The 83,886-nt window shown below is 71.3% G+C and carries 76 protein-coding genes, 2 tRNA genes and 1 pseudogene (1 of these 79 cut by a window edge); 54 read left to right on the forward strand and 25 right to left on the reverse strand.

The genetic code is table 11. The annotated features are described in order from the left end of the window. The 4 genes from OG574_RS30210 to OG574_RS30225 all read left to right on the forward strand — a co-directional run. On the forward strand, positions 1–352 hold the 3' portion of the coding sequence (locus OG574_RS30210) for a hypothetical protein (protein ID WP_100594227.1). It extends 110 nt beyond the left edge of the window; only the last 352 of its 462 coding nucleotides appear in the window; its start codon lies off the left edge, out of view; it ends in the stop codon at positions 350–352. Between the two features lie 62 nt (positions 353–414). Then, positions 415–1,698, forward strand: coding sequence for a glutamate-5-semialdehyde dehydrogenase (locus tag OG574_RS30215; protein WP_100594228.1), 1,284 nt, complete (start codon positions 415–417; stop codon positions 1,696–1,698). A 78-nt stretch (positions 1,699–1,776) separates the two neighbouring features. Next, a complete protein-coding gene (locus OG574_RS30220) occupies positions 1,777–2,364 on the forward strand; it encodes an SCO2584 family spore wall biosynthesis protein (RefSeq protein ID WP_326775782.1) in 588 nt (195 codons plus the stop codon). A gap of 101 nt (positions 2,365–2,465) precedes the next feature. Then, complete coding sequence (locus tag OG574_RS30225; RefSeq protein WP_326775783.1) at positions 2,466–3,539, forward strand: SCO2583 family membrane protein; 1,074 nt, start codon at positions 2,466–2,468, stop codon at positions 3,537–3,539. A gap of 12 nt (positions 3,540–3,551) precedes the next feature. On the opposite strand, the gene OG574_RS30230 is transcribed toward OG574_RS30225, so the two are convergent. Next, positions 3,552–4,643 (reverse strand): M48 family metallopeptidase, encoded by a 1,092-nt coding sequence (locus OG574_RS30230; RefSeq protein WP_326775784.1) that lies wholly within the window; start codon positions 4,641–4,643, stop codon positions 3,552–3,554. 107 nt (positions 4,644–4,750) lie between these two features. Here OG574_RS30230 and OG574_RS30235 point away from each other — a divergent pair, with 107 nt between their 5' ends. From OG574_RS30235 to OG574_RS30280, 10 genes are all read left to right on the forward strand, one after another. Further along, a complete protein-coding gene (locus tag OG574_RS30235; RefSeq protein WP_199841791.1) occupies positions 4,751–4,915 on the forward strand; it encodes a hypothetical protein in 165 nt (54 codons plus the stop codon). A 153-nt stretch (positions 4,916–5,068) separates the two neighbouring features. Further along, positions 5,069–5,233: a hypothetical protein gene (locus OG574_RS30240; RefSeq protein ID WP_199841792.1), complete on the forward strand. Its 165-nt coding sequence runs from the start codon at positions 5,069–5,071 to the stop codon at positions 5,231–5,233. 47 nt (positions 5,234–5,280) lie between these two features. Continuing rightward, on the forward strand, positions 5,281–5,943 hold the full coding sequence (gene nadD, locus OG574_RS30245; RefSeq protein ID WP_100594232.1) for a nicotinate-nucleotide adenylyltransferase: 663 nt from the start codon (positions 5,281–5,283) through the stop codon (positions 5,941–5,943). Between the two features lie 16 nt (positions 5,944–5,959). Further along, complete coding sequence (locus tag OG574_RS30250; RefSeq protein ID WP_326775785.1) at positions 5,960–7,660, forward strand: LytR C-terminal domain-containing protein; 1,701 nt, start codon at positions 5,960–5,962, stop codon at positions 7,658–7,660. A 125-nt stretch (positions 7,661–7,785) separates the two neighbouring features. Beyond that, a complete protein-coding gene (rsfS, locus tag OG574_RS30255; RefSeq protein ID WP_100594234.1) occupies positions 7,786–8,244 on the forward strand; it encodes a ribosome silencing factor in 459 nt (152 codons plus the stop codon). Next, entirely contained in the window at positions 8,241–8,918 is a 678-nt protein-coding gene (locus tag OG574_RS30260) for a histidine phosphatase family protein (RefSeq protein ID WP_326775786.1), read from the forward strand. The genes rsfS and OG574_RS30260 overlap by 4 nt, the downstream gene beginning before the upstream one ends. A 97-nt stretch (positions 8,919–9,015) precedes the next feature. Next, positions 9,016–9,088: transfer RNA gene (locus tag OG574_RS30265), tRNA-Ala, on the forward strand. A 300-nt stretch (positions 9,089–9,388) separates the two neighbouring features. Beyond that, the gene (locus tag OG574_RS30270; protein ID WP_326775787.1) at positions 9,389–9,613 is read left to right on the forward strand and encodes a hypothetical protein; all 225 of its coding nucleotides are present in this window, start codon (positions 9,389–9,391) and stop codon (positions 9,611–9,613) included. Between the two features lie 3 nt (positions 9,614–9,616). Next, complete coding sequence (locus OG574_RS30275; RefSeq protein ID WP_016643127.1) at positions 9,617–9,850, forward strand: hypothetical protein; 234 nt, start codon at positions 9,617–9,619, stop codon at positions 9,848–9,850. Between the two features lie 135 nt (positions 9,851–9,985). Further along, a tRNA-Ala gene (locus OG574_RS30280) sits at positions 9,986–10,058 on the forward strand. A 68-nt stretch (positions 10,059–10,126) separates the two neighbouring features. On the opposite strand, the gene OG574_RS30285 is transcribed toward OG574_RS30280, so the two are convergent. Both OG574_RS30285 and OG574_RS30290 read right to left on the reverse strand, forming a co-directional pair. Continuing rightward, positions 10,127–11,716 (reverse strand): NADH-ubiquinone oxidoreductase-F iron-sulfur binding region domain-containing protein, encoded by a 1,590-nt coding sequence (locus OG574_RS30285; protein WP_100594236.1) that lies wholly within the window; start codon positions 11,714–11,716, stop codon positions 10,127–10,129. After that, positions 11,713–13,026 carry a ferric reductase-like transmembrane domain-containing protein gene (locus OG574_RS30290; RefSeq protein ID WP_326775788.1) on the reverse strand — a complete coding sequence of 438 codons (1,314 nt, stop codon included), beginning with the start codon at positions 13,024–13,026 and terminating at the stop codon, positions 11,713–11,715. Before OG574_RS30290 ends, OG574_RS30285 begins: the two co-directional genes overlap by 4 nt. A gap of 430 nt (positions 13,027–13,456) precedes the next feature. Between OG574_RS30290 and leuS the strand changes: the two genes are divergently transcribed. From leuS to OG574_RS30320, 6 genes are all read left to right on the forward strand, one after another. Continuing rightward, complete coding sequence (leuS, locus tag OG574_RS30295; RefSeq protein WP_326775789.1) at positions 13,457–16,351, forward strand: leucine--tRNA ligase; 2,895 nt, start codon at positions 13,457–13,459, stop codon at positions 16,349–16,351. A 137-nt stretch (positions 16,352–16,488) separates the two neighbouring features. Then, the gene (locus OG574_RS30300) at positions 16,489–17,235 is read left to right on the forward strand and encodes a hypothetical protein (RefSeq protein WP_326775790.1); all 747 of its coding nucleotides are present in this window, start codon (positions 16,489–16,491) and stop codon (positions 17,233–17,235) included. Between the two features lie 63 nt (positions 17,236–17,298). Then, the gene (locus OG574_RS30305) at positions 17,299–18,144 is read left to right on the forward strand and encodes a DegV family protein (protein WP_326775791.1); all 846 of its coding nucleotides are present in this window, start codon (positions 17,299–17,301) and stop codon (positions 18,142–18,144) included. Positions 18,145–18,661: 517 nt separating this feature from the next. Then, entirely contained in the window at positions 18,662–19,513 is an 852-nt protein-coding gene (locus OG574_RS30310) for a ComEA family DNA-binding protein (protein ID WP_326775792.1), read from the forward strand. Further along, the gene (locus OG574_RS30315) at positions 19,510–22,164 is read left to right on the forward strand and encodes a ComEC/Rec2 family competence protein (RefSeq protein ID WP_326775793.1); all 2,655 of its coding nucleotides are present in this window, start codon (positions 19,510–19,512) and stop codon (positions 22,162–22,164) included. Before OG574_RS30310 ends, OG574_RS30315 begins: the two co-directional genes overlap by 4 nt. 221 nt (positions 22,165–22,385) lie before the next feature. Further along, positions 22,386–23,267 (forward strand): YceI family protein, encoded by an 882-nt coding sequence (locus tag OG574_RS30320; protein WP_326778676.1) that lies wholly within the window; start codon positions 22,386–22,388, stop codon positions 23,265–23,267. Positions 23,268–23,379: 112 nt separating this feature from the next. Here the strand turns inward: OG574_RS30320 and OG574_RS30325 are convergent, their stop codons facing one another. Continuing rightward, entirely contained in the window at positions 23,380–23,625 is a 246-nt protein-coding gene (locus OG574_RS30325; RefSeq protein WP_326775794.1) for a hypothetical protein, read from the reverse strand. Positions 23,626–23,682: 57 nt separating this feature from the next. Between OG574_RS30325 and holA the strand changes: the two genes are divergently transcribed. After that, complete coding sequence (gene holA, locus OG574_RS30330) at positions 23,683–24,669, forward strand: DNA polymerase III subunit delta (protein ID WP_116513029.1); 987 nt, start codon at positions 23,683–23,685, stop codon at positions 24,667–24,669. Positions 24,670–25,100: 431 nt separating this feature from the next. On the opposite strand, the gene rpsT is transcribed toward holA, so the two are convergent. Further along, complete coding sequence (gene rpsT, locus OG574_RS30335) at positions 25,101–25,367, reverse strand: 30S ribosomal protein S20 (protein ID WP_100594244.1); 267 nt, start codon at positions 25,365–25,367, stop codon at positions 25,101–25,103. Positions 25,368–25,587: 220 nt separating this feature from the next. Between rpsT and lepA the strand changes: the two genes are divergently transcribed. Both lepA and OG574_RS30345 read left to right on the forward strand, forming a co-directional pair. Next, positions 25,588–27,447, forward strand: coding sequence for a translation elongation factor 4 (gene lepA, locus OG574_RS30340; protein ID WP_326775795.1), 1,860 nt, complete (start codon positions 25,588–25,590; stop codon positions 27,445–27,447). 261 nt (positions 27,448–27,708) lie between these two features. Next, entirely contained in the window at positions 27,709–29,598 is a 1,890-nt protein-coding gene (locus OG574_RS30345; protein ID WP_326775796.1) for an AMP-dependent synthetase/ligase, read from the forward strand. 259 nt (positions 29,599–29,857) lie between these two features. On the opposite strand, the gene OG574_RS30350 is transcribed toward OG574_RS30345, so the two are convergent. Beyond that, positions 29,858–30,238, reverse strand: coding sequence for a hypothetical protein (locus tag OG574_RS30350; RefSeq protein ID WP_326775797.1), 381 nt, complete (start codon positions 30,236–30,238; stop codon positions 29,858–29,860). 102 nt (positions 30,239–30,340) lie between these two features. Here OG574_RS30350 and OG574_RS30355 point away from each other — a divergent pair, with 102 nt between their 5' ends. Then, positions 30,341–32,293 carry an ATP-binding SpoIIE family protein phosphatase gene (locus OG574_RS30355; protein ID WP_326775798.1) on the forward strand — a complete coding sequence of 651 codons (1,953 nt, stop codon included), beginning with the start codon at positions 30,341–30,343 and terminating at the stop codon, positions 32,291–32,293. A 54-nt stretch (positions 32,294–32,347) separates the two neighbouring features. After that, positions 32,348–33,580, forward strand: coding sequence for a radical SAM family heme chaperone HemW (hemW, locus tag OG574_RS30360; protein ID WP_326775799.1), 1,233 nt, complete (start codon positions 32,348–32,350; stop codon positions 33,578–33,580). A 99-nt stretch (positions 33,581–33,679) separates the two neighbouring features. Here the strand turns inward: hemW and OG574_RS30365 are convergent, their stop codons facing one another. Then, positions 33,680–34,507 carry a DUF3097 domain-containing protein gene (locus OG574_RS30365; protein WP_326775800.1) on the reverse strand — a complete coding sequence of 276 codons (828 nt, stop codon included), beginning with the start codon at positions 34,505–34,507 and terminating at the stop codon, positions 33,680–33,682. Between the two features lie 34 nt (positions 34,508–34,541). Next, a complete protein-coding gene (locus OG574_RS30370; RefSeq protein ID WP_326775801.1) occupies positions 34,542–35,273 on the reverse strand; it encodes an MBL fold metallo-hydrolase in 732 nt (243 codons plus the stop codon). 121 nt (positions 35,274–35,394) lie between these two features. Here OG574_RS30370 and hrcA point away from each other — a divergent pair, with 121 nt between their 5' ends. From hrcA to OG574_RS30415, 9 genes are all read left to right on the forward strand, one after another. After that, positions 35,395–36,411, forward strand: a complete 1,017-nt coding sequence (gene hrcA / locus OG574_RS30375; RefSeq protein ID WP_100594252.1) for a heat-inducible transcriptional repressor HrcA — start codon at positions 35,395–35,397, stop codon at positions 36,409–36,411. Further along, positions 36,412–37,548 (forward strand): molecular chaperone DnaJ, encoded by a 1,137-nt coding sequence (dnaJ, locus tag OG574_RS30380; protein ID WP_100594253.1) that lies wholly within the window; start codon positions 36,412–36,414, stop codon positions 37,546–37,548. Between the two features lie 112 nt (positions 37,549–37,660). Next, positions 37,661–38,734 (forward strand): nitronate monooxygenase, encoded by a 1,074-nt coding sequence (locus OG574_RS30385; RefSeq protein ID WP_326775802.1) that lies wholly within the window; start codon positions 37,661–37,663, stop codon positions 38,732–38,734. Beyond that, positions 38,731–39,474 (forward strand): 16S rRNA (uracil(1498)-N(3))-methyltransferase, encoded by a 744-nt coding sequence (locus tag OG574_RS30390; protein ID WP_326775803.1) that lies wholly within the window; start codon positions 38,731–38,733, stop codon positions 39,472–39,474. Before OG574_RS30385 ends, OG574_RS30390 begins: the two co-directional genes overlap by 4 nt. A 20-nt stretch (positions 39,475–39,494) precedes the next feature. After that, positions 39,495–39,887 carry a VOC family protein gene (locus OG574_RS30395; protein ID WP_326775804.1) on the forward strand — a complete coding sequence of 131 codons (393 nt, stop codon included), beginning with the start codon at positions 39,495–39,497 and terminating at the stop codon, positions 39,885–39,887. A 91-nt stretch (positions 39,888–39,978) separates the two neighbouring features. After that, positions 39,979–43,227: a S41 family peptidase gene (locus OG574_RS30400; RefSeq protein WP_326775805.1), complete on the forward strand. Its 3,249-nt coding sequence runs from the start codon at positions 39,979–39,981 to the stop codon at positions 43,225–43,227. Between the two features lie 88 nt (positions 43,228–43,315). Next, entirely contained in the window at positions 43,316–43,669 is a 354-nt protein-coding gene (locus OG574_RS30405) for a histidine triad nucleotide-binding protein (protein ID WP_100594337.1), read from the forward strand. Positions 43,670–43,689: 20 nt separating this feature from the next. Further along, a complete protein-coding gene (locus OG574_RS30410; RefSeq protein ID WP_326775806.1) occupies positions 43,690–44,598 on the forward strand; it encodes a ribonuclease Z in 909 nt (302 codons plus the stop codon). 21 nt (positions 44,599–44,619) lie between these two features. Further along, positions 44,620–45,624, forward strand: a complete 1,005-nt coding sequence (locus OG574_RS30415) for an adenosine deaminase (protein ID WP_100594258.1) — start codon at positions 44,620–44,622, stop codon at positions 45,622–45,624. Here OG574_RS30415 and OG574_RS30420 read toward each other — a convergent pair. Further along, a complete protein-coding gene (locus tag OG574_RS30420; RefSeq protein WP_326775807.1) occupies positions 45,585–46,961 on the reverse strand; it encodes an MFS transporter in 1,377 nt (458 codons plus the stop codon). The genes OG574_RS30415 and OG574_RS30420 overlap by 40 nt on opposite strands. Before the next feature lie 350 nt (positions 46,962–47,311). Here OG574_RS30420 and OG574_RS30425 point away from each other — a divergent pair, with 350 nt between their 5' ends. The 7 genes and pseudogenes from OG574_RS30425 (at position 47,312) to OG574_RS30455 (ending at position 52,967) form a co-directional block, all read left to right on the forward strand. After that, positions 47,312–48,403, forward strand: coding sequence for a carbohydrate kinase family protein (locus tag OG574_RS30425; RefSeq protein WP_326775808.1), 1,092 nt, complete (start codon positions 47,312–47,314; stop codon positions 48,401–48,403). Between the two features lie 132 nt (positions 48,404–48,535). Continuing rightward, positions 48,536–49,573, forward strand: coding sequence for a PhoH family protein (locus tag OG574_RS30430; protein WP_100594261.1), 1,038 nt, complete (start codon positions 48,536–48,538; stop codon positions 49,571–49,573). A 10-nt stretch (positions 49,574–49,583) separates the two neighbouring features. Continuing rightward, entirely contained in the window at positions 49,584–50,081 is a 498-nt protein-coding gene (ybeY, locus tag OG574_RS30435; RefSeq protein ID WP_100594262.1) for an rRNA maturation RNase YbeY, read from the forward strand. Continuing rightward, a complete protein-coding gene (locus tag OG574_RS30440; RefSeq protein WP_100594263.1) occupies positions 50,078–51,361 on the forward strand; it encodes a hemolysin family protein in 1,284 nt (427 codons plus the stop codon). The genes ybeY and OG574_RS30440 overlap by 4 nt, the downstream gene beginning before the upstream one ends. Before the next feature lie 4 nt (positions 51,362–51,365). Then, positions 51,366–51,719, forward strand: a complete 354-nt coding sequence (locus OG574_RS30445) for an MmcQ/YjbR family DNA-binding protein (RefSeq protein ID WP_326775809.1) — start codon at positions 51,366–51,368, stop codon at positions 51,717–51,719. 43 nt (positions 51,720–51,762) lie between these two features. Then, positions 51,763–52,585, forward strand: a pseudogene (locus tag OG574_RS30450) (helix-turn-helix transcriptional regulator). A gap of 28 nt (positions 52,586–52,613) precedes the next feature. Further along, positions 52,614–52,967 (forward strand): cytidine deaminase, encoded by a 354-nt coding sequence (locus OG574_RS30455; RefSeq protein WP_326775810.1) that lies wholly within the window; start codon positions 52,614–52,616, stop codon positions 52,965–52,967. A 58-nt stretch (positions 52,968–53,025) separates the two neighbouring features. Here the strand turns inward: OG574_RS30455 and OG574_RS30460 are convergent, their stop codons facing one another. Next, a complete protein-coding gene (locus OG574_RS30460; protein WP_100594266.1) occupies positions 53,026–53,364 on the reverse strand; it encodes a P-II family nitrogen regulator in 339 nt (112 codons plus the stop codon). Beyond that, positions 53,361–54,683, reverse strand: a complete 1,323-nt coding sequence (locus OG574_RS30465; RefSeq protein WP_326775811.1) for an ammonium transporter — start codon at positions 54,681–54,683, stop codon at positions 53,361–53,363. Before OG574_RS30465 ends, OG574_RS30460 begins: the two co-directional genes overlap by 4 nt. Before the next feature lie 166 nt (positions 54,684–54,849). On the opposite strand from OG574_RS30465, the gene era reads away from it, so the two are divergent. Then, on the forward strand, positions 54,850–55,812 hold the full coding sequence (gene era / locus OG574_RS30470; RefSeq protein WP_199841793.1) for a GTPase Era: 963 nt from the start codon (positions 54,850–54,852) through the stop codon (positions 55,810–55,812). Between the two features lie 101 nt (positions 55,813–55,913). Here the strand turns inward: era and OG574_RS30475 are convergent, their stop codons facing one another. Then, on the reverse strand, positions 55,914–56,747 hold the full coding sequence (locus OG574_RS30475) for a helix-turn-helix transcriptional regulator (RefSeq protein ID WP_326775812.1): 834 nt from the start codon (positions 56,745–56,747) through the stop codon (positions 55,914–55,916). A 128-nt stretch (positions 56,748–56,875) separates the two neighbouring features. Here OG574_RS30475 and OG574_RS30480 point away from each other — a divergent pair, with 128 nt between their 5' ends. Further along, positions 56,876–57,730 (forward strand): NAD-dependent epimerase/dehydratase family protein, encoded by an 855-nt coding sequence (locus OG574_RS30480; RefSeq protein WP_326778677.1) that lies wholly within the window; start codon positions 56,876–56,878, stop codon positions 57,728–57,730. Between the two features lie 23 nt (positions 57,731–57,753). On the opposite strand, the gene OG574_RS30485 is transcribed toward OG574_RS30480, so the two are convergent. The 4 genes from OG574_RS30485 to OG574_RS30500 form a co-directional block, all read right to left on the reverse strand. Next, the gene (locus tag OG574_RS30485; protein ID WP_326775813.1) at positions 57,754–59,001 is read right to left on the reverse strand and encodes an MFS transporter; all 1,248 of its coding nucleotides are present in this window, start codon (positions 58,999–59,001) and stop codon (positions 57,754–57,756) included. Then, the gene (locus OG574_RS30490) at positions 58,998–60,338 is read right to left on the reverse strand and encodes a GH1 family beta-glucosidase (protein ID WP_326775814.1); all 1,341 of its coding nucleotides are present in this window, start codon (positions 60,336–60,338) and stop codon (positions 58,998–59,000) included. Before OG574_RS30490 ends, OG574_RS30485 begins: the two co-directional genes overlap by 4 nt. Before the next feature lie 65 nt (positions 60,339–60,403). Beyond that, on the reverse strand, positions 60,404–60,670 hold the full coding sequence (locus OG574_RS30495; RefSeq protein WP_100594272.1) for a protealysin inhibitor emfourin: 267 nt from the start codon (positions 60,668–60,670) through the stop codon (positions 60,404–60,406). Positions 60,671–60,741: 71 nt separating this feature from the next. After that, positions 60,742–61,815: a M4 family metallopeptidase gene (locus OG574_RS30500; RefSeq protein WP_326775815.1), complete on the reverse strand. Its 1,074-nt coding sequence runs from the start codon at positions 61,813–61,815 to the stop codon at positions 60,742–60,744. A 292-nt stretch (positions 61,816–62,107) separates the two neighbouring features. Between OG574_RS30500 and leuA the strand changes: the two genes are divergently transcribed. From leuA to OG574_RS30525, 5 genes are all read left to right on the forward strand, one after another. Next, the gene (gene leuA, locus OG574_RS30505) at positions 62,108–63,826 is read left to right on the forward strand and encodes a 2-isopropylmalate synthase (RefSeq protein ID WP_326775816.1); all 1,719 of its coding nucleotides are present in this window, start codon (positions 62,108–62,110) and stop codon (positions 63,824–63,826) included. A gap of 214 nt (positions 63,827–64,040) precedes the next feature. Beyond that, complete coding sequence (locus tag OG574_RS30510; protein WP_100594275.1) at positions 64,041–64,724, forward strand: TerB family tellurite resistance protein; 684 nt, start codon at positions 64,041–64,043, stop codon at positions 64,722–64,724. Positions 64,725–64,901: 177 nt separating this feature from the next. Then, positions 64,902–66,992 carry an MMPL family transporter gene (locus tag OG574_RS30515; RefSeq protein WP_326775817.1) on the forward strand — a complete coding sequence of 697 codons (2,091 nt, stop codon included), beginning with the start codon at positions 64,902–64,904 and terminating at the stop codon, positions 66,990–66,992. Between the two features lie 76 nt (positions 66,993–67,068). Then, complete coding sequence (locus OG574_RS30520) at positions 67,069–68,271, forward strand: sensor histidine kinase (protein ID WP_398376463.1); 1,203 nt, start codon at positions 67,069–67,071, stop codon at positions 68,269–68,271. A 65-nt stretch (positions 68,272–68,336) separates the two neighbouring features. Further along, positions 68,337–68,948, forward strand: a complete 612-nt coding sequence (locus OG574_RS30525) for a response regulator (RefSeq protein WP_398376483.1) — start codon at positions 68,337–68,339, stop codon at positions 68,946–68,948. Positions 68,949–68,956: 8 nt separating this feature from the next. Here OG574_RS30525 and OG574_RS30530 read toward each other — a convergent pair whose 3' ends face one another. The 5 genes from OG574_RS30530 to OG574_RS30550 are packed head-to-tail and all read right to left on the reverse strand — an operon-like array spanning position 68,957 to position 75,545. After that, positions 68,957–69,943 carry a dihydrodipicolinate synthase family protein gene (locus tag OG574_RS30530; RefSeq protein ID WP_326775819.1) on the reverse strand — a complete coding sequence of 329 codons (987 nt, stop codon included), beginning with the start codon at positions 69,941–69,943 and terminating at the stop codon, positions 68,957–68,959. Further along, positions 69,940–70,944 carry an ABC transporter ATP-binding protein gene (locus OG574_RS30535; protein WP_326775820.1) on the reverse strand — a complete coding sequence of 335 codons (1,005 nt, stop codon included), beginning with the start codon at positions 70,942–70,944 and terminating at the stop codon, positions 69,940–69,942. Before OG574_RS30535 ends, OG574_RS30530 begins: the two co-directional genes overlap by 4 nt. Continuing rightward, on the reverse strand, positions 70,941–72,929 hold the full coding sequence (locus OG574_RS30540) for a dipeptide/oligopeptide/nickel ABC transporter permease/ATP-binding protein (RefSeq protein WP_326775821.1): 1,989 nt from the start codon (positions 72,927–72,929) through the stop codon (positions 70,941–70,943). Before OG574_RS30540 ends, OG574_RS30535 begins: the two co-directional genes overlap by 4 nt. Beyond that, positions 72,930–73,892 carry an ABC transporter permease gene (locus tag OG574_RS30545; protein ID WP_326778679.1) on the reverse strand — a complete coding sequence of 321 codons (963 nt, stop codon included), beginning with the start codon at positions 73,890–73,892 and terminating at the stop codon, positions 72,930–72,932. A gap of 30 nt (positions 73,893–73,922) precedes the next feature. Beyond that, entirely contained in the window at positions 73,923–75,545 is a 1,623-nt protein-coding gene (locus OG574_RS30550; protein WP_326775822.1) for an ABC transporter substrate-binding protein, read from the reverse strand. 194 nt (positions 75,546–75,739) lie between these two features. On the opposite strand from OG574_RS30550, the gene OG574_RS30555 reads away from it, so the two are divergent. The 5 genes from OG574_RS30555 (at position 75,740) to OG574_RS30575 (ending at position 78,907) form a co-directional block, all read left to right on the forward strand. Next, a complete protein-coding gene (locus OG574_RS30555) occupies positions 75,740–76,483 on the forward strand; it encodes a FadR/GntR family transcriptional regulator (protein ID WP_326775823.1) in 744 nt (247 codons plus the stop codon). 404 nt (positions 76,484–76,887) lie between these two features. After that, on the forward strand, positions 76,888–77,103 hold the full coding sequence (locus tag OG574_RS30560) for a hypothetical protein (protein WP_326775824.1): 216 nt from the start codon (positions 76,888–76,890) through the stop codon (positions 77,101–77,103). Positions 77,104–77,184: 81 nt separating this feature from the next. Beyond that, positions 77,185–77,316 carry a recombination protein O N-terminal domain-containing protein gene (locus OG574_RS30565; RefSeq protein WP_234374349.1) on the forward strand — a complete coding sequence of 44 codons (132 nt, stop codon included), beginning with the start codon at positions 77,185–77,187 and terminating at the stop codon, positions 77,314–77,316. Beyond that, a complete protein-coding gene (gene recO, locus OG574_RS30570; RefSeq protein ID WP_100594283.1) occupies positions 77,313–78,062 on the forward strand; it encodes a DNA repair protein RecO in 750 nt (249 codons plus the stop codon). The genes OG574_RS30565 and recO overlap by 4 nt, the downstream gene beginning before the upstream one ends. Positions 78,063–78,085: 23 nt before the next feature. After that, positions 78,086–78,907 (forward strand): isoprenyl transferase, encoded by an 822-nt coding sequence (locus OG574_RS30575; protein ID WP_100594284.1) that lies wholly within the window; start codon positions 78,086–78,088, stop codon positions 78,905–78,907. Positions 78,908–78,968: 61 nt separating this feature from the next. Here the strand turns inward: OG574_RS30575 and OG574_RS30580 are convergent, their stop codons facing one another. From OG574_RS30580 to OG574_RS30595, 4 genes are read right to left on the reverse strand one after another with little or no spacing between them, the layout of a single operon-like run. Next, positions 78,969–79,382, reverse strand: a complete 414-nt coding sequence (locus OG574_RS30580) for a Fur family transcriptional regulator (protein ID WP_326775825.1) — start codon at positions 79,380–79,382, stop codon at positions 78,969–78,971. 59 nt (positions 79,383–79,441) lie between these two features. Then, positions 79,442–80,338: a metal ABC transporter permease gene (locus OG574_RS30585; RefSeq protein ID WP_100594286.1), complete on the reverse strand. Its 897-nt coding sequence runs from the start codon at positions 80,336–80,338 to the stop codon at positions 79,442–79,444. 1 nt (position 80,339) lies between these two features. Continuing rightward, complete coding sequence (locus tag OG574_RS30590; protein ID WP_326775826.1) at positions 80,340–81,122, reverse strand: metal ABC transporter ATP-binding protein; 783 nt, start codon at positions 81,120–81,122, stop codon at positions 80,340–80,342. A gap of 17 nt (positions 81,123–81,139) precedes the next feature. Continuing rightward, complete coding sequence (locus OG574_RS30595; RefSeq protein ID WP_326775827.1) at positions 81,140–82,096, reverse strand: metal ABC transporter substrate-binding protein; 957 nt, start codon at positions 82,094–82,096, stop codon at positions 81,140–81,142. A 197-nt stretch (positions 82,097–82,293) separates the two neighbouring features. Between OG574_RS30595 and OG574_RS30600 the strand changes: the two genes are divergently transcribed. Then, the gene (locus OG574_RS30600) at positions 82,294–83,676 is read left to right on the forward strand and encodes a glycine--tRNA ligase (RefSeq protein ID WP_100594288.1); all 1,383 of its coding nucleotides are present in this window, start codon (positions 82,294–82,296) and stop codon (positions 83,674–83,676) included. Positions 83,677–83,886: the final 210 nt, after the last annotated feature.

Here is an 83,886-nt window from a genome sequence, read left to right on the forward strand (position 1 = left end):
GACGGAGGAAGGCCCCCGCCTCTGGCATGTCACTCTCAGCGTCTCCGGCGCCGACGCGCCCCTCGCCGAGGTTCGGCGGGGACTCGAACAGCTGGCGCACGACCATCCCTTTCTGCTGACGAGCCGGTACGCCGTCGACCACGCCGAGATCCGCTACTGGGAAGAGGCCCGCGACCTGCACGACGCGGCCGCCGTGGCGCTGCGCCTGTGGGGCGAGCACCGCCAGAGTTCCCAGCTCCCGCCGTGGGAGATCGTCGGCCTCGAGGTCATCGACCGCGACACGTACCACCAGCGCATAGCCGAGGGCTACGGGCCTCTGCCGGCCACCCCGGTCGGCGTACACCCGTTTTAGGTCACATCTCAGGGTTCGGAACAGCCGCCGGACAGCCCTCGCGCGCGCATTACCCTGCCGATATGACCTCGCTCTCGCCGTACGACTCGATGACCCCCGTCACCCAGGCCGCCTACCGCGCCCGGTCCGCGGCCGGCGTGATCGCCCCGCTGCCGCGGGCCGCGAAGGACGACGCTCTCGCCGCGATCGCCGACGCCCTCGAAGTGCGCACGGCCGAGATCGTCGAGGCGAACGCCAAGGACATCGCCCGCGCCCGCGAGGCCGGCACCAGCGAGTCGGTCATCGACCGCCTCACGCTCACGCCCGAGCGGGTCCGCGCCATCGCCGCCGACGTGCGCGACGTCGTCGCCCTGCCCGACCCGGTCGGCACGGTCGTCCGCGGCAACACCCTCCCGAACGGCATCGACCTGCGCCAGGTCCGCGTCCCGCTCGGCGTCGTCGGCATCATCTACGAGGCCCGCCCGAACGTGACCGTGGACGCCGCCGCCCTCTGCCTCAAGTCGGGCAACGCCGTTCTCCTGCGCGGAAGTTCGTCCGCGTACGAGTCCAACACCGCCCTCGTGCGGGTGCTGCGCGACGCGGTCGGCGGCTCCGGGCTGCCCGCCGACGCCATCCAGCTCGTGCCCGGGGAGAGCCGCGACTCCGTCAACGAGCTGATGCGGGCGCGCGGCCTGGTCGACGTCCTCATCCCGCGCGGCGGCGCCTCCCTCATCAAGAACGTCGTCGAGAACTCGATCGTCCCCGTCATCGAGACCGGCACCGGCAACTGCCACGTCTACGTCGACGCCCACGCGGACCTCGACATGGCCGTCGACATCCTGATCAACTCCAAGGCGCAGCGCCCCAGCGTCTGCAACGCCGCCGAGACCCTCCTCGTCCACCAGGACATCGCCGACGCCTTCGTGCCCCGCGCCCTTGCGGCCCTCGCCGAGGCCGGCGTCACCGTGCACGCCGACGAGCGCGTTCTCGCGTACGCCGAGGGCTCCAAGGCCACCGTCGTCGAGGCGACCCCCGAGGACTGGGAGACCGAATACCTCTCGTACGACATCGCGGCCGCCGTCGTGCACTCCCTGGACGCTGCCGTGGAGCACATCCGCCTCTGGTCCTCCGGCCACACCGAGGCCATCGTCACCACCTCGCAGCAGGCGGCCCGCCGCTTCACCCAACTGGTCGACTCCACCACGGTCGCCGTGAACGCCTCGACGCGCTTCACCGACGGCGGCCAGTTCGGCTTCGGCGCCGAGATCGGCATCTCCACCCAGAAGCTCCACGCCCGGGGCCCCATGGGCCTTCCGGAGCTCACGAGCACCAAGTACATCGTCACCGGCGACGGCCACACCCGGTAGTCGCGGGCATGCGGACGGGAACAAAGGGAATTCCCGCACCGACTGCCCAAAACGACCCCCCAGGTCTACTCTGGACGCGTGCCGGAGGACGTGGGGGGCACGCCGTTCCCTGACGGCTGGGAGCCCGACGACGACCGCGACCGCGGGGGTGCGGACGAAGAGTTCGCCTCCGTGGTCTTCGACGAGGCCTTCGTGAAAGCCGCCGAGGTCCATGAACCCACCGCGGTCGAGCGGCTGCTCGCCGCGGCGCAGGCGCGCGCCGAGGCCCAGGAAGCCGAGGCACGAAGGGCCCGCACGCGTGGCTCCGCGGTCGACGACGACCTCTACGACGACGGGTACGGCCCCGACCCGCGAGGCGGCTACGCCCACGGCCCGGAGGTGGACGACCTCTACGACCCCGATGTCGACGAGGACGGCTACCCGCGCCCCGGCGCCGCGAAGGTGCGCTGGCGCCGCCCCGTCGCCTGGCTGCTCGCCCTCGTCATGGGCATCGGCATGGTCGCGCTCGCCTTCACCGCCGTCTACCGCGGCGCCTCGTCGGGCGGCCGCCAGGACCGGGTCCCGCCGCCCGCGACGACCGAGCTGGAGAAGGGCTTCCCGACCGCCCCCAGCGCCTCGGCCGAATACTTCCAGCCACCGGTCCCCGCGACCCCGCGGACCCCCTGACCACGGACGGGTACACCCCGTGAGCACAGGGTTGAGAACCTGTCGGAAGTTGTCGTGTACCAGGGCGTTTACCGGACCCCCGACAGACCTACCCTGAAGGTATGGGCGAGCCAGGAGACCCACCGGAGGGGACCCCCGAGAGCGCTCCCGGCGGTGGTGGCGAGGACGAGTACCGATCCGTCGTCTTCGACGAGTCGTTCATCCGTGCTGCCCGGCTCCAGGAGTTCTCCGCGCAGGAGCGCATCACCGACCACGCGCCCGCCGTACGCCGGCGCCCCGGACTGCGCCGCGGCTTCACCCGGCAGGCCGTCATCCTCGTCATCCTGATCGTTGTCGCGTTCGGCACCGCGATCTACATGGGCGTGCGCAACCCGTACCAGAGCCCCGCCACCGCCCGCCGGCCCGAACCGCTGCGCATGACCGTCATCCCGCTCTCGCCGCAGGGCAAGGTGCCCGGCGCCGCCTCGGTGTCCCAGCTCTACAAGCACAGCCCCGCCGCCGAGTTCAGGACGGCCGCCGAAGGCATCAACCTGCCCCCGGAGCAGCGCACTTCGCACTTCTCCGAGAGTCAGGTCTACGCCGCCCTGACCACCGTCAAGGACTATCTCGTCGAGTCCTCGCTCGACCCCGACGTGCTCACCGGGAAGGCCGTGCGGCCCGTGCGGATCCTGCTCGACCCGCAGCAGCTCGACCAGTTCGACCGGAGCTTCGACCGGCCCGCCGCCGACGGACGGCACGAGGCCACCGGCTGGCTCGTCCGCTTCGACCCGAAGCAGGCCGAGCTCGCCGACACCGGGATCCGCGTCCAGGGCACCCTGCGCGCCACGGAGTCCGACGCGAACACCCTCGAGGTCGTCTCCGACCACACCTTCGTCTATGCGCTGCGCCCGGCCGGCGCCGGTTCCGACGCGAAGGCGTCCCTGTTCACCGTCCGCCGCGAGCTGCACTTCCGCTTCGACCGTGACGACCTGCGCATGCACCAGGCCGAGGTGCTCGTCAGCTATACGCAGGCCGGGCCGCTGTCCTGCTCCGTCGACTCGGCCGCCCATCTGCACCCGCTGCTCGCGGGGCAGGCACCGAAGGAGGGCGGCCCGGCCGGCACCGACCCGTACGCCACGGGCGGCACCGCCTCGCTGTGCGGTGCTCTCGCGCCGGGCGCCCAGCCTTCGCTCTGAGCCCCGCGGGACCTACTCGCCGTCCTCCGGCGTCCCGTGGTTGCCCGTGTGCGCGCCGCCGTTTCCGCCGCCGCCGAACTTCCCGCGCAGCTTGCCGCCCAGGTCGCCCGCGCCGCCCGCGATGTCCGAGACCAGCTTCATCAGCGGGTCCTTGGAGTTGCGCATGTTGTCCGCGTAGTGCGAGGCCGACTGGCGGAACGAGTCGGTGACCGAGGTGTCCTTGTCCTCGGTGCGGCGCGGGTAGTGGCCGTCCATGATCCGCTGGTAGTCGCGGGTCGCGGCCCACTTCTTCAGCTCGGCCGCGCGGACCGTGGTGAAGGGGTGCGTACGCGGCAGCACATTGAGGATCTTCAGCACGGAGTCGCGCAGGTCGCCCCCGGCCTCATACTCCTCGGCCTGCTTGAGGAACGCGTCCACGTTCATCTCGTGCAGATGGTTGCCGCCCGCGATCTTCATCAGGCCGCGCATCGACGCATTGAGGTCCTGGCCGACCAGCAGGCCGGCGCGGTCCGCCGACAGCTCCGACTTGCGGAACCACTCGCGCAGCGCGGTGACGATCGTCATGATCGCGAGGTTGCCGAGCGGGATCCACGCGACGCGGAGCGCCAGGCTGGTCAGGAACAGCAGTATCGTCCGGTAGACCGAGTGGCCGGACAGCGCGTGGCCCACCTCGTGGCCGACGACCGCCCGCATCTCCTCCTCGTCGAGCAACTCCACCAGGCCGGTCGTGACGACGATGATCGGCTCGTCCAGGCCGATGCACATCGCGTTCGGCTGGGGGTCCTGGTTGACGTACATCGGCGGGACCTTCTCCAGGTCCAGGATGTAACAGGCGTCCCGCAGCATGTCGTTGAGGTGCGCGAACTGGTCGTCGGAGACCCGGACCGAGTCCGACAGGAACAGCAGGCGCAGACTGCGCTCGGGCAGCAGCCCGCTGAGCGCCTTGAACACCGTGTCGAAACCGGTGAGCTTGCGCAGCGCCACCAGGGCCGAACGGTCCGCCGGGTGCTCGTACGCCCGCGAGGAGATCCCCTCGAAGCGCCGCCGCTGCCTGCTCGGTACGTGCTCGCGCTGGCCGTCGTTGCCGTCGTTGACGTCGGGCATGCGTCCCCCATGTTCGTGTGCCGTCGTGTTCGGTTGTGCCCCCGAGGAGGTCTCCACAGTAGGCGGAGATACCGTGGCGGGGCAGCACACTGAAGGAGCGAAACGCCATGGAGCACACACCCGACGCAGCCTGGCTCACCCAGGCGGTCAGCGCCGCAGCCTCCGACCAGCAGGGCGCGGGCAATCTGCTGCGCATCGTCATCGTCGTGGGCTTCCTCGGCAGCGTGTTCCTGGGCTGGTTCCTGCTGCGCGGCTACAAGCGCGACGACTGACACGGCTGCGGGACGGACGCGCATACGGCAGAGTCGGCGTGATCGCCGAGGACACCCCCGCATACGATGAGCGGGAAGTCTTTATCCAGACTTCATGTCACCACCCAGATCCTGAGTCCCCATCCCGTCTCACCCGGATAGGTCCTGCTGACGATGAGCCTCCACAGCACCGCTGCCCAGCTGGCCACCCTCGCCGCCGAGGGCGGCGAGCACGGCGGCAACCACCCGAGCCTCAGCCCCTACCTCACCGGCGGCGGCGCCCTGTTCCTGCTGCTGCTGATGCTGTGGATCGTCACCCGCTTCAACCGGGACCGCTAGGCCCTGACGGCGAAGGCACTCCGACCGGGCCAGTAGGCTCTGCACGCATGGGAGAGCAGGACATGCCTACCGGCCCGGTGAACGGCCCGGCCGGCGGCCCGGACCGGGCCCGGATCAGCACCGCCAAGCGGCGTCTCGGCGTCATGGGCGGAACGTTTGACCCGATCCACCACGGACACCTGGTGGCGGCCAGCGAGGTCGCCGCGCAGTTCCACCTCGACGAGGTCGTGTTCGTACCCACCGGGCAGCCGTGGCAGAAGGCGGACCGCACTGTCACTCCGGCCGAGGACCGCTATCTGATGACGGTCATCGCGACCGCCGAGAACCCGCAGTTCTCGGTGAGCCGTATCGACATCGACCGCGGCGGGCCGACGTACACCACGGACACACTGCGCGATCTGCGCGCGCTCAATCCGGACTCGGACCTCTTCTTCATCACCGGCGCCGACGCCCTGGGCCAGATCCTCACCTGGCGGTACACGGAAGAACTGTTCTCCCTGGCGCACTTCATCGGGGTCACCCGGCCGGGCCACCCGCTGACCGACCCCGGTCTGCCGGAAGGCGGTGTCTCGCTCGTCGAGGTGCCGGCCCTCGCCATCTCGTCCACGGACTGCCGTGCGAGGGTCGCCAAGGGTGCCCCCGTCTGGTACATGGTCCCGGACGGTGTGGTGCGCTACATCGACAAGCGCGAGCTGTACCGCGGCGAGTGAGCCGAGAGGGGCACCGGTGAACGACCGATACGACGGTTACTCGGGCAGTTACTCGGGGGACGCGTCCAACACGTCCGACCAGTACGAGCTCGTCGGCTACGACGAGTACGGGCAGCCCGTGTACCGGCAGGTGCCCCAGCAGCCTGCGCAGTACGAGTATCCGCAGCAGTCCCAGGACCAGGGCTACGGCTACGACCCGTACGCCACCGGCCAGCAGCCGCCGGTGCCCTCGTACGACACGTACGACCCCTACGGGGCGGGCACGCCCGCGCAGCAGGGACCGCCCCCTTCCTACGACCCCTACGGGAGTGCCGCGGGAACGGGGCAGCAGCAGCGGGTCGAGGAGCAGACCGCGACCGCCCACATCCCGGTGCAGGCCGCTCCCCGGACCGAGCCCGCCGCGCGCGATCGACGTGACGGGGCGCCCGAGTACCGGACCGAGCAGTTCTCCTTCGTCGAGGAGCCGGACGAGAACTCCGAAGACGTCATCGACTGGCTGAAGTTCACCGAGTCGCGCACCGAGCGCCGCGAGGAGGCCCGCCGCCGCGGCCGCAGCCGGATCGTCGCCCTCGTCGTCGTCCTCGTGCTCTGTGTGACCGGCGGCGTCGGCTACCTCTGGTACGCGGGCAAGCTGCCCGGCCTCGGCTCCAAGGACTCCGGCAAGGGCGCCGCCGACACCGCGGGCCCGCAGAACCGCGACGTGATCGTCGTCCACATGCACAACACCAAGGGCGGCGGCACCTCCACCGCGCTGCTCGTCAACAACACCACCACCAAGCAGGGCACCACCGTCCTGCTCCCCAACTCCCTTGCCCTGACGGACGACGAGGGCAGCGCGACGACGCTCGGCAAGTCCGTCGACGGCGACGGGTCCTCCGGCACGCGCGACGCCATCGACACGGTCCTCGGCACGGACGTCGAGGGCACGTGGCGGCTCGACACCCCGTACCTCAACAACCTCGTCGAACTCGTCGGCAACATCGATATCGACACCAACGCCGACGTCCCCGACCCGGCCGCCAAGTCCGGGAAGGGCGGGAAGAAGGCGACGTCCCCGCTGGTCAAGAAGGGGAAGCAGCAGACGCTGAGCGGCCCCATGGCCGTCGCGTACGCCACCTACCGCGCGCCCGGCGAGTCCGACACCGCGCAGCTCATGCGGTTCGGCCAGGTCATGCAGGGCGTGCTGCGCAAGCTGTCGTCCGACCCGCACGCCGCCACCGTCACCGTCCAGTCCCTCGCCCAGATCCTCGACCCCTCGCTGGGCGAGAAGGACCTCGGCGCGTTCCTCGCCAAGCTCGCCGACCGGGCCAAGGGCGGCGACTACAAGACCGCGCTCCTGCCCGTGCAGCAGGACGGCACCCTCTCCGAGCAGGCCACCGGCAGCGTCGTCAAGGACGTCCTCGGCGGCACGGTGAAGAACCCCGGCAAGGACGCCTCCGTACGCGTCGGCATCAAGAACGCCACGGGCGTGAAGACCCGCACGGAGAAGGCCAGGGTCACGCTGGTCAACGGCGGCTACACCTTCGTCGACGCCGGGACGGGCACCCCCGCCCAGGCCGCGTCGCAGGTCACGTATCAGGACGACGACCGCAAGCAGGACGCCGTCGAGGTAGCCAAGACCCTGGGACTGCCGACGAGCGCGGTGCGCAAGGGGAAGACCGTGGCGAACGCGGACGTGTCCGTGGTCCTCGGGCAGAACTACACGGGCGGACAGTAGGCGCGCGCCCGGCCGCGGGGGGCGCGTCTCCCCGGCCGGGCAATCCAGTAAGGGCCGTCGGCGGTCCGTGAGACCCTTGGGGTATCCCTTCAAGGGAATACTGCCCGCCGACGGAAAGCCTTGTAGTGACCGCCACTGACCGCTCCATCGAGCTCATCACCGCCGCCGCACAGGCGGCTGCCGACAAGCTCGCGCACGACATCATCGCGTACGACGTCAGCGATGTGCTGTCGATCACCGACGCCTTCCTGCTGGCCTCCGCGCCCAACGACCGCCAGGTCAAGTCGATCGTCGACGAGATCGAGGAGCGCCTGAACAAGGAGCTCGGCGCCAAGCCGGTCCGCCGCGAGGGCGACCGCGACGCCCGCTGGATCCTCCTCGACTACGTCGACATCGTCGTCCACGTCCAGCACAGCGAGGAGCGCGTCTTCTACGCCCTCGAGCGCCTGTGGAAGGACTGCCCCGAGCTGGAGCTTCCCGCGGACGCCAAGGCCACCCGCGGCAAGGCGGCGGAGCACGCCCAGGCGACGCAGGCCGCGGAGGAGGCCGAGGAGCTTCGCGAGCTGGGCGGAGAGCTGCGTTGACCGCCGCGGGGGCCGGCACCGGACCGGCCGGGGGACCGGCCCGCGGACGGCGCGTCATTCTGTGGCGCCACGGCCAGACCGCCTGGAACCTGGAGCGCCGCTTCCAGGGCTCCACGGACATCGGCCTGACCGAGACCGGCGTCGCCCAGGCCCGCCGGGCCGCCCGGCTGCTCGCCTCGCTGAAGCCGGACGCCATCGTCGCGTCCGACCTCAGCAGGGCCTCCGCCACGGCCGCCGAGCTGGCCGCGCTCACGGGCCTCGACGTCACGCACGACGAGGGCCTGCGCGAGACCTACGCCGGTGAGTGGCAGGGCCTCACGCACGACGAGATCATCGCCCGTTACGGCGACCAGTACGCCGCGTGGAAGCGCGGCGAGCCGGTGCGCCGCGGCGGCGGCGAGCTCGAGACGGAGGTCGCCGACCGGGCCGCTCCCGTCGTGCTCGGTCACGCGGAGAAGCTGCCGCAGGACGGCACACTCGTCGTGGTCAGCCACGGCGGCACGATCCGCACCACCATCGGGCGCCTCCTCGGTCTCGAGTCCCACCACTGGGAAGGCCTCGGCGGCCTCTCCAACTGCTGCTGGTCCGTCCTCGGCCGGGGCGCACGCGGCTGGCGGCTGCTCGAGCACAACGCGGGCACGCTCCCGGAGCCGGTGCTCGGCGACGACGACTGAGCCCCCGACGGGGGCCGGACGGCCGGATTTCACTTTCCGGCAGGTCGCAGGCTAAAGTTCTTCTTGTTCGCAGCCGCGCAGAGCGGGGAGAACGCAAGGGGCTATAGCTCAGTTGGTAGAGCGCCTGCATGGCATGCAGGAGGTCAGGAGTTCAATTCTCCTTAGCTCCACAGTCGAAGCGTCCGCTTCACAGAGATCCCGTCCGGGTAAGGGCGGGATTTTTTGTTACCCGGCACACTCTTTTCAACTGCCTTGAGGCGCTTGGTGTCCCGGGGGCGTATAGGTCTGCGGATGTGGTCCTCGTGTGTCGGTGTGTGCGTAAGTGCTGGCCGGAGCGGGCGAACTCGGCGCCGTGTCCGGACCGGTACCCATGCGTCGCTGACCGTGACGCTCCGGCCGTGGCAGAATCGGACGGCCGGTAGAGGGCCGCGTCCGATCGACGAAGACGGCCCGACGGGAGGGAGAACGCGATGCCCGCGCGCATCACCGAGGCGGCCGACCGCCCCCTCGGCGTGACAGTGAGACCGGCCGAAGCAGCCCATTCCGGGCAGCACGTTCCTTCCCCCTCCTCCTCTCCGTCTTCTTTCTCTTTCCTCGACTGTCCGTCCTGCGGTTCCTTCCACGTCGCGCAGATGCTCGGCGACAACGGCGGGATCTCGTACGTGTGCACGGCCTGCGGCCACAGCTGGAGCTGATCGATGGGTGCACACAGGAGGAAGTGCGACTGGTGCGGCAGCGGCACGCCCATCGTCAGGGACATGGAGCCGGTCAACCCCGACTACCAGTACTGGTGCGAGGAGTGCGCGCGGGCGCTGATCATAAAAGGCGATCCGATCGAGACGTATCGGGAACTGGAGGGCGAGCCGATCTACGGCCGGCTGCTCGACGAGCACTGCACGCTCAAGCGGTTCTATTCGTTCGCCACGGCCTGAGGGTGCCGTAAATTCGGGCAAATCGGACCAGGGTGGAAACGATTTGGTGATGCACCGGGTGCCCGGTAATGTTGGCGTCGCCGCCGGGGAAACCGGGCGACACGGTGAACATGCGGCTCCGCCGCATGAACGCTAGGGGCTATAGCTCAGTTGGTAGAGCGCCTGCATGGCATGCAGGAGGTCAGGAGTTCAATTCTCCTTAGCTCCACAGTAGATGGACATGAAGACGGGCCACCCGAACAGGGTGGCCCGCTTTCGTATGCCGTCCCGCGGGCGTCAGCCGCGCCCGCTGCCCAGGGCCCTGCGCCCGCGGCCAGGCGGGAGCGCGGGCGGCAGGGCCGGGCGGGCCGGAGCCGCCGCCGGGTCCTCCTCGATGCGCAGCGCCAGCGCGGGGCACCGGCGCACGGCCCGTACGGCGCGCGCCTCCGAATAGCGCGCCACCGGGGCCTCCGCCACCGAGGGATAGCCGTCCGGGCCCAGCTGGATCAGCTCCGGGATGATGTCCGCGCACAGGCCGTGGCCCTCGCACAGCGTCCAGTCCACCGCGAGCCGCCGGCCGCTGGGGGACTCGCCCTGCGGTGCCTCCGTGTGCAGCGGCAGCACGCCCTGCACCGGGCGCCCGCAGCCGCCGCCCAGGACGTGCGCGGCGAGATCGTCCGTGAACGCCGAGATCGTCGACTCCAGGAACGCCGCCGAACCGTCCGGGTGCTTGCACGCGCCGCGCCGCTTCACCGCCCTGGTGACCTGCTGGAGGGCTTCGAGGGCGGTGGGGCCGCCGCCGTTCAGTACGTCCTCCAGGCCGCGCGCCGCCGCCGGCAGACCCAGATAGCAGGGACCGCACTGGCCCGCGCTCTCCGAGGCCAGCCACTGCGCCACCCGGAGCGCCTCGCCGAGCGGGCAGGTGTCCGGGCCGATCGGCAGGATCGCGCCCGCGCCGAGCGCGCCCCCGGCGGCCTCCAGGGAGGCGCGGGAGACCACCGCCTCCTGGGCCGTGAAGGCGTCGAGCCACTTGCCGTGGTAACCGCCCGTGAGCACGCCCTGGGGCATCGGCGGGGCGCCCGCGAGCTGGAGTACGTACCGCAGGGGAACCCCCGCGGGGACTTCGAGGACCATCGGGCGGGCGACGGCTCCGGAGAGGGTCAGCAGGATCGTGCCGGGCTCGTCGCGCAGGCCCGTGCGGCAGTAGCGCTCGGGTCCGGTGCGGGCCGCCACGGCGAGCTGGGCGAACGTCTCGGCGTTCGACAGCAGCGTGGGCGCGCCGCCCACCCCGGAGTCGGAGGCGCGCACCTTGCGGCCCGGAGGCACCGGGGGCCCGCCGTCCGCCGAGCGGATCAGCGCGGAGGACTCCCCGGTGACCATGCGTACGGGGTTGCGCTGCACACGCGCGCGTAGCGGGGCGCCACGGCGGTTGGACAGGCCCCTTTCGAGGAGCGCGGCCTGCATGGACGCCTCGGTGGAGTCGCGGGTCACGCCCACCACGAGGGTGCGGGCGCCGAGCGCCTCGGCGACCAGGAGCGCGCCGTCGAGGATGAGGTGCGGGGCGCGGTTGATCAGGACCGTGTCCTTGCGGCAGGCGGGTTCGTCCTCGCTGCCGTTGACCACGACGACGGGGCGCACCCCTCGGCGTATCGCGGACTGGGCGACGGCGCGCAGCTTCTTGGCGAAGGGGAAGCCGGCGCCGCCGCGGCCGCGCAGGGATATCTGCCCGGCCAGCGCGGCGAGTTGCTCGCCGCCCATCGGTTCGAGCGGGCCGTGCACTTTCAGATGCATGTCGAGGTCGAGTCGCTCGACCAGGTCGAAGCCCGAGGTGAGCTGGGGGAGACCGACGACGCGGACTTCGGGGACGTCGGGCAGCGCGGTGTTCACTGAATGCCTCCGGGCGGCGTGTTCCAGGGCTCACCCGCGGCGGGGGCCTGGAACGGGCCGGGCAGCGTTTCGGTGGCGGACTCTTCCTCGAAGCTCGGGATGCCGCCGTACGGGGTGTCGAGAGTGGGGTCGTACGCCGAGGGGGGTGCCGGGGCGGGGGGCGGCGGGGACGGGGCCGGCCAGCGCTCGGGGGGCTCGGGGTCGACGAACGGGAGGGACTCGGTGGGCTGGAGGTCCAGGAGGGTCAGCGGCTCCCCGGGGGGCGGGTCGCCGAAGAGCGGGTCCACCGGGGTCGAGACCGCGCGGTAGGCGGCCGAGAAGCCGACGCCCGCGGTGGCGGGGCGCGGCTCGAACGCGGGGCGCGCCGGAGCCTCGTAGAGCGGTGGAATGTCGGCGGACGGCATGGGGAGCGGATTTTCGCGCGGCCGCGGCGGGGGCTCGCGGTTCACGTCGAAGCGGGCTTCGGACGGTGCGGGGCGGCCGGCGCCGCCGGGCAGCGGGGACCGGGTGACGTCCCTGCGGCGGGTGCCCTGCGTTCTGCCGTCGCCGTCGAGGAGCGCGAGGACGCGGGCGGCGACCTTGCGCTTGACCGGTCCCGGCGCCGCGCGCAGGGCGACCGCACCGCCCACCGCGACCAGGCACAAGCAGTACAGGACGACTACGTAGGTCTTCGGCTGCCTGCCCGCGTACAGACCGTGGATCAGCGCGGAGCACCAGGCGGGGTAGGCCAGCATGTGCAGGGCGCGCCAGCGGGAGGCGATCTGGGCGGGGGACGCGAAGGCCTTGCGCAGGGCGCCGGTGACGCCGGTGGTGACCATCAGGAGCCCGGCGAGCGAGCCGAGGCCGATCAGGCCCGCGCTGCCGGTCACGCCGAGTCCGAAGGGGATCAGCGCGCCGACCACGGACACATGGTCGAGGGCCAGCTTGACGGTGACGTGCAGAAGCAGGAAGCCGATCGAGGCGACCGCTGTGGCCCGGTGCACGCCCTGGGAGAGCAGGCGCTGGCGCGAGGTCAGGAACAGCCGGTCGGAGGCGACCAGGCCCCAGACGACGGACGCCGTCAGGGAGACCAGGGACAGCACCCCGGTGGTGAAGTCGAGCGCGGCGCGGAAGGCGTCGCTCCCGACGAGGACCACGAGGGGTATCAGCAGCAGTGCCGCCGCGCACAGGGCCCCTCGGGTCGCCCGGCTGGGCGCGGGGGACGGGCGGATCCTGCGCCGGGGGCGCTGGGTGTTTCCAAGCTGGGGGAACGGATTCAGCGGCTGCCCGTTCGTCGGGGAGTTCAACGGGGAGTTCAGTGGAGGGTTCATGGGGGCGACTCCGAATGGTTCGGCAAAGTGGTCCCGCTGCCGCACTCTAGGTCGACCCATACCAGCCAGTACGAGGTTTGAGTTATCTCGTTGTTATCTATCGGAGGTGTGGACTTTGTGTTGCCCCGATAGGGGTCGGTACGCGGAGTAACCCTTGGCCCATGCACCTTCCGAAGGCCTCCTTCGGCCCTTGCGCAGCCGTCCCTCGGCCGTCCCCGGTAAGCCCGTCGCGGCCCCTGTGGGCCCTGCGGTACCCTGACGCCATGCGTGCCGTACGCCTTCTGCTTAGCGAGCCGCGCTGATCAGTCCCGACCGCTGACGAATCGCGGATCGGAATCGGCGCGGCGCCCCCTCCTGTGCGAGGGGCATTTTTGTTTGGCCAGCGCGGTCAGTTCCGTAAGCAGAGACGATCGATGGAGCTTTGAGGATCATGAGCGAGACGAATTCCGCTGCCGCTTCCGAGGTGGCCGCGCCGCACCGCTACACGGCGGCGATGGCCGCCGACATCGAGGCACGCTGGCAGGACTTCTGGGACGCCGACGGCACGTACGAGGCGCCCAACCCGAGCGGTGACCTGGCGGGGGACACCGAGGCGGACCGGGCGATGGCCGCCCGGCCCAAGAAGTTCGTCATGGACATGTTCCCGTACCCCTCGGGCGCGGGCCTGCACGTCGGCCACCCGCTGGGCTACATCGCCACGGACGTCTTCGCGCGCTTCCAGCGCATGAACGGGCACAACGTCCTGCACACCCTGGGCTTCGACGCCTTCGGCCTGCCCGCCGAGCAGTACGCCGTGCAGACGGGCACCCACCCGCGCACGTCCACCGAAGCCAACATGGTCAACATGAAGTCCCAGCTGCGCCGGCTGGGCCTGGGCCACGACAAGCGCCGGTCGTTCGCCACGATCGACCCCGAGTACTACAAGTGGACCCAGTGGATCTTCGTCCAGATCTTCAACTCCTGGTACGACGACGAGGCGAAGAAGGCCCGTCCGATCGACCAGCTGATCGCGCAGTTCGAGAGCGGTGAGCGCGCCGTACCGGACTCCACGCGCGCGTGGCACGAGCTGAACGCGGCCGAGCGGGCCGACGTGCTGAGTGAGTACCGGCTGGCGTACGCCTCCGAGGCGCCCGTCAACTGGTGCCCCGGCCTGGGCACCGTCCTGGCCAACGAGGAAGTCACCGCCGACGGTCGCTCCGAGCGCGGCAACTACCCTGTCTTCAAGGCCAAGCTGCGCCAGTGGAACATGCGCATCACCGCCTACGCGGACCGCCTGCTGGACGACCTGGACGCCCTGGACTGGCCCGAGGCGATCAAGCTGCAGCAGCGGAACTGGATCGGCCGCTCCGAGGGCGCCCGCGTCGACTTCCCCGTCGGCGACGAGGCCATCACCGTCTTCACCACCCGTCAGGACACCCTGTTCGGCGCCACGTACATGGTCCTGGCGCCCGAGCACGACCTGGTGGACCGGATCGTCCCCGCCGCGTGGCCCGAGGGCACGCACGACGTCTGGACGGGCGGCCACGCGACCCCCGCCGAGGCCGTCGCCGCCTACCGCAAGCAGGCCGCCTCGAAGTCCGACGTCGAGCGCCAGGCCGAGGCCAAGGACAAGACCGGCGTCTTCACCGGCGCGTACGCGGCCAACCCGGTCAGCGGCGAGCAGGTCCCCGTCTTCATCGCCGACTACGTCCTGATGGGCTACGGCACCGGCGCGATCATGGCCGTCCCCGCGCACGACACCCGCGACTTCGCGTTCGCGCGCGCCTTCGAGCTGCCGATGCGCTGCGTCGTGGAGCCCTCGGACGACCGCGGCACCGACACCTCCACGTGGGACGACGCGTTCGCCTCCTACGACGCGCGGCTGGTCAACTCCGCGAGCGACCAGATCTCCGTCGACGGCATGGGCGTCACCGACGCCAAGGCGCGCATGACGGAGTGGCTGGAGCGCACCGGCATCGGCCGCGGCACCGTCAACTTCCGCCTGCGAGACTGGCTGTTCAGCCGCCAGCGCTACTGGGGCGAGCCCTTCCCGATCGTCTACGACGAGGACGGCGTCGCCCACTCGCTGCCCGAGTCGATGCTGCCGCTGGAGCTGCCGGAGGTCGACGACTACAGCCCCCGCACGTTCGACGCGGACGACGCCGACACCCAGCCCGAGACCCCGCTGTCCCGCAACGACGACTGGGTCCACGTCACGCTGGACCTGGGCGACGGACCCAAGAAGTACCGCCGCGAGACCAACACCATGCCCAACTGGGCGGGTTCGTGCTGGTACGAGCTGCGCTACCTGGACCCGCACAACAGCGACAAGCTGGTCGACCCGGCCATCGAGCAGTACTGGATGGGCCCCCGTGAGGGCCAGCCGACCGGTGGCGTCGACCTGTACGTGGGCGGCGCCGAACACGCCGTGCTGCACCTGCTGTACGCCCGCTTCTGGTCGAAGATGCTGTTCGACCTGGGCCACATCTCGTCGGCCGAGCCGTTCCACAAGCTGTACAACCAGGGCATGATCCAGGCCTACGTGTACCGCGACAGCCGCGGCATCGCGGTGCCCGCCGCCGAGGTCGAGGAGCGCGACGGCGCGTACTACTTCGAGGGCGAGAAGGTCTCCCGCCTGCTGGGCAAGATGGGCAAGTCCCTGAAGAACGCCGTCACGCCGGACGAGATCTGCGCCGAGTACGGCGCGGACACCCTGCGCCTGTACGAGATGGCGATGGGCCCCCTGGACGTCTCGCGGCCGTGGGACACGCGCGCGGTGGTGGGCCAGTTCCGTCTGCTGCAGCGCCTGTGGCGCAACGTCGTCGACGAGGCGAGCGGCGAGGTCACCGTCGTCGACACCGAGGACTCCGCCATCGACGGAATCACGCTGCGCGCCCTGCACAAGGCGATCGACGGCGTCCGCCAGGACCTGGAGGGCATGCGGTTCAACACCGCCATCGCCAAGGTCACCGAGCTGAACAACCACCTGACCAAGGTGGGCGGCCCGCTGTCGCGCAGCGTGGCCGAGCGCCTGGTGCTGCTGGTCGCGCCGCTGGCCCCGCACATTGCCGAGGAGCTGTGGCGCAAGCTGGGCCACACCGACTCCGTCGTCCACCAGGACTTCCCCGTCGCCGACCCCGCGTACGTCGTGGACGAGTCCGTGACCTGCGTCGTGCAGATCAAGGGCAAGGTCAAGGCGCGCCTGGAGGTGTCCCCGTCGATCTCCGACGAGGAGCTGGAGAAGGTGGCCCTGGCCGACGAGCGGGTCGTCGCCGCGCTGGACGGCGCCGGCATCCGCAAGGTCGTCGTGCGGGCGCCGAAGCTGGTGAACATCGTTCCTGCGTGAGCGACGACCACTCCGTTTAGCCGGATCAGGGTTGTTCCCTACGGGCAGGTTGGGGGTTCCGCTGGAACCTCCGGCCTGCCTTTTCCGTTTACCGTGGAAGAGGCGGACGGACCGCCGACCTTGTCGGGAGGAGCGTCATGGGAGAGGCCGTGATCGCGATCGTGGCACTCATGTTCGTCCTGTTCCTGGCCCTGGGCGCGTACGTGACGGTGAAGGTCGTCGGCGCCGCCAAGCGGGGAGTGGACCGCACGGTCGCGCAGGCCCGCCGGTCCGTCGAGGACACGACGCTCAAGGCGCGGACCTTCGTGCAGCCGGGCGCGGCCGGCGAGCTCGCGCAACTGCGGCTCAAGCTGCGTACGTCGATGAGGTCCACTCAGGACGCGCTCCACGCGCGCGTGGCCGAGGACGCCTCGCTCAAGGAGTCGCTGGACCTCTTCGGCCGGCTCAGCGTGCACGCGCACGAGCTGGACGACGACCTCAAGCGTCTTGAGACCGAGCCGGACAAGGCGCATCTCGCCGAGCTCCTGCCCGATCTGCGCAAGCGGACGGAGCAGATCACCGCGTCGGCCGACTCCCTGCGCCGGGCGGCCAGGGACCGCGCCCACCGGATCGCCGACGACGACCTGGATTCCCTGAGTGCCCAGATCGACATCGAGGCGGGAGCGCTGCGGCACTGGACGACGGAACCGTCGCCCGAGCCCGCGCAGACGCCGCCCCCGTGGCCCGAGGCACCGGCCCCTGAGCGCCCTGCCGCGCATCAGACCTGGCCAGGGACTCCGCAGGGCGGGCAGGCCGAAGCGCCCGACCGGCCCGCGCTCTCGCCCACCGACCCGCGCCCCGCCTATCCTTGGCAGAAGAAAGCCCGCCCGGAGAGCACGACTTGACGCGTGCCCGGGCCACCGGGGCCGGGCTGCCGTCCACCGGCCCGGGCAGGTAATCTCCAGCTCATGTCCCGCCATGTCGCGATCGTCACGGATTCAACGGCCTACCTGCCGCAGCGGACGATGGAGCGCCACGGCATCATCGCGGTCCCCCTGACCGTGGTCCTTGGCGACCGGGCCCTCGAAGAGGGCGCCGAGATCTCCACCCGCTCACTCGCCGAAGCCCTGCAGAAGCGTCGGCCGGTGACCACGTCCCGGCCGAGCCCCGAGATCTTCGCCGCCACTTATCGCAAGCTGGCCGAAGAGGGCGCGACCAGCGTCGTCTCGCTCCATCTGTCGTCCGAACTCTCCGGCACCTACGACGCCGCGGTACTCGCCGCGCGCGAGGCGCCGGTGCCGGTCAGAGTCGTGGACACCGGCATGGTCGCGATGGCCCTCGGTTTCTGCGCGCTCACCGCCGCCGAGGTGGCCGACGGCGGCGGCACGGTCGACGAGGCCGTGACCGCGGCGGAGAAGCGGGCCGCCGCCACGTCCGCGTACTTCTACGTCGACACCCTGGACTACCTCCGCCGCGGTGGCCGTATCGGCGCCGCCCAGGCCCTCCTCGGCTCGGCGCTCGCCGTAAAACCGCTGTTGCAGCTCGAAGGCGGCCGTATCGAGCTGCTCGAGAAGGTGCGTACCTCGTCGAAGGCGATCGCCCGTCTCCAGGAGATCGTCGCCGAGCGCGCGGGCACGAGCGAGGTCGACATCGCGGTGCACCATCTCGCCGCGCCGGACAGGGCGGCGACGTTCGCGGACAAGCTGCGGGAGCGGGTGCCGGGGCTCTTGGACCTGCATGTCAGCGAGGTCGGCGCGGTAATCGGGGCGCACACGGGGCCGGGGTTGCTGGGGGCGGTTGTTTCGCCTCGATGAGGTGCCTTGTGGTGCGGTGCCCTGAGCCTGGAGGTTCTTGTGGGTGACGGAGTTATCCACAACTGGTGGGTTGTCCCCGGGAATTGAGCAAGATCACCGCGGATTCGGCGGAGTGCCTAGCGTTCGTGGCATGGCATTTGGATCAGCACTTTCAGAGACAGCAGTACGTTCGGAGACGCTCGAGGCGGCTGCCGGAAATGTGGCGCCGGGGGGAGCGTCAGGGACGTGGCAGCGGCGTAGGCGTGTGCGGCGGCGCTATCGGCAGGCGTCGGCCGAGGCGTTGAGACTGCGGGCGGAGGCGTTGTTCGCGCAGGGCCGGGGTGGGCCGCCGGGTTGGTCTGGCGCGCCGAGTCTTTCGCCCGGTCCACCGGGTGTGCCGAGCTCGCCGGATCCGTCTGAGTGGGTGCGGCCGCCTCTTCCACGGTGGGCCGGGACGGTGTCTTCACGTCCTCCTCGGTGGGCTCGGGCGGATGTCGACGCTGATGCCGATTCTGATTGCGACGACGGCGGGGTCCGGGTGGCGGGTGTGGTGCCGGGGGAGTTCACGGAGGAGCGGGACGAACCGGCGGGCGAGGCCGAGAGGGATACGCCCTCGTGGCGGGAACGGGCTGGGCTCGCCGTGCGGGAGCGGCTGCCGCTGTGGATGCAGACGCGGTGCGGGCTCGAAACGCGGAGCGTGATCGCTCTGGTCGTGGTCCTGGTCGCGGCGGCGGGCTTCGCCGTGCACCACTTCTGGACCGGACGGGCTCAGCCGGTGAGCGCGCCCGAGGTGGTGCGATCGGCGGCGCCCGAGGGGGCGGCGGGTCAGCTCGACGCCGGTCAGGAGCCCGGCGCCGGGCCGTCGGCACCCGCCCCGGCCGGGGCGTCGGCTGCGGGCGGGACGGATGGGCCGGCCGGGGCGGCTGCGGCGGGGATCGTCGTGGACGTCAGCGGGAAGGTGCGGAGTCCCGGGATCCATCGGCTGCCGGCCGGATCCAGGGTCGCCGACGCGTTGCGCGCCGCCGGAGGGATCCGTCCCGGGGTGGACCCCACGGGAATCAACCGGGCGCGACTGCTGGCGGACGGCGAGCAGGTGGTCGTGGGCGCACCGGCGGCACCCGGAGGGACCGGCTCGGGCGGTTCTGCGGGTTCGGCGAGTTCTGCCGGGACGGGCGCCGGAACCGGGGCTGCGGCGGCGGGGCCGATCGGCCTCAACACCGCGACCGCAGAGCAGCTCGACACGCTGCCGGGTGTCGGACCCGTGCTGGCCCAGCACATCATCGACTACCGCACGGAGCACGGGGGTTTCCGTTCCGTCGATGAACTGCGCGAGGTCAACGGCATCGGCGACCGTCGCTTCTCCGACCTTCAGAACCTCGTACGGCCATGAGCAGCGCGGGAGTTGCACCGCACTCGGACCTTACTTCGGGTGACGCCAACCCCCGGCAGGAGGGCCCGGCGGATCTCCGTCTCGTCCCTCCGGCGCTCGCGGCATGGGCCACGGCAGCGGTGACGCTGGACGCTCCGGCGGCGTGGGTGACGGCCCTGGCGCTGACCTGCGCGGCGGTGGCGGGAGTGATGCTACTGGGAGGGGCGACACGGGGGCGGCAGGGGAGGGCGGAGCCACCGTCCCAGCCGCGATCCCCAGCGCCACTACCGCCCGCGCCCCCGTCCCCGGAGTTACGGCCCCCGCCACCCCGCCCTCCCCGCAGAGGGTTCTCGCTCCGGCCTCGTATGTCCGTGGCCGCCGTGCTGCTCTGCGTCGCCGCGTCCGGGGCCTCGGCCGCGCTGCACGGTGCGGATCTGACGCGCGGTCCCGTTCCCGGGCTCGCCCGGCAATTCGCTCGGGTGACGGTCGAGTTGGAAGTGACGGCCGACCCGCGGCTGACGCGCCCCCGCGTGAAGGGGGACCGCGCGGCTCCCTCGTCCGTCGTCATCGCCGCCGATGTGCTGAGAGTCGGCGACGCGGGGCGGGGCGGGCCCTCGGGCGTCGGGACGCGGGTGCGGACGCCGGTTCTGGTCCTCGTCGACGTGGACCGCGCCGCCCCGGGGAGGACGCCGTGGCTGTCGCTCCTGCCCAGCACGCGGCTGGTCGTGCACGGAGGGCTGGCGCCCGCGTCGGCCGGCGGCGGCCGGGTCGCGGCCCTGCTCCGCGTCGGACGCGACGAGAGCCCTCGGATCGTCGGCGCACCCTCCGCGGCTCAGCGCTTCGCGGGGAAGCTGAGGGGCGGGCTGCGGGAAGCGACCGAGGGGCTGCCGGCGGATGCCCGCGCGTTGCTTCCCGGGCTCGTGGTCGGGGACACGTCTCGTGTCCCGCCCGAGCTGCACGAGGCATTCGAGGCCACTGACCTCTTGCACCTGACGGCGGTCAGCGGGGCGAACTTCACGATCCTGCTCGCTCTGCTGATCGGTCCGCCCGGCACCGCGCACCGGGCGGAGCGCCGTGGCCTCGCCCCGAGGCTCGGGATCCCGTTGCGGGCGACCGCTCTGCTCGGCGGCGCGCTCACGCTCGGCTTCGTGATCGTGTGCAGGCCGGAGCCGAGCGTGCTCAGGGCGGCGGCCTGCGGGCTCGTCGCACTGCTCGCCATCGGCACCGGGCGACGCAGGTCCCTGATCCCGGCACTGGCCACGGTCGTACTGCTGCTGGTGCTGTACGACCCCTGGCTGGCCCGGAGTTACGGGTTCCTGCTGTCCGTCCTGGCCACCGGCGCGCTGCTGACCCTCGCCCCGCGCTGGAGTGCGGCACTGCGGCGGCGGAGATGTCCGCCGCGCCTGGCGGAGGCGCTCGCGGCGGCCGGGGCGGCGCAGGCCGTGTGTGCGCCGGTGGTCGTGGTCATCGCGTCCCGGGTGAGCCTGGTGGCGGTGCCGTGCAATCTGCTCGCGGAGTTCGCGGTCGCGCCGGCGACGGTGCTGGGGTTCGCCGCCCTGGCCGCCGCGCCGCTGGCGATGCCGGTCGCGAAAGTCTTCGCCTGGTGCGCGAGCTGGCCCGCCGGATGGATCGCGGACATCGCACGCGCGGGGGCCGCACTGCCCGGCGGAGGCGTGGACTGGCCCGGGGGCCCGAGCGGCGGGCTGCTGCTCGCGGTGGTCACCCTGGGCGTGGTCCTCGTGGGCCGCCGGGTGCTCAAGTCCCCGTGGGCCATGGGGATATGTGTGCTGCTCCTGATCCTCGTGGTCATGCAGCCGAGGCCCCTGACCCGGGTGATCACGGGGTGGCCCCCGCCGGGGTGGCGGATGGTGATGTGCGATGTGGGGCAGGGGGACGCGCTGGTGCTCGCGGCGGGCGCGGGGGCCGGGGTGGTCGTCGACGCGGGGCCGGATCCGGTGCTGGTCGACCGTTGTCTGCGCTCGCTCGGGATCACCCGGGTCCCGCTCGTCCTGCTGACCCACTTTCACGCGGACCATGTCACGGGTCTGCCCGGGGTGCTGCGAGGGCGCGAGGTGGGGGCGATCGAGACGACAGGGTTCGACGAGCCGCCGGAACAGGCGCGTTTCGTCCGGGGGTTGGCGCACGCTCGGCACATCACGATGACCCGGGCCGTCGCGGGGGAGCAGCGGCGGACGGGCCGGCTCGCATGGCAGGTTCTGTGGCCGCCGCCGCGACCCGCTCCCGACCCGGACGGCCCGAACGACGCGAGCGTCACCCTGCTGGTCCGCACTGCGGGCCTCACCCTGCTGCTCCTGGGTGACCTCGAACCGCCGGCGCAGCGCGCCCTGTTGAGATCCCCCGTGGCGGCGGCCCTGCCACCCGTTGACGTTCTCAAGGTCGCCCACCACGGCTCGGCCTACCAGGATCCGGTACTCCTGCGGCGGGTCGCGCCCCGTCTTGCCCTGATTTCGTGCGGCGAGGGCAACCCGTACGGGCATCCGTCGGCGCGCACGGTCGCGGAGTTGCGGGCCGGTGGAGCGGCGGTCCTCCGGACGGACCGGGACGGGGCGTTGGCGGTCACCGGGTCGGGGCAGGACAGATCAGGTTCGGTCCGTTCCGGGGAGGCGTCGGGGGAGGGGGCGGGGCTCGGTGTGGTGACGGGTGGGTCATGACAGGTGCCGCGCCCCCTGCGGCTCCCGTGGCGTTACCCGCTGGTAGAAATGCCACCGAGCTGGCGAAATGGTAAGCGGAATGACTAATTCAGGCATCTCCGTACGGGCGGTAGCAGTCTCTGGCATTCCCGGGATGTGGGCCCGTGTTGCCCCGAATGCCGCAACGATGGTCGAATGCATCTTCGTTGATGGTGTTCAAGCTTCACTGGGGTGTCTCGCACATGGTCGGCCGCTGGCTGGGAAACCGTACGAACCGGGCTCAACGAACAAGTCCCCTCGCGGGGATGAGCGTGCCGCCCGGTGCGGGATTCGTCAGCTGCCGCGTACTCGACCCCGTCAACGAGCCGGTGCGCGGCGCCGAGTTCGCGGTGAGCGACGCCATGGGGCGCACGGTCGTGAGTGGCGGGGCCGACCCGTTCGGCTCGTTCGTCGCAGCCGTGCCCGCCGGTGACTACCGGCTCGCGGTCACGGCGGAGGGCTACACGCCGTACCGGGGAAACGCTTCGGTCGGCGAGAGCGCGCACTCCTCGCTCGGCGACGTCATGCTCCAGGTCGCCCAGCCGCCTGCCCTGCCCGACGCCGGGGACTGGGAGATCGAGGCGATGCACTCGTCGGTCGGGTTCACGGCGCGGCACATCGGACTGGCGCGGATCCACGGCCGGTTCAACACGTTCGCGGGCGCGCTGCGCATCGCCGAGCGGGTCGAGCGGTCCGCGATGCATGTGGTCATCGACGCGTCGTCCATCGACACGAACGTGAAGATGCGCGACGACCATCTCAGGTCGGCCGACTTTCTCGACGTGGACCAGTTCCCGACGCTCGAGTTCTACAGCGAACGGTTCGTGCACAAGGGCGGCAGCCGCTGGGCGATCACCGGCGCGCTCTCGCTGCACGGGGTGACCCGCACGGTCACGCTCGACGCGGAGTATCTGGGCCTGGGCAACGGCATGGAGGGGGAGACCCGGGCCGCCTGCCGGGCCACCACGGAGCTGCACCGCGACGACTTCACGGTCAACTGGCAGACGATGCTGGCCCGGGGGATCGCGGCGGTCGGCTCCAGCGTGAAGATCGAGCTCGACATCCAGATCGTCCCGAAGGGCTGACGCCCCCGCAGCATCCTCGAAGGTCAGCCCTCGAAGGTCAGCCCTCAACCGCCGTCCCGATGACGCCGACCCGAGCCACTGCCCCGATGCCGCTGCCCTGATGACGCCGCGGCTAAGGCGCCTCGAGCCAGCCCTCGTGCTCCGCGGCGAATTCGTCGAGTGAGGCGGGGTCGAGGCGGCCGGTGGGGTCCTCGATCACCACGAGCCACTGGGCGTCCTCGGCGTCGTCCTCACCGGCCAGCGCGTCGCGTACGAGCTGGGGCTCCTCGGCGACGCCGAACCGGTCGGGAAGCTCCTCGGCCACCTCCTCCGCGGCGTCGCGGTCGGGGAGCACCAGTACATGTCGAGCGTCGGTCACCTGGCCATTCTCCGGCACGGCGGGCGTTGTCAGTGCCGCGTGGGATGCTTGACCGCGATGGCCAGGAAGACTGCAACAGACGATGTGCTCGCCCCTGTCACCCTCGCCGTGGGGCAGGAGGACCTGCTGCTCGACCGCGCCGTGCAGCAGGTGGTGGCTGCCGCTCGCGCCGCCGACGCGGACACGGATGTGCGTGACCTCACGTCCGACCAGCTTCAGCCCGGCACGCTCGCCGAGCTGACCAGCCCGTCGCTCTTCGCCGAGCGCAAGGTCGTGGTCGTACGCAATGCGCAGGACCTCTCGGCCGACACGATCAAGGACGTGAAGGGCTACTTCGCGGCGCCCGCCGAGGAGATCACGCTGGTGCTGCTGCACGCCGGCGGCGCCAAGGGCAAGGGGCTGCTCGACGCGGCCCGCAAGGCGGGGGCCCGCGAGGTCGCCTGCCCCAAGATGACCAAGCCCGCGGACCGGTTGGCGTTCGTGCGCAGCGAGTTCCGGGCGATCGGCCGTTCTGCGACGCCTGAGGCGTGCCAGGCCCTGGTCGACTCGATCGGCAGTGATCTGCGGGAGCTGGCGTCCGCCGTCACGCAGCTCGGCGCGGACGTCGAGGGCACCATCGACGAGGCGGTCGTCGCGCGGTACTACACGGGCCGGGCGGAGGCCTCCAGCTTCACCGTCGCCGACCGGGCCGTCGAGGGCCGTGCCGCGGAGGCGCTGGAGGCGCTGCGGTGGTCGTTGTCGACCGGGGTGGCGCCCGTGCTGATCACCAGCGCGCTCGCGCAGGGGGTCCGCGCCATCGGCAAGCTCTCGTCGGCACGCGGCGGCCGGCCCGCTGATCTCGCCCGTGAGCTGGGGATGCCGCCGTGGAAGATCGACCGGGTGCGCCAGCAGATGCGCGGCTGGACGCCGGACGGTGTGGCCGTCGCGCTGCGGGCCGTCGCCGAGGCCGACGCGGGCGTCAAGGGCGGTGGGGACGATCCCGAGTACGCCCTCGAGAAGGCCGTGGTCACCATCGCAAGGGCCGCCCGCTCCCGCCGCGGCTGAGCCACACAGCCCGACGGCCACCTCACACCCGCAAGCCCCCGGTTCACGCAAGCCCCCGGTTCACGCGGGCCCCGGCCCCCGCGAGCTCCGGCCCGCGCAAGCTCCGGCCCACGCGGGGCCCTCGCCGCCATGCGCAGCCCCGCCTCCTGCCACGCGCAGCCTGCCACGCGCAGCCCCCCGCCTCCTGCCACGCGCAGCCCCCCGCTTCCTGCCAAGCGCAGCCCCTCACACACGCCAAAACCCCGCCCAGCTGTCCTGGGGAAGGACAGCCGTGCGGGGTCTCAGGTTCAAGCTCGATGGATCCGCACCCGCGTGGCGAACGCAGTCGCGTGCAGATCCGGGGTGCCGGCCGGGAGCGGAGAGAGAGGGCCCGCTCGGGTCCGTCCGGCGATCACATCAAAGGAGTGCCCGTCCCGTGAGGGAGTGGGTACTCAGCCCTTGAGGGAAGAAGCCTTGGAAGCAAGCGCCGACTTCTTGTTGGCGGCCTGGTTCTTGTGGATGACGCCCTTGGAGACGGCCTTGTCGAGCTTGCGCGAAGCCTCGCGCGTCAGCTCCTCGGCCTTCTGGGTGTCACCCGCGGCAACGGCCTCGCGGGCCTTGCGGATCGCGGTCTTGAGGGAGGACTTGACAGCCTTGTTGCGCTGCCGAGCCTTCTCGTTGGTCTTGATCCGCTTGATCTGGGACTTGATGTTCGCCACGAAATGAGCCTTTTCAGGTTCAGGCACGCGAGCTCACGCCCACGTGCCGGTGATTTCTCTTGAGGTGTCTCGTGCTGAGAGGGCATGAGACACAGCTGTCAACGTTACCAGCCGTGCTCCGAGCGGCCCAAACCGGGCGCAGCCCCGCGTCCGTGGGACCATGGAACCTACGTATAGATCCGACCCGAGGCGACAGGCGCCTCAAGAGACAGGACCCTGCGTGCCCGCGACCCCTAACAATGTGCCCGCGCCGAGCCGTACTGCCCCGGCTCTGATCCGCAATTTCTGCATCATCGCGCACATCGACCACGGCAAGTCCACGCTCGCCGACCGGATGCTCCAGCTGACCGGTGTGGTCGAGCAGCGGCAGATGCGTGCTCAGTACCTCGACCGGATGGACATCGAGCGCGAGCGCGGCATCACGATCAAGTCCCAGGCGGTGCGTCTGCCCTGGGCCCCGAGCGAGGACCCGGGCAAAACCCACATCCTCAACATGATCGACACCCCGGGGCACGTGGACTTCACGTACGAGGTCTCGCGGTCCCTCGCGGCCTGTGAGGGCACGGTCCTGCTCGTCGACGCGGCCCAGGGCATCGAGGCGCAGACTCTCGCCAACCTCTATCTGGCGATGGAGAACGACCTCAAGATCATCCCGGTTCTCAACAAGATCGACCTGCCGGCCGCCCAGCCCGAGAAGTTCTCCGAGGAGCTCGCGAACCTCATCGGCTGCGAGCCGGAGGACGTGCTGAAGGTCTCCGCGAAGACCGGCATGGGCGTCGAGGCGCTGCTCGACAAGGTCGTCGCCGAGATCCCGGCCCCGGTCGGCGTCGCCGACGCGCCCGCCCGAGCGATGATCTTCGACTCCGTGTACGACTCCTACCGCGGCGTCGTGACGTACGTACGAGTCGTCGACGGCCAGCTCAACAAGCGTGAGCGGATCCGGATGATGTCCACCGGCGCCACCCACGAGCTGCTCGAGATCGGTGTCTCCTCTCCGGAGATGACCCCGGCCGACGGCATCGGCGTCGGTGAGGTGGGCTACATCATCACCGGCGTGAAGGACGTCCGTCAGTCCAAGGTCGGTGACACGATCACCTCCCTGCACAACGGCGCCACCGTGGCGCTCGGCGGCTACAAGGACCCGAAGCCGATGGTCTTCTCGGGCCTCTATCCGCTGGACGGCTCGGAGTACCCGGACCTGCGCGAGGCCCTCGACAAGCTGCAGCTCAACGATGCCGCGCTCGTCTACGAGCCGGAGACCTCGGCCGCCCTCGGCTTCGGCTTCCGCGTCGGCTTCCTCGGCCTGCTCCACCTCGACGTGATCCGTGAGCGCCTGGAGCGCGAGTTCGGGCTCGACCTCATCGCCACCGCGCCCAACGTGGTTTACCGCGTGGCCATGGAGGACGGCAGCGAGCACACGGTCACCAACCCGAGCGAGTTCCCCGAAGGCAAGATCGACAAGGTCTTCGAGCCGGTCGTGCGCGCCACGATCCTCGCCCCCAGCGAGTTCATCGGCTCGATCATGGAGCTCTGCCAGACCCGTCGCGGAACGCTGCTCGGCATGGACTACCTCTCCGAGGACCGCGTCGAGATCCGCTACACGCTGCCGCTCGCGGAGATCGTCTTCGACTTCTTCGACCAGCTGAAGTCCAAGACGCGCGGCTACGCGTCCCTGGACTACGAGCCCACCGGCGAGCAGGACTCCAGCCTGGTCAAGGTCGACATCCTGCTGCACGGCGACAAGGTCGACGCCTTCTCCGCGGTCACGCACAAGGACGCGGCGTACGCGTACGGCGTGCGGCTGGTCGCCAAGCTGCGCGAGCTCATCCCGCGGCAGGCCTTCGAGGTGCCGATCCAGGCCGCCATCGGCTCCCGGGTCATCGCCCGAGAGACGATCCGCGCCATCCGCAAGGACGTCCTCGCCAAGTGCTACGGCGGTGACATCTCCCGTAAGCGCAAGCTGCTCGAGAAGCAGAAGGAGGGCAAGAAGCGCATGAAGATGGTCGGCTCCGTCGAGGTGCCGCAGGAAGCCTTCATCGCCGTGCTCTCCAGCGACGACAGCGGCTCGAAGAAGAAGTAGGCCGCGTCACAGCGGTCCGGGGCCCGTCGCGCGTCAGTGCGGCGGGCCTCTTGATTTCCCGGCATTGTTGTGCGGGTCTTTTGTGGGGGCCGTGTGTACAGCGGCTGTCGACAAGAAGTGACAGGCTGCGGCCCCTTACGCACCGGGCGACTGCGCTCTACTCTGATCACTGCTCGGTAGTTACTCGCCAGTTAAACAACAGCCGCCAACAGCCAGCCGCGCCCAGTCTCGCCGCGCTGCCGCGGGCCCCCGGAGGACGTCGTGAGCGACACACAGACCCTGATCGAGAACCGTCCGCCGTCCGTGGCGGCCCTCTTCCTGGAGCGCGTGGCGGCCACGCCGGATACCGAGGCCTACCGCTACCCGGTGCCATCGGCCTCCGGTGAGGGCCCCGAGGAGTGGAAGTCGCTGAGCTGGGCGCAGGCCTCGGCGCGGGTCTACGCCATCGCGGCCGGCCTCATCGAGCTCGGCGTCCGGCCGGAGGAGCGGGTCGCGCTCGCCTCCTCCACGCGGGTCGAGTGGATCCTGGCCGACCTCGGCATCCTGTGCGCGGGCGCCGCCACGACCACCGTCTACCCGCAGACCAACGCCGAGGAGTCGGGGTTCATCCTCGCGGACTCGGACAGCAAGGTCCTGATCGCCGAGGACGCGGCGCAGCTGGCCAAGGCCCGCGAGCGCCGGGCCGACCTGCCCGACCTCGCCCATGTCGTCGTCATCGACGAGGCCGGGGTCGAGCCGGACGCCGCGGACCCCGAAGGCTGGGTGCTCACGCTCGCCGACCTGGAGAAGCGCGGCGCCGCCCACCTGGAGAAGAACCCGGACCTGATCAAGGAGAAGGTCGGCGCGATCACCGCGGACCAGCTTGCGACCCTGATCTACACCTCCGGCACCACCGGCCGGCCCAAGGGCGTGCGCCTCCCGCAGGACAACTGGTCGTACATGGCGAAGGCCATCGCCTCGACCGGCCTGGTGGGCCCGGACGACGTGCAGTACCTGTGGCTGCCCCTCGCGCACGTCTTCGGCAAGGTCCTCACCTCCGGGCAGATCGAGGTCGGGCACGTCACCGCCGTCGACGGCCGCGTGGACAAGATCATCGCGAACCTGCCCGTCGTGCAGCCGACGTACATGGCCGCGGTGCCGCGCATCTTCGAGAAGGTCTACAACGGGGTCGCGGCCAAGGCGCGGGCCGGCGGCGGCGCCAAGTACAAGATCTTCCAGTGGGCCGCCGAGGTCGCGCGCGAGTACGCGAAGGCAAGCCAGGACAACTTCCGCAGGACCGGTTCGGCCTCGGTGCCGTTCGCGCTCGGCGCCAAGCACAAGGTCGCCGACGCGCTCGTCTACTCGAAGCTGCGTGAGGCGTTCGGCGGCCGGCTGCGCGCCTGCGTCTCCGGCTCCGCCGCGCTCGCCCCCGAGATCGGCTACTTCTTCGCCGGCGCGGGCGTGCACATCCTGGAGGGCTACGGCCTCACGGAGACCTCCGCCGCGTCCTTCGTCAACCCCGGTGAGGCGTACCGCACCGGCACGGTCGGCAAGCCGCTGCCCGGCACGGAGGTGCGGATCGCGGACGACGGCGAGATCCTGCTGCGTGGCCCCGGCGTCATGCAGGGCTACCACGGGCTGCCCGAGAAGACGACCGAGGTCCTGGAGTCCGACGGCTGGTTCCACACCGGCGACATCGGTGAGCTGTCGCCCGACGGCTACCTCAAGATCACCGACCGCAAGAAGGACTTGATCAAGACGTCGGGCGGCAAGTACATCGCGCCCGCCGAGGTCGAGGGCCAGTTCAAGGCCGTCTGCCCGTACGTCTCGAACATCCTGGTGCACGGCGCCGACCGGAACTTCTGCACGGCGCTCATCGCTCTCGACGAGCCGTCCATCCTGGAGTGGGCCAAGGACAACGGCCTGGAGGGCAAGTCGTACGCCGATGTGGTCGCGGCCCCCGCCACGGTCGAACTGGTCGAGGGCTACGTCAAGGAGCTCAACCTGGGCCTCCAGAAGTGGCAGACCATCAAGAAGTTCAAGCTCCTGCCGCGCGACCTCGACATCGAGCACGGCGAGCTGACCCCGAGCCTGAAGCTGAAGCGGCCGGTCGTCGAGCGCGAGTACGGGCACCTGATCGACGAGATGTACGCGGGTTCACGCGAGAAGTAGGCCGGGTTCACGCGAGAAGTGGGCCGGGTTTGTGTGGGGGTCGGTGGCCGGTTGCGTGCCTGCGTCGCCGGCTCCGGCGCGCTCGTCCCCGCGGTTGGGGGCGCCGACGGTGCGGCGGTCTGGGGCGGGCTCGGCTGGGGGTGCGGGGGTCGTCCCCCCGGGAGCTTGCAGCCGGGCACCTGATCGACGAGATGTACGCGGGTTCACGCGAGAAGTGACGTCCCGCGTCACCGCTTGAGGGATGCGTCGCGGCCTGCCACTACGGTGTGCGGCCGCGGCGCATCTCGCTTAACAGCTCCTCCATCTGTGTCACCTGACGGCGCAGTTCGGCGCCGTCCGTCCGGGTGCCGGCCGTCAGTTCGCGTTCGACGGCGGACAGGCGGGCCGTCAGCTCGGCGAACCCCCTCGTGCCGCGCGATCTCCCGCCGCACACACGCGTCAGTTCGGCGTTGCAGTGCCGACTGCGGTCCATGATCTGGTTGAACATCGCGCCGAGTTCGGCCGCCAGGCCCTCCCCGGTCTCCGGGGCCTGGGTGAAGTCGCCGTCCCGCGCCGACGTCATCGCGGCGAGAAGCGCACGCAGTTCGGTGGCCTCGATCCGGCCCGGATCCTGAACACGCGTAGCACTGTTCGCGCTCATGGTGGCCCACTTCGATAACTCGGTGCTTATGGACGGGGCCGGTCTGTCACTCTGTCCGTGTCGCCTGAGGCGTCTTTGCCCGAACTGCTCAGGAGCCGCACCGTGGGGTCCATTCCGCTGCAACGGGAGACCACGTACGCCACCGACGAGCCCTCCCGTCCCCCGGGAGCACCGGCCGTCGTGCGGACCTCGCTGCCCGGAAACCCGCTGGCCCCGGCTGCGGCGCGCCGCTTCGTACGGGGTGCTCTCGCCGACTGGGCCGAGCTCGGCCTGACCACCACGTCCGGCGGCGGCGACCGGCTCACCGACGACGCCGTGGTCGTACTCAGCGAACTCGTCACGAACGCTGTGGTCCACGCAGGCACCAATGTCGAGCTGCTGTGCCGCCTCGAAACCGGGCACCCCGACGACCCGGAAGGCGCCTGCGCGCCCGCCGCCCTCGTCATCGAGGTCTCCGACCATCACCCCGCCCGCGCCGTCCGCAGCGACCGCATCGACATGGGCCCCGACACCCCCGAGTGCGGGCGCGGGCTGCGCCTCGTGGCCTCTCTCTCCGACGCCTGGGGCATCACGTACCAGCCCGGCACCAAGACCGTCTGGGCCCGCCTCCCCGTCGACGAAGCCGGCCGGGGCGGCGACGCCCCGGAGGCGCACCCCGGCGCAAGAACCTTTCAGCGCGGGCTGCGCTCCGCGGAAATACTGGCTCCCACGCCGCGCCGCTTCCCCCATGACCAGGACTGGGTCAACCGCGGTGCGCTCTCCTTCCTCGCCGAGGCCTCCGACCTGCTCGCCGGACAGCTCGACGAGGACCAGGTCGCCTCGCTCGCCGGACAGATGCTGGTGCCGCGCATGGCCGACTGGTGCGCCGTCTGGCTCGACGACGAGGACGGCAGGCCCGACCGGGGCACCGCCGACCGCGTGGGCCGCGGCACCGGCGCCCTCGCCACGCCCCGCCTCGCCCGCGTCTGGCACACCAGTGAGAACCGCATGGAGGAGCTCCGCAAGATCTTGGAGAAGGACCCGCCGCAGCCCACCGACGCGGCGCGGAGCGCGGCCGTCCCCGTGCCGTGGCCCTTCGAGAGCCGCGGCGGCGACCCGGCGGGCGCCGCGCTCGCCTACCGCCTCAGCGCGGGTGGTCGCGCGGTGGGCACCCTTCTCATCGGACGGGCCGGCCTGACGCGCTTCCCCGACGAGGTCACCGGCCTCGTCGAGGACTTCGCCCGCCGCGTCGCCCTCGCCGTCAGCGCGGCCCGCCGCTACACCCGGCAGGCCACCATCAGCCGCATCCTCCAGCGCGGACTGCTGCCCTCCGCCGTCGCGCAGATCCCCGGCATCGAGTCCGCGCTCGTGTACGAGCCGCGCGACGCGGGCGGCCCCGGCGGCGACTTCTACGACGTGTTCCCCGCCGGCGACGGCCGCTGGTGCTTCGCGCTCGGCGACGTCCAGGGAAAGGGCCCCGAGGCAGCCGTCGTCATCGGCCTCGCCCGGCCCTGGCTGCGGCTGCTCGCCCGCGAGGGGTACCAGGTCGCCGAGGTCCTCGACCGGCTCAACCGGCTCCTCCTCGACGACGCCACGGAGGCGGCCGACGCGGCTGCCCGCGCGCTCGCCGCCGCCGGCGGCGAGGGCCTCACACCCGAGGGCGCGCCCCGCTTCCTCTCCTTGCTCTACGGGGAGCTGGTGCCCATCGGGGACGGGATGCGCTGCACCCTGGCCTCCGCCGGACACCCGCTGCCGCTCCTGCTGCGGCCCGACGGCCTGGTCGAGTGCGCCGCCGAGCCCCAGGTGCTCCTCGGCGTCGTCGACGATCCCGGCTATACCAGCGAGAGCCTCGTCCTCCACGACGGCGACACCCTCCTGTGCGTCACGGACGGGGTGACGGAGCGCCGGGACGGGCACCGGCAGTTCGACGACGGCGACGGCCTCTCCCACGCCCTCGCCGGCTGCACGGGCCTCACCGCACCTCTGCTCGCCGAACGGATCAGACGCCTGGTCCACGAATTCTCCGAAAGCCCACCGGACGACGACCTGGCCCTGCTGGTACTGCAGGCCCGGTAAGTCCTCACGGCCGCGACCGGCGGGACTACCTCGCGGCTGCGGGACAATAGGTCCATGCCTTCCGCACTTCCCGACGGTGAGCCCGTCCCCGATGACGGCGCGTTGCCCGCCTCCGCCCTGGCCGGGGCGGCGGAGCGGCCCCTCGGGTTCTATCTGCATGTCCCGTACTGCGCCACGCGCTGCGGCTACTGCGACTTCAACACGTACACCGCGACCGAGCTGCGCGGCTCCGGCGGTGTGCTCGCCTCGCGTGACAACTACGCGGACACCCTCGTCGACGAGGTCCGTCTCGCCCGCAAGGTTCTCGGCGACGACCCGCGCCAGGTGCGGACCGTGTTCGTCGGCGGCGGGACCCCGACGCTCCTCGCGGCCGACGACCTCGTGCGCATGCTCGGGGCGATCCGTGACGAGTTCGGGCTCGCGCCCGACGCCGAGGTGACGACGGAGGCCAACCCCGAGTCCGTCGGCCCCGCCTACCTGGAGACCCTCCGCGAGGGCGGCTTCAACCGGATCTCCTTCGGCATGCAGAGCGCCAAGCAGCACGTCCTGAAGATCCTCGACCGCACCCACACCCCCGGCCGCCCCGAGGCCTGCGTCGCCGAGGCGCGCGCCGCGGGCTTCGACCACGTCAACCTCGACCTGATCTACGGCACCCCCGGCGAGAGCGACGACGACTGGCGGGCCTCGCTGGAGGCGGCCATCGGCGCCGGGCCCGACCATGTGTCGGCGTACGCGCTGATCGTCGAGGAGGGCACCCAGCTCGCCCGGCGCATCCGCCGTGGCGAGGTCCCGATGACGGACGACGACGTCCACGCGGACCGCTACCTGATCGCGGACGAGGTCCTCGGCGGGGCGGGCTTCGACTGGTACGAAGTGTCGAACTGGGCCACCACCGACGCCGGGCGCTGCCTGCACAACGAGCTGTACTGGCGCGGCGCCGACTGGTGGGGCGCGGGCCCCGGCGCGCACAGCCACGTCGGCGGGGTGCGCTGGTGGAACGTGAAGCACCCGGGCGCCTACGCCGGACGCCTCGCGGAGGGTCGTTCGCCCGGCGCCGGTCGCGAGCTCCTCTCGGACGAGGACCGGCGCGTCGAGCGCATCCTGCTGGAGCTGCGCCTCCTGGAGGGCTGCCCGCTGTCGCTCCTGAAGCCCGCGGGCCGCGCCGCCGCCGGCCGGGCCCTGTCCGACGGCCTGCTCGAAGCGGCGCCGTACGAGTCCGGGCGCGCTGTCCTCACCCTGCGCGGCCGCCTCCTCGCCGACGCGGTCGTGCGCGACCTGGTCGACTGAGGCGGGCCCCGAGCGCCCCTCGGGCCTCTCGTTTGGATCATGCCGGGCTCGCGGGGCCTGGTGCCGCATCCTGATCGGGCCTGATCCGAACGAAAGGCCCTAGCTCAGGTCCGCGGGCAGCGTCACGAAGTCGATCAACTCCTCGACCCTGCCCAGGAGTTCGGGCTCCAGGTCGCGGTAGCTGTGCACCCGCGACAGGATGTGCTGCCAGGCCGCGCCGGTGTTCTCGGGCCAGCCGAGCGCCCGGCACACGCCCGTCTTCCAGTCCTGGCCGCGCGGCACCCGGGGCCACGCCCGGATGCCCACGGCCGACGGCTTCACGGCCTCCCACACGTCGATGTAGGGGTGGCCGACGACCAGCGCGTGCTCGCCGGTGACCTGCGCCGCGATCCGTGACTCCTTCGAGCCGGGCACCAGATGGTCGACGAGGACGCCGAGCCGCGCGTCCGGCCCCGGAGCGAATTCGGCGACGATCGCGGGCAGGTCGTCGACGCCCTCCAGGTACTCCACGACCACGCCCTCGATGCGCAGGTCGTCGCCCCAGACCCGCTCCACCAGCTCCGCGTCGTGCCGGCCCTCCACATAGATGCGTCCGGCCCGCGCGACCCGCGCCCGCGCCCCGGGGACCGCGACCGACCCGGAGGCCGTGCGCGTGGGACGTACGGGCGCTGCGGCCACGGGACGTACGAGGGTGACGACCCGGCCTTCGAGCAGGAAGCCGCGCGGGTCCATGGGGAACACCCGATGCTTGCCGAAGCGGTCCTCCAGGGTCACCGTCGGGCCCTGGGCCGTCTTCTCGCAGCGGACGACCGCCCCGCAGAACCCGGTCGTGACCTCCTCGACCACGAGATCCACGTCCGCCGCCACCTCGGGCGCGGCCTGCTGCTTCTTCCACGGCGGGGTGAAGTCGGGGGAGTACTGGCGCATGGTGCAGACGATAGGAGTACGAACTGCCGTGCGGTTACGACACGCCGAAACGCGCCGCCAGCGCGGCACGCTGCGCACGGACAAACTCCGCATTCACCGCGGCTCCGTGCCCGGGGACGTACACGGCGTCTTCACCGCCCAGTTCCAGCAGCCGGTCGAGAGCGGCCGGCCAACGGGACGGCACCGCATCAGGGCCCGCCTGCGGCTGGCCCGACTCCTCGACCAGGTCGCCGCAGAAGACGACCTCGGGCGTGCCCGGCACCAGGACCGCCAGGTCGTGCCCGCTGTGCGCCGGGCCCACGTTCGCGAGCAGCACCTGGAGCCCGCCGCCCAGATCGAGCGTCCACTCCCCGCACACCCGGTGGTGCGGCACGACGAGCACGTCCACCGCATCGGCCGCCTCCTCGTGCGGCACGCCGTGCGCGACCGCGGACGCCCGCAGTTCGTCGCGGCCCCGCGTGAACACGGTGTCGATGCCCGCGGCGCCGTACACCTCGACACCGGCGAACGCCGCCGTGCCCAGAACATGGTCGAAATGGGGGTGCGTCAGCGCGATATGCGTCACGCGCGCGTGCGGGCCGATGAGGCGCCGGGTGTCCGCCCGCAGCGCCGCGCCCTCGCGAAGTGAGGAACCCGTGTCGATCAGCAACGCCGCCCCGTCGCCCACCACAAGGCCCGTCGTGCAGTCCCAGCCCGGCAGCCGGATCCGCCCCGCCCGAGCGGACAGCTCCTCCCAGCCCACCTCATTCCAGTCCAGGTCGTCCATGGGTCCGACGCTAGCGCCCTTGCCGGGCCCGTACCCACCGGCCGTACACTGACCCGGAGACCATTGGCACTCGGCCGCACCGAGTGCCAGCCGCGGACGACACAGCTGGAGGTGCGCGCGAATGCTCAGTGAACGCAGGCTCGAAGTGCTGCGCGCCATCGTCCAGGACTACGTGGGGACCGAGGAGCCGGTCGGCTCCAAGGCGCTCACCGAGCGGCACAGCCTCGGCGTCTCACCGGCGACGGTGCGCAACGACATGGCGGCGCTCGAGGAGGAGGGCTTCATCGCCCAGCCCCACACGAGCGCCGGGCGGATCCCCACCGACAAGGGGTACCGCCTGTTCGTGGACAAGCTGACGGCGGTCAAGCCGATGACGGGGCCCGAGCGCCGCGCCATCCAGAACTTCCTCGACGGCGCCGTCGACCTCGACGACGTCGTCGGCCGGACCGTGCGGCTGCTCGCGCAGCTGACGCGGCAGGTCGCCGTGGTGCAGTACCCGTCCCTGACGCGGTCCACCGTGCGCCACGTGGAACTGCTCTCGCTCGCCGCCGCCCGTCTGATGCTCGTACTGATCACGGACACGGGGCGCGTCGAGCAGCGGATGATCGACTGCCCGGCGCCGTTCGGCGAGACCTCTCTCGCCGATCTGCGGGCCCGGCTCAACAGCCGGGTCGCGGGACGCCGCTTCGCGGACGTCCCGCAGCTGGTGCAGGACCTGCCGGAGTCCTTCGACGCGGAGGACCGCGGCACGGTCTCGACGGTGCTCTCCACTCTCCTGGAGACGCTCGTCGAGGAGACCGAGGAGCGGCTGATGATCGGCGGCACCGCCAATCTCACCCGCTTCGGACATGACTTTCCCCTCACCATCCGGCCCGTCCTCGAGGCCCTCGAGGAGCAGGTCGTGCTCCTCAAGCTCCTTGGTGAGGTAAACGATTCGGGCATGGCCGTACGGATCGGTCACGAGAACGCCCATGAGGGACTCAGCTCCACCTCCGTGGTCTCGGTCGGCTACGGTTCGGGCAGCGAGGCAGTCGCCAAACTCGGCGTGGTCGGACCGACCCGCATGGATTACCCGGGAACGATGGGAGCAGTACGCGCAGTGGCACGTTACGTCGGACAGATCCTGGCGGAGTCGTAAGTGGCCACGGACTACTACGCCGTACTCGGCGTGCGCCGCGACGCCTCCCAGGACGAGATCAAGAAGGCCTTCCGCAGGCTGGCCCGTGAGCTTCACCCGGATGTGAATCCGGACCCGAAGACACAGGAGCGGTTCAAGGAGATCAACGCCGCCTACGAGGTGTTGTCGGACCCGCAGAAGAAGCAGGTCTACGACCTCGGCGGCGACCCCCTCTCGCAGGCGGGCGGAGGCGGGGCCGGCGGCTTCGGCGCCGGTGGCTTCGGGAACTTCTCCGACATCATGGACGCGTTCTTCGGAACGGCGTCCCAGCGTGGTCCCCGGTCGCGCACGCGCCGCGGCCAGGACGCCATGATCCGGCTCGAGATCGAGCTGGACGAGGCCGCCTTCGGGACCACCAAGGACATTCAGGTCGACACGGCCATCGTCTGTACGACCTGCAGCGGCGAGGGTGCCGCGCCGGGTACGTCCGCGCAGACCTGTGACATGTGCCGCGGTCGCGGCGAGGTGTCCCAGGTCACGCGGTCCTTCCTCGGCCAGGTCATGACGTCGCGGCCGTGCCCGCAGTGCCAGGGCTTCGGCACCGTGGTGCCGACGCCGTGCCCGGAGTGCGCCGGTGACGGACGCATCCGCTCGCGGCGCACGCTCACGGTGAAGATCCCGGCCGGCGTCGACAACGGCACGCGGATCCAGCTCGCGGGCGAGGGCGAGGTCGGCCCCGGCGGTGGCCCTGCCGGTGACCTGTACGTCGAGATCCACGAGCTGGCGCACCCCGTCTTCCAGCGGCGCGGCGACGATCTGCACTGCACCGTCACCATCCCGATGACGGCCGCGGCGCTCGGCACCAAGGTGCCGCTGGAGACGCTCGACGGCCTGGAGGAGATCGACATCCGGCCGGGCACGCAGTCCGGCCAGTCGGTCCCGCTGCACGGGCGCGGCATCACGCACCTGCGCGGCGGCGGCCGCGGTGACCTCATCGTGCACGTCGAGGTCCTGACGCCGACCAAGCTGGACCCGGAGCAGGAGCGGGTACTGCGTGAGCTGTCGAAGCTGCGCGGCGAGGAGCGGCCCACGGGGCAGTTCCAGCCGGGGCAGCAGGGGCTGTTCTCGCGGTTGAAGGACGCGTTCAACGGGCGCTGACCGAGCCCGGCGCAGGCAAGAAGCAGGGACCACGTCCCCCGCATCACGCGTGGCACATGCCACGCGGAAGGGCCGATTCGGTCCGATGCGGGGGACGTGGCACGATGCGGTCATGTCCCCCACGCTGACCGGTCTCTGTCACTATCCGATCGTGCAGGCACCCATGGCGGGCGGTGCCTCCTGTCCGCAGCTCGCCGCCGCCGTGTCGGAGGCCGGCGGGCTCGGATTCCTCGCCGCCGGGTACAAGACCGCCGACGGGATGTACCAGGAGATCAAGCAGGTACGGGGGCTGACCAACCAGCCGTTCGGCGTCAATCTCTTCATGCCGCAGTCCGAGTACGCGGACCCCGCGGCCGTCGCCGTCTACGCCAGCCAGCTCGCCGGTGAGGCCGCCTGGTACGACACGCAGCTCGGGGACCCGGACTGCGGCCTCGACGACGGCTTCGACGCGAAGCTCGCCATCCTCCTCGACGACCCGGTACCGGTCGTCACCTTCACCTTCGGCTGCCCGAGCCGTGACGTCCTCGACTCCCTCGCCCGCGTCGGCACCCTCACCGCCGTCACCGTGACCACCGCGGACGAGGCGCAGGCCGCCCAGCGGGCCGGCGCCGACGCGGTGTGCGTCCAGGGCATCGAGGCGGGCGGCCACCAGGGCACCCACCGGGACAACCCGGAGGCCGACGGATCCGGCATCGGACTCATCGCGCTGATCGCCCAGGTCCGCGAGGCCGTACAGATCCCGATCATCGCCACCGGCGGACTCATGCGCGGCGGACAGCTCGCCGCCGTGCTCGCCGCGGGCGCCGACGCCGGGCAGTTCGGCACGGCCTTCCTGGTCTGCCCCGAGTCCGGCGCCAACGTCCTGCACAAGCAGGCCATGACGAACCCGCTGTTCGTGCGGACCGAGCTGACCCGGGCCTTCTCGGGCCGCCCCGCGCGCGGCCTCGTGAACCGGTTCATGCGCGAGCACGGCCCGTACGCACCCGCCGCCTACCCCCAGATCCACCACATGACGTCGACGCTGCGCAAGGCCGCCGCCAAGGCGGGGGACCCGCAGGGGATGGCGCTGTGGGCCGGGCAGGGCCACCGGCTCGCCCGCGAGCTGCCCGCCGGCCGGCTCGTCGAGGTGCTCGCGGCGGAACTCGCGGAGGCGAAGGACGCGTTGGGCGCGCAGGGTGCCGCATGACGGCGCCGGTGTTCGTCGTCGACGAGGTGCCGTCCGCCACAACGTTCGTGCTCGACGGGGCCGAGGGACGGCACGCGGTGTCCGTGAAGCGGCTGCGCGCCGGTGAGGACGTCGTCCTGACCGACGGTCGCGGGCGCTGGACCGAGGCGGTCGTGGCGGCCGCCGAGGGCAAGGACCGGCTCGTCGTCACGGCGGGCCCCGCCCAGGAGGAGCCCGCGCAGGCACCCAGGATCACCGTCGTCCAGGCCCTGCCCAAGGGCGACCGGGGCGAGCTCGCCGTCGAGACCATGACGGAGACCGGCGTCGACGCGATCGTGCCGTGGCAGGCCGCCCGCTGCATCACGCAGTGGAAGGGCGACCGCGGCGCCAAGGCGCTCGGCAAGTGGCGGGCCACCGCGCGCGAGGCGGGCAAGCAGTCCCGCCGGGTGCGCTTCCCGGACGTCGCGGACGCCGCGTCGACCAAGCAGGTCGCGGCACTGCTCGCCGGGGCGGACTTCGCGGCCGTACTGCACGAGGACCGCGACTGCGACAGCGGCGCCCTCGCCACGGTGGAGCTGCCCACGGCCGGGGACATCGTCCTCGTGGTCGGCCCGGAGGGCGGTGTCTCGCCCGACGAGCTCGCCGCGTTCGCCGAGGCGGGCGCGCGCCCGTACCGGCTCGGGCGTAGCGTTCTGCGTACGTCGACCGCGGGGACCGCCGCGACGGCGCTGCTTCTCGGCCGCACCGGCCGCTGGTCCTGATCAACCCCTGAGGGGAACGCGTGGAACTCGCCCAGGTCAGACTCCTCGTCTCCGACTTCCGTGCCTGTTACCACTTCTACGCGGACGTGCTCGGCCTCAAGCCGCAGTCGGGCGCGGAGGACGGGCCGTACGAGAAGTTCAGCCCCACGGCGGGCTCCGCGGGCATCGGGCTCGAGGACCGGGCGCTGATGGCGCAGGTCATCGGCGATCTGAGTGACGCCCCGGACGGGCACCGGTCCCTCGTCGTGCTGCGGGTCGACGACCTGGACGAGTACTGCGAGCAGATCGTCGCGCGCGGCGCCGAGATCCTGCACGGGCCCGCGCCGATGACCGACCGGATGCGGGTCGCCCACCTCAAGGACCCCGAGGACAACATCGTGGAGCTCCAGGAGTGGCTGCTGATGCGGGGTTGACCCCCCTCGCCGGCGGTGGCGTCGCGCAGCGGTCCGGGGCAAGTGACCAAACCCCCTGACCTGGCCGTGCGCGCGTGCCTAGGGTGATCGGGTGACACGGACAGCGCACTCTGGATATCTCCGGTTCCCGCATCTGCACGGCGAGTTGGCCGCCTTCACCGCCGAGGACGACGTCTGGGTCGCTCCTCTCGACGGTGGGCGCGCCTGGCGCGTCAGCGCCGACAACGTCCCCGTCAGCCATCCCCGGATCTCGCCCGACGGCACCACCGTCGCCTGGACGTCCACCCGCGACGGCGCCCCCGAGGTGCACATCGCCCCGGTCGACGGCGGACCCTCGAAACGCCTTACGTACTGGGGCAGTTCGAGGACGACGGTGCGCGGCTGGACCCCCGACGGGCGGGTCCTCGCGCTCAGCACCCAGGGCCAGGCGTCCCTGCGCCGCAGCTGGGCGAGGGCCGTACCTCTCGACGGCGGACCCGCCACCACACTGCCGTACGGGCCCGTGGGCGACGTCGTGACCGGGCCCGGCGGGCAGGTCGTCCTGCTGTCCGCGCCGATGGGCCGCGAGGCCGCCTGGTGGAAGCGCTACCGGGGCGGCACCGCAGGGAAGCTGTGGATCGACCGGGCGGGCGACGGCGAGTTCGTCCGCCTCCACGAGGAGCTCGACGGGAACATCGAGTACCCGATGTGGGTCGGCGACCGGGTGGCTTTCCTGTCCGACCACGAAGGTGTCGGCGCCCTGTACTCGTCCCTCGCCGACGGCAGTTCACTGCGCCGGCACACGCCGGTCGACGGCTTCTACGCCCGGCACGCGGCGAGTGACGGCACGCGTGTCGTGTACTCCTCGGCCGGTGAGCTGTGGTTCGTGGATGCCCTCGACAGCGCGGCCGGCGCGGATGGCGCCGTGCCGCGCCGCCTCGACATCCGTCTCGGCGGGCAGCGCGTCGACCTCCAGCCCCACCCCGTCAGCGCCGCCCGCTGGTTCGGCGCGGCGGCGCCAGACCACACCGCGCGCGGCAGCGCCGTCTCGGTGCGCGGCGCGGTCCACTGGGTCACCCACCGTTCCGGGCCCGCCCGCACGCTGGCCGCCCGGCCCGGCGTACGGGCCCGCCTCCCGCGCACCTTCCGCGTCGAGGGCGAGGAACACGTGGTGTGGGTGACGGACGCCGAGGGCGACGACGCCCTGGAGTTCGCGCCCGCCACCGGCATCGCGCCCGGCGCCACCCCGCGCAGGCTCGCCGCCGGGCAGCTCGGCCGCGTACTGAACCTCGCGATGGCGCCCGACGGCAGCCGGGCCGCCGTCGCCTCGCACGACGGGCGTGTGCTGCTCGTCGAGCGCGAGAGCGGTGAGGTCAGGGAGGTCGACCGCAGCGAGGACGGCCACGTGAGCGGCCTCGTCTTCTCTCCGGACTCGGCGTGGCTCGCCTGGTCGCACCCCGGCCCCTCGCCCCTGCGCCAGCTCAAGCTCGCCAACACCGCCGACCTGTCGGTGACGGAGGCGACGCCGCTGCGGTTCCGGGACTACGCCCCCGCGTTCACCCTCGACGGCAAACACCTCGCGTTCCTCTCCGCGCGCTCCTTCGACCCGGTCTACGACGAGCACGTCTTCGACCTCGCGTTCGTCGGGGGCTCGCGGCCGCACCTGATCACGCTCGCCGCGGCCACGCCGTCCCCGTTCGGCCCCCAGCGCCACGGCCGTCCTTTCGACACCCCGGACAGCCCCGCCGCCGAGACCCCCGACAGCGAGGGCACCCCCACCACCCGTATCGACCTCGAAGGGCTCGCCGACCGCATCGTCGCGTTCCCCGTGGAGGCCGCCCGCTACACCACCCTGCGGGCCGCCAAGGACGGCGTCCTGTGGCTGCGGCACCCGGTCCAGGGCGTGCTCGGTGCGTCCCGGGCCACCCCCGACGACCCCGACCCCAAGAGCGAGCTCGAACGCTACGACCTCGCCCAGCAGCGCATCGAGCACCTCGCCTCGGACGCCGACCACCTGGCCGTCAGCGGCGACGGCAAGCGCGTCCTGCTGTGGACCGACGGCAAGCTCAAGGTCGTACCGAGCGACCGGCGCGCCTCCTCCGACGACGACAGCGACACCAACATCACGGTCGACCTGAGCCGGGTCCGCCAGGACGTCGACCCCGTCGCCGAGTGGCGGCAGATGTACGACGAGGCGGGCCGCCTCATGCGGGACAACTTCTGGCGCGCGGACATGGACGGCGTCGACTGGGACGGCGTCCTGGAGCGCTACCGGCCCGTCCTCGACCGCGTCGCCACCCACGACGACCTCGTCGACCTCCTGTGGGAGGTCCAGGGCGAACTCGGCACCTCCCACGCCTACGTCACACCGAGCGGCGGCTGGAGCGGCGGCGACAGGCGGCAGGGCCTCCTCGGCGCGGACATCTCCCGCCACGAGGACGGCAGTTGGCGCGTCGACCGCGTCCTGCCCACCGAGACGTCCGACCCACGCGCCCACGCACCGCTCGCCGCGCCCGGGGTGGCCGTGCGCGCGGGTGACGCGATCATCGCGGTGGCCGGACGCCCCGTCGACCCCGTCACCGGTCCGGGACCGCTCCTCGTCGGGACGGCGGGCAAGCCCGTCGAGCTGACCGTCTCCCCGGCCGGCGGCGGCGACCCGCGCCACGCGGTCGTCGTCCCCGTCGCCGACGAAGAGCCGCTGCGCTACCACGCCTGGGTCGTCGACCGCCGCGCCCACGTCCACGAGCAGTCGGGCGGCCGACTCGGCTATCTCCACGTGCCCGACATGCAGGCCCCCGGCTGGGCCCAGATCCACCGCGACCTGCGGGTCGAGGTGGCGCGCGAGGGGCTCATCGTCGACGTGCGCGAGAACCGCGGCGGACACACCTCGCAGCTCGTCGTCGAGAAGCTGGCCCGCCGGATCGTCGGCTGGGACCTGCCGCGCGGCTCCCGCCCCTTCAGCTACCCGATGGACGCGCCCCGCGGCCCCGTGGTGGCCGTCGCCAACGAGTTCTCCGGCTCCGACGGCGACATCGTCAACGCGGCGATCAAGGCGCTCGGGATCGGCCCCGTGGTCGGTGTACGCACCTGGGGCGGCGTCATCGGCATCGACAGCCGCTACCGGCTCGTCGACGGCACGCTGGTGACCCAGCCCAAGTATGCGACCTGGCTGGACGGCTACGAGTGGGGGGTGGAGAACCACGGCGTCGACCCCGACGTCGAAGTGGTCGCCGCCCCGCAGGACCACGCGGCCGGGCGCGACCCGCAGCTCGACGAGGCCGTGCGCATCGCGCTGGCGGCGCTCGCCGAGAACCCGGCGCGCACGGCACCCGAACTCCCGGAACCGCGCGTACGGGAGTGAGGCCTGTCGTGGAGGCAGGCGCCGCGGGTGGCGGCGGGCCGGATAGCATTCCCGGCGTAGTGACCGGACGGTGTGAGGAGACGTGATCGTGGCCGGAGAGCCGCAGGCCGACTGCCTGTTCTGCAAGATCGTCGCGGGGGAGGTCCCGGCCACGCTGGTACGCGAGACCGAGACCACCGTCGCCTTCCGGGACATCAACCCGCAGGCGCCGACCCATGTCCTCGTCATCCCGCGGGTCCACCACCGCGACGCCGCGGCCCTCGCCGCCGCCGAGCCGCAGATCGCCGCCGACGTGCTGCGGGAGACGGCCGAGGTCGCCGCCGAGGAGAAGCTCGACAGCTACCGCGTCGTGTTCAACACCGGCAGCGGCGCCGGCCAGACCGTCTTCCACGCCCACGCCCATGTCCTCGGGGGCCGCGGCCTCCAGTGGCCCCCCGGCTAGCGGGCGCCGGGCAACGCGCCGTGTCCGTACGGGAATTGGTGGTGCTCGGCACCGCGAGCCAGGTGCCGACGAGGCACCGCAACCACAACGGCTACCTGCTGCGCTGGGACGGGGAGGGCATCCTCTTCGATCCCGGCGAGGGCACGCAGCGCCAGATGCTGCGGGCCGGCGTCGCCGCGCACGACCTCAACCGGCTGTGTGTCACCCACTTCCACGGCGACCACTCCCTCGGCCTCGCCGGGGTCATCCAGCGCATCAACCTGGACCGGGTGCCGCACCCCGTCACGGCGCACTACCCGCGCTCCGGTCAGCGGTTCTTCGACCGGCTGCGGTACGCCACCGCGTACCGCGAGAGCGTCGCGCTAGCCGAGGAGCCGGTGTCCGGCGAGGGCGGCGTGCTCGCCGAGACGCCGTCGTACACGCTGGACGCGCGCCGTCTCTCCCACCCCGTCGAGTCCTACGGCTACCGCCTCGTGGAGCCCGACGGGCGCCGCATGCTGCCCGACCTGCTTGCCGAACACGGCATCTCCGGGCCCGACGTGGGGCTCCTCCAGCGGGACGGGTCCCTGCGCGGCGTCACCCTCGACGACGTGAGCGAGGTGCGGCGCGGGCAGCGGTTCGCGTTCGTCATGGACACCCGGCTCTGCGACGGGGTGAACGAGCTCGCCGAGGGGTGCGACATGCTCGTCATCGAGTCGACATTCCTCGACGGGGACCACCGACTGGCCTCCGAACACGGCCACTTGACCGCCGGGCAGGCCGCGCGCGTCGCGGCCGAGGGCGGGGTGCGGCATCTCGTGCTCACCCACTTCAGCCAGCGCTACTCCGACCCCGAGGAGTTCGAGCGCCAGGCCCGCGCCGCCGGCTTCACCGGAGAGCTCACCGTGGCGCGGGACCTCGACCGCGTACAGGTGCCCAAACGCGTCTAATCCCGGGCGTACCATGCTCTGATGTCCCTCGCTTCGCTCCCCAAAGCCGAACTCCACCTGCACATCGAAGGCACCCTCGAACCCGAGCTCGCCTTCGAACTCGCGGCCCGCAACGGCGTCGACCTGCCGTTCGCCGACACCGAGGCCCTCCGCAAGGCCTACCTCTTCGAAGACCTGCAGTCCTTCCTCGACCTGTACTACGGCCTGATGGCCGTCCTGCGCACCGAGGAGGACTTCGAGCAGCTCGCCGACGCCTACCTCGCGCGCGCCGCCGCGCAGGGCGTGCGGCACGCCGAGATCTTCTTCGACCCGCAGGCCCACACCGCCCGCGGCGTGCCGATCGGGACCGTCGTCGAGGGCCTGAGCGCCGCCCTGTCGAAGAGCGTGGAGCGCCACGGCGTCTCCACCCGTCTCATCATGTGCTTCCTGCGCGACCAGTCCGCCGAGTCGGCGATGCAGACCCTGGAGTCCGCGAAGCCCTACCTCGACCGGATCGTCGGCGTCGGCCTCGACTCCGCCGAGGTCGGCAACCCCGCCTCCAAGTTCCGCGAGGTGTACGAGGCCGCGGGCGCGCTCGGGCTGCGCAAGGTCGCCCACGCGGGCGAGGAGGGCGACCCCTCGTACGTATGGGAGGCGCTCGACGTGCTCGGCGTCGAGCGCATCGACCACGGGCTCCGCTGCGTCGAGGACCCGGCGCTCGTCGAACGGCTCGTGCGGGACCGGGTGCCGCTGACGCTGTGTCCGCTGTCGAACGTGCGGCTGCGCGCCATCGACGTACTCGAAGACCACCCGCTGCCGCGGATGATGGACGCCGGTCTGCTCTGCACGGTGAACTCCGACGACCCGTCCTACTTCGGCGGATACGTCGGAGACACCTTCCACGCGGTCCACGAGGCGCTCGCGCTCGACCACGAGCGGCTGCGCGAGCTCGCCCGCAACTCGTTCGTCGCGTCGTTCCTCGACGACGACGAGGAGCTGCGCTCGCGCTACCTCGCCGAGGTCGACGCGTTCGCGTTCGACGACTGACCGAGTGCCGCCGAGCCGCCCCGCGGTCCCGCCGTGGAGAACTCCTCCTGCGTCGGGGCCGGTTGGGGCGTGCTCACCGTGATCTCCACGACCGGCTGCTCGGCCGCGCCCATCTGCGGGACCGCGCCCGCCGGGGCGCCCGTCACGCCGGCCACCAGAGCGGCGGGGGCGCCGCCCCTCCTGCGGACCGTGCCGGGCCGCAGCAGCGGGCTGCCGCCCGTGTGCAGCGCCACCGCGGTGAGCGGCAGTGCCAGGACGAGCAGCGCCACGGCGAGCGTCGTGCCCATCGCCGGATAGCCCGCCGTCTGCGACAGGACGCTGCCGGTGAGCGGGCCGCAGGCCGTGCCGAGCGACGCCGCCGAGCCGACGAGGACCGCCCAGCGGCCGCGCGGGTCCAGGGACGCGGCCAGGCCGATCAGATACGACAGGACCACCGGGTACAGCGTGTTCCACGCGATCTCACCGGTCGCGAACGACGCGAGGTCGTCCGCGCGGGCGCTCACCACGATGCAGCATGCGATCAGTGCCGTGCCCGCGCCGATCGGGGCGGCGCGGCCGAGCCGGGACCCGAGCGCGCCCGCGCCGAGCACGCCCACGAGCGCCGTGCCGAGCGCCACCGCGAAGACCGCGCCGACGGTGATCTCCGTCAGGCCCGCCTGGTCCGTGCCGATGCGGCTGCTGACGCCCCACAGGGAGTTCTGCGCCATCGACCAGCAGAGCATCGCGGCGGCCAGGACCAGGCCCGAACGGCGGAAGGGGAGAGGGCTTGCGGGCCTGTGCTGCCCGGCGGGGGTGGGGAGCCCGGCGGTGCCGCTCTCCAGTCCGGAGGTCGCAGGCCACGTCGCCAGTGCCGTCAGTGCGATCGCCGCGAACGGGAGCGCATGGCCCGTACCCAGATGCGGCATCGTCAGATACAGCGCACCGGCCAGCGCCGAGACGCTGAGCAGGCCCAGCGTCGAGGCCCGGTGCGGGTCGCGCTGCCCGGCGATTCCCGTCGCGGCGACCGTCGTCGCCGTGCCCGACCCGAAGCCGCCGGCCATCGCGCCGAGTACCACCAGCGGTACGAAGGACGTCGCCGCGGCCGCGCCGTATCCGAGCGCCGCGAGCAGCAGACCCGCTCTGGCGAGGGTGCGGGGGCCGGTGCGGTCCACACGGCCGGCGAAGGTGAAGCCCGCCGCGGCCGAACTCATCAGCAGCGCACTGCCGATGAGGCCCGCCTGCGCCGGGGGGAGATGGAGGCTGTCACCGAGGCGGCCCACGACGGTGGGCAGCAGATACGGGGCCAGATAACCGGCCGTGAAGAGGGCGACAAGGGGCCGGGGAGTGCGGCGGGACACGGGCGTTCCAAAGCGTGGCGGTGTACGGGGATCAGAGCATGCGGAACTGCGGGAATGCCTGAACAGGCAAGGGGAATGGGGGGTGCGCCGGGGCTCGCGATACGAGGGGGCCGCGGCCAATTTGTATCAAGCGCGGGGAGGGTGAAAACAGCTGGGCCGGTGTGATCTGGACCACGTTCTGTTTGGAGGGTAGGAGTGGGGGTAGGCGAGGTCGTTTTTTCGAGGAAACAGGCAGCGACAGCGACCCCGGTCCGGGGGCGCCGACTCCCGTTCCGCACGCCGTGCTACGCGCGTTGCCCGTGGGGTATCAGGCACACTGTGCGGACCCTCACGACTCTGGGGAGCCCACCTTGAACTCCAACGACCCGGCACATGTGGATCCGCTCGCCCGGCTGCGCACCCCCGACGATCCGCCCTGCGACGTCTATCTGACGGGGACCGTCTTCCTCGACATCATCTTCACGGGCCTGGACAGCGCCCCCGTGCGGGGGACCGAGTCCTGGGCGCGCGGCATGGGGTCCAGTCCCGGCGGAGTCGCCAACATGGCCACCGCCCTGGCCCGGCTCGGGCTGCGGACGTCGCTGGCCGCCGCCTTCGGGGACGACCACTACGGCGAGTACTGCTGGGACAGCCTGGAGCAGGGCGAGGGCATCGACCTGACGTCGTCGCGGACCGTCGCCGGCTGGCACTCGCCCGTCACCGTCTCCATGGCCTACGAGGGCGAGCGGACCATGGTCAGCCACGGTCACGAGCCGCCGCCCGGGGAGCCCGCCCCCGAGTGCCCTCCGCGGGCACGCGCCGCTGTCGCCTCGCTGGCCCCCGGGCTGAGCGAGCCCTGGATCGCCACGGCCGCGGGCCGCGGGACGCAGATCTTCGGTGACGTGGGCTGGGACGACACGGGCCGCTGGGACCTGAGCTCCCTCGACGACCTGTCGCGCTGCGAGGCCTTCCTGCCGAACGCCGAGGAGGCGATGCGCTACACCCGTACGTCCTGCCCCCGGGCCGCCGCGCACGCCCTGGCCGAATACGTGCCGCTCGCCGTGGTCACCCTGGGTGCCGAGGGCGCCTACGCGGTGGACGCCCGCAGCGGGGAGACCGCCTCCGTGCCCGCCATCGAAGTCGCCGCCCTCGACCCCACCGGCGCCGGGGACGTCTTCGTCGCAGGGTTCGTGACCGGGACGCTCGCGGGCTGGCCGCTGGCCGACCGGCTCGCCTTCGCCGGACTGACCGCCGCTCTGTCCGTGCAGGAGTTCGGCGGCTCGCTGTCCGCGCCCGGCTGGTCGGAAATAGCGGCCTGGTGGCGGCATGTGCAGGCCTACGACGACCAGGAGCCCGCGGCGCTGCGCCGGTACGCCTTCCTGGAGGCGCTGCTGCCCGAGGTGAGCCGGCCGTGGCCCCTGCGGCGGGCGGTGCCGACGATCGGCTTCGGGCGGGGCGTCTAGCGAGAGGCCCCTGGCCCGCGGAAAAGGCCTACGGCGTTGTCGGTGCACCGTCGTACCCTGGGCAGTGCAAGGCTGTCGACGCGGGCGCGAGCCCCCGCACGAGGAGGATGAGCAGGCCTTCAGTGCCGGCCCATGACTCAGACACCCACCGCTCAGGCGCGAGCGCATTTCACGGTCCCGGCGAACCACCCCATGGTGACTGTCCTCGGATCCGGCGACGCGCTCCTTCGCGTGATCGAGAAGGCCTTCCCGGCGGCCGACATTCATGTCCGGGGCAATGAGATCAGCGCTGTGGGCGACGCGACGGAAGTCGCCCTCATCCAGCGCGTGTTCGACGAGATGATGCTGGTGCTCCGCACCGGACAGCCGATGACGGAGGACGCAGTGGAACGCTCGATCGCCATGCTCAAGGCGAGCGAGAACGGGGAGGGTGACGGCCAGGAGACCCCGGCCGAGGTTCTCACTCAGAACATTCTCTCGTCGCGGGGCCGGACCATCCGTCCGAAGACCCTCAACCAGAAGCGCTACGTCGACGCCATCGACAAGCACACCATCGTCTTCGGCATCGGTCCCGCCGGTACGGGCAAGACCTATCTCGCGATGGCCAAGGCCGTACAGGCCCTGCAGTCCAAGCAGGTCAACCGCATCATCCTGACGCGGCCGGCCGTGGAGGCGGGCGAGCGGCTCGGATTCCTGCCGGGCACGCTGTACGAGAAGATCGACCCGTATCTGCGCCCCCTGTACGACGCGCTGCACGACATGCTCGACCCCGACTCCATCCCCCGCCTGATGGCGGCGGGCACGATCGAGGTGGCGCCGCTGGCGTACATGCGAGGCCGCACGCTGAACGACGCCTTCATCATCCTGGACGAGGCACAGAACACGAGCGCCGAGCAGATGAAGATGTTCCTCACCCGGCTCGGCTTCGACTCGAAGATCGTCGTCACCGGTGACGTGACGCAGGTCGACCTGCCGAGCGGCACGAAGAGTGGTCTGCGGCAGGTCCAGGACATCCTGGAGGGCCTCGACGACGTCCACTTCTCGCGGCTCACCTCCCAGGATGTCGTCCGGCACAAGCTCGTCGGCCGTATCGTCGACGCGTACGAGAAGTACGACAGCCAGCACGGCACCGAGAACGGCTCGCACCAGGGCCGCGGCAGAGGGAAGTAGCAAGCACCGCATGTCGATCGACGTCAACAACGAGTCCGGAACCGAGGTCGACGAGCAGGCGATCCTCGACATCGCCCGCTACGCGCTCGCGCGGATGCGCATCCACCCGCTCTCCGAGCTCTCGGTGATCGTCGTGGACGCCGACGCCATGGAGCAGTTGCACGTGCAGTGGATGGACCTGCCGGGGCCCACGGATGTCATGTCGTTCCCGATGGACGAGCTGCGGCCGCCGTCGAAGGACGACGAGGAGCCCCCGCAGGGTCTGCTCGGCGACATCGTGCTGTGCCCAGAGGTGGCGAAGAAGCAGGGCGAGGACGCCGACACGCAGCACTCCATGGACGAGGAGCTCCAGCTGCTCACCGTGCACGGGGTGCTGCACCTGCTCGGTTACGACCACGAGGAGCCCGACGAGAAGGCCGAGATGTTCGGGCTTCAGGCGGCCATCGTGGACGGGTGGCGGGGTGACAAGGGCCTGACCGGTCCGTCCCCCGCGCCCACCGTGTCATGAGTCTTTCGCTCGTCGCGGGCGCCGTCGCCCTCGTCGTGGTCGCCTGGCTGGCGGCCTGCGCCGAGGCCGGCATCGCCCGCACCTCCAGCTTCCGCGCCGAGGAGGCCGTCCGGTCCGGGCGGCGCGGCAGCGACCGGCTCGCCCAGGTGGCCGCCGACCCGACCCGCTATCTGAACGTGGCGCTGCTGGTCAGGGTCGCCTGCGAGATGGCCGCCGCGTCCCTGGTCACGTACGCCTGCCTCCAGGAGTTCGACGCGACCTGGGAGGCGCTGGCCGTCGCCATCGGCGTGATGGTCCTCGTCTCGTACGTGGCGGTGGGCGTCTCGCCCCGCACCATCGGACGGCAGCACCCGCTGAACACGGCCACGGCCGCCGCGTACGTGCTGCTGCCGCTGGCCCGGATCATGGGGCCCATTCCGCCGCTGCTCATCCTCATCGGCAACGCCCTGACCCCCGGCAAGGGGTTCCGGCGCGGGCCCTTCGCCTCCGAGGCCGAGCTGCGCGCCATGGTCGACCTCGCCGAGAAGGAGTCCCTCATCGAGGACGAGGAGCGCCGCATGGTGCACTCCGTCTTCGAGCTGGGCGACACCCTTGTCCGCGAAGTCATGGTCCCCCGCACCGACTTGGTCGCCATCGAGCGGTACAAGACGATCCGGCAGGCGCTCACGCTGGCCCTGCGGTCCGGGTTCTCCCGCATCCCGGTCACCGGCGAGAGCGAGGACGACGTCGTCGGCATCGTGTATCTCAAGGACCTCGCCCGCAAGACGCACATCAGCCGGGACGCCGAGAGCGAGCTCGTCTCGACCGCGATGCGGCCCGCCACGTTCGTGCCCGACACGAAGAACGCGGGCGACCTGCTCCGCGAGATGCAGCAGCTGCGCAACCACGTGGCCGTCGTGATCGACGAGTACGGCGGCACCGCGGGCATCGTCACCATCGAGGACATCCTCGAGGAGATCGTCGGCGAGATCACCGACGAGTACGACCGTGAACTCCCGCCCGTGCAGGACCTCGGCGACGAACGCTTCCGGGTGACCGCCCGCCTCGACATCGGCGACCTCGGCGAGCTGTACGGCATCGAGGAGTACGACGACGAGGACGTGGAGACCGTCGGCGGGCTCCTCGCCAAGGCGCTCGGCCGGGTGCCGATCGCGGAGGCCTCGTCCGTCGTCGAACTGCCCGACGGGCGCAAGCTGCGGCTCACCGCGGAGTCCGCCGCGGGCCGGCGCAACAAGATCGTGACAGTGCTCGTGGAGCCGGTGGGCGAAGAGGGGAAGTGACGTCGTGACGCCGCAGGAGCTGCGCGCCTTGTGTCTGTCGTTCAACGCGGCCGTCGAGGAGTTCCCGTTCAACCCCGACACGTCCGTCTTCAAGGTCCTGGGCAAGCTCTTCGCCCTGACGAACCTGGACGCGCGGCCCCTCACCGTCAACCTCAAGTGCGACCCCGAGGACGCGGTGCGCCTGCGCGGCGACCACGAGGCGATCGTGCCCGGCTGGCACATGAACAAGCGGCACTGGAACACCGTGACCGTCGCCGGACTCCCGGACAGGATGGTCAGGGAGCTCGTGGAGGACTCGTACGACCTCGTGGTCGCCGGCCTGCCGAGGGCCGAGCGCCTCAAACTCGACCGTGGCTGACGACGCCGACGCGTACCGCCGGCGGGAGCTGCGCGAGTTCCTGATGAACCGCCGCGCCCGGGTCACCCCCGCGCAGGCCGGCCTCCCCGACGGCGGGGGCCCGGCGCCGCACACCGGGGCTGCGCCGCGAGGAGGTCGCCGTCCTTGCCGGGGTCGGCGCCTCCTGGTACCAGTGGCTGGAGCAGGGCCGCGACATCTCCGTGTCCCCGCAGGTCCTCGACGCGGTCGCCCGCGTCCTGCGCCTGTCCGGCGCCGAGCGGCGCCATCTGTACGTCCTCGCCGGCCTCAACCCGCCGCCCGCGTCCGCGGACCCGGCCGCCGTGGGCCGCGACGACGGCCTGCGCCGCATCATCGACACCTGGATGCCGTACCCGGCGCACATCGTCGACCCGTACTACAACTGCGTGATGTACAACGACGCGGCCGCGACGGTCCTCAACATGCGGCCCGGCAACACGCAGAACTGCGTCCTGGACTTCTTCACCGACCCCGTCTACCGCTCCCGGAGCGTCAGTTGGGAGCGGAACGCGGCGACGGTCGTGGCCCAGTTCCGGGCGGCCTGCTCCGAGTACCCGGGCGACGAGGGCTTCCAGGAGGTCGTCGCCGCGACGAAGGCGGCGAGCGCCGAGTTCGCCGAGCTGTGGGAGCGGCGCGACATCGAGGCGGCCGGACAGATCCGCAAGGAGCTCACGCACCCCGTGGCGGGCGTCCTGCACGTCGAGTCGACGGCCCTGAAGGTGCCGGCCAGGCCCGACCTCACGATCATCCTGCACACGCCGCTGCCGGAGGCGGACACGGCCGCGAAGCTGGAGTGGCTGGCGACGCCCGAGGGGCGGCGTGGGGCCATGTACCCCGTTGCCGGGTGAGCGTGACGGCGTTCCCTATGCTCACCCCATGACTGAGAGCAACGACCTCACCGCCGAGGACCGCAAGATCGTCACGCTGGCCCGCAGCGCCCGGGCCCGCAACGGGGTGCCCGAGGGGGCCGCCGTGCGGGACGAGACGGGGCGTACGTACGTGGCGGGGACCGTCTCGCTGGACTCCCTGAAGCTTTCCGCCTTGCGTACCGCTGTCGCGATGGCCGTGGCGTCGGGGGCGCAGTCGCTGGAGGCCGCCGCCGTTGTCTCCGACGGCTCGGAGGTCGTCGGGGAGGATCTGGCGGCGGTGCGGGATCTGGGGGGCGCGGGTACGCCGGTGTTCCTCGCGGGGACCGACGGCGTGGTGCGTGGGGCCGTGGCCGCCGGCTGAGACATTCAGCCCGTCCGGCGTTTGAGGACCGGGGTCCGGGGCGGAGCCGCGGAGTTGCCTACAGCGCGTCCGGCCCGCGCTCGCCCGTCCGTACACGCACGACCGTCTCCACCGGGACCGCCCACACCTTGCCGTCGCCGATCTTCCCGGTCTGGGCCGCGCGCACGATCGCGTCGATGACCGGGTCGAGGTCCGCGTCCTCGACGACGACCTCGATCCGGACCTTGGGGACGAGGTCGATCCGGTACTCGGCCCCGCGGTAGACCTCGGTGTGGCCGCGCTGGCGCCCGTAACCGCTGGCCTCCGTGACGGTCAGGCCCTGCACGCCGAGCTCCTGGAGCGCGGTCTTCACCTCGTCCAGGCGGAACGGCTTGACGATCGCGGTCACGAGCTTCATGCGGAGGGCTCCTTCGGCGGGGCGGAGTGGGCGGTGTGCTGGGCGGTGTGTCCGGCGTGGACGCCGTGATCGTAGGCGGTCTCCGCGTGCACCGTCTGGTCGAGGCCCGTCAGCTCGTCGTCGGCGGAGGCCCGGAAGCCCATCACCCGGTCGATCGCCTTGCCGATCCCGTACGTCACCAGGAACGTGTACGCCGCGACGGTGAGCACGGCGACCGCCTGCCTGCCGAGCTGCCCGAACCCGCCCCCGTACAACAGGCCCTCCTTGCCGCCGGTCATCGTGGCCGTCGCGAACAGGCCGATCAGCAGGGTGCCGACGACACCGCCGACGAAGTGCACACCGACGACGTCCAGCGAGTCGTCGTAGTCGAAGCGGAACTTCCACGCGACGGCGCACGAGCAGACGACGCCCGCCACCAGACCCACCACGCAGGCCCCCAGCACGCCGACCACGCCGCACGCCGGGGTGATCGCGACCAGGCCGGCGACCGCGCCGGACGCCGCGCCGAACGTCGTGGGGTGACCGTCGCGCTTGTGCTCCACGAAGAGCCAGCCGAGCAGGCCGGTGCAGCCCGCGATCAGCGTGTTGAGGACGGACGCGGCCGCCAGGCCGTTCGCGGCGAGCGCCGAGCCGCCGTTGAAGCCGAGCCAGCCGAACCAGAGCAGACCCGCGCCCGTCATCACCATCGGCAGGTTGTGCGGGCGCATCGATTCCTTCTTGAAGCCGAGACGCGGGCCCAGGATCAGGCACAGGGCCAGACCGGACGCGCCCGAGGCGATCTCCACGACGAGGCCGCCCGCGAAGTCGAGCCCGCCGAGGGACTGCGAGATCCAGCCGCCGGGACCCCACACCCAGTGCGCCACGGGAACGTATACGAGCAGCGTCCACACCGGTACGAACACCAGCCAGGCCGCGAACTTCGTGCGGTCCGCGACCGCGCCGCTGATCAGCGCGGCCGTCAGGAACGCGAAGGTGAGCTGGAAGGTGGAGAACAGGAACGTGGGGACCGTGCCGGTCATGCTGCGGGGGCTGATGCCCGCCATGCCCGCGTGCTGCAGACCGCCGATGAGGCCCGCGAACGCGTCGTCGCCGAACGCGAGCGAGTAGCCGGCGACCAGCCAGACGACGGTGACCAGCGCGATCGACACGAACGACATCAGCAGCATGTTCAGGACGCTCTTCGTGCGGACCATGCCGCCGTAGAAGAGGGCCAGGCCCGGCGTCATCAGCAGGACGAGCGCGGTCGCGGCCAGCAGCCACGCGGTGTCGCCGGTGTCGAGGCCGGTGGCGGCGGCCAGCGGCGCGTTCTCGGTCTGCACGGGGGTCTCCTCGGGCGTGGGGGTGGACGACGAGCCTCACCGTCGCGCGTTTCCGTTCGCTGACCCGCGCGTTTCCGCGGTGTTTCGTGTTGCGCGGGGGTTTCCGGAGCCTCACGACGGACCGGCTTGCCCCGCAGGTGCGGCAGGGCGCGGTGGATCAGGGACAATGGGCGCCATGAGCGTTCGTACCCAGTCATCCGAGCCGTCCGGGGAAGCGTCCCACCGGGCCGGCTTCGCCTGCTTCGTCGGCCGCCCCAACGCGGGCAAGTCCACCCTCACGAATGCTCTGGTCGGCAAGAAGGTCGCGATCACCGCGGACCAGCCGCAGACCACGCGGCACACGGTGCGCGGCATCGTGCACCGGCCCGACGCCCAGCTGATCCTGGTGGACACCCCGGGCCTGCACAAGCCGCGCACGCTGCTGGGCCAGCGGCTCAACGACGTCGTGCGCACGACGTGGGCCGAGGTCGACGTCATCGGCTTCTGCCTGCCCGCGAACGAGAAGCTCGGCCCCGGCGACCGCTTCATCGCCAAGGAGCTCGCCTCCATCAAGAAGACGCCGAAGGTCGCGATCGTCACCAAGACCGACCTGGTCGACAGCAAGCAGCTCGCCGAGCAGCTCATCGCCATCGACCAGCTCGGCAAGGAGCTCGGCTTCGAGTGGGCGGAGATCGTGCCCGTCTCGGCCGTCGGCGACAAGCAGGTCGGCCTGCTCGCCGACCTGCTCGTCCCGCTGCTGCCCGAGGGCCCCGCGCTCTACCCGGAGGGCGACCTCACGGACGAGCCCGAGCAGGTCATGGTGGCGGAGCTGATCCGCGAGGCCGCGCTCGAGGGCGTGCGTGACGAGCTGCCGCACTCCATCGCCGTCGTCGTCGAGGAGATGCTGCCGCGCGAGGACCGCCCGGCGGACCGGCCGCTCCTCGACATCCACGCCTTCGTCTACATCGAGCGCCCCAGCCAGAAGGGCATCATCATCGGCCCGAAGGGCAAGCGCCTCAAGGACGTCGGCATCAAGTCCCGCAAGCAGATCGAAGCGCTCCTCGGTACCCCCGTCTTCTTGGACCTGCACGTGAAGGTCGCGAAGGACTGGCAGCGCGACCCGAGGCAGCTGCGCAAGCTGGGCTTCTAGGCGGCGTATCGGGTGCGGGCCCGTGCGGCTCGTGCCTCGGGGCTCCGCTCCTCAAACGCCGGAGGGGCTGAACGTGCGGGACCCGCGCAAGCTCCGTGCCCTCACGGCCTGCTCGGGGTCAGGTCCTGGAGGCCCACGACCCGCAGCAGTTCCAGGCGTTCGTACGTCTCCGTGCCCGGCTGGGCCGAGTGCACGACGAGTTGCTGGTCGTGGCCGTCGCTGAGCAGTACCTCGCAGTCGAGGTCGAGGGCGCCGACCACGGGGTGCAGGAAGCGTTTCGGTGACGGGCGGCGTACGACGACGTCGTGCGACTGCCACAGCTCCTCGAACTCCCGCGATCCGGCGCGCAGTTCGGCCACGAGCGCGGCCGGGCCCGGATCGTCGGGGCGGGCCGCGGCGACCGCCCGCAGGCTCGCCACGTGGGCGCGGGCGTGCGTCTCGTGGTTCTCGGGCGGGAACATGGGCCGCGTCGCCGGGTTCGTGAACCAGTCGCGGATCACGTTCCTGCCGGTGTGGTCGCCCGTCAGGGCCACCGACATCGTGTTCTGGGCGAGCATCTCGCCCCAGTCGCTGATCACCGACGCCGGCAGATCGTGCAGCCGGTCCAGGATCAGCAGCAGCCCCGGCCGCACATGCCCCGAGGAACGGCCGGGACGGGGCGGCTCCTCGCCCGCCAGATGGAACAGATGGTCCCGCTCGGCGTCGTTGAGCCGCAGCGCGCGGGCCAGCGCGGTCAGCATCTGCCGCGACGGATGGGAGCCGCGGCGCTGTTCCAGGCGCGTGTAGTAGTCCGTGGACATCCCGGTGAGCTGCGCCACCTCCTCGCGGCGCAGCCCCGGCGTGCGGCGCCGCGGGCCCGCGGTCAGGCCCACGTCGGAGGGCGCCAGGCGGGCGCGGGAGCGGCGCAGGAAGTCGGCGAGTTCGGCTCGGTTCACCCCTTCAGGATCGCTCGGAACCGCCCTCGTAACCAGGGAGCGCCAGTCCCCGGATAACCGCGTCTCTCCCGCCGTGCCCGCCACTCGCGCAGGCTTCAGGCATGGCTACGAAACACGAGGAGGCGGCCATGCTGACACTGGTGACAGGTGCGACGGGCAAGGTCGGACAGCGGTTCGTGCCGCGACTGCTGCAGAGCTCGGCGCCGGGCGACCAGGTGCGGGTGCTCGTACGGGACGCGGCACGCGGTGAGCGGTTCGCCGCGCTGGGCGCGGACGTCGTGGTCGGCGACCTGCGGGACGCCGATGTGCTGGGCAAGGCGACGGCCGGGGCGGACGCCGTGGTGAACGTCGCCGCTGCCTTCCGCGGAGTGCCCGACGAGGAGGCGCGGGCGGTCAACAGGGACGCCGCCATCGAGCTGGCCCGGGCCTCCGTGGCCTCGGGCGTGCGGCGGTTCGTGCAGGTCAGCACGGGTCTGGTGTACGGCTCCGGGCGCGGCAGGCCGCTGGTCGAGGACGACGAGACGGTGCCGGGCGGCCATCTGTGGGGCACCTACCCCGAGTCGAAGTGGGAGGCGGAGCGCGCGCTGCGGGCGATGGACGGCCTCGACGACCTGCGCATCGCCCGGCTGCCCTTCGTGTACGGCGACGGGGACTCGCACCTGGCCGACGTGACGCAGTACGCGCAGAACTGGCCGGCCATGCAGCGCCTGCACATGGGCCACCACGCGGATGTCGCCCAGGGTCTGCAACGCCTCCTGTACGCGCCGGGAGCGCACGGCGTCTACAACATCGCCGACGACGCCCCGGTCACGATGGTCGACGTGTACCAGGTCAACGGCGTGCCGGTGCCGCCGGAGGCGTACGCCAAGGTGGACCCGGACCCCTGGGCCGGCGTCATGTCGACGGCCCGCGTCCGCCGCGAACTGGGCTTCCGCCCGTTCTTCCCGTCCGTCTGGACGGCCCTGGATGCCGGCGCGCTGTAGAGCCCAGGGGGAGAGCCCACCGGTCAGGCCACCGACCGGATCCGCCGCACCAGGAGCGCCCCCACGAGCCCGATCACCGCCGCCACCAGGTACAGGACGCGGTAGCCGCCGAGATACGTCACGATCGGCGCGGCGAGAGCGGGCGCGGCGACCTGGGGCAGTGAGTTGGCGACGTTGATGACGCCCAGGTCCTTGCCCCGGTCCATGGCCTTGGGCAGGACATCCGTCATCAGCGCGAAGTCGACCGAGGTGAAGACGCCGAAGCCGATGCCGAGGACCGCCGCCGCGACGATCGCGCCCGGCCAGGTCTGCCAGCCGGCCAGCGCGGCCGTCGCCACCGCCATCAGGACGCCCGACCAGATCACGAAGGGCTTCCGGCGCCCCAGCCGGTCGGAGGCGACCCCGGCCACGACGACGGTGCACAGCAGGGTCACGCCGTTGACGGCGGTGAGGATCAGCACGCCCTGGTCGGGATCGCCGTAGTGCAGGCGGTCGCGCAGGTAGTAGAGGAGGTACAGGAGGACCAGCGCGTTGCTGAGGTTGATCAGGAAGCGGGTCAGCCAGGCCCAGCCGAGGTCGGGGTGGCGGCGGGGGCTCAGCCAGAACCCGGCCAGGAAGGTCCGCCAGGCCCACGGCGGCCGGTCCGCCGGGGCGAGCCGCAGGTCCGGATGGCGCAGCACGTACGGCAGGACGCCCACCAGGGCGAACACCGCGCACGCCGTGTACCCGGCGCCCACCCCGCCCACGACGGTCGCGAGCCCGGTGCCGACGACCACGCCCAGGATCTGCGCGGCCCCCAGCCAGCCGCCCACCGCGCCCCGCTGGAGCCGCGGCACCCGGTCGGGCACGGCCGCCGTCACCGCCGCGAACGCCGCGTTCAGCGTCAGCTGCACCAGGCACCAGCCGGCCGCCATCGTCCACACGGACCCGGCGCCCGCCAGCAGGAGCAGCGCGCACGCGCCGCCGCCCGCGCCCGCCACGATCCACGGCGTGCGCCGCCCGAACCGCGACACCGTACGGTCCGAGAGCGCGCCGAAGAACGGGTTCGCGGCGAGCGACACGACGGCGCCCACCCCGGTCACCCACGCGAGCAGCGCCTCCTTCGACATGCCGGTGCCGGGCGCGAAGTCCTCGGCCTGGAGGGCGAGCAGGATCTGCAGGGGCCCGTACCAGCCGACCCAGATCGCCCCGTTGGCCAGCGACAGCGCGGCCGTCCAGCCGCGCCCGACCCGCTCGACGGGTTCGTCGAGCGCCGCGGCGGGAGCCGTCATGCGCGCTGCGCCCGCAGTACGTCCCGCAGCCAGTGGTACGACGCCTTCGGCGTGCGCTCCAGGGTCGCGTAGTCGACGTGGACGAGGCCGAAGCGGCGCGCGTAGCCCTCCGCCCACTCGAAGTTGTCCATCAGCGACCACACGAAATAGCCGCGCACGTCGACACCGGCCTCAAGGGCCCGGTGCAGGGCCCGCAGATGCCCGTCCAGGTACGCGATCCGCTCCTGGTCGTCGACTCCCTCGTAGCTGCAGCCGTTCTCGGTGATGACGAGGGGCGGGAGCCGGTCGCCGTAGCGGTCGCGGAAGGCGAGGAGGAGCTCGGTGAGCGCTTCGGGGACCACCGGCCAGCCGAAGTCCGTGACGGGATATCCCTCGATCTCCCTTGGGGAGAAGGGGAGTTCGGGCGGCAGGGTGAGGCCGGAGAACTCCGTCGCGTCGCCGGAGGTGAGCGGCGCGCCCACCTTGGTCGGCTGGTAGAAGTTGATCCCGTACCAGTCGACGGGTTCCGCGATCACCTTCAGATCGGCGTCCACATCGCCCGGCATCAGGTCTCCGATGCCCTCCGGGTAGGCGCCGAGCAGCAGCGGATCGGCGAAGAGCCGGTTGAGGAGCACGTCGTAGAAGTCCGCGGCCTCGCGGTCGGCCGGGTCGTCGGAGGCGGGCCAGGTCGGGCCGTGCGAGTTCGCGATCCCGATGTCCGTGGCGCCGGCCGCGCGCAGCGCCCGTACGGCGAGGCCGTGGGCGAGGAGCTGGTGGTGGGCCGCGGGCAGCGCGTCGAACAGGAGTTGCCTGCCGGGCGCGTGCTGGCCGAGCGCGTGGCCGAGCAGGGTGTGCTCGGCGGGCTCGTTGAGGGTGATCCACTTCTGTACGCGGTCGCCGATCCGGTCCGCGACCCGGACCGCGTGGTCCGCGAAGAGCGACGCCGTGTCCCGCTTCAGCCAGCCGCCCGCCTCCTCCACGGACAGCGGGGTGTCCCAGTGGAAGAGCGTCGGCACGGGCTGTACGCCCGCCGCGCACAGCGCGTCGACGAGCCGGTCGTAGAAGTCGAGGCCGCCCGGCGACAGGACCCGCGGCCAGGAGACGGAGAAGCGGTACGCCCCCGCCCCGAGCCCCGCGATCAGCGCCACGTCCTCGCCGTAGCGGTGATAGTGGTCGCAGGCGACGGCGGCCGTCGAGCCGTCCTTCACCCGCCCCGGCTCTGCCGTGAACGCGTCCCACACCGAGGGCAGGCGCGCGTCGACGGCGCCCTCGATCTGATGGGCCGAGGTGGACACGCCCCACAGGAAGTCGTGCGGGAACTGAGGTATCGGTTCGCTCGCTGCCATGCGCGCGATCATCCGTACCGGCGGTAACGGAAGTCAACGCCCGTGCGGCAAAAGGTCGTTGCGCCCCCGAAGCGCCGCTACGCCCCTTCCTTCAGCACCCGCGAGATCAGCCCCCGCTGCTCGTCCGTGAGCCGCGGATCCGCGCAGTACACGGTCTTCCCGTCCACCGTGATCGTGTAGCTGAACCCGTCCGGCACCCCCACCGGCGGCGTGCCCCGGCCCCCGGCCAGCGCCTGCTCGGCCAGGGCATGCCACTCGTGGGCGTCGGCGCGGCCCGAGGTGTCGACCTCGGCCCGCCGCTCGATCCCGGCGAATCCTCCGGTACGGATGACCTGAATACGCATGGGACCTGTCTACTCCAGCGGCCGCCCGCTGCCCAGCCGGGCGGCCGCCGAGCCCTGTGCCTGAGCCGGCCCTACTCCGTGGGTACGCCCACCTGCGACCAGGCCTTCTGGACGGACTCCAGCTCCTCGCCGTCCTTGTAGCGGGTGCGCGCCGCCTTCACCGTCAGCTTCGCGAAGTCCGCGAAGGACGCGTCCTGCGCCAGCTCCCCGCCGGTCAGGACGTCGTACCAGATCTGCCCGGCCCGCTCCCACGCGTTGCCGCCGAGCGCCACGGCCAGCAGATAGAAGGCGTGGTTCGGGATGCCGGAGTTGATGTGCACACCGCCGTTGTCGCTGCTCGTCTGCACGAAGTGGTCCATGTCGGCGGGCTGCGGGTCCTTGCCGAGCACGTCGTCGTCGTACGCCGTGCCGGGCGCCTTCATGGAGCGCAGCGCCTTGCCGGTGACGCGCGGCGCGAGCAGGCCCGCGCCGATCAGCCAGTCGGCGTCGGCGGCGCCCTGGCCGAGCGAGTACTGCTTGATCAGGGAGCCGAAGACGTCCGAGACCGACTCGTTCAGGGCGCCCGGCTGCCCGAAGTACGTGAGGTTCGCCGTGTACTGGGTGACACCGTGCGTCAGCTCGTGGCCGATCACGTCGACCGGGATGGTGAAGTCGAGGAAGATCTCCCCGTCCCCGTCGCCGAACACCATCTGCTCGCCGTTCCAGAACGCGTTGTTGTAGTCGTTGTCGAAGTGCACGGACGCCTTCAGCGGCAGACCGCTGCCGTCGATGGAGTCACGGGCGTACTTCTCCAGGTACAGCTCGAAGGTGGCGCCGAGGCCCGCGTACGCGCGGTTGACGGTCGCGTCCTGGCCGGGCTCGTCCCCCTCACCGCGGACCTTCGTGCCCGGCAGCTCGGTGCGGTGGCCCGCGTCGTAGAGCGTGCGGTGCGGCTTGTGCTCGACGGCGTCCATGGGCGCGGCCACCGAGGGGGCGCCGATCACGGTGGTCAGGCGGCGGCGTGTGCGCTCAAGGGCGTCGCGTTCCAGGGTGCGGCGGGCCAGGGCGGAGAGGGCGGGGTCGCCGGAGCGTGCAGCCTTGTCGAGGATGTGGGGCGGCACGATGGTGCAGAAGACGGGCTCGAAGCCCGAGCGGTTCGCGGTCATTGCGGCAATGTGGCACTGCGTGACCTCACTGTCACTACCTGCAGCCAGGATTAATGAAATAGAGGTATTGATCACCTCTTGCCCGTTACCTGACGGCGATCCCGCATACTGATACAGACCCGCGTCCCTCGCACGGCTGGGCTAGGCTGCGACGCATCATGCGTTACGGGCTGCTTCTCCTTAGCTGCCGCGGCGAGGGCCTGTAGTCGAGGCCGACCCCCTCCCCGCGGAGTTCGGTGTTGCGCTCAGACCGTCGGCCGTCCTTCCGGACACACCCGAGGAGCCCCCGCACATGTCGAATTTCCAGCGCCCCACTTCCATGCCGGTCCACAAGTACGGACAGTACGAGCAGGTCGACATCCCCGACCGCACGTGGCCCGGCAAGCGCGTCACCGTCGCCCCCCGCTGGCTCTCCACCGACCTGCGCGACGGCAACCAGGCGCTGATCGACCCGATGTCCCCGGCTCGCAAGCGCGAGATGTTCGACCTCCTGGTCCGCATGGGCTACAAGGAGATCGAGGTCGGCTTCCCCGCCTCCGGCGAGACCGACTTCGCGTTCGTACGGTCGATCATCGAAGAGGGCGCGATCCCGGACGACGTGACGATCTCCGTGCTGACGCAGGCGCGCGAGGAGCTCATCGAGCGCACGGTCGAGTCCCTGAAGGGCGCCAAGCGCGCCACGGTGCACCTGTACAACGCGACCGCGCCGACCTTCCGCGAGATCGTCTTCCGCGGGACCAAGGAACAGATCAAGCAGATCGCCATCGACGGCACGCAGCACGTCATGGACTACGCGGAGAAGATCCTCGGCCCGGAGACGACCTTCGGATACCAGTACAGCCCGGAGATCTTCACCGACACCGAGCTGGACTTCGCCCTGGAGGTCTGCGAGGCGGTCATGGAGGTCTACAAGCCGGGCCCCGGCCGCGAGATCATCCTCAACCTGCCCGCCACGGTGGAGCGTTCGACCCCCTCCACGCACGCGGACCGCTTCGAGTGGATGCACCGCAACCTGTCGAACCGTGAGTACGTCTGCCTGTCCGTGCACCCGCACAACGACCGCGGCACGGCCGTCGCCGCCGCCGAGCTGGCCCTGATGGCCGGCGCCGACCGCATCGAGGGCTGCCTGTTCGGCCAGGGCGAGCGCACCGGCAACGTCGACCTGGTCACGCTGGGCATGAACCTGTTCTCGCAGGGTGTCGACCCGCAGATCGACTTCTCCGACATCGACGAGATCCGCCGCACCGCCGAGTACTGCAACCAGATGGAGGTCCACCCGCGCCATCCCTACGCGGGCGACCTGGTCTACACGTCCTTCTCCGGCTCCCACCAGGACGCCATCAAGAAGGGCTTCGAGGCGATGGACGCGCGGGCCGCGGCCGCGGGCAAGTCCGTCGACGACATCGAGTGGGCGGTCCCGTACCTGCCCATCGACCCGAAGGACGTCGGCCGCTCCTACGAGGCCGTCATCCGCGTCAACTCGCAGTCCGGCAAGGGCGGTATCGCGTACGTCCTGAAGAACGACCACAAGCTGGACCTGCCGCGCCGCATGCAGATCGAGTTCTCGAAGATCATCCAGGCGAAGACGGACGCCGAGGGCGGCGAGGTCACGCCGAAGGAGATCTGGTCGGTCTTCCAGGACGAGTACCTGCCCCACGCCGAGAACCCCTGGGGCCGCATCCAGGTCAAGGCCGGGCAGAGCACGACCGACACGGACGGCGTCGACACGCTGACCGTCTCGGCCGACGTCGACGGTGAGGCCACCGTCCTGACCGGTACGGGCAACGGCCCGATCTCCGCGTTCTTCGACGCCCTGCAGGCCGTCGGCATCGACGCCCGCCTGCTGGACTACCAGGAGCACACGATGAGCGAGGGCGCCTCCGCGCAGGCCGCCTCGTACATCGAGTGCGCGATCGGCGACAAGGTCCTGTGGGGCATCGGCATCGACGCGAATACGACACGCGCGTCCCTGAAGGCCGTGGTCTCCGCGGTCAACCGCTCCGCACGCTGACCCAGGTCACCGGCACGTTCCCCGGCCCCGTCCGCCCTCGTGGCGGGCGGGGCCGCGTCGTATACCGGCCACGGTCCCGTACAAGGTGATGACGCCGTATCAACAATGTGGCTAACATCACGCCCAACCAGGCGATGGGGCCTGGGGGTCGACGGAGGTGCGCGACGTGCTGCTGAATTGGGGACGAACCAGTCGTAACGGTCCCGGCGTTCCAGTGGCACGTGCCGGGGCCCGCCCCCTGTCGGGCCTCATCGGCGTCCGCACCGCGTGGACCACCGTCGGCGACGGCGAGTTCTTCTGTCCCGGCTGCGGCGGCGACCGCAACTACCGCCGCCGCACGGGCCGTCGCCGCTTCGTGCTCCTCGGCATCCCGCTCGTCCCGCGCGGCGCCACCGGCCCCGTCGTCGAATGCGCCGCCTGCGAGGACCGGTTCGCCGCCGACGTCCTCGACCACCCCACCACGCACCGCTTTTCCGCGATGCTCCGCGACGCCGTCCACACCGTCGTCCTCGCGGTCCTCTCCGCGGGCGGAGTCTCCTCCCGTACGGCCCTCGAGACCGCTGTCGCGACGCTGCGCGGCGCCGGGTTCGACGACTGCACGGACGTCCAGCTCGCCGCGCTCGTCGAGGCGTTGCTCACCGACGCGGGCCGCGTCCCCGAACACTGCGGGCCCGGCGCCGGACTCGCCATCGAACTCCACGAGGCCCTCGACCCGCTCGCCCCGCACCTCGCCCCCGCCGGACGCGAGTCGATCCTCCTCCAGGGCGCCAGAATCGCGCTCGCCGACGGGCCCTACACGCCCGCCGAACGCGACGTACTCAGCACCGCGGGCGCCGCGCTCACCATGTGCACCGACGAGGTGTCGCAGCTCCTGGAAGCCGCCCGCACCCCGTCGTGACGGAGTACGGCGCTCCCGTACTCCCCGGGGAGTAACGAGCCGCCGCACGCACCCCCGGCAGTACCCCGCACCTCGCCCTCACGCCCGACGAACCGAGGCCTCCCCGACGGGAGTCTGGAGACGTCCTGTCCGACCGGACGGCGACACCGGACACCGTGACATGAGGGAGGCCCGCCGATGGGGGGCGTACCGACAAAGAGGCGCCGGGCAGCCGTGCCCTGGACGCTGCTCGGCCTGTGGATCGTCGTGCTCGCGATCGCCGGGCCCTTCGCCGGCAAGCTGAGCGACGTCCAGCACGACCGGGCCGTCGACTATCTGCCGGCGAGCGCCGACTCCACGCAGGTGGCGAAGATCCAGGACGAGCTGCCGGGCGGCGAGAGCACCGAACTCGTCCTCGTCTACCACCGCGACGGCGGGCTCACCGCGGCCGACCGCACCACGGCCGCCGCCCAAGTCGCCCGCATCGAACGGGGCTTCGACCTCACCGCCGTCCCGAAGGGCGTACCGTCCCGCGACGGCGCCACCCTCATGTACCCGGTCGCCAGCACCACACCGGGACACGACGAGAAGGCCCGCGACGCCTTCGTCAACGATGTGCGCGACATCGCCCACGACACCGGCGGCCTGAGCGTCGACACCGGCGGAGCAGGAGCGCTCGCCACCGACGCGAGCGAGGTCTACGGCTCGCTCGACGGCCCCCTGCTCTACACGACCGTCGCCGTCGTCGCGATCCTGCTCGTCCTCATCTACCGCAGCCCCTTCCTGTGGCTCGTGCCACTCGTCGTCGCCGGCGTCGCCGACTTCCTGTCGATGGGCGTCGCCTACGGACTCCACCAGGCGTTCGGCACCACCGTCAGCGGCCAGAGCTCCGGCGTGATGACGATCCTCGTCTTCGGCGCGGGCACCGACTACGCGCTGCTCCTCGTCTCCCGCTACAGGGAGGAACTGCGCCGCATCGAGCGGCCCCACGACGCGATGCGCGCCGCACTGCGCGGCTGCGGCCCCGCCGTCCTCGCCTCGTCGGGGACCGTCGCCGTCGGCCTGTTCTGTCTGCTCGCCGCCGACCTCAACAGCAGCCGCGGCATGGGACCGCTCGGCGCCGTGGGCGTCCTGTGCGCGCTCGTCGCCATGCTGACGCTGCTGCCCGCCGTCCTCGTCCTGCTCGGAAGGCGCGTGTTCTGGCCGCTCGTCCCGGCGTACGGCTCCACGCCCAAGGCCCGCAGGTCCCTGTTCGCGGCGATGGGCAGTTCGGCCGGGCGCAGGCCGCTGACCGTCCTCGCCTCCGGCGCCCTGCTCCTCGGGGCGCTCGCGCTCGGCGTGTTCAGCCTGCCCGGCAGCCTCAAACAGGAGGACACCTTCACCGACAAGCCGGACTCCGTCGTCGCGATGCAGACCCTGGCCGCCGCGTACCCCGAGCGCGGCACCCAGCCCATCAGCGTGATCACCCCGACGGGCCGCGCCGGCGAGACGCTCGCCACCGCGCGCGACGTGCCCGGGGTCGCCGCCGCCGAGCAGGTGCGCAGCGGACACGGCTGGACGGAGATCTCCGTCACCGCCTCCTCCCCGCCCCAGTCCACGGGCGAGACGACCACCATCGAGACCCTGCGCGACCGGCTCGACGGCAAGGGCTCGTACGTCGGCGGACAGAGCGCCCAGCAGCTCGACCTGAGGGACACCAACTCCCGTGACCGCACGGTCGTCGTGCCGATCGTCCTGGCCGCCGTCCTGCTGATCCTCGTCGTGCTGCTGCGCAGCCTCGTCGCGCCGCTGATCCTGCTCGCCGCGGTCGTCGCCGTGTGGGGTGCCTCGCTCGGCATCGCCGGACTCGTCTTCGGGCCGCTGTTCGGCTTCCAGGGCACCGACCCCGGACTCGGCCTGCTGACCTTCGTGTTCCTCGTCGCCCTCGGCGTCGACTACGGAATCTTCCTGATGCACCGCATGCGCGAGGAGTCCCTCGCGGGCGCCGAACCGGGAGCCGCCGCGCTGACCGCGCTGCGCACCACGGGAGGGGTGATCGCGTCGGCCGGACTCGTCCTCGCCGCGACGTTCTCGGTCCTCACCAACATGCCGCTGGTGTCGCTCGTCGAGATGGGCTTCGTCATCGCGGTCGGCGTGCTCCTGGACACGTTCCTCGTCCGTACGTACCTGGTGACGTCGGCGAGCATGGCACTCGGCCGTGCGGTGTGGTGGCCCGGGCCGCTGTCCAGGAAGCCGCAGCCCCTGCCACCGGCCCAGGAACCGGAGCGCACCCTGGCGCCCACACCCTGACCGCCCCGCGGACCGTACGGCGCCCCTCTCTCCCCGGAGGGGCGTCCTCCGCGCCCTCCTGACGGAAGATGAACCGGTGGACGTCAAACACATCCTGGTCCCGGGCCTCGGCCGGCGCGACGTCAGCGCCGCCCGGACCCTGCGCGAGGACACGCTCCTGGCCGCCGCCGCGGCGGTCGCCGCCGTCGTGATCGCCCTGACGACGAGCGGCAACGGCCGTCACCCCGACGCGCTCGGCTGGGCCCTGCTCCTGGCCGCGCACATCCCGTCGGCGTTCCGGCGGCGGGCGCCGCTGCGGGCGTTCCTCGGCCTCGTCGTCTGCGTCGCCCCGTACCACGCGCTCGACTACAACCACACCGCGCCGATGATCGTCTCCATGACCGCCCTCTACACGATCGCCGCTACAGGCCGCACTCTGCGCACCCTGTTCCTCGGCGCCGGCGTCCTCGGCATCATGCTCGGCGTCAAGTTCGCGGAGGGCATGACCGAGGGCAAGGAGGCGCTGCGGATCTCCGGCTGGATCGTCGCGTTCCTCCTGGTCGGCGTCATCGTCCGCGTCCACCGCCAGTACGTCGCCTCGGTCGTGGAGCGCGCCGAGCGGGCCGAACGGACCCGTGAGGAGGAGGCGCGGCGCCGGGTCGCGGAGGAGCGGCTGCGCGTCGCCCGCGACCTGCACGACCTGCTCGCCCACAGCATCACCCTCGTCGGCGTTCAGACGTCGGTGGCCGCCCACGTCCTGCAGGCCGACCCGGACCGCCTGGACCGCGCCGCCGTGGCCAGGGCGCTCGACGACATCGCCGAGACCTGCCGCACCGCACGCGGCGAACTGCGCGCCACCCTCGAAGTGCTGCGCGCCGGCTCCGACGACAGCCGCGGCCCGCTCCCCGGGCTCGACGGGCTGCCCGACCTTGCCGAGGCCGCCCGCACCGCCGGAGCCACCGTCGACCTGTCCGTCGAGAACATGGAGGCACCGCCCGCCGTGGGCGCCGCGGCCTACCGCATCGTCCAGGAGGCCCTCACGAACGCCGTCCGGCACGGCGGCCCAGGACTCACCGTCCGCGTCGGCATCCGCAGCCGGGGCGACGCCCTCCATCTGCGCGTCGCGGACGACGGCGCACCCCCGCACCCGCCCGGCCCCGAACCCGACCGGCCCCCGGGCTTCGGCCTGCTCGGCATGCGCGAGCGGGCCCGCAGCGTCGGCGGCACCCTCGACGCCGGGCCGCGCGCCCAGGGCGGATTCGAAGTCGCGGCGGTCCTGCCGACCGGGGGACACCCGTGACCGAGCCCCAGCCCGTGCGCGTACTCCTCGCCGACGACCAGACCCTCGTACGGGCCGCGTTCGCGATGCTCGTCGAGTCCGCGCCCGACATGGAGGTCGTCGGCCAGGCCGGCACCGGCCGCGAGGCCGTGGAACAGGCCCGCACACGCCGCGCCGACCTGATCGTCATGGACATCCGCATGCCCGACCTCGACGGCATCGAGGCGACCCGCCTCCTCGCCGCCGACGAGGACCTCGCGGGCGTCAAGGTCCTGATGCTGACGACGTACGACACCGACGAACACGTCGTCGAGGCGCTGCGGGCGGGCGCGTCCGGATTCCTCGTCAAGGACACCAAGCCCGCCGAACTCCTCGACGCCATCCGCACCGTCGCCGCCGGCGAGTCCCTGCTCTCGCCCGGCCCCACGGCCCGCCTGATCGCCCGCGTCCTGCGCGCCCCGGCCGAGCCCGGCCCCGTCCCGCCCGGCCTCGCCGCGCTCACCGGCCGCGAGCGCCAGGTCCTGACCCTCGTGGCGCGCGGCCTCACCAACACGGAGGCCGCCGACGTCCTCGGCCTCAGCCCTCTCACGGTGAAGACGCACGTGAGCCGCATCATGGGCAAGCTGGGCGCGCGCGACAGGGCCCAACTCGTCATCGTGGCCTACGAGTCGGGCCTGGTCGAGCCGGGCGGCGCCTGAACGCGCGGCTACAGCAACCCGGCCCCGGCCAGAAACTTCCCGACCCGCTCGACCTCGCCCGCGGACAACGGAATCTGCGGAGCAGCCGTCACCGGGCAGTCGATCACGCCCCGCAGATACAAGGCCGCCTTGAACGCCCCGAGGGCGGACGAACTCCCGCCCATCCGCGCCGGATCCCCCACCCGCACCATCTGGAACAGCGCACACAGCCGCTCCTGCTCGATCCGCGCCCGCTCCCGGTCACCGGCCCGGCAGTACGCGTACAGCCGCGCGTATCCGGCCGGGTCGACGTTCCCGAGACCGGGCACCACCCCGTCCGCGCCCATCGCGAGCGCCGAGTCCACGGTCAGCTCCGACCCGGTCAGGACGCTGAACCCCGTGACGTCGGCGCGGGAGCGCGCCCCGATGAGGACCTCGCGGAACGCGCCCTCGTCACCGCTGGAGTCCTTCAGGCCGGCGAGCGTCCCGTCGGCGGCCAGGTCGAGCACGAGGTCCGCGCCCAGCTTGGAGTGCACCGACGCCGGGAGGTCGTAGGCGAAGACCGGCCGGCCGCAGCGCTGGGCCAGGAGCCGGAAGTGGCGGGCGATCTCTGCCGGGTGGGTGCGCGTGTAGAACGGCGCCGTCGCGACGATCCCGTCCGCGCCGGCCTCCGCCGCCGTACGGGCGTGGTCGAGGACGCGCAGCGTCGCCATGTCGATCGCCCCGGCCAGGACGGGCAGCTGGCCGGCGACATGACCGACGACGGTGTCGATGACCACTTTGCGGTGCCGGTCGGGCAGAAAGGCCGCCTCGCTCGTCGAGCCGAGCACGAAGAGCCCGTCGACACCACCCGCGACGAGGTGGTCGACCAGGCGTACGAGGGAAGCGACGTCCACCTCGTTGTCCGGGGTCAGGGGCGTGCAGACGGGCGGGACGACTCCGGTCAGCAGAGGGAAAGGCGCGTAGCGCGGCCTTGAAAGGGCGGTGGTGGGAGGCGGGTGGGCGGGTGGTGTCATGAGACCTCCTGGACGAGTTCGTGCGTGGACTGGCCCTCGCGCACGGGATGGTGGCAGCGGAACCGGTGCCCGTCACCGCCTGCCTCGAACTCCGGCATCGCCTCCGCGCACACCGCGTCGGCCTTCCAGCACCGCGTACGGAACGGGCAGCCGCTCGGCGGATGCGTCGCCGACGGTACGGGGCCGACCAGCGGAATCGGGTCGATCGGGTCGAGCAGCCCGGGTGTCGCCGAGAACAGCGCACGGGTGTACGGGTGCCTGGCCCGGTCGAGCACGTCCGCGGACGGAGACTCCTCCACGATCCGGCCCAGATACATCGTGATCACACGGTCGCTCATGCGCCGTACGGTCTGGATGTCGTGCGAGACGAACACGAGGGCGAGACCGAGGCGTTCCTTCAGGTCGAGCAGCAGATTCAGGATCTGCGCCCGCACCGACACGTCGAGCGCGCTCGTCGGCTCGTCCGCCACGACCAGGGCGGGTTCGAGGGCGAGGGCACGGGCGATCGCCACGCGCTGGCGCTGCCCGCCCGACAACTGCCCGGGCAGCGCCCCGGCGAGCGCGCTCGGCAGTCCGACCAGGGACATCAGCTCCCGTACGCGCTCCTCGCGCGTGGCGGGCGTGCCACGGTGGTGGACGTCGAGGGGGTCGCGCAGGATCTGGCGGACGGTCAGGCGCCGGTTCAGGGCGGTCGACGGGTCCTGGAAGATCATGCCGACACCTTCGCCGACGGTGGCGCGCCGCTCGCCCGGCTTCATGGTCCACAGGTCGCGGCCGTCCACGACGACCGTGCCGGACGTCGGGCGCTGCACCCCCACGAGGACCTTGGCGAGCGTCGACTTGCCGCAGCCGGACTCGCCGACCACACCGACCGTCTCGCCGGGCGCCACGGACAGGTCGGCGCCGGTGAGGGCGTACACCCGGTCTCGGGCGAACAGGCCGCCGGAGCGGGCCCGGTGCACCACGTGGGCATCCCTCAACTCGACCGCGGGATCCGTCACTTGACAACCTCGCTTCCCCGGGGAGCCGGAACCGTGGGCGGCGGGACCACCGCCGGATGGTGACAGGCCGACGCATGCCGCCGGCCGCCGAGCAGATCGGGCGCCGTCGTCCGGCACACCTCGCTCGCCATCGGGCACCGGTCGGCGAACCGGCAGCCCGCCGGGAAGGCGGCCGGCGACGGCACGACACCCCGGATCTGCGTCAGGCGGTCCGCCGCCGTCTCGAGCGACAGGACCGAGCCGAGCAGCCCGCGCGTGTAGTGGTGGGTGGGCGCCTCGACGAGGTCCGCCGTCACGCCCGTCTCCACGATCTGCCCGCCGTACATCACGACCACCCGGTCCGTGACGTCGGCGACGAGTGCCAGGTCGTGCGAGACGAGGATCAGCGCGAAGCCCAGCTCCTCGCGCAGCCGCAGCAGCAGGTCGATGACCTGCGCCTGCACGGTGACGTCGAGCGCGGTCGTCGGCTCGTCGGCGACGATCAGCTTCGGGCTGCGCGACAGGGCCATCGCGATGAGGACGCGCTGGCGCTGGCCGCCCGACAGCTCGTGCGGGTAGCTGCGCAGGGTCCGCTCGGGGTCGAGGCCGACGAGGGAGAGCAGCTCGGCCGGGGTGCGCCGGCCACCGCGGCGTACGACCTGCTTGAGCTGGGAGCGTACGGTCATCGCCGGGTTCAGCGAGGACAGGGCATCCTGGTAGATCATCGCCATGTCGTGGCCGAGGAGGCGGCGCCTGGCCCCCATCGAGCGGCCGATCAGTTCCTGGCCGTCGAAGGTGACCCGGCCGCGGATCCGCGCGCCCTTGGGTTCGAGCCCCATCACGGTCAGCGCGGTCAGCGACTTGCCGCACCCCGACTCGCCGACCAGGCCGAGCACTTCACCCGGGCGTACGTCGAAGGTGATGCCGTCGACGATGTCCACGCCGCCGTGCCGCGCGTCGAAGCCGATGGCGAGATCGGTGACCTGGAGGACGGGGTCGCCCTCGGGCAGGGGCCGGGCGCGGGACCTCAGCCGGGCGGCGGCCTCGGTGAGTCCGGGCAGTTCGAGGACGGTGCCGCTGCCGGGCTTCGGCGCTTCGAGGCGGTCCGCCTCCGCGCCGGACACGTCACGCGCGGCGGGCGCGGCCCACGCGTCGGACACGCCCTCGGACAGGATGTTGAGCGCCAGCACGGTGAGCAGCATCAGCAGACCGGGGAAGACGGTCGCCCACCAGCCCCCGATCAGGACCATGTTCTTGCCGTCCGCGATGACACTGCCCCACGACGGGTCGGGCGGCCGGACCCCAGCCCCGATGAACGACAGCGACGCCTCGAAGACGATGGCCTCCGCGACCTGCACCGTGCAGAACACCAGCACAGGCGCGGCGCAGTTGACCGCGACGTGCCGCAGCACGATGTGCGGCGTCCGCGCCCCGATCACCCGCTCCGCCGTCACATAGTCCTCGCCGTACTGGTCGAGCACGTTGGCCCGTACGACCCGGGCGACCGGCGGAGTGAACAGGAACGCGATCGCGCAGATCAGTACGGGGATGCCGCCGCCGAACACGGCGACGAGGACCGCCGCCAGAGCGATCCCGGGGAACGCCATCACGACATCGAGGCAGCGCATCAGCGTCTCGTCGACCGCCTTGCGCGACGTCGCCGCGATCGCGCCGAGGACCGCGCCCACCACGAGCGCGAGCAGCGTCGCGCCGAGCCCGATGGCGAGCGACCAGCGTGCCCCGTACATCAGCCGGCTGAGGATGTCGCGGCCCAGGCTGTCCTGGCCCATCCAGTGGCTGCCCGACGGATGTCCGGTGCCGTCGGTCTGCGACTGCTGGTCGAGCGGGTCGTGCGGTGCGAGCAGTGGCGCGAACAGCGCCACGAGGACGACGACGGCGACGACGGCGACCGCGATCCGGGACAGGACGGGCAGCCGGCGCAGGGACCGCAGCCGGATGCCCGGCCGGGACAGCGCCTCGGCGAGCGCTTTACGGGAGGTGACCATCTAGCTCTGCGCCCCCCTGAGCCGCGGGTTGACCATCAGATACAGGATGTCGATGGCGAGGTTCACGACGACGAACCCCACGGCCGTCGTCAGGACGACGCCCTGGACGACCGCCGGGTCACCGTTCTTCACCGCGTCGATCATCAGCTTCCCCATCCCCGGCAGGGAGAAGATCGTCTCCGTGACGACCGCCCCGCCCAGCAGATAGCCGACCCGCAGTCCGAGCACGGTCAGCGGATTGATCAGGGCGTTGCGCAGCACGTTGCGCCCCACCACGACGACCGGCGGAAGACCGCTGCCGATCGCCGTACGGACGTAGTCCTTGTCCAGCTCCTCGACCACCGCCGTACGCACGATGCGCGTCAGCTGCGCCGCGACCGGCAAGGACAGCGACAGCGCCGGGAGTGTCATGCACTTGAGCCAGCCGGTGAAGGAGTCCGCCGGGTTGATGTAGCCGCCGGTCGGGAACCAGCCCTGCCCGACCGCCAGATACTGGATCATCAGCAGCGCCAGCCAGAACCCGGGCGCCGCAACCCCCGTCAGCGACACGACCCGGATGACCTGGTCGAGGAGCCGGTCGCGGTGGATGGCCGCCGTGACACCGAGCACCAGGGACACGACGACCGCGACCGCGAGGCCGAGGAACGTCAGTTGGAGGGTCAGCGGCAGCGCGGTGGTCACCTGGTCGACCACCGGCTGCCGGGTCAGGGCGCTGACGCCCATGTCGCCCCGGACGAGATCACCCACGAAGTGGAAGTAGCGCACGGGCAGCGGATCGAGCAGCCCGTTGCGCTCCCGGAAGTCGTGCAGCTGCTGAGGCGTCGGATTGGCCCCCTGGAAGAACGCCGACGCCGGATCGCTGTCCGAGAACCGCATCACGAGAAACACGAACAGGACGATGCCGAGCAGCAGCGGCACGAGCAGGACCAGGCGTCGGGCCAGAATTCTGGCGATCACGACCACGGGCACGAACTCCCTTGCGAGACAGCCGCGTTACGCGGGCTTGGCCTTGAGCACGTTGATCCCGGGATAGGGCTGCGCCTGCACGCCGGTGATCTTCTTCGGGTCCCAGGCCGTCATCAGCTCGTTGTGCACGACCGGGTAGAGCACGGCCTGCTCGGCGACGATGTCGATGTACTCCTGGATCATCGTCTTCTTCTTCGCCGGGTCCGGCTCGCGCGTGGCCTGGTCCATCAGCTTGAAGAGGTTCTTGGCGTCGGAGCTGCCCGCCCAGCGCGCGTAGCCCATCCACAGGTTCGAGGGGCCGTAGTTGTAATGCATGATCAGGTCCGCGTCCACCCCGAACTGGTTGGGGTTCGAGGCGGCCGCCACGATCTGGTAGTCCTTCTTCTGGTCCATCTTCGTGAAGACGGCCGTGGTCTCCTGCGGGTCGAGCGTCGTCTTCACGCCGATCGCGTCCCACGACGCCTTGATCGTCGGCAGACAGTCCATGATCCACGACACGTTGACGGACATCAGGGAGACCGAGAGCCCGCTCACCCCGGCGTCCTTGAGGAGCTTCTTCGCCTTCTCGGGGTCGTAGTCGTACACCGTCTTCGCCGGCCGGTGGTCGGGGTTGCCCTCGTTCAGGAACGAACTCGCGCCCTTCCCGTGCCCCTTGAGCGCCACCTCGATCATCTTCTGCCTGTCGATGGCGTAGTGCAGCGCCTGGCGCACCCGCACGTCGTCGAACGGCTTGTGCGCGGTGTTGAACATCAGGAAGAGGTTGTTCATCCCGGCCCCGCCCTCGACGGTGAGGCCGCCCTTCTTCAGCTGGGCGATGTTGGCGTACGGGATGTTGTCCGCGATCTGCGCGTCCGCGCTGCCACCGGAGATCTTCGCGACGCGGGGCGCGGCGTCCACGATGGTCAGCCAGTTCATCTTCTTGAACGACGCCTTGAGCGGCCCGTTGTAGTCCGGATACGCCTCGAAGGTGGTGTTCGTCTTCGGCTGGTGCGAGGACTGCCGGTACGGGCCCGAGCCCACCGCCTTGCCCTTGGTCGCGTCGTCCCACGCGCCCGGCTTCGAGAACACGTGCTTCGGCATGATCTTGGCGAGGGTCAGCCGCGCGGCCCCGTCGGGGAACGGGAACTTGAGGACGAGCTCGACGGAGTCGTCGCCCGTCTTCCTGACCTCCTTGAGCCAGCTCTCGAAGAACCCCTTGGCCAGCGACTGCGTGCCCGGGTCGAGGATCCGGTCGAAGACGAACACGACGTCGTCCGCCGTGACGGGCTTGCCGTCGTGCCACTTGGCGCCCGCGCGCAGGGTGAACTTCCAGGAGGTGGTGGCCAGTTCGGCGTCCGTCGGCACCTTCGTGGCGAGCGCCGCGTACGGCTCGCGCGTGATCGGGTCGGTGTCGAGGAGTCCCTCGTAGATGTGCTGGTTGCCGGCCATGGCGAAGGCCGACGCGGTCTGCGTCGGATCCCAGCTTCCGTCGTTGCCGTACCCGATGACCGCGGTCAGCGAGGATCCGCCGCCCTTGCCGCCGCCCGTGTCGTTGGTGGACTTCGGCCCGGACGAACAGGCCGACAGGGAGGTGGAGATGGCAGCGGCCGCGCCGAGGGCGCCGGTGTACTTGAGGAAGGATCGGCGGCCGGTCGGCTCGTGGTCGCTCATGGTGCCTCCAGAGAGGGAGATGCGCGGGAGATCCAACGTCCTACGTCTTGGTAGCGACGTGACCATAAGAGCGCCGGGAGGGCCGGTCAAGAGATCGCGCAGAGAAGCCCGGAGGGAAGGCCGGAGAGCTCCGGGCGCCGGGCGGGAAGAAGTTTGGTCCCGACATGGGACGTGGGACGTCTGCTGCGCCTACGATGCGGCGCATGTCTGAGGAGCCCAGGAACCCGGCGATCCGGCACCGCCGCGTCAGCCAGCAGGTCCAGCGCGCGGTCACACAGCTCATCCTGGACAGAGGGCTGCGGCCCGGCGAACTGCTGCCCACCGAGGCCGAGTTGATGGAATCGCTCGGCGTCAGCAGAAACTCCGTACGCGAGTCCCTCAAGGCACTCCAGGCACTCGACATCGTCGAGATCAGACACGGCTACGGCACCTACGTCGGCCAGGCCTCCCTCACCCCGCTCGCCGACGGCCTCACCTTCCGCACCCTGCTGCGCCCCGCCGCCGACGCGCACGCCCTCGCCGAGATCCTCCAGGTCCGCGAGATCCTCGAGGAAGGCCTGATCCGCAGGGTCGCCGCGGCCCCGCTCCCACCGGAGATCCTCGACCGGCTCGACGACATCGTCCGGAAAATGGCCGCCGCGGGCCGGGTCGACGAGCCCTTCGCCGACCTCGACAGGGACTTCCACGAGACCCTCTACGGCTCGCTGGGCAACGAGCTGATCCCGCAGCTCCTCGGCGCGTTCTGGAACGTCTTCGACCGCGTCGCCGGCGCGCGCTCCTGGTCCAGCGACCCCGACCCCGACGTCACCGTCAGCCGCCACCGCGACATCGTCACCGCCCTGCGCGCCCAGGACGCCGTCGGCGCGCAGCGGGCCATGGCCCATCACTTCCGGGGCATCGAGGCACGCGCGGAACAGGAGACGAGAGGCGTCGAGTGAGCGCGCTGGATATCTGTGGAGTTACGCGCGCACATTCCCCCGGCTTCAAACAGCATCGAGCATCCCCGTTCCGAATAGGGTGTTCGAATTCGCTCTCGCTACATAGAGCTCAGAGGTCGTTCCCACTCTAATTGGCGCGCGTACCCGCCGGGGCGGGAAGCGTGAAATCCGACGGCGGCGGGGAGCCACCTGACGTGGGCGGAACGGCGGCCCGGGCATGCGATCTAAGGTGCGGGAAGGGCTGAGCGAATACCCGCGCCCGAGGTCGGGAATTGCCTCTCGCGTCACCCCGCTGACGATTCAGCGCCACGTCCCGTGTCTGCTCGTGGAATGGGGCCGTTGTTTCGGTTGACGCCGCCGCCCGCCGGGAAACGCACGGAACGTATGGACAGGAGCCAACGCCGATGAAGCCGCCAATCGGTTCTTACGCCGTCGACATCAGCACCGGTCAGGTGGGCCGGGTCATGGGGCACGAGGGTCCGTACGTACAGCTCCGGCCCTTCGGCGGCGGCCGCGAATGGGACTGTGCCCCGGACACGGTGCGAGCGGCGACGACTTCCGAGCGGCTGCGGGCGGCAACGGCCTATGCGAACGCGAGGAGCCGCGGCGAGGTCCCCTGACTCCACCTTGGGAGGTCCCGTGACCGCACCCCTTCGTAGGTCCCCGGCCCCCACCCCTTCGGCGTAGGCGAGAATAGGCGCATGAGCCTGTTCCGCGACGACGGCATCGTGCTGCGCACCCAGAAGCTGGGTGAAGCGGACCGCATCATGCTGTTTTCTCCCGGGGGGCGACCCCCGTACCCCCAGCCGGACACCCGTGGCGGCGTGCGATGAGCCTGTTCCGTGACGACGGCATCGTGCTGCGCACCCAGAAGCTGGGCGAAGCGGACCGCATCATCACGTTGCTCACTCGCAATCACGGGCGCGTGCGCGCCGTGGCGCGTGGTGTGCGGCGGACCAAGTCCAAGTTCGGGGCGCGGCTCGAGCCCTTCTCGCACGTCGACGTGCAGTTCTTCGCCCGGGGCAGCGAGCTGATCGGGCGCGGGCTGCCCCTGTGCACCCAGAGCGAGACCATCGCCCCCTACGGCGGCGGCATCGTCAGCGACTACGCCCGCTACACCGCCGGCACCGCCATGCTGGAGACCGCGGAACGCTTCACCGACCACGAGGGCGAGCCGGCCGTCCAGCAGTACCTCCTCCTGGTCGGCGGACTGCGGACCCTCTCCAGGGGCGAGCACGAACCCCACCTCGTCCTCGACGCCTTCCTGCTGCGCTCCCTCGCCGTGAACGGGTATGCCCCGAGTTTCGGCGACTGCGCGAAGTGCGGCCTCCCGGGCCCCAACCGGTTCTTCTCCGTCGGCGCGGGCGGCTCGGTTTGCGTCGACTGCCGGGTACCGGGCAGCGTCGTACCCTCACCGCAGGCACTCATCCTCCTCGGCGCGCTCCTGACCGGCGACTGGGAGACGGCGGACGCGTGCGAGGCACGCTTCGTCAGAGAGGGCAGCGGACTGGTGTCGGCGTATCTGCACTGGCACCTGGAGCGCGGACTGCGCTCCCTGCGTTACGTAGAGAAAAGCTAGAACTGAGCTAGGGGAGAGCCCACATGGCACGTCGCGGAATCCTCGGACGGTCCCGCCGTGAGTACAAGACGCCCGAACCGCACCCGACGGGCGCGCGGCCGCCGAAGATCCCCGGCGAGCTGGTACCGGAGCACGTCGCCATCGTCATGGACGGCAACGGCCGGTGGGCGAAGGAGCGCGGACTGCCGCGCACCGAGGGCCACAAGGTCGGCGCCGAGCGCGTCATGGACGTCCTCCAGGGCGCGATCGAGATGGGCGTCGGCGCGATCTCGCTCTACGCCTTCTCCACGGAGAACTGGAAGCGCTCACCCGACGAGGTCCGCTTCCTCATGAACTTCAACCGCGACTTCATCCGCAAGACCCGCGACCAGCTCGACGAGCTGGGCGTACGGGTGCGCTGGGTGGGCCGCATGCCCAAACTGTGGAAGTCGGTCGCCCAGGAGCTGGAGATCTCCCAGGAGCAGACCAAGGGCAACGACAAGCTGACCCTGTACTTCTGCATGAACTACGGCGGCCGCGCCGAGATCGCCGACGCCGCGCAGGCCATCGCCGAGGACGTGAAGGCGGGCCGCCTCGACCCGTCGAAGGTGAGCGAGAAGACCTTCGCGAAGTACCTCTACTACCCGGACATGCCGGACGTCGACCTGTTCCTGCGCCCCAGCGGCGAGCAGCGCACCTCCAACTACCTTCTGTGGCAGAGCGCTTACGCCGAAATGGTCTTCCAGGACGTCCTGTGGCCCGACTTCGACCGCCGCGACCTGTGGCGCGCCTGTCTCGAGTACGCCTCCAGGGACCGCCGCTTCGGCGGCGCCATCCCGAACGAGGAACAGATCGCCAACAGCTGATCAAACGGCTGTGGGGGGTACTCGGAAGTACCCCCCACAGCACGCGAAAGAAAAACGGCGCTCAGCTCTCCGCGGCGGCGCGCGCGCACTCAGCGCACGTACCGAAGATCTCCACCGTGTGCGCCACGTTCACATACCCGTGCTCCGCGGCGATCGCCTCGGCCCACTTCTCCACGGCCGGCCCCTCGACCTCGACCGCCTTGCCGCACACCCGGCACACCAGGTGATGGTGGTGCTCGCCGCTGGAGCAGCGCCGGTAGACGGCCTCGCCGTCCGACGTGCGCAGGACGTCGACCTCGCCCGCGTCGGCGAGGGACTGCAGGGTGCGGTAGACGGTCGTCAGACCCACCGAGTCACCCTTGTGCTTGAGGACGTCGTGGAGCTCCTGGGCACTGCGGAACTCGTCCACCTCGTCGAGCGCCGCCGCCACGGCCGCACGCTGGCGGGTCGACCTGCCTCGAACCGGGGCTCCCACTGTTGCCTCCTCGGATTTACTGCCGGCGGCCCATTGTGCCAGGCCGCGCGGGGCCCGGGTCAGACCTCGGCCCCGGCCTGACCGGGGATCCGGCCCGGAATAGCACACTCCGCCGGGTCACCGGCCGCGCTCGCCGCCGCCCGCGCCCTGCGCCTGGCCAGCGGCGTGGCGATCAGGCTGAAGACGATGAACGCCGCGATGGTCAGCAGCACGATCGTCGCGCCGGGCGGGATCTCGACGTAGTAGTTGGTGATGGTGCCGCCCAGCGTAGTGGTGACGCCGATGGCGACGGCGATCGCGAACGTCGCCGCGAAACTCCGCGTCAGCTGCTGCGCCGCCGCCACCGGGACCACCATCAGCGCCGACACCAGGAGCAGGCCCACGACGCGCATCGCGACGGTGACGGTCGCCGCCGCGGTCACCGCGACGAGCAGGTTCAGGACGCGCACCGGCAGGCCGGTGACCCGGGCGAACTCCTCGTCCTGGCTGACCGCGAACAGCTGCCGGCGCAGACCGATCGTGACCAGGGCGACGAACCCGGCGAGGACACAGATCGCCACGAGGTCGCTCTGTGAGACGGTCGACAGCGAACCGAAGAGATAGCTCTGCAGATTCGCCGTGGAGCCGCCGGGGGCGAGGTTGATCAGCATCACGCCGCCCGCCATACCCCCGTAGAAGAGCATCGCGAGCGCGATGTCGCCGCGCGTCTTCCCGTACCAGCGGATCAGCTCCATGATCACCACGCCGACCACGGAGACGGCCATCGCCATCCACACGGGCGACGTGGAGAGCAGGAAGCCGAGGCCGACGCCCGTCATCGCGACATGGCCGATGCCGTCGCCCATCAGGGCCTGCCTGCGCTGGACGAGATAGATGCCGATCGCGGGGGCGGTGATGCCGACCAGGACCGCGGCGAGCAGGGCCCGCTGCATGAAGGCGGAGTCGAGGAATTCCATGTCAGCTCAGCAGTCCTGTGCGTACGGGGGTGAGATCCGAGGTGTGCGGGTGGACGTGGTCGTGGCCCGGCAGCGCGTGCTGGCCGACCGCCTCGGGCGGTGGCCCGTCGTGCAGGACACAGCCGTCGCGCAACACGATCGCGCGGTCGATCAGCGGCTCCAGGGGACCCAGCTCGTGCAGGACGAGCAGCACGGAGGCACCGGCCGCGACCTGCGCCCGCAGCGTCCGAGCGAGGATCTCCTGGCTCGCCAGGTCGACGCCCGCCATGGGCTCGTCCATGATCAGCAGCTCGGGCTCGGAGGCCAGGGCACGCGCGATCAGCACGCGCTGGTGCTGGCCGCCGGAGAGCGCGTCCACCGAGTCCTTGGCACGGTCGGCCATTCCGACCAGGTCCAGCGCCCGGCGCACCGCCTCACGGTCGGCCTTGCGTAGCAGCCCGAACCGGGCCCGCGACAGCCGCCCCGAGGACACGACCTCGGTGACCGTGGCCGGCACACCGCCCGCGGCGGTCGTCCGCTGCGGCACGTACCCGACCCGCGCCCAGTCCCGGAACCGCCGCCGTGGCGTGCCGAAGATCTCGACCTCGCCGCCGCTGACCGGCACCTGCCCGATCACCGTACGGACGGCCGTCGACTTGCCCGAACCATTGGCGCCGAGCAGGGCCACGACCTCACCGCGGCGCACGGTCAGATCGATGCCGCGCAGCACGGGACGCGAGCCGAGCTCGGCCGTCACGCTGCGCAGGGCTATGACGGGCTCGTCGGCCTTCACCGATGCGTCCATGCCGCTGTCCTCCGTGGTCACTTGGCGCCGAGCGCCGTCTGCAGGGCCTTCAGGTTCGAATCCATCACCTGGATGTAGTCGTCGCCCTTGGACTTGTCCGTGATGCCCTCGAGCGGGTCGAGTACATCGGTCTTGAGGTGCGCGTCGCCCGCGAGGGTCTTCGCCGTCCTGTCGCTGACGAGCGTCTCGTAGAAGATCGTGGTCACCCCGTCGGCCTTCGCCATGCTCTGGAGATCCTTCACGCGCGCCGCGCTGGGCTCGCTCTCCGGGTCGAGACCGCTGATGGCCTCCTCGGTGAGCCCGTACCGCTCGGCCAGATAGCCGAAGGCCGCATGGGTCGTGATGAACACCTTCGAGCCGGTGTTCTTCAGCCCGTCCTTGAACCGCGTGTTCAGCCCGTCGAGCTTGCCGACCAGCGCCGCGGTGTTCTTCCTGTACGCCGCCGCGTGATCCGGGTCGGCCTTCTCGAAGGCCTTGCCCACACCCTCGGCGACCTCGGCGTACTTCACCGGGTCCAGCCAGATGTGCGGGTCGCGGCCGCCCTCCGAGCCGTGCTCGTGGTCGTGCTCCTCGGCGTGCCCGCCGACCTCGGTGCCGTGCTTCTCCAGATGCGTCAGGGAGGCCGCATCGACCTTGGTCTTGATCCCGGACTGCTGGATCGCGTCGTCGACGGCCGGCTGGAGGCCCTTGAGATAGAGGGCGACACCCGCGTCCTGGATCTGCGCGGTTTGCTTGGCGCTGATCTCCAGGTCGTGCGGCTCCTGGCCGGGCTTGGTCAGATTGGTGACGGCGACGTGGTCCCCGCCGATCTGCTCCGCTAGGTACTGCATCGGATAGAACGACGCCACCACCGCGAGCTTGCCGTCGCTGTTCCTGCCGTCACCCGAGGAGGCGGAGCAGGCCGACAGGGCCGTGAGGCCGAGCACGGTGACGGAGGCGACAGCGGCGGTGGGTATGAGGCGTCGTACGTTCATGACACTCATTTTCAACAAATCTGGAAACGATTGTCAACAAGCTGTCGCCGCGATCGCACCGAAACGGGCATCCCACCCCAGCCCGGGCTCCGGACCCCCAACCGATTTGATCCGGAGCCCCACGCCGCCGGTAACCTGAAGCATTCGCATTCGCTCTGAAGCAGCAGCTTCGTCGTCGTCGTAATGAAGAGAGCACCGTGGCCGCCGACAAGATCGACACCATCGTCAGCCTGAGCAAGCGCCGTGGCTTCGTCTACCCGTGCAGCGAGATCTACGGCGGCCAGCGCGCCGCCTGGGACTACGGGCCGCTGGGCGTCGAGCTGAAGGAAAACCTCAAGCGCCAGTGGTGGCGCTACATGGTCACCTCGCGCGAGGACGTCGTCGGTATCGACTCGTCCGTGATCCTGGCGACCGAGGTCTGGCAGGCCTCCGGCCACGTCGCCACGTTCACCGACCCGCTCACCGAGTGCACCTCCTGCCACAAGCGGTACCGCGCGGACCACCTGGAGGAGGCGTACGAGGCCAAGCACGGCAAGCTGCCGGAGAACGGCCTCACCGACCTCAACTGCCCCAACTGCGGCAACAAGGGCACCTTCACCGAGCCCAAGCAGTTCTCGGGCTTGCTTTCCACGCACCTCGGCCCCACGCAGGACAGCGGCTCCATCGCCTACCTGCGCCCCGAGACCGCCCAGGGCATCTTCACCAACTTCGCCAGCGTCCAGCAGACCTCTCGCCGCAAGCCGCCGTTCGGCATCGCCCAGATGGGCAAGAGCTTCCGCAACGAGATCACGCCCGGCAACTTCATCTTCCGCACCCGCGAGTTCGAGCAGATGGAGATGGAATTCTTCGTCAAGCCGGGCGAGGACGAGAAGTGGCAGGAGTACTGGATGGAGCAGCGCTGGAACTGGTACACCGGCCTCGGCATGCGCGAGGAGAACATGCGCTGGTTCGAGCACCCGGCGGAGAAGCTCTCCCACTACTCCAAGCGCACCGCTGACATCGAGTACCGCTTCCGCTTCGGCGGCAACGAGTGGGGCGAGCTCGAGGGCGTCGCCAACCGCACGGACTACGACCTCTCCGCGCACTCCAAGGCCTCCGGCCAGGACCTCTCGTACTTCGACCAGGAAGCCGGCGAGCGCTACACCCCGTACGTCATCGAGCCCGCCGCCGGTGTCGGCCGCTCCATGCTCGCCTTCATGCTCGACGCCTACGTCGAGGACGAGGCGCCCAACGCCAAGGGCAAGATGGAGAAGCGCACCGTCATGCGCTTCGACCACCGCCTCGCCCCGGTGAAGGTCGCGGTCCTCCCGCTCTCCCGCAACCCGGAGCTGTCCCCGAAGGCCAAGGGACTCGCCACCGCGCTGCGCCAGAACTGGAACATCGACTTCGACGACGCGGGCGCCATCGGCCGCCGCTACCGTCGCCAGGACGAGATCGGTACGCCGTACTGCGTCACCGTCGACTTCGACACCCTCGACGACAACGCCGTCACGGTCCGCGAGCGCGACACCATGAAGCAGGAGCGTGTCTCCCTCGACCAGATCGAGGGCTACCTGGCGACGCGCCTCGTCGGCTGCTGAACCCAGGCCTGAACCCAGGCTGAACCCCTAAGGGGTCCCGCGCCACGGAAGCGGCCCAGGAGCGTGCACATCGCGCTCCTGGGCCGCTTCCGTCGTTGCCGGGCGGCCGCGGACGCCGGCGAGACACACAACGCACCACAGAAACCCCCCTGTTGATATTGCTCTTGCTGCACACTCCTTGCGGAAAGCGCGCTCACAGGGGCCGCGGAG

The sequence above is a fragment of the Streptomyces sp. NBC_01445 genome (assembly GCF_035918235.1).
GTDB lineage: Bacteria > Actinomycetota > Actinomycetes > Streptomycetales > Streptomycetaceae > Streptomyces.

Bases quoted from the DNA above. Each gene is read 5' to 3' on its own strand.
- OG574_RS30215 (WP_100594228.1), top strand. From the start codon at position 415: ATGACCTCGCTCTCGCCGTACGACTCGATGACCCCCGTCACCCAGGCC.
- OG574_RS30225 (WP_326775783.1), top strand. From the start codon at position 2,466: ATGGGCGAGCCAGGAGACCCACCGGAGGGGACCCCCGAGAGCGCTCCC.
- OG574_RS30230 (WP_326775784.1), bottom strand. From the start codon at position 4,643: ATGCCCGACGTCAACGACGGCAACGACGGCCAGCGCGAGCACGTACCG.
- OG574_RS30235 (WP_199841791.1), top strand. From the start codon at position 4,751: ATGGAGCACACACCCGACGCAGCCTGGCTCACCCAGGCGGTCAGCGCC.
- OG574_RS30240 (WP_199841792.1), top strand. From the start codon at position 5,069: ATGAGCCTCCACAGCACCGCTGCCCAGCTGGCCACCCTCGCCGCCGAG.
- nadD (WP_100594232.1), top strand. From the start codon at position 5,281: ATGGGAGAGCAGGACATGCCTACCGGCCCGGTGAACGGCCCGGCCGGC.
- OG574_RS30270 (WP_326775787.1), top strand. From the start codon at position 9,389: ATGCCCGCGCGCATCACCGAGGCGGCCGACCGCCCCCTCGGCGTGACA.
- OG574_RS30275 (WP_016643127.1), top strand. From the start codon at position 9,617: ATGGGTGCACACAGGAGGAAGTGCGACTGGTGCGGCAGCGGCACGCCC.
- OG574_RS30290 (WP_326775788.1), bottom strand. From the start codon at position 13,026: ATGAACCCTCCACTGAACTCCCCGTTGAACTCCCCGACGAACGGGCAG.
- leuS (WP_326775789.1), top strand. From the start codon at position 13,457: ATGAGCGAGACGAATTCCGCTGCCGCTTCCGAGGTGGCCGCGCCGCAC.
- OG574_RS30300 (WP_326775790.1), top strand. From the start codon at position 16,489: ATGGGAGAGGCCGTGATCGCGATCGTGGCACTCATGTTCGTCCTGTTC.
- OG574_RS30305 (WP_326775791.1), top strand. From the start codon at position 17,299: ATGTCCCGCCATGTCGCGATCGTCACGGATTCAACGGCCTACCTGCCG.
- OG574_RS30315 (WP_326775793.1), top strand. From the start codon at position 19,510: ATGAGCAGCGCGGGAGTTGCACCGCACTCGGACCTTACTTCGGGTGAC.
- OG574_RS30320 (WP_326778676.1), top strand. From the start codon at position 22,386: ATGGTCGGCCGCTGGCTGGGAAACCGTACGAACCGGGCTCAACGAACA.
- holA (WP_116513029.1), top strand. From the start codon at position 23,683: ATGGCCAGGAAGACTGCAACAGACGATGTGCTCGCCCCTGTCACCCTC.
- OG574_RS30350 (WP_326775797.1), bottom strand. From the start codon at position 30,238: ATGAGCGCGAACAGTGCTACGCGTGTTCAGGATCCGGGCCGGATCGAG.
- hemW (WP_326775799.1), top strand. From the start codon at position 32,348: ATGCCTTCCGCACTTCCCGACGGTGAGCCCGTCCCCGATGACGGCGCG.
- OG574_RS30365 (WP_326775800.1), bottom strand. From the start codon at position 34,507: ATGCGCCAGTACTCCCCCGACTTCACCCCGCCGTGGAAGAAGCAGCAG.
- OG574_RS30370 (WP_326775801.1), bottom strand. From the start codon at position 35,273: ATGGACGACCTGGACTGGAATGAGGTGGGCTGGGAGGAGCTGTCCGCT.
- hrcA (WP_100594252.1), top strand. From the start codon at position 35,395: ATGCTCAGTGAACGCAGGCTCGAAGTGCTGCGCGCCATCGTCCAGGAC.
- OG574_RS30385 (WP_326775802.1), top strand. From the start codon at position 37,661: ATGTCCCCCACGCTGACCGGTCTCTGTCACTATCCGATCGTGCAGGCA.
- OG574_RS30390 (WP_326775803.1), top strand. From the start codon at position 38,731: ATGACGGCGCCGGTGTTCGTCGTCGACGAGGTGCCGTCCGCCACAACG.
- OG574_RS30415 (WP_100594258.1), top strand. From the start codon at position 44,620: ATGTCCCTCGCTTCGCTCCCCAAAGCCGAACTCCACCTGCACATCGAA.
- OG574_RS30430 (WP_100594261.1), top strand. From the start codon at position 48,536: ATGACTCAGACACCCACCGCTCAGGCGCGAGCGCATTTCACGGTCCCG.
- ybeY (WP_100594262.1), top strand. From the start codon at position 49,584: ATGTCGATCGACGTCAACAACGAGTCCGGAACCGAGGTCGACGAGCAG.
- OG574_RS30440 (WP_100594263.1), top strand. From the start codon at position 50,078: ATGAGTCTTTCGCTCGTCGCGGGCGCCGTCGCCCTCGTCGTGGTCGCC.
- OG574_RS30455 (WP_326775810.1), top strand. From the start codon at position 52,614: ATGACTGAGAGCAACGACCTCACCGCCGAGGACCGCAAGATCGTCACG.
- OG574_RS30460 (WP_100594266.1), bottom strand. From the start codon at position 53,364: ATGAAGCTCGTGACCGCGATCGTCAAGCCGTTCCGCCTGGACGAGGTG.
- era (WP_199841793.1), top strand. From the start codon at position 54,850: ATGGGCGCCATGAGCGTTCGTACCCAGTCATCCGAGCCGTCCGGGGAA.
- OG574_RS30480 (WP_326778677.1), top strand. From the start codon at position 56,876: ATGCTGACACTGGTGACAGGTGCGACGGGCAAGGTCGGACAGCGGTTC.
- OG574_RS30485 (WP_326775813.1), bottom strand. From the start codon at position 59,001: ATGACGGCTCCCGCCGCGGCGCTCGACGAACCCGTCGAGCGGGTCGGG.
- OG574_RS30490 (WP_326775814.1), bottom strand. From the start codon at position 60,338: ATGATCGCGCGCATGGCAGCGAGCGAACCGATACCTCAGTTCCCGCAC.
- OG574_RS30495 (WP_100594272.1), bottom strand. From the start codon at position 60,670: ATGCGTATTCAGGTCATCCGTACCGGAGGATTCGCCGGGATCGAGCGG.
- OG574_RS30500 (WP_326775815.1), bottom strand. From the start codon at position 61,815: ATGACCGCGAACCGCTCGGGCTTCGAGCCCGTCTTCTGCACCATCGTG.
- leuA (WP_326775816.1), top strand. From the start codon at position 62,108: ATGTCGAATTTCCAGCGCCCCACTTCCATGCCGGTCCACAAGTACGGA.
- OG574_RS30515 (WP_326775817.1), top strand. From the start codon at position 64,902: ATGGGGGGCGTACCGACAAAGAGGCGCCGGGCAGCCGTGCCCTGGACG.
- OG574_RS30525 (WP_398376483.1), top strand. From the start codon at position 68,337: ATGCTCGTCGAGTCCGCGCCCGACATGGAGGTCGTCGGCCAGGCCGGC.
- OG574_RS30530 (WP_326775819.1), bottom strand. From the start codon at position 69,943: ATGACACCACCCGCCCACCCGCCTCCCACCACCGCCCTTTCAAGGCCG.
- OG574_RS30540 (WP_326775821.1), bottom strand. From the start codon at position 72,929: ATGGTCACCTCCCGTAAAGCGCTCGCCGAGGCGCTGTCCCGGCCGGGC.
- OG574_RS30550 (WP_326775822.1), bottom strand. From the start codon at position 75,545: ATGAGCGACCACGAGCCGACCGGCCGCCGATCCTTCCTCAAGTACACC.
- OG574_RS30555 (WP_326775823.1), top strand. From the start codon at position 75,740: ATGCGGCGCATGTCTGAGGAGCCCAGGAACCCGGCGATCCGGCACCGC.
- OG574_RS30560 (WP_326775824.1), top strand. From the start codon at position 76,888: ATGAAGCCGCCAATCGGTTCTTACGCCGTCGACATCAGCACCGGTCAG.
- OG574_RS30565 (WP_234374349.1), top strand. From the start codon at position 77,185: ATGAGCCTGTTCCGCGACGACGGCATCGTGCTGCGCACCCAGAAGCTG.
- recO (WP_100594283.1), top strand. From the start codon at position 77,313: ATGAGCCTGTTCCGTGACGACGGCATCGTGCTGCGCACCCAGAAGCTG.
- OG574_RS30575 (WP_100594284.1), top strand. From the start codon at position 78,086: ATGGCACGTCGCGGAATCCTCGGACGGTCCCGCCGTGAGTACAAGACG.
- OG574_RS30585 (WP_100594286.1), bottom strand. From the start codon at position 80,338: ATGGAATTCCTCGACTCCGCCTTCATGCAGCGGGCCCTGCTCGCCGCG.
- OG574_RS30590 (WP_326775826.1), bottom strand. From the start codon at position 81,122: ATGGACGCATCGGTGAAGGCCGACGAGCCCGTCATAGCCCTGCGCAGC.
- OG574_RS30595 (WP_326775827.1), bottom strand. From the start codon at position 82,096: ATGAACGTACGACGCCTCATACCCACCGCCGCTGTCGCCTCCGTCACC.